The sequence below is a fragment of the Paenibacillus sp. LHD-117 genome, assembly GCF_030929555.1.
Classification (GTDB): domain Bacteria; phylum Bacillota; class Bacilli; order Paenibacillales; family Paenibacillaceae; genus Pristimantibacillus.
The window spans coordinates 115343-230685 of sequence record NZ_JAVFVT010000004.1 but is presented as its reverse complement, the minus strand read 5'-3'; the positions used below and the strand labels follow the sequence as shown (position 1 = coordinate 230685).

Below are 115343 nucleotides of genomic sequence, written 5' to 3'. Positions count from 1 at the left end.
GCTAGACAACGGCCTGCTGCGGATTGAGATCGCCGGGGACGGCAGCCTGAGCGTCTCGGACGCGGCGAGCGGCCGGACATACCGCGATCTGCTCGTCTTCGAGGATGCCGGCGACATCGGCAACGAATACATGTTCAGGCAGCCGGAGGGAGAGAAAGCGATCACGACGCAAGGCAAGCCGGCAGCCGTGACGGTTCTGGAGAACAACGCGTTCCGCGCGTCTCTGGAAATCCTGCATGAGCTGGAGATCCCTGCAGAGGGGGACGAAACGTTCGAGCGGGAGAAACGGGAAGCCGTGTACTTCCCGGAACGCCGAGGCGGAAGGACGAAGGAGCGCACGGTCAAGCTTGCGATTCGCGCCGTGGTCAGTCTGGAGCGCGGCAGCCGCGGCGTCGGCATCGACGTTACTTTCGACAACCAAGCCAAGGATCACCGCGTGCGTGCGCTGTTCCCGACCGATCTGGCGGCTTCGCACCACTACGCGGACTCCGTCTTCGAAGCGGCGAGGCGGGATAACCAGCCTACGGCCGAATGGCGGAATCCGAGCAACGGCCAGCATCAGCAGGCTTTCGTTGACGTTAGCGAGGAACGGGCGGGCTTGACCGTAGCCAATCTGGGCCTGAACGAATACGAGCTGCTTCGCGACGGTCGTGGTACGATCGCCGTTACGCTGCTGCGCGCCGTCGGCGAGCTGGGCGATTGGGGCGTCTTCCCGACGCCGGAAGCGCAGTGTCTAGGCGAATATCGTTTCCAAATGACGCTGCTGCCTCACGACGGCGAGCGCGGCCGCTTCGAGGCGTACGCGCGCGCTTATCAGACGCAGACGGAATGGCAAACCGCGCAGACCGGCATTCAGTCGGGCAGGCTGCAGCCCCGCGCGGCGATGCTCTCGTGGACGGGCGACGAGCTGGCTTTCGCTTCGATGAAGATCGCGGAGGATTCCGGCGATCTCATGCTGAGATGGTTTAACATGGGAGCCCGCCGTGACGAACTGCGGATACGGCTCCCCGAAGGAGCCGCCGAAGCCTATGTCAGCGATATTTTGGAACGCCGTTCTGGCGAAGACCTTGTTATCGCGGATTCTGACGGCGTCGCCGTTCGGAAGGCCGAACCTTACGAGATCGTTACGGTCGGCGTACGCAACGGACGCGAATAAGGCAGCACAGCGGGAACTCCCGCCGCGTGGGGACCGTACGATCGTTTGCACGTCATGAATCCCTGAATTCTTGCGGCGTGACGCCGTAACGCTCCTTGAACACCTTGATAAAATAGCTCGTTTTCTGATAGCCGACCATGGCCGCGATCTCGTAAATTTTTTCTTGCGAGGATCGCAGCATATGGGCGGCTTTTTCCATTTTGAGCCGGGACAAATAATCGCTGATCCCTTCGCCCGTCTCGAGCTTGTACACTTTGGACAGGTACGAAGGGTTTAGGTATACATTCTCGGCGATCGACTGAAGCGAGGCCGTATCTAGACGAGAGGAGGCGTATTCCTGCACTTTCTTGATAATGCCAGAACGCGAATCCTGCGCCCGTCCCGCGACGTTGCCCCGGTACGAGCCGACGACCTCCGCCGTCCACTCCTTAAGTTGCCGGATCGTATGGAAGTGAGGGCCGCCGAGCAGTTGATTAAATTCGGCGCCCATGATGTCGGCCATCCACAGTTTATTTTTGTGAATCGAGTAGCTGAGCGAGCTGACGACGGAGTAGTACGTCTCCAGAATATGCTCGTGGCTGTCTCCCCACTTCTGCTCCAGCTCGGCGAAAATCGCCTCAAGCTTCGTTTCCGTCGCCTCCCATTGCCCGGCTTCCAGCAGGTGATGAAGGAGCGGCGGCTGATAGAGCTGGGATAGGGAGCTGGCTTCGGACGATCCGTTCTCTTCGGCGAGCGTGTAGAAAAAGTCTCGTTCTCCGCCGATCCGCTGGCGGAAGCTGCCCAGCAGCTGTTCGTAGATGACCGCGATGTCGTCCGGGAAACGGACTTGTTTGCTCGCCGCCAGCGATATCGTGCCTTTGAGGTAGAGCTTGACATAATGCTGCAAGTGCGACATTTTCTGCTCGATAACCGTCATCTCGAGACGCGAGCATCCGTCGCTCGGCAGGATGAGAAACACGCAATACCCGTAATCGTCCATCATATTCCACAGCTTAAAGCCGTCCGCGAAAATTTCCTCGGCGATGTTGCAGATCGCGTATTGGAAGAGGGAGCTGTCGGTTTCGTTCTGGCTTGCGAAATAATCCTCCATCCGCAGCAGCATCATGCTCATCGGAGACTCTGCCGGAAGCGCGAGGTGCAGCATGCCGAGCTTCTTCTCCCATTCGGCGCCGTAGTAGCGCCTCCCCTTGAGCAGCGCGGCGAGCAAGTGGCTCCGCACGATGGGGAGATTATCCTTGAGCGTCGCGATCGCGCCCTGATGGGAGCTGACCTCCAGCCAGCGGCTTTCGAGCGCGGCAATGGCAGACCGGACGGCTTGCAGCAGCTCCTCGTCCTCGACCGGCTTGAGCAGATAGTCGCTGGCCTGGCTCTTCAGCGCGCGCTGCGCGTATTCGAAGTCGTTGTAGCCGGACAAAAGAATACATTTCACGTGGCTCCAGGTCGCGCGGATCGTCTCGATCAGATCGAGGCCCGACAGGCCCGGCATGCGAATATCCGAAATGACGATATCGATCGGCGTCTCCTTCATGACGTCAAGCGCTTCCGTTCCGGAGCCGGCCTGGAAGACGGCTCCGATCCCGATGCTCTCCCAGGGAAGCATCGTCGCGAGGTCCTCCACCAAATCCGGCTGATCGTCCACAATTAACAATTGGTACATCGTTTTTCACTCCCTCTGGAAATGTTCTCTCTCGGTTGTCAAATGTTTTATCCGCTCGTCCCCGCAGGCCACTTCAGATGAACGGCGACGCCGCCGTTCGGCCGCAAGCGGAAGGCCAGCGACGCGCCCTCTCCAAACTGGAACAGCATGCGCTGCCTGATGTTCCACAGCGCGCAGCCGGTCGTGTCGTCCGGTGTCTCCACGATCGCAAGCTCCAGCTTGCGCAGCGCTTCCTCCGACATGCCGATTCCGTTGTCCTCGACGATGATCTCGTTCCATTCGGCCGAGGCGATGCCGGTTATCACGATCAGGCCGTCGCCGTCGTATTGCTCGATGCCGTGCAAGACGGCATTCTCGACGACCGGCTGCAGAAGCAAGCGAGGAACTTCAAGCTCCAGCATCCCGTCCGGGACATCGATCCGGTAGGCCATATGCTGGATATGAAATCGTTGGATTTCGAGGTAGCTCTCCAGCAGCTGAAGCTCTTCGCGAAGCGTCGCGGTCAGCTTCTCGACGCGCGTCGTATATCTGTAATATTTGGACAAATGCATGGAGAGCTTCATGACAGAATCTTTCTTATCGAGCCGGGCGAGGCTGCGAATAAGCGCGAAACAATTGTACAGGAAATGCGGGTTGATCTGGGACTGCAGCTGCTTAACGTTCGCTTCCCTGCGCCTAAGCTCCTCGACGTATACCTTGCCGATGAGCCGTTCGGTCTCCGCGGCCATGTCGTTGAACCGCTGGAACAAGTACCCGAACTCGTTCTTCGGATTGACGTTGATCCGCGTCGAGTAATTGCCTTCCTGCAGACGCTTGACGTTGCGGATGAGCAGCCCGATCGGACGCTGCACGTTGCGGTACAGCAAGTACGCAGCCAGAAGGCTCATCGCAAGCAGAAGGATGACCGAGCCGTAGAACAGGATTTGCGTTTTGACGATCGGCTGCATGACGTCCTCGAGCGGCATGTAATCGACGAGATACCAGTCCAGCATCCGGATCGGCGCGATCGTGACAAGAAATTCGCTGCCCCCGATCTTCACGATCTCGTTGCCGGCGTCAAGCGAGATTTCCTCCGAGCGCAGAAGGCCGCCGATGCTGGCGACCATCGCCGCGTCAGAGCTTTGGTTCAGAAGGGTCCCGCCGTCCGCGTTTATCAGGAACGGATCGCCCTTTCCCGTCTGCTTGAACGCGTCCAAATCTTTGACGATATGCTCGTCGGGGAACGAAATCTCTACGATAATGCCGGCCTTGTCGATATTCGCCAGCTTGCTTGCAGGTTTCACGATATGGCGGACGAACCGCATTTGCTTCAAATTCTGGATCGTCATCTCCTCGTACTTCCACTTCGGAGCGAGCAGCTTCTTCACCGAGTCCAGATCGTATTTCAAATACTTGTTCGTTGACACGAACTGTTCGTTCTCCGGCGCCAGGATGCTGTACTGCGTGTCCCAACGCTGGGAAACGTTCAGCAGGCGGAGCCGCTCCATGATGCGCAAGCGCTCGTCGTTGCGCTCGTACGCGCTGTCGATCAGATGAAGCGTCTGCAGCTGCTGAATATGGATATCCTCGCTGAGCAGGAAGCCGAGCGAAGAGAGGGTCTTAACGCTGCGGTCGATCTCGTCCGCAAGATAGGTAATGTCCTTCTGCTTGAGCGACTGCATCTCGTCCTTGATAACGTTCATGCTCGTCCGAGTTGAAAGCGTATACAAGAGTATGATCGGAATCAATAAGAGGACGATCAGGATGATGATTTTGGCAAACGTATTTTCTCTTAATCGCATGGACAATACCTCTCAGGTCGAAAATTTAATTAAAGTTCAAAAAGTTCGGTTTTCAGTACAAGAGCGTATGCTTCCGAAGCTGCGTTTTTTTCAAAAACGCTGAAGAAGATTGAATGAAACTAGAAACCGAGGAGCGGAGCGTAGTGGCAGCTACGTGAGCACCTGCAATGTTTCCGGAGGAAACATACTTCGTAAGCATTCGCTTAGTTTCGGTTGAGTTCAATATTCGATGCCGAATTAGCTTCCTGGTTTACTTCGTAATCAAAAGTGGACTTTTTGAACATCATCTCAAAAAAAGGGCATCCTTCTAAAAATCGTGGCCTATAGCACGGAAGATCGGGCTGATAGAATAAATCATACAGGAGAGTGGAGAAAAAACAATCCATATTTTTGGAAGGGGGCAATTCAGTGGAAAGTGCGATGAACGAACCGCTGCAGACGAACAAACGGGGGAAACGAAGCGTACAGCAGGAGCGGGCGAGAGAGAAGCTGAGTCGCACTTGGCCTTTGCATCTCATGCTGCTGCCGGCAGCGATCGTCACGTTAATTTTCGCCTACGTGCCGATGGGCGGCCTAGTGATGGCATTCCAGGATTTCAAACCGTATGACGGGATGTTCGGCTCGAAATTTATCGGTTTGGAACATTTCCGCTTCATGTTCGAATACCCGGACAGCAAACAAGTCATCTGGAACACGCTTATTATTTCGAGTTTAAAAATCGTATTCGGCCTCATCGTTCCGTTCGTGTTCGCGGTGCTGCTCAACGAGATTCGGAAAATGTTTTTCAAACGGGTGGTGCAGACGCTCGTCTATCTTCCGCACTTTATCTCGTGGGTCATTCTCGGCGCGATTCTGACGGACATGCTCGGAAGCAAAGGCATCGTGAACACGACGCTGAGCGCGATGGGGCTCGAATCGGTCTTCTGGCTGGGCGACGGCGATTGGTTCCGGTTCACGGTCGTGGTCAGCGACATCTGGCAAAATTTCGGCTTCAACACGATCGTGTTTCTGGCCGCGCTGGCGGGCGTCAATCCAGCCTTGTACGAAGCCGCGGAGGTCGACGGCGCGAACCGTTGGAAACAAACGATTCACATCACGGTACCGGCGATGGTTCCGATCGCGGTCGTTGTCGGCACCTTGTCGCTCGGCAATATACTGAACGGCGGCTTCGATCAGATCTTCAATCTGTACAACTCGCTCGTGTACGACAAGGGCGACATTATCGATACCTTCGTATACCGAACGGCAATTCTAAATGGACAGTATAGCTTCGGCACGGCAGTCGGGTTGTTCAAGTCTTTGATCGGCCTCATTTTAATCGTGTTCTCTTACCGAATGGCTTACAAATACGCGGGTTACCGAATTTTTTAACCACAATAGACGCGGTCGCTCATCCTGAGTAGGCCTCGATAGAAGATTTCTCACAAAGAGGGTGAAAGAACATGTATCATAAATCTGCCGGCTACAAGACGTTCTCGGCGTTCAACTATGTGCTTCTCGGTCTGATCTGCATCACCTGCGTACTGCCGCTCGTCCATATTCTGGCCGTCAGCTTCAGCGCGAGCGCGCCGGCGAACTCGAACCTCGTCGGGCTGTGGCCGATCGGCTTCAATCTGGACGCGTACACGAAAACGTTGAACAACGACAACTTCCATAACGCGCTTCTGATGGGCGTGCAGAGGACCGTGCTCGGCACGGCGGTCGGCATGGCGCTTATGCTGCTCGCGGCGTACGCGCTGTCGAAGGACGGCCGCGGCTTCAACAGCCGTACGTATTACGTCTGGTTCTTCTTGTTTACGATGCTGTTCAGCGGCGGAATCGTGCCGTCGTACATGCTTATCCGGAACCTGGATCTGATGAACTCCATCTGGGCGCTCGTGCTGCCGCTCGCGATCAACGTTTTCAACATGGTGCTGCTCATGAACTTTTTCCGTGCGGTGCCGAAAGAGCTGGAGGAAGCGTCGCTCATTGACGGAGCCGGCCACTTCCGTACGTTATGGAGCATTTATTTGCCCATCTCGATGCCGGCGATCGCGACGATTTCGTTGTTTACGATGGTCATGCACTGGAATTCCTGGTTTGATGGATTGTTGTATATTTCCGATTATCGCAAATATCCGTTATCGACGTTCCTGCAAACCATTATCGTGCAGCAGGATTTTAATAAAATCAGCGTTGACGTATCCGAGCTCCAAAACATTTCGCAGCGGACTGTGAAGGCAGCCCAAATTTTTATCGGCACGCTTCCGATCCTGCTCGTTTACCCTTTCCTTCAGCGTTATTTCGTCAAAGGCATTATTTTGGGCGCGGTCAAAGAATAGGCGACAAAATGGCATCAATGACAAAAAAGTGGTCTTTCAAGGTGCTGAAAGCGGCATTATGATTAGATTATAACGGTATAGAAATTATCGTTATTTATAACATTATTTAACTTACAGGGGGTTGCAGTATGAAGAACAAGAAATGGCTATCCACGCTGCTCGTACTGACTTGCGCCGCTTCCATCGCGGCTTGTTCGGGCAATAATAGCGGCGGCAACAACGGAGCGTCGACGAATAACGGCGGTTCGAGCACCGAAGCTCCGGCAAGCTCGAACGCCGGCGGCGAAGGCGGCTTCGTCAACGGCAAATACGAGACGCCGATCACGCTGACGACCGTATGGGGACTGAACGAGAACGGGGCGATCTTCAAGGAAGGCGAGTCGATCGAAGACAACATCTTGACCCACACGATCAAGGAGCGCCTCGGCATCGAGATCAAATACGATTGGGTCGTCACGAACACGAATGACGCCTACAAGACGAAGCTTCGCCTGATGCTCTCCTCCGGGGAGAAGATGCCGGACGTCGTCGCTTACCGCGGCGACCTGGAAACGGTCAATATGCTGATCGACTCCGGCCAGTTCATGCCCGTAGGCGAGCTGGTGGACAAGTACGCGAACGAAACGTACAAGACTGGTCTTGAGCTTGATCCCTCGATCTGGCTTCCGATCACTCGAGACGGCGAGAAGATGGCTTTGCCGATACTCGATTACGCCTATAACGGCGATCATGTCATGTGGGTTCGTCAAGACTGGCTTGATAACGTTGGCCTAAAAGCGCCGACGAACCTGGCGGAGATGGAAACGGTCATGGACGCGTTCGTGAACGGCGACCCGGACAAAGACGGCAATAAGGATACGATCGGTCTGGCGACGGCCTTCAAGAACGGCTTCTCGAACTGGATGACGGACATCGGCTTCGTCTTCGGCGCCTACGGCACGATGCCCGGACAGTGGAACCTGAACGCGGAAGGCAAGCTGGAGCACGGCTCCGTGAATCCTGTCGCGAAGGACGCGCTTGCCAAGCTAAAGGAATGGATGGACAAAGGTTACATTTCGCAGGATTCCGCACTGTACGACGAAGTGGCCGGCTCCGAGCTGTTCACGAAAGGCGAAGCGGGCATTATGTTCGGACCGAACTGGCTGCCGGCATGGCCATTCCCGGATCTGCAGAAGAACGTTCCGGGCGCAACCTTCAAGGCATACCCGGTTCCGGCCGGCAACGACGGCAAGATCGGCTCCGCGGGCGGCAACCCGCCGTCCAACGGCTACCTGTTCATTAACAAGGACGCCAAAAACCCTGAAGCTGTGCTTCACTACTACAACTGGTTCTTCGAGAATACGGCGAACCCGCAGCCGGATGGCGAATTCGCGAACGGCTTCGCGGAAGGCTACGATTACGCTCTGCTGCCGGACGGCAGCCTGACAGCGGATATCGCAAAATATCCGGAGCTGTTCCCGGGCTTGAAGGACAAAGCGGCACCTCCGCTCTTCTACTCGCTGACGTACGAAGGCGCGCGCATTCCGTCCCTGTACGCCGAAACGCATGTGAAGCTCGCAAGCGGAGCGGCTGCCGAAACGCCGTACGAGAAACAAGAGTTCAATACGCGTACGAAGGAAAATACGGACGCTATGGTCGTCGTCATGGACCAGAAGGACATCCGCATGAAAAACTACTACATGGGTCCTCTGACCGAAACGATGCAAAGCAAAAACGAACTTCTTAACAAGCTGCTTAACGAGACGTTCAGCAAAATCATTTACGGCCAGCAACCGCTTGATTCGTTCGACACGATGGTCGAGAACTGGAACAAATCGGGCGGTGAACAAATTACGAAAGAAGTAAACGAATGGTACGATAAAGCGAAATAACAACGGAATTGCGATTCACACTTCAAAGCGGCCTGCCACCTTTGCGTTTCTCTACTGGACTCCAAGAGGCGGGCCGCTTTTCCTATGCCCGTGAAAGCGTTAACAATTAAATGCGCGATAAAAAAACGACAGATTTGAGGGGTATGATGAAAAAGATGGGAATGCGAAAAAAAGTCATGTGCGGATTATTGATACTCGCCTTGCTCGTCGGCATGCTGCCGTCCTACGCGGCGGCGGCTCCCGCATCGCTGGAGCGGAGCGGCGGCGCGAAACAAGAGAACGGAGCCGCCAAAGCGTGGGGCGAGGAACTGATGGACGCGTGGATCGCGAAAGGGCTTCTGTCCGGTTATCCCGACGGTACGCTGCGGCCGAACGAACCGGTCACGAGAGCGCAGTTCGCGAAGCTGCTGGATACGCTGTTCAGGTATGGAGGCGATGAAGCTGAGGCGTTTAACGATGTGCCGAGCGAAGCCTGGTATGCGGCTTCCGTAGCGAACGCGGCTGCGGCCGGCGTGCTGTCCGGTTATCCGGGTGGCGACTTCCGGCCGAACGAGCCGATTCGCAGGCAGGACGCGGCGAAGGTTCTGGATTCGGCATTCGGCTTAGCCTCGGCCCCGTCTCCTTCCGGATCGGGCATCGCTTCGTTCGCCGACGCGTCCTCCGTGCAGGGATACGCGGCGGCGCCGATGTCCCGGCTTATCGACGGGGGTTACATGAACGGCTATCCCGACGGCACGCTTCGGCCGCAACGGTCGGTGACGCGAATGGAGGCGGTTGCTTTAATTGCCGCGCTGGCCGGCGAGATCATCGGATCGGCGGGGGAGATCAGGGACGCAGCCTTTGACGGCAACGTTCTCGTTCAGACGAGCGGAGTCCGTTTCGTCGATTCCGTGATCGGCAACAACGTCTACTTGGCGCCGGGCATTGGCGAAGGCGACGCTTTTTTCGAAGGGACGAAGATCGGGGGCATGCTGTTCGTCGGCGGCGGTGGCGTGCACAGCGTCCACTTAAACGAAACGTCCGCGGGCGGGATTCTCGTGAACAAAAATGAAGGGCCCGTTCGCGTCGTGATCGGCCCGGGCTCGAACGCGGGTTCGGTGGACGTGGAGACCGAAGCGATCATCGAAGTGGATGAGGACGCGACCGTGGAAACGTTGTCCTTCCTCGAAGGCGCGGAGGGAAGCGAGCTTCGCGACAACGGCGGCACAATCGGCGATATCGTGAACGAGGCGGGCGCGAGAATCGCGGAAGGCAGCGCAACGAGCGCGCCGAGCCCGACGCCGACGCCGGCTTCAACAACGAATCCGACGACGGGGCCGACGGCGAACCCAACGGCACCTCCAACGGCAAGCCCAACGGCGAATCCGACATCCAATCCGGCGAAGGATTGGAAGCTCGTGTGGAATGACGAGTTCGACCGCTCCGGCGATAACCTGGACGGCAACGGCGTCGATTTGGACAAATGGGGGTATCAGCTCGGAACCGGCTCGCAATACGGCTTGGACGGCTGGGGCAACAACGAAGAGCAATATTACCGTTCCGAGAACATTCGCGTCGACGCCGGCATGCTCGCGATCACCGCGAAGAAGGAAACGCATGAAGGGAAGCCGTACACATCCGGCCGTCTGTTCACGGAACCGACGTTCAGCCAGGCCTACGGCAAGTTTGAAGCACGGATGCAGCTTCCGGTGGGTGAAGGCTTCTGGCCGGCGTTCTGGATGATGCCGAAGGAAAGCGAGTATGGCACATGGGCGGCTTCCGGCGAGCTCGACATCATGGAAGCGAGAGGCCGCCTGCCGGAAGAAGTCGGCGGAACGATCCATTACGGCCGGAATTGGCCGAGTAATAAGTCGACGGGCGACGAGTACCACTTTCCCGAAGGGCAGGACATCACGGGATTCCATACGTACGGGGTCGAGTGGGAGCCGGGAGAGATTCGCTGGTATGTTGACGGGAATCTTTATCAGACGCTGAACGACTGGGATAGCTGGGGTGCGGACCAACCGGCGAAATACGCTTACCCGGCTCCGTTCGACAAGCCGTTCTACATGATCCTGAACCTCGCGATCGGAGGCAATTACGACGGCGGCCGCAAGCCGGCCGGCAGCGACTTGCCGGCACAGATGCTTGTCGATTACATTCGCGTCTACGAACCGGACGGCTGGAAGTATAGCGAGCCTTCGGAGCCGCAAGTATCGGCGGAGCCCTATCCGCCCGGCTACAAAGAGCCGGTGGACAGCAATTTCGTTTATGATCCAGGATTCGAAGAGCCGTTTACCGATGTCGTGGAGCCCAGCGATCCCTTGAACGAATCGTACTGGAACTTCGTGCGCGTGAGTACGTTCGGCGGGACCGCGTCCGTCGAAGTGGAGGAGCTGGACGGGTTGCCGTACGCCAAGACCGAAATTACGAACGGCGGCAATGCGGCCCATTCGGTGCAGCTCATTCAGAACGTCTCGCTTGGGAAGGGCAGATGGTATAAGCTGTCGTTCGACGCGAAGTCGAACGCGAACCGGACGATGACCGTGAAGCTCGGCGGCGGGGAGAGCCGAGGATGGTCGGTTTATTCCGACAGTCTGGAAGCGAGGCTGAGCGATACCGCTCAGTCCTATGAGATGACTTTCCAAATGAAGGCGGATACGGATACGCTCGCACGGCTGGAATTTAATATGGGCCTCGGCACGAACCCGGTCTGGATCGGCAGCGTGAAGCTGGAGGAGACGTCGGCAGTCGACCCTTACAAGGAGAACGACTCTAAGGCGCCGCTGGCGGACGGCAACCATGTCTATAACGGCGGTTTCGATCTCGGCTACATGAGCCGGTTTACGTATTGGCAATTGGAGAAGGCGAGCGGCGCCGAAGCCGATGTCTCGGTCGATCCGAACGAGCGGGAGCTGTCGCTACAAGTTTTGCGACCGGGCAGCGCGGCGGACGATATCGCGCTCCGCCAACGCGGAATCGAGCTAATTAAAGGCAACGATTATCGATTGACTTTCCGGGCGAAAGCTTCCGCGGCGAGAACGGTGGACGTCGCGCTGACCTCACTGGACGGGATGTTGCACGCGCAAGGGCAGGCGGCACTACAAGCAGGTGGCATGGCAACCTATACGGTCGACCTCCGGATGAACGGAGAGACGGACCGGAATGCCGTACTGAGCCTGCTGTTCGGAGGATCGGGAATGGGCGTGACGATGGATGACGTGAAGCTCGTCAGGCTGACGAACAACAATGTCGGCGAACTTCCGCTGGGCGATCAATTCCCGCTCAAGAACGGCGATTTCTCAAACGGCAAGCAGCATTGGAGCGAGCATGTACAGGGGCGTTACGACGGGTGGGACCAAGCAACGTCGTTCTCCGTGCAGGACGAGGCCATGAAGGCTTACGTGTCGAGCACCGGCAACAACGCTTGGGACGTCATGCTGATGCAGACCGATTTTGGGCTCAAAGCCGGACAGACGTATGTCGTATCGGCGGATGCGCGTTCGTCGGTTAACCGCGAAGCGGAATGGGTCATCGATTACGGCAACACCCGGCTTCTGTCGAAGCGAGTCTCGCTGACGAATCAATGGCAGACGTTTACGTATGAATTGCCGGTGCAAGCGGACGCGACGGCTTCCTTCAAGATGCTGCTCGGCAAACTGACGGACACAGCCGCGATCGGCGCGCACGACGTCTTCGTCGATAACGTGAAGGTCGAACTGAAAGGCGCAAGGGAAAAGACGTTTTTGGCGGCCAACGGCTATTTCGACCAAGGGCTGGCCGGCTGGAACACCCATGTCCAGGGCGTCTACGACGGCCCTTCCGCGGCAACCGTGACGGGCGCCAACGGGGCGCTGCGCGCAGCCGTGATGCATGCCGGCAATCATCCATGGGACATTGTTGTCTCGCAGGACGCTGTGGAGCTGAAGAAGAACAAAACGTATATCGTGTCGTTCGACGCGCGTTCCACGCTGCCTCGAATGATCGATCTGACGGCGGAGAACGCGGCCTATTTCCGCTATCTCAACCAGTCCGTGCGGCTGGAGGATTTTACGCAATCGTACAATTACGAATTTACGATAGCCGCGGACGACACGGCGAGCCTGAAATTCCTCTTCGGCAAGATGGCGGGCCAGGACGCGACGGCCGACCACGATATTTTCGTCGACAACGTGAGATTCGAGCTGAAAGGGGCCAAGGAAGCGGCCGGAGAGAAGGCTCGCTCCGGCAACGATATCCGATTGCCGAATCCTCCAGCGCTATCGCCCGACGTGACGGGCAACGTGGTCGGCGAGGCGCTGGAGCTGACGTTCGCGGACTCTTCCGCTTGGCGCGGCGCGATTAACGCGGTGCTTGTGAACGGAACCGCGTTGAGCGCATCGGATTATGCTGCGTCCGCTGGCAAGCTGACGCTGGATGCCGAGGCGTTTGGCGAAGCGGGAGCGTACGAAGTTACGGTCAAAGCGACGGGCTTCGAACCTGCGTCCGTCTCGCAAGAGCTTCTGGCCGAAGAAATGTGGACGCTCGTCTGGAACGACGAGTTCGACGGCACTGGCGATAACCTGGACGGCAACGGCATCGATTTGAACAAATGGGGGTATCAGCTCGGAACCGGCTCGCAATACGGCCTGGACAGCTGGGGCAACAACGAGCTGCAATATTATAAGAAGGAAAACGTGAAGGTCGACGGGGGCAGCTTGTTCTTCGAAGCGAAGCCGGAGTCGTACGGCGGCAAGACGTACACGTCCGGCAGGCTCTGGACGTCGCCGACGTTCGGCAAAAGGTACGGCAAATTCGAAGCACGCATGAAGCTGCCCGGAGGTCAAGGGTTATGGCCGGCGTTCTGGCTCATGCCGAAGGATTCCGAATACGGAGGCTGGGCTTCCTCCGGCGAAATCGACATCATGGAAGCCAGGGGCCGCCTGCCGGGCACGGTCGACGGCACGATCCATTACGGCAAGAACAGTCCCAACAACAAAGCGACGGGCTCGCATTACGTATTCCCGGAGGGCGAGGATTTTACCGGCTTCCATACGTATTCCGTGGAGTGGGAGCCTGGCGAGATCAGATGGTACGTCGACGGCAATCTGTATCAGACGATCAACGATTGGCATAGCTGGGGAGCGGGGCAGCCGGACAAATACGCTTACCCGGCTCCGTTCGACAAGGAATTTTATATCATTATGAACCTCGCGGTCGGAGGCAACTACGACGGCGGACGCCTGCCGGATCCGAACGCGTTTCCGGCGTCGATGGAAGTCGATTACGTCCGCGTGTATGAATTAACGGGCAGATCGTATATGGAGCCGGTCGAACCGCAGTTCGAGGAAGACGAATTCCCGGATGGCGGGAAACCAGCGATCGACGGCAGCTTTATTCATGACGCCGATTACGGGCAAGGCATTACGAGCGTGACCGACGCGACGCCGGACATGAACCCGACCTTTTGGAACTTTCTCCATGACAACCAGTTCGCCGGCTCGGGCACGGCCAGCGTCGAGGAAATCGGCGAGACCGCCTTCGCGAAGCTGGACTTGACGGCGGGAGGCAACGCGAATTACGCGCTGCAGCTCATTCAATATTTGACGCTCGTGAAGGGCAAGTCGTATAAGCTGACGTTTGATGCCAAAGCTTCGGCGGATCGTAACATCAGCATCAAGTTTGGCGGCGATGCCAGCAGCAACTGGGCGATCTACTCCGATAACTTCGATGCGGGATTGACCGAGGAATTCCGATCCTACGCGTTCCGGTTCCAAATGACGGGAGACACGAACGCTGCCGCTCGCCTCGAGTTCAACGTCGGGCAAAACACAAACGATGTCTGGATCGGCAATGTCCGCGTCGAAGAGATCGACATGGTGAGCTCGCCGGACGATCCGAAGGAGCCGCTGGACGGGGGCAACCATGTTTATAACGGATCGTTTGATCTCGGCACGATGGATCGGATGAAATATTGGAGCGCCGCGACGTCCGGTGCGGCATCGGCCGAACTTGGAGTCGATCCCGCGGAGCGGTTTTTGACGGCGGAGATCGCAAGCGGCGGAACGGCCGCCTCGGACATCGTGCTGAGGCAAAAAGGGATTCAGCTGCTCCAAACCGATTCCTATAAGCTGACGCTGGACGCTTGGACCGATGCCGCGCGCGATATCACCGTATGGCTGAAGGGCAAGGACGGTACGCTTTACGCGGGTCCGTTCGCCGTACAATTGAGCACAGAACGGAACACGTTGGATGTTGCTTCGTTCGATATGCCGGCTGGCGTGACGGATCGGGAAGCGATACTGGAAATCGGCCTCGGGGGCTCGGATGCGGACGTTTACCTCGACAACATGAAGCTGATCCGCATGTCCAACCGCAACGTCGACTTCACGGGCGTGGAACTGTATCCGATCCGCAACGGGGATTTCCATTTTGGCCTGAACGGCTGGGAGCCGTTCACGCAAGGCGGAGCGGCGACGTTCGGCGATGCGGACGGTACGGGACGGATCGGCATCTCCAATGTCGGATCTGCCGGTTGGAACGTGATGCTCAATCAGTCCGGTCTGCAGCTGGAGGGCGGCTTGACTTACATCCTTTCATTCGACGCGGGAGCCAGCGTGAGCCGCGACATCGAAGTTTCGCTCGAGAACGCCTCGTACGTTCGCCGGTTCTTTTCGGGTTCGCTCGGCCTTTCGCCGGAGACGTCTCGCTTCGAATTCGCGTTCCGCATGCCGCTGGACGAGAATGTGGCGCTCAAGTTCATGATGGGCAAAACGCCAAACAGCCCCGCAGGAGCGCACGATGTATGGATCGATAACGTAAAGCTGGAGGTGCAATACGCGCCGCTTTTGCAACCGGCAACGGTAATGGCGGACAGGGCGGATAACCGGATCGGAGAAGACGTAGTGTTGCCTTATTCCCCGGCAGCGGGTTGGGCGGAAGCGATCACGGAGATATTGGTAAACGGCGGAAAGATTGATGCGGGACTTTACGAGGCGTCTAACGGTGCACTGACGATCTTGGCAAGCGCGTTTGGCGAAGAAGGCATGTACGAGATCGCGATTGCGGCAGCCGGCTACGCCGATGTGACCGTTCGGCAGCAGATGCTGGCGGGCGACGGCAATCTGGTGCTGAACGGCGGCATGGCGCAAGGGTTATCGAGCTGGGAAATCTGGGAGGGCGAAGGCGGCGACTCCACGGTAACGGCAGAGAACGGCGTCGCCAAAGCCGTCATCCATTGGCACGGCGGCATGCATCCGACCTGGAACGTTCCGATCGGCTGGTCGACGCAATTCAACCAGTCCGGCATTATGCTGGAAGCCGGCAAGACATACGAACTGCGTTTTAACGCTTGGGCGACGGCGAACCGGCCGATCGTCGCGGAGCTTGGCGGCTACAACAACAACCAATCGGTTACGTACGACTTGACGACAAACCTGGCGGACGTGCACAAGACGACGCTCCGACCGGCGGGCAACGTAAAACTGACGCTGAAATTCCTGCTTGGCAACATCGTCAGCGGCGCCCTGACGACGCCGGACGCGGAGCATACCGTCTTCCTCGACAACGTATCGATCAAGGAAGTGAAATCGCCTCCCGTGCTCGCGTCCGATGCCACGGACAACAAAATCGGGCAGCCGATCACGCTGACGTTCGCGGACAACGCCGAATGGCGCGCCGCGGTGACTAGCGTGTACGTGAACGGCGTCGAGGCTCCGCAAGACCAAGTCGCGATCGAAGCGGGCAAAGCGACGCTTGCGGCGGAGCTGTTCCCCGCGATCGGTACGTATACCATCGCCATCGAAGCGCAGGGCTACGGCGTGAACGAAGTCCGGCAAAAGGTGCTCACAGCGGCGGCGAACATCGCGCTCGGCCGCGACTCGGGCGCAAGCGCCTCCAGCTCGGCAGGCGAGGCGGGAGCCGCGGCGCGGGCATTCGACGGCAATGCCGGAACGCGCTGGGAATCCGCGGCGGGCGCCGACCCGCAATGGCTCGCGATCGACCTCGGCGGCGTATACGCGCTGGATGCCGTCGTTCTGCAATGGGAGGGCGCCTTCGCCAAGGCCTATAAGCTGCAAGCGTCGACGGCGGCCGTTCCGGGCGAGGACGACTGGACCGATTTGTTTACTGAGGCAAACGGCAACGGAGGGCTGGACGAGATCGCGCTGGGCGGCCAAGAAGCGAGACATCTGCGCATGTACGGAACCGTGCGCGGAACGCCGTGGGGATACTCGCTTTGGGAGTTCGAAGCATACGGCATGCCGGTAAGCGGCGGCGGCACCGATCCGGGGACGGACCCCGGCACGGATCCCGGTTCCGAGAATTTGGCGCTTGGCAAGTCCGCCTTCGTGTCCAGCTTCAATGCACCGTTTCTTCTGTCGAATTTGACGGATGGCGATGTGGGCTCACGGTGGGAGGCGAACTGGAGCCAGAATCAGACGACTTCGTTCGCGGAGGAATGGATCTACATCGATCTCGGCAGCGAGCAGTCGTTTTCCCGATTGGCGTTAACGTGGGAACGAGCCTACGGCAAGACGTTCGAGATTCAAACCGCCGCGGCCGGCAGCGATGTTGGCGCCAATAGCGGGGAATGGGAAACCGTTTATTCGGCTAACCGGGAATTGACTTCCCCGTACAAAGAAACGATTATGCTCGACGAGCCGGCAACCGGGCGTTACGTCCGCATCCGGATCACCGACAAAGGATTCCCGCCATACGGACCATCGCTCTTCGAGGTCGAAATTTACGCGAGTTAATGAATGGCAATCGAAAGCAGCCTCACCCTGTTCTTTCAGGGGGGCTGTTTTTCGTTTAGCGAGTCCCCCCGGCGAAGTCGATCCCATCGACTTCAATCTCTCACCGATTCTACATAATAAAAATGATGTTTTAATGAAAATACACGCTTATATATTGCGTCACATTAAAATATATGTTACATAATAAATAACGATCAGGAGTATTAATTCGCATAAGCTTTGAGAAGACGATAAGAGCTGAAACGGGGAGAGAGCGGAATGGAGAGAGAATTGGCGCTTGAGATTGTACGGGTAACGGAACTGGCGGCTTTGGCATCGGCGCCATGGATGGGCAGAGGGGACAAAAACGGCGCGGACGGAGCCGCGACGGCCGCGATGCGGTCGATGTTCGATTCCGTGTCCATTCGGGGCACGGTCGTCATCGGCGAAGGCGAGATGGACGAGGCGCCCATGTTATACATCGGCGAGGAAGTGGGCAGCTTGAACGGACCCGAGGTAGACGTCGCGGTCGACCCGCTGGAGGGAACCGAGATTGTTGCGAAAGGGTTGAACAACGCGTTGTCCGTCATCGCGGTCGCGGGCAAGGGACAGCTGCTGCACGCGCCGGACATGTATATGGAGAAGCTGGCTTACGGGCCTTTGCTCGTCGGCAAGCTGAATATCACGGATCCGATGGAGACGACGCTGCGCAAAGCGGCCGAAGCGTTGAACAAGAAGGTATCCGACCTCACGGTCATGATCCTCGACCGTACGCGCCACGAGTCTATCGTCAAGGTGCTCAGGAAGGTCGGCGTCCGCATTAAATTTTTATCCGACGGCGATGTGGCGGGGGCGATGGCTCCGGCGTTCCCGGAAGCGGGCATCGATCTGTACGTTGGCTCGGGCGGAGCGCCCGAAGGGGTGCTGGCCGCAGCGGCGCTGAAGTGCCTGGGGGGCGAGCTGCAAGCGAGGCTAATGCCGGCCGACGCTGCGGAATACGACCGCTGCATCGCCATGGGCATCGCGGAGCCGTACAAGGTGCTGACGATGGAGGATATGGTGGGCACGGAGGACGTCATTTTCGCGGCGACGGGAGTCACGCCCGGCGAATTCCTCGGCGGCGTCCGTTACTTCCCGGACGAACGCGCGGAGACCCATTCCATCGTCATGAGGGCCAAAACGAGAACGGTCAGGTTCGTCCGTTCGCTCCACTACTTGCCGAACAAACCTCTGCTGCAAGTGATGTCGTAATAAAAAAAAGCGGAATCGCCGCGTGCCTGCGAGGCACGGAGGCGAACTCCGCTTTTTATTTTGGATCGGTTTAGTCCAGAGGAGGCGTCGTTGCCCCTTCGCGCTCCGCTTGCTTGCGGTGGGCGATTCGGCTGGCGGCCGATGCCGCGATCGCGCCGACGATGTCGTCGAGGAACGTGTGGATCTCCCCGTCCGACTTGCTGTTCAGACGAACCAGGATACCGGGCTTCAACTTGTCGATATACCCGAAGTTCGTAAATCCGATGCTGCCGTACACATTGACGATCGATAAAGCCAATATTTCATCGCAGCCGTACAGGCCTTCGTCATGTTTGATCATCTCTTGCAGCGGAGCGAGCAGCTTGCCTTCCTCGGCCAACATATCCAGCTGGATGCCGGTCAAAACAGCGTTCTGCACCTCGCGCTTCGACAATACCGCATCGACATGGACGATACATTCATCAATGGTCAGCTCGGGGAAATAATCCTTCTGCAGGAAATGCACGAGCTCGGCGATTTCCGGCTTCGTCACGCCTCTTTTCGCCAGCCATTCCTCGGTTGCTTCCGCGACTTTGCGGCTATTCAGGCTATACAATTCCGGATTGCTCATCTTCTTTGTACCCCCTCATGATTTTGTGGACAAAACTGGTCTAAAACGGGGAAGGGCTCGTATACATAGTACTACAAATGAGGAGTTGTACAAAGCCGACAGGCAATATTCATTGGGGAGGAATTGTAATCATGGTTCAAAAAAGATGGATTCGCCATACCACTTTAGCCACTGTACTCGTATTGCCGGTCATAACGGCAGGATGCGGCCTGTTCTCGCAGCAAACGAGCAAAACGATCGATCCGCCGCCGTCTCAGGTCGAGGAGACAGAGGGCGACCCGACCGGACAGGTTTCGCCGGACGGACAAGCGGATGGCTCTAGTCTCACGGTATATCTGCAGGACCGCAATGGTTATTTGGCGCCGATCTCGATCCCGGTCACTTACGGGGAGAACGAGCAGCCCGGACAGAAGGCGATGGAGTTGATGGTGGAAGGCGGCACGTACGCAGCCGAGCTGCCGGAGGACTTCCGCGCGCTGATTCCGCAAGGCACTCAAATTTTGTCCTACGAGTACGACAAGGAACAGCGCATCGCCAAAGTGGATTTTTCCGAACCGTTCGTCAGTTACAACGCTGCAGACGAGCGTGACATGGTAGAAGCGATCACATGGACGCTGACTGCCATGAGCGGCGTGGAAGGCGTCGAGCTGTATGTGGAAGGCCAGCTTCTGACGGAAATGCCGGAAGCCGGTTATCCGATCGACGGCCAATTGACGCGAAGCATCGGCATCAACATCGAAGCGGCGGACGGCGTCAACATTGCGAATTCGTCTCCGGTCACGTTGTACTTCTCGGCCGAGACGCTGAGCGACGAACAATATTACGTGCCGGTCACGCGGCTGATCTCGCGGTCCGATTCCCCGGCGCTAGCCGCCATGGATGAGCTGATCGCAGGGCCGCTTAACAAGAAGGAACTAAACAGCGTCATCCTGCCGGATGTGGAAGTGTCGAGCATCGAGCAAAAGGACGGCGTCGTCATCGTCGATCTCGAGGATGCAGCTTACGAGCCGGGCCATCAGCTCCCGGCCGAGATGCTGCAAGCGGTCGTCCTGTCCTTGACGGAAACGACGGGCGATGACGAAGTTCAAATCCGGGTGAACGGCGAAAGCAACCTGGTCGACAGCGACAACAAATCCTACAGCGAGCCGGTCGGCAGACCCCATCATGTCAACGCTTTGAAATCATAATCCATGCAAACAATCATAGGGACGAACGCCGCGGCAACGCGGGTTCGTCCCTTCGTCATGCCGGTCGTGCTCGAATGCTTCCCGCGTTTGGGCATGGATGCAGTTAGGCGCTTGATGCAATTCGGTTGCTACTTTGTTAAAATAGGAACGACCCTCGAGGCGGTCGGAAACGGAAAACAGTTCAGGAGGCATACATAAGATGAGAAACGACGGTCGGCAACCGAATGAGCTTCGTTCGGTCACGATAACGGCAAATGTCAATAAACACGCGGAAGGTTCGGTGATGATCGAGTTCGGCGATACGAAGGTCATCTGCACCGCAAGCGTCGAGGAGCGCGTTCCGCCTTTCATGAAAGGGCAAGGCAAAGGCTGGATCACGGCGGAATACGCCATGCTGCCGCGAGCGACCCATTCCCGCAATCAACGCGAAGCGGCGAAGGGAAAGCTGACGGGCCGCACGATGGAAATACAGCGTCTGATCGGCAGAGCCCTTCGTTCGGTCGTGGATCTGAAAGCGCTGGGCGAGCGGACCATTACGCTTGATTGCGACGTCATCCAAGCGGACGGCGGCACAAGAACGACGTCGATCACGGGAGCGTTCGTGGCGCTCGCGATCGCCGTGGACAAGCTGTCGGCGAACGCGAACTTCCCGAAGTTCCCGATCCGGGATTTTCTCGCTTCCGTTAGCGTAGGCGTCATCGAGGAGAAAGCGCTGCTCGATCTGAATTACGAAGAGGATTCCAAAGCGAAGGTCGACATGAACGTCGTCATGACCGGCCAAGGCCGGTTCGTGGAGGTGCAAGGCACCGGCGAGGAAGCCACGTTCTCCCGCGAGGAGCTGAACGAGCTGCTCGGTCTTGCCGAAGGCGGCATCGCCGAGCTGTTCGCGAAGCAGCGCGAGACGTTAGGCCGAATCGCGGACCGGATCGGAGGGTAACGTGCATGGGCGAGGTTGGAACTGGCGGCGCTAGCGGTGCAATCGCAAACGATATCATCGTCGTCGCGACGAAAAACAACGGCAAGGTGAAGGAATTCGCCCATGCCCTGGACAAGCTTGGCAAGCGGGTAGTCAGCCTTCACGACTTCCCGAATATTCCGGACATCGTCGAGGACGGCGATACCTTCGCGGTGAACGCGCGCATCAAGGCGAAGACGACCGGAGACGCGCTTGGCGTGCCGGCGCTGGCGGACGATTCCGGCCTTCGCGTCGAAGCGCTCGGAGGAGAGCCCGGCGTCTACTCCGCGAGATACGCGGGAGAAGGCGCGGCCGACGGCGACAACAACGCTAAGCTTCTAAGGGAGCTGGATAACGCCGGCGCTTCCTGCTCGGACGAACGGCTGCCGGGCGGCTCTCGCCAGCTGAGCAAGGCGCAATTCGTCTGCGCTCTCGCGCTGTACGACCCCGCGACCGGCGAGTTTGTGGAAGCGGAAGGCACCGTCGACGGCATCATTACGGACAAGCCGCACGGCGACGGAGGATTCGGCTACGATCCGCTGTTCTGGCTTCCGCAGCTTGGAAGAGGCATGGCCGAGCTGAGCAAGGACGAGAAGGGGCAGATCAGCCATCGCGGGGAGGCGCTCAAGAAGCTGCTTCCGCTTCTAATGAAGGAACAGTAATGAACGAGGTGCAAAAAAAGGAACGGACGGCCATCGCGGCCGCCCGTTTTTTTGAATTCAAAGAATTTATAAGATGATGCTGGTTAACCTACGCTTACTTTGTAGTGCTTGAGCCACAAATTAACTTGGTACAGGTAGGCGAATAGCTGCGGCCCCGACATAAGCTGGCCGAACCAAGGGATGTTGGATCGCGCGGAATCGGATTCCGCCAGCTCCCTCACTTTCTTCACGTTAATTAGGGGAAGCAGCGGGGAGTTCGGATCGTTCAGCACATCGAGCAGCAGTCCTTTGACCGCCGCCAAATAATTCGGGTTATGCGTCTTCGGATACGGGCTTTTCTTGCGGTACAGCACATCGTCCGGAAGCACGCCCTGCAGCGCCTTGCGCAGAATGCCCTTCTCCCGGTCGCCGGCCGTCTTGATCTCCCACGGAATGTTCCACACGTATTCGACCAGCCTATGGTCGCAGAACGGTACGCGAACTTCAAGCCCTGCAGCCATGCTCATCCGGTCTTTCCGGTCGAGCAGCGTCGGCATGAACCGCGTAATGTTGAGGTAGGACATTCGCCTCATTCGGCTGCGCACTTCGTCTTCGCCGTCCAGCTTCGGCACCTCGGCCACGGCATCGGCATACCTGTCGGCGATATACTCCTGCGGCTTGATCCAAGCAGCGACTTCAGGCGCAAGCAGGTCTGCACGCATCCCCGTTGCGAGCGACCAGGGGAACGTATCGGCCTTCAGCGCTTCCTCGCGGTGGAACCAAGGGTAACCGCCGAACAATTCGTCTGCCGCTTCGCCGGAGATCGCCACCGTCGCGCCCTTCTTGATCTCGTGGCAGAAGAGGAGCAGCGACGCGTCGACGTCGGCCATCCCGGGAAGATCGCGGGCGAACGTGGCGTCCCTCAGCGCGGCGACAAGCTCGGGCGTATCGAACTGAATCGGGTGATGAATCGTCTTCAGATGAGAGGTCATTCTCTCGATCCAAGGCGCGTCTCTGTTCGGCTGGAACGCATGCGCCTGGAAATGCTTATCGTTATCGCGGTAATCCACCGAATACGTGTGCACGTTGCCTTGGCCGTTCGCGTCGTAATATTGGACGGCTAGCGTGGTCAGCGCGCTGGAATCAAGCCCGCCCGACAGCAGGGTGCACACAGGTACGTCCGATACCAGCTGGCGCTCCACCGTATCCCGAAGCAGTTCGCCTACATATTTTGCCGTTTCTTCGACGTTCTGCTCATGCGGCGTGCTGCGGAGCTGCCAGTAGGTGATCGTCTTCACGCCGGCGCGGTTGACGACCATGCATTGTCCCGGCCGCAGCTCGCCGAGGTTCTTGTATACGCCTTGGCCAGGCGTACGCGCCGGGCCCATGACAAAAATTTCGGCCAGCCCTTCCGCGCCGACTTCCGCTTTCATCGCGGAATGCTCCAAGATACATTTCGGTTCCGAGCCGAAAATAAACAATCCATCTTGCCGGCAAACAAATAAAGGCTTCACGCCGAGACGGTCCCGGGCAAGGAATAATTCCTGCGCCGTCACGTCCCAGATGGCGAAAGCGAAAATGCCGTTAAACCGCTCCACGCAGGAGCGGCCCCATTCCATGAAAGCGACGAGGAGCACCTCGGTGTCGCATGTCGTCGTGAACGCCCTTCCTCTGCTCTCCAGCTCCTTGCGAAGCTCGGGAGCGTTATACAGTTCTCCGTTATATACCACGATGTATTGATCGTCGCCTGTGTATCTGATCATGGGCTGAGCGCCGTTCTCGGGATCGATGACGGACAAGCGGCGATGTCCCAGCGCGCAATGAGCCGATATCCAAGTACCGGCCGCATCCGGCCCTCGAGGTGCGAGCGTATCCGTCATGCGCTCCAGGTTCGCGCTTTCCCGGGTCAAGTCACTGTTCCAATCGATCCAGCCGGTTATTCCGCACATCCTTCTCATTCCTCTCTTTGCTGGACTCCAGTAGCGATAATAACAGTTATATGCAGAAAAAAGGGATAAAATGTCTGTCCACAGGGGGATGCTAGATAGGGCAAAAGCCGATGCCGGCTACGAATGGCGATCATCAGGGAGGTGCAAGCTTAACATGGAAAATCATGGCGAAAATTTGCATGGCGGCAATGAACAGAAACAACATTATTACGTGTCGGTCCAAGCGGGCCAAATATTGGCGGATCCCGAAGCCGCCGCGTACGAATTGGATATTATGGCGAACGAAGAGGAAGTAAACCGGCTCCGGGAGTTATTCGAGGAGCTGTCGAGCATGGCCGAGGCCGAGATGTTCTTCTATACCCGTCCGCTCGGGAAATCGAATCATGATGAAACGATCAACGGTGCCAGCGACGAAATCATTACGCGAATCTACCGTTTGTTATACGAGTGCGGCACGGACGGAACCCGAAATCACATCGCGTCGATGGGGTTGCTTTAGGCTTCAAAAGAATCGTGAAACGATTGTTCCGCAGCCAAAGAAAGGCAGCTGCAGAGTACACTTGGGTGCACGAATGATGTCGATTATTAATAGGATGGAGGTATGATTTTTTTTATTTTTTTGGGGGAGCGGAATCGTGCAGAAGCTGGTATTTTTCGTTGGGGCGGCGGGGACTGGCAAGACGACGGTCGCAAGGGCGCTAAGCGCGGACTTCCCCGCGGCTTTCCTTGACCGGGACACGATCGGCGGGCGATTCGTGGAAGCGATTTTGGAGATGAAGGGGCTCGATAAGAACGACCGCGATTCGGAGTTTTACAAAACGAATTTAAGAGACTTGGAATACGATGCGGCCCGGGATGTATGCATCGAAAATTTGGCTGCCGGACAAAACGTGTTTATGGTCTCGCCTTTTACGGCCGAGCTTAAGAGTAATTCCTGGATCGAAGAGTTGCTCTCCGCGGCGGCTCTCTCCGCTGAACAGGTCGAGATCAAAGTGATCGTCGTCACGCTGAAGGACGTTGCTTTGCAGAAGGAGCGGATCATCGGCAGGCAGACGGAGCGCGACCAGTGGAAGCTGGAGCATTGGGGCGAATTCCGGAAGCGCGCCTGCCTCGTTCCGGCGATCAACTGGGACATCCCGGCGTCGTCGATCCTCGTCTTCGACAACAGCGGCGAGCTGACGGAGGAGAAAATGCGATTGTTGAAGTCGTTTTTGCAGCGGTAATCAGACAGCATCCAGCGAGGCACAAAAATGTGAAGCCGCCCGGCTAGCCGGGCGGCTTTTATTTGGTTTGCGGCTTATTATTTCTTTAGCCTCTCCAGCTCGGATTCCAGCTTAAGCTGGCGGCGGTTAAGGATGTCGATGCTATGGTCGTGCACGACCACTTCGCCGGACATTTTTTTCTCGAAGCTTCTCTGAGCGCCGTCCATTCCTTTGACGAGATCGGCGGTCTCAAGGACGGCTCTTCGGATGAGCGGGATGTCGCTCGTGTCGGCTTTGATCGCCTTCACTTCCGTTTCGACGCTGGAGATCCGAATCTCGATCTTGTCGATGCGGCCCTCGATCTTGTCGATGCGGCTTTCGATCATATCGATTCGGTTTTCGATCTTGTCGATCCGGCTCTCGATCATGTCGATTCGCATTTCGATTCTGCCGATCCGGTCGTCCATGCGGGTAAGCTTGTCCAATATTTGAAGCAATACCTGTTCGCTCAATTGACCACTCCTTTGCCAAGAAAAATCGGAGGTCCCGTCTTACTTCAGTTTAATGACGAAATGAAGGAATGTCCAGTTAGAGCGATAAACGTCAAAAAACCTCGAAGACCGGTTGCCCGCGTTCTTCGAGGTCTTAATATGATTATGAGTAATGGCGTCCCAGGAGGACGCATAAATGGGAGGTTAAACCCGCGTCATTACTGGACTATCCATCACGTTTGTGTACCGTTTGTGTACCTAGCAAAAATGTGTACCTCATTTGATCATGCCATTGAATACTTTGAGCGTATTCTTCTCATCCTTTATTCGCAGCTCTTTAATGATATGAGCGTAATATTCCATAGTCGTTTCAATATCTGAATGCCCAAGCCTCTCACTTACATAGTATATCGATACGTCCTTGTAAAGCAAGATACTTGCATGAGTGTGGCGCAAGCCATGTATGCTTATGGGATCGATCTTGAGACGCGCGAGGGCATGCTCTAATGACTTATTAACGGCGTTGTTACTAACCACCTTATATTTGCTGTCCGGGCTGTAGAAGACTAGGTTATGCGGGGTGTCAGTCAATTGTGCGATCCATCCTTGCATGATTTCCATAGTCGACTTGTCCATCTTAATGGTCCGGACGGATTGCGGATTCTTCGTTGGTCCAAATCCGGCATGCATCTTATTCGTATAACCCCAGGTCTTTGTAATGTTAATCTCACCAGCTCCGAAGTTGAAATCAGACTTGGTCAATCCCACCAGCTCGGAAAATCGCATGCCGGACATGAGGGCCAGAAAGATAAGATAATGTGAAACAGCGGATAAGTTGCTGGTTAATTCCTTTATGAGCCGAACGCTATCATTATAATTCAGATGCTTTTCTTCAGGACGTTTGGCCGGTACCGATCCGGATAACCGAACTCCGCGAGTAAAGTCCACATGCAGCAATCCATCATCAATTGCATCCTTGACGCAAGCACGTATATGCGTGTTCAACTTCTTTGCCGTTTCGCGTGACCTGGTTGAGGCGTACTGATTCAAAAATTCTTGATACGATTGTTTTGTTATATCCTTCATAAGTAAAGATCCAAAGTGATCGGCAATGGTCTTGCGCGTGTTCAGATAACGCTCCCTTGTATTATTCGCGATCGCCGGCTTGTACAGGTCAATCCACGATTCAAAATAGTCCGAGAAACCTTCAGACTTTAATATTGGCGTCATGCCCTTATGCAATTTGTTCTCCGCTTCATTTGCTGCCACCTGAGCTGCTTTCTTTGTTGCGAAGCCCCCTTTCGAGATCGGACTTCTCTTCCCGTTGACGGTCCGGCTGATGCGATATTCCCATGTCTTTCCCCGTTTTTGGAAGCTTGCCACATAAACACCTCCTATTCATCAATTTTAACTTTTTCATTCGTTAGAAACACTTCCCAATACTTCCCTGTATCGTCTTGAACTGTGGACATTTTGTTTTTCTCAATAGGATATACCGCGAAGCTGTCATGAAATGTTCTGGATCCGCCATTGGGAAATTCGACTTTCACTAAGTAACGACTACCGTCTTCGTCGATATCGATTTCAGCCGGAAGCCGATATCCTTTTGAGGATTCCTCAGAAGGGTACATGAAAACGTAGTAATTGGTGTGTGGCTCCTGGAATGATCTAATTACGAAAAATAGACTAACTAGGATGATGCCCCATAGTAGAATAACTGCTTTCTTATCATCTTTTGAAACGCTATTGAATTTGAATATGATCATATAAGTCGTTTCAAAGAACCAGAAAAGGAAATTTAATATTACCACGCCATCGACCTCTATCACATCGTATTGTTAATGCGGAAAATGTCGAAAACTGTCGGAAGCATATTCTATAAATTCAATAATATTCCGCAATAAGATATAAAAAAATGGCTCAACGCCAGTGTACCTTCCTTCATTTAGAAAAATTCTGCTCCACAGTGGAAACATGCAATCGGTAGAATATTTGACCCCTCGTATTTACTAATCTCACTACATGCCAGACAAAACAAACCTATTTCTTCAGGTTCTGTCTCTGATGTCGCGGCAACTTCTAGTTGAAACATGTTCCATTCTAATTCGATGGTTTGAACCTCACCTAGATTCGACATGGTAATAATCTCTGTCGCCTCTTCAATAAGAATTCTAACAACTCTCTTATCTAATTTTTCGATTCGTTTTTCGGCAGCCTGGAAGTTGACCCCACACTTTTCCGCTAGTTTATTCGGCTCCATGTCTTCTATGGTCTCAAATATGTAGTCGGGCATTAGAAGCCGGCTGGCAAACCAATGAGCTTCTACTTCTAATCTTTGTTCCTCTTCATCGGTCAAACAAGACCAATCAATATGGCTATGCATTAAGATGTGGCCCATTTCATGAGCAACGGTGTATCGCTGTCGGAGCCTGATAACCTGTTCAGAATATTTACTATTATCCAGATCCGTAGCTACCCAAATCACGTAACCAATATTGCCGTTCTTGAGTGGCACTTTAGAGGTCCATCCATGAGGACCATGCAGCTCGTCGTATCGAATCTTCCAACCGTAGTGTTTAGCAATATCTTCGAGTCCGATCGGAGCTGCAGGAAAGTTAAGGCTACGCAATACGGAGTCCGCCGTTCTGTTAGCTCGCTTAAAGTCAGGACGAGACGTTGCGTAAGCCGGCATTCGTTGACTCAATCCGAATCCTCATCTTCAAACAGTTCTCTGGCCTTTTGTGCGAGCTCTTGCATTTTCTTATAGGCCTGTGGAGTTAAATTCTCCTTGGATCGTGCAATAAACTGTACGCCATGGGCATCAAAGAAATGATAATCATGCTCGGGTTGATCGTCTTTCGGTTTTATCTGAGGGTCATTGGTGCGACCGAGTAGGAAATCAACACTTACTTCAAAAAATTTAGATATTCTGAGCAACATGTCCGAATCAGGCTTTCTAGTTTCACTTTCATATTGAGAAATCGTCGTTTTACCTACGCCCAATTTCTCTCCAAGTTCTTCCTGGCTCAATTTCTTATTTTTTCGTAATTCCCTCATTCTATTACCAATCAAAGTAATCACCCACCTTTAAAACTAAGAATATCACTAAACGTGAACAATAATAAATCATGTTCACAAAAAGAGAATTATTATATTGACAGTTTGCATAATGTGAACTAATATGAAGTTAGCGGAACGTGAACTAAAGGTGGTGATCCGGAATGAGTTCCGACAGAAAAAAATTAAGAGCAGCACGTGAACAAAAAGGTCTTACGCAGGGGCAGGTAGCTGAATATCTGGGTTACAAGTCTAAAAGCCAATATTGCATGGTGGAGAATGGCCAGCGTGGAGTTTCGATTGGAACAGCTATTGCTCTATCGAATTTGCTTGAAAAGCCGATTGAGCATCTTTTTGGTGCAGAAGAAGTTCACGTTGCGCAAACTATGGCGTGATCAAAGGAGGAAATGCAAGTGGACAAGCCCAACGATTTAAATGGGAGCTTGAACACAGATTGGAGTTCGGAAGTAGCTGCTTCATCAGAATACAGCCTGCCGATTAGCTTGCATCGCCAGCAAGATTTACTCCGAATCACAAATGAAATTTGGCGACACTTGACTTCACACCATGACTGCAACGCGATTGAAATCCAATTAATTGCAGCATCGATCAGAGCATACGTCAGCATCATCAACAAGACATAACTTTAACCAGGGAGGGCTCAAATGCAGACATTGAATGTTCAATTGGCTATTCCAATACCTGCGGACTCGGTGCTGATCAGCCGGGTAGAACTGGATGAACTGAAGAAGAACGAGCTGATGGGTGTTTACTGGAACATGAAGGATTTGGAGAAGCGAGTAGGTCGGAGCAGCATCTGGATCAAGGAGAACATCTTGTTCCCACCGCGCTTCCGCAAGCTGCTTGATGTAGATCAAGGCGGATTCGTGTTCTATCCGAAGAACCAAGGACAGGTTTGGAGCTTCCATGCTCCGAAGATGGCGGCATTCTTGGATTCGAGGTTCGGTCAGATATTCACTGAAAAAAGTGCTTGAGGATGGAAGGAATGGGCCCAGCATCTGGGGGGATGCCGGGCTGCAGCAGGGGAATGGCAGTGGACTTTAGAGAGAGGGAAGCATTTCGGGGATGTAGTGGGGAACGTATGATTCTATTTTACAACATAATATCCGGAACGTCTGTTCCACTACCCTCCATAATGTTCCAATTTGGAACGAAAGGGGGTGAAATCTATTGAAACTTGAAATTGGTGAACTGTTACTTGCATGCCGTGTAAAAGCAGGATTGAGTCAAGAAATGCTTGCGGAGCGCTTGAATATATCCAGGAGCTGTGTAAGCAAGTATGAGAGAAATCGAAATTCACCAGACATTTACATCATTCTGCAGTGGGCAGAAGTGACTAACACACGGGAAGTTATCGTGGCCTATCTTTTCGGCGTTGACAGCATCTCGTTAATTCATAATGTAATGCAATCCATTGGAGCTTAAGGAGGGGTATCCGTGAATAGGAGTTCATTGGTGAGTGATGCAGTTATGGCTGGTCAAGCAGCTAAGCATAATTTAAAGATCGTTCGCCGGCACCCGGAAAGAATGGTTCCAGGTAAGCGCCAATCACAAGAAGCATACTTAAAAATGTTGATTCGTTTTACAAAAGAAGAAAAGAAAAATGCCCGCCGGCAAGGGCGGACATCGTTGAAATCCCGTCTAAGGAATCTCATTGCATTCATTATAACACATCCACGAAAGATGGTGAAGGAATGATTCCGATTCCAATCAAGAACCTAACTGGAAAGATATTCGCCATTTACCAGTGTGCCGACTGCGAGGATGTATATGCCATTGATCCGGCCGCTACGGAAGAGCCGATCTGCCCATTCTTTACATCGCTGTATTTCAGCTGCCTGGGGGCCGGTCGTCTCATGATTACGAAGGAGGCTTTCAATGGACCTTTCATTGGAGTTCAATCCGGCACCGAAGCCAGGCAAGAAAAGACGAGTTAAGCCAACGCAACGTCTGCTGGGGGCGATCAGCGCCGCCGCTGATCGGAGTCTAAAGAACCGATCTGATTATATCTGCGAACTGAACGAGAAATGCCGCGGCGCGTGCGCGACGGATCGGGCTCACATGATTGGCCGCCGCATCATTCCCTACAGAACGACTGTCGATGACCTACTACATGTCTGCAAGGAATGCCATATATGGCTGGATGAAACACCGCAAGGGATTCGCTTCAGACGGAAAGTGAGGGAGATCGGCACCAGTGCATACCTCCTGCAGAGGGGGTGTCGTGATGCAGAAAGGTCTTGAATACGCGTTAAAGCGTCCATTGACGGAAACAGAAGAGCGATACATAGAATGGCTGCAACGATGGGACAAAGAGACGATCACGGTGTTTGATCTGCTCTTTAAGGACATGTATCGTGCCGGACAAATAGATTGCCTGAGCACCCAAACCAAGTAGGGGCCAGGGAGATATAGGTCGCTTGCCTATATCTTCAGAATGTCGAATAGATTCGGCCTCCTGAAGATGCAGGCAAGCATCATGCTCTATGAAAATCTAATAATCTATCATTCTGCTTGAGAGGAGGCACGGCGTGGAGCTGGCTTTTTTGCTTGAAGATCCGTTACCGGATTCGAAATTTGACAGCCATCGTTGGCGGCGACTGTTTCGATTAATCGTGGTACATATAAAGGACCATCAAAAGTCCTATACGCTCCTTAGTCGAATGTGGACGCTACGATCGGCGGGTATGGTCATGCGGCGAGATCTTGACGGTATCAAGCTCACGCCGCTCCTGGAACCAGAAGGGGCATGGCCTGATATGGAGTTCTATGAATCCATACGGGAGCAATACCTTACACCTTACGCGAGAGAGCTGAAGCTCTTAATCCGCATGGTCGAGGAGCAAACCGAATAGGGGGAAGAGCGCTATGAAGAATGGGAAGAAGCCAACCTTGAGGCAGAAACTGGCGATGGAATGGGCCGGACTTAAATCCAAGGAATGGCTCGTCAGCAAGGTAGACCATAGCAAGAGCGAACTGCTGATCGTCCATAAGGACACGAATCAGCAAAGATCCATCCCAGCGTAGAGGAGATAGGGCCATGGCGAATCCTCAGCCCGAGAAGGGCTTTGTAAAGCTCGCCAATGAAATATGGAACGAGATCATTCGCCGGGATTTCAGCAAGCGGCAGAAGGACATCATCCTGTTCATTTGGCGGCTTTCTTACGGCTGTCAGAAGAAAATGGCACTCATTCCTAAGCTTAAGGATTTCGAAATATGTGGGATCGGCGCCCAGAATATTCGAAAAGAATTGGACTATCTGGCAAGCTGCCGGGTCATTACATGGGAAAAATCAGCATCCATTTTCAGTGTGAACAAGGACTATGACAAGTGGCAAATAAGCCCCGTTCGAGGGTGGGACGACGATCGATTCCGGGAATTAATCAGCGAAAATTTAGGAGCTCAAACTTCTCAAATCGAGAAGAAAGCGACTTCTCAAATTAAGAAGTTTTCGCCATCTAAATTGAACATCAAATTGCTGTCGACTTCTCAAAATAAGAAGTTGAGACTTCTTAAAACAAGAAGTTACAACTTCTTAAAACAAGAAGTCCAACTGCCCTCAAACCCTTGCGGCTGTAGGCGTAAACAGCTGTCTAAAGACATTATTAAAGACATTATTAAAGACAAAAAAGATATAGAGTATGATATATCGTCTCGGTCAGTTTCGAAAAGTGAATCGTTTTATTCTGCACACTCAAGGCTCTTTCACCGAGATCTTACACCATGGCAAATGCAGAAGCTGGCAGTCTTTATTGATCAGGACGGAATCGAAGAGTCTGTTGTTATTCACGCCCTTGAACGCATGAAGAAAAAAGCCGACAACTACAACTTGAATTTCGCAATCAGTACCTTGGAGACATATTTCAAATCCGGAGCAACTACTCTTGATAAGGCAAAACTGGTGGATACAGAGTTCGACGAGAGGAAGAATGCAAAGTTCGGTGGGAACCGAAGTGGAGGCGGTTTCTCTAACAAGCCTGCGATAGAAATTGTGAAGGAATCTCAGCAAACCCAATCGGTAACTGCTGACGAACTTGAAGAGCTGAGAAGACTTGCGAGAAAACTGGATGGGAAGGAAACCGAGCCAGTCCCATTTTGACTGAGGGGAGATAGAGGATGACTGAAAAACCAAAGATGAATCGTACGATCGTTTGCGAAGAATTAAATTACGTGTGGGACGAGCATCAGCTTGTCGAACTGGATCGCCTATGGCGAGAAGGGTACACGATTAATCAGATTGCGAAATTGTTTCTCCGAAAGCGAGAAGAAATCGCTATCGCTCTTATCGACAGGCTCAGCGATAACGAGAAATCCTTGTTATTCGGCAGCCGCTGGGGTGTCCAGCCGCGTCATAGAAGCATGGCGCTGTGTTATGACTAATGGCCGGGAATAAGCACTACACCAACTCGAAGGATGAGATCATGGAGAGTTATGAGTGGCTTTTTCGTGAAAAGTTGGAATCACTTGATCATTTAGCCCGAAGCATGTATACAGACTTAACTCTCGCATCAGTTCGAAGTGAAAAGATTCCGGGTATCATGCAGAAATTTTTTTCAGATTTGTGGGAGAAAACAGCGTCTGATCAAGAAATGAAAACGGGAAGAGGAGCGCCAAGATGGATTGGATCCAAGCAACAGAGGAACAACTCCGGAACATAGCTTACGAAGATGATGAAGCTCCTTGGGTCTACCGGATCGCCGCGCAAGCCGAGTTGAAACGAAAAAATAAGACCAGAACGGGGGAGATCGTTGTTGGCGAAACAATTATTGAGGGAGCTAGTAGTCGACAATTTTGCAGGCGGTGGAGGGGCTAGCACAGGCATTGAACTTGCGCTTGGCCGGAGTGTCGATGTTGCAATCAATCATGATCCGGCAGCGATCGCAATGCACAAAGCAAATCATCCCGATACCGAGCATTATTGCGAATCTGTCTGGGATGTCGATCCGCGAGAGGTGACAAAGGGTCAACCGGTCGCGCTTTGTTGGCTGTCGCCGGACTGCAAGCACTTCAGCAAAGCAAAAGGCGGAAAGCCAAAGGAAAAGGGGATTCGCGGGCTCGCTTGGGTAGCGCTTCGATGGGCGGCAACGGTCCGACCGCGAGTCATCATGCTTGAGAACGTCGAGGAGTTCAAGACATGGGGGCCGCTGCTTAAAGACGGCATGCCGGACCCAGACAATAAGGGCAAAACGTTCCAAGCCTTCATAAACGCCTTAAAGCGGCAGGGCTACGACGTCGATTATCGGGAGCTTCGAGCGTGCGACTATGGCGCGCCGACGATCCGCAAGCGGTTTTTCCTTATCGCACGCTGCGACGACCGCCCGATCGTATGGCCAGAACCGACGCACGGCGATCCGAACAGTATCGAGGTGAAGCGGAAGAAACTGAAGCCATGGGTGCCGGCTGCTGATGTCATCGACTGGTCGCTCGAGTGCATGAGTATCTTCGAGCGGAAGCGACCGCTCGCCGAAAATACGATGCGTCGGATCGCAAGGGGAATCATGAAATTCGTCGTCAACAACCCGCGGCCGTTCATCGCCAGGATCGGGCAGACCGGCTTCGGCGGCAACCGGCTCCAGTATCCAATCGATCAACCACTTACGACGATCACTACGAAGGCTGAGCATCTGCTGATCACTCCAGTGTTGGGTGTGAATACAAGCAGGCATCCAGGAAGCCCCGTTACGGATCCGCTTCGAACCATAACGACGGGCGGGCATCATATGCTAATTAAGCCGTTTCTTGCTAAGAACTATGGAGGGAATTACAACGGCCCCGGAGCTGACGTGATCGATCCGCTACCGACAATTACTACGAAGGACCATCATTCCCTTGTTACGGCATTCCTCACTCAATACCACAGCGAAACGACAAGCCACGATGCGCGCGGCCAGACGCTCGACCGTCCGATATTGACGCTCGATACATCAAATCGTTACGGGATCGTCACAAGCCATCTAATCAAGATGAAGGGGCAAAACATGGGCCAGCCTATCACGGAGCCGATCCAGACGATAACGGCCGGGGGGCTTCATTTCGGAGAAGTCAGGGCATTCCTCATGAAATATTACGGTACCGGTGAAGGTCAGGAGCTGACGGAGCCATTGCACACGATCCCGACGAAGGATCGCTTCGGACTGGTGACGGTTCACGGTCAAGATTATGCGATCGTCGACATCGGCATGCGGATGCTGGAGCCACATGAACTATTCGCCGCGCAAGGCTTCCCTTCGGAGTACATCATCGATCGGGATGCGGACGGCAAGCAATATCCGAAGTCAGCTCAGGTCGCCCGCTGCGGGAATTCGGTACCGCCGCCATTTGCGAAACATCTTGTCCAGGTGAATCTTCCGGAGCTTTGCAAAAACGTGCCGTACGGCGGCGAACATCAACTTGAGCTTCAGCTGGTGTAGAGCATATGGAAAGAATCTCATGGGCTGAATGCACTGCGCTGACAATGAACATATTGCAAAGCCGGCCGGGAGAGTGGAGCCATAAAATCGAAGGTCGATTTGTCCGTTTTGAAAAAAAAGTAAAAGCACCGAATGGACAGGTTCGAGTTTTCTACCGAGCTGCGGACGGCGCCGGATCTTATAGCGAAACGGAATGGCAACGACATTCGAAGGAGCTGGAGTTCCGGCAGCTGACGTTGTTCTGATGGTAAACGAGAGGAGTGCTCCTATGATTAGCGATCGTAAATTAGCTGTATACGAGGTTGAAGCTGTAGTGAAAATCAAATTTAAAGCCGCTGTAAGCGACGCTGAAAAGCAGCTTGCTAAGTACCCGGATGTCATTCTAGAAGAATTGGAAAATGAACTAGGTTATTCACGCACTGAAATTGTCTCAAGCGAGATTCGGCTGATAAAGGAGAACATACCCAGCCTGAAAGAAGCCATGCGGGTTTGCAACACACATATAGATTGAAGAAATGGAGGCGGGACGGATGACTCAATTAATAATCGATAATGGCGGCCTCGGAAAAGACAAGCATAAGAAACTTCTAGAGTACGCCGAGCATTGGATGCTCAAGGATAGCGATCTCGTCGTGGAAAACTTTGAGGTCAGAGCACATGCACAGTGGCTAACGCGGGCATATCGCAACGGTAACAGCTATTTCATGATTGCTACTGGAATTATATACGACCACTATCAAAACTTCCTCGATCTGCAGAGCGGTGTACTCAAGATCGATGAAAACGATCCGGAAGGACTTTGCGAAGACGACCTGGACTATGAGAATGACGTTATGACATTCCACCTGCCGCTTAATGTAATCAAGATTCTTGGCGGAGATTCAATCAGTTGGCTGCAGGATAAACTTCAGCAACTCCAGACAGACACTGATTCATTCGACGAGGTTATGTACGACTATCCAGATGAATAGTCGATCCATATTGTTCATCAAAATTTGAGAGGATGATGAAAATGATTGAAGTTAAGGTGAAGGAAACAGTTAAACTATCTGAACTTCCAGAGGGTGCGTTGTTGAGCTACGAAGATGCCCATTTCACAGTATCCCCTTCCGAACTCAGACAGCGGATTGCGGACGGAGAAAGCTTCGAACCTCACACATGGTATGTGGCGGTCGAACAACGCTGGAAAGCTGATGCCAAGCATATGATTGAGCGTTACATCGAAGACGAATACGACAACGGCATGTACGAAGATTGGGATAATCGGGCGAAGGATTGCTTGCGTCCAGAGCATTTTGAACGAATACAAGCGGTGTTAGACGAAGCATTCAAAGACGATTATGCCACGAAATACTGGATGCTTGATGGTCCAGAAGTAATCATCGACTAATTCGCAGTACGACGATGTGAACTATTCGGGAAATCCGAAAGGTTGATCCATATAGCGCAGGAAAGGAGAAATGGAAACGTGACAATTACGCCCGAATATGAGCTGCGGAAAGCAGCAGAGGAACAAGTGAGGAAAATACTTATCATGATGAACGGCCTTTCGGAAGAGGGCTTTTACAATAGGCTGAACAATGACCCATACTTCCGCAAAGGATTCGAGGTATTTGTTCAATTATTCATGAGCGCAAAGTTTTAGTGTCGCAGTTCGACGAAAACATGAAGGAGGACGACCATGGCATTCGGGAAAGACGGAATATGCTCTATATGCAAGCGAATGCCTGTAAGTCGATGGTGTGATTACGTTATCAACTACGATACATCGACGTTATTCCTTCGTGACTACAAGGAATTCGTTTCTGCGAACTCAGGTAATAACTACTCTACGTGTGATCTCCCAATGTGCGAGAAATGCGCATCTAACGTCGGTAAAGACAGAGACTTATGTCCGCATCATATATCCTTGTATCGAGTAGTCCAGTTACCGGACGTATACCAAAGGAAAAGGCAAAGTGAAGAAAAGGGACGAATTTATCGATTCGACGCAACAAAATGAATAGGCGGTGTTCTTGGCATGGGATATGGAATGAAAATGCACCACAAATTCGGACCGAAATCAAGAATCGCAACGCTGAACTATAAGCCGAAGGCTGGCGAAATTATCGAGATCGACGGCGAATGGTACAAGGTCGACAGTCTGGAGAAAGACAAGCGGGTTTGCCACGCTGTGTTCGCCAGCAATCAAGAAATCTATCAAGTGACCGGATCGTATCCGGGTTAAGTATTTCAGTGAATATTGAAGAGCATTGGAGGGGAACTCATTGATCAAAACGCATGAATTGAAAGTTTGGCCAGAATTTTTCAAGCCTCTATGGAATGATACTAAGAAGTTTGAAGTACGGAGAAATGACCGGGGGTATCAAGTAGGGGATCGGCTTCTATTGAAAGAATGGAATCCGGAATTCCAGGAATACACAGGGGTAATGGTATTCAAGCGGGTTACTTATATCCTAGACGATCCGGCACTCTGTAAATCAGGTTTTGTTGTAATGGCAATAGAATAGAACAATCCCCTGGCGCGCACTGTTGGGGAACGGTACGCCAGGGGATTTAACGAATCATCTCTATTATAGCATAAGGGGATGAGGGGAATGATCGCATTGCAACTAGACTTTTTTGAGGAAGCGACGTCGGAGGAGATAGAGCGGGCGAAGTCCTTGCTCAAACGTTATAGAAGGCATAAGGATTTACTGGCTGAGCTTGAAAGGATGGGGAACCTTTCGGATAAGCAACAAGCAGCTTATAATTTGTATTTGCGAATGAACCAGGCGATTGAGAGATCGGTTCGTTTGATAATAGATGTTGAAATACGGGAAACGATTAAAATGCGATTTATTGATGGTGTTCGGCGAAAGGAGGTAGTATGGCACTTCCGTTCCATGGACCCGTCAACAGTTGACCGGAGGATCAATAAGGGGATTATTTCTGTCGCAAACAGTCTGAAAATTTTTGTAGGGTGAAATGCGTGTAAAGCGCGGGCAAAACGCATCTAAGACGCTAGCCGAAAGCGTGAAATAAAGAGGTACAGTAGTTGCAGGAAGATATTTCTTCCAGCAAAGCTGTACCTCTTTTTTGTTACTTTGAAAACTTCATAAGTCGTGCGAAACGTCGAATGACAAAGTAGCCAGGGAAAAGTAGGCGCGGTATCCGTAAGGAGCTCGGAGGTTCAGATGCCTTGCCCTGAAAAGCGACTCAAAACAATATCGAAATCTTGCTTATTTGGTTATGGAACAACTCGATCTATCGTGTTGTGCCATAAGCAAATAATCATGAAGGAGGCGATCCGGTTGCGGTACACACGAAAGATATCGTATCTACAGGACAGGAAACTGCAACCGGATAAGTGCCGAGGGTGCCCCTGGGGAAGATCAGAAGGCAGCAAGCAGTTTTGTTCCAGGGTAAAATGCGTGAAGGACGGTGATATGAATGCGAATACTCAACTGGCTGGCAAGAAAACTTCAGGCAAATGCTACGCCTGCACTGAGAAACCGTAAAGAGCGTCGACACGGGAGACAACAGTGACAAGCGCAGCAGCGCATCACATATACCATCCTCAATCAATGTGTAGTTGATGACCATTGGAGAGGAGGCAGCTCCGCGACCGTAGTGTCGCGGAGCGACAATGGAGGGAAGCGAATGGTTGAGGGCAACGACGAAATTAAATTCTTTCGTGGTTTATGGTGGGGAGTATTATTCGGGTCCATCATGTGGGCTGGGATCATTCTCCTAATATTGGCCGTAATCTAATGGGGTGGTGGTATGAAGACAGTCCAGCCGATCCGTGACGATCGGGTTGTCGAGGGGATGAAGCAATATTTCCGAGTAAGAAGCATGCGGAACTATCTTTTTTTCTGCATTGGGATTTATTCGGGGCTACGTGTATCTGACCTGATTACGATTCAGGCAGGTGAAGTTCGTAGCAGCCACGTTTTTAAGATGGAGCGGAAAAATAAACATAACAAACGGTTTATTATCCATCCTTCCTACCGGTTCGAGTTGGAATTGTACATTGCGGACATGCAGGATCATGAATATTTATTTGCAAGTCGGCAACGTAAGACAATTAGCAAGCTTAAAAAAGAACCAATTGATCGTTCGACGGCATACAGGTTCCTAACCGAAGCAGCAAGGTTGTTTGGATTATCTGAGATTGGTAATCATACATTGCGGAAGACGTGGGGTTATAGGCTATACACACAAGACGAAGCCAACCTAGCGTTACTAATGGAAGCCTTCGGACATCGAGATTTTAGGGATACTTTACGTTATATCGGCATTACGCAGGACATGTTAGACCGCGCAACACTGCGCATGCGCTGATTTTACTGCACCATAATTAAATGAATGTCTCACTCGTCCTAAGCAATGAGATTAATATATGAAGGAACGAAAAAAGTAAAGAGCCTTCGAGTGCAACAGAACCTTATTATGGTGCACTCTAGCACCAGTTATTAGGAGAAAACGGGCTTTGATGCGTCTGAAAAAACGTTACCGTAAATGGTAACGCTCATCTCAAAAAATGGCTTGAGCGTTCCATTCAAACACAAATATCGGAGGTGGGGTGAATGTAGTGGCAAGACCACGAAGTACGAACCGCTCAGCTGCACTAAAATTGTGGATGAAGAGCGGTCGAACAATGAAGCTTTCCGATATAGCAGAAGAGCTTGGCGTTTCGGATGTCATGATTCGAAAGTGGAAGTTTACAGACAAGTGGGACGAGATCCCGGACAAACGACCACGAGGCGCGCCAAAGGGTAATAAAAACGCAGTGGGCAATTCTGGCGGGGCAGCTCCAATAGGGAACCAGAACGCTTTCAAGAATGGATACTACACAAAATACCTTCCAGAAGAGGTTGCGGAGATCGTGAGGGAAGTCGAGGAAGATGACCCTTTAAATGTTATGTGGAAGAACATCACCATTCTTCAAGCTAAATTCCTCCATGGTCAGCGCATTACGCATGTTGAAAAGGAAAAAGATTGGGACAAGCATGTCGCTTCAATCAGCGCTGATGCCAAGATTATGAAGGAATTGCGCTCGGCTATTCGCCAGTTCTTAAACGCAGCTCCGGAGAATGATGAGCGTCGTGCTCGTCTTGAAATGATGGATGTTCAGATCGAAAAGAAGAAAACCGAGCATGAACTCGTTAAGCTCCAGGTCGAAAAGCTTGGCGGTAAGGACAACGTTCGCAAACTGGAGACATTCTTATAAGGAGCTGATAGCATGAACGAGGAGCTTCATCGGATTATGGAGACGCATCAACATGGTGCATTTCGGGTAGTATCCAATCTCGTAATCGAATCATTACGGTACCCTGATATAGTTGTTAATGCATTGAGGAAAGAGGCGTTGGAGAAAAGCGGTCTGCCTCCAAATGAAATCATATTCACCGAGCATTTAATTGATGAATCGGATGAAACTAAGATCATTGTGGTGACGGCTGATAGTAAGGAGCATTATGCTGAACTGCCGCCAGATCATTGACCGCCGCCGCGAACTATGGGAGCAGGCTAAAGACGTTCAGCAAGACGTTGAATATCGTAACGCCGTAGCCGAATATATGCTTGAGCATAAGCACATCCGAAAAGAGCTCGCGGATCGCCCCGAGCTGCTGATCGAGATGTGCTTTATTATTGTCGACAAGGATAAGCAGACGAGCCCGTTCTTCCTGAATGATGTACAGGCTGACTTCTTTCGCCGGTTGAATACGGCGATCGCTGAGTATCGTGCGGGCAGACGACATCTGCTTCGTTTCCTTGTGCTGAAGGGAAGGCAGCAGGGCTTTACGAGCGCGATCACGGCGTATCAACTTGCTTGCACGATTACAAGAAAGAACTTCGAGGGCTTCACTGCAGCTGACGAGGACGGCAACAGCAGCGCTATTTTCGAGAACAAAGCGAAGTATCCATATGAGGCATTGCCGGGACCACTCAAGCCTACGGAGAAGTACAATAACCGGAAGCAACTGCTATTCGAACGCCTGCACAGCTCATGGGAGATCAAGACGGCCAGTAGGAACATGGGTCGTTCGAGGACGATAAACTTCTTTCATGGGTCCGAGGCAGCGTTCTGGAAGGACGGAATATCAGGGACGCAGGCCGGCATTGGTGAAGCCTTGACGAAGGACGCGATTGTGATCTACGAGTCCACCGCCAACGGATACAACGAATATAAGGAGCTGTGGGACGGAGGCATTTGGGAGAACTGCTTCTATGAATGGTGGAGAACCGCTGAATATCGGACGAATTTCGAGTCGGATGAACGCCGTGTATGGTTCGTAAAGCAGGTGACTGACCGAGAAGAGTGGATATGGGAGCGTTGCCGGTGGCTGCTAAATACGATTGGCCTTGAGCTTGAGCAGATTTACTGGTACTACAACAAGTATGACGGTTATCTCAAGAAAGATACGATCAAGCAGGAGTATCCTTGTAGTCCACTAGAGGCGTTCCTTGCATCCGGAACATGTGTCTTCAATCAAGAAAAAGTCGTTATGCGGATTGAACAGCTCAAGCTTGTTTATAAGAAACGACCGCCGCGTCGTGGAAACTTCCGCTTTGAGTGGAACGATCCTAAAACGATGGACAGTATCAAGGATGGAACGATTAAGTGGGCAGACAACCCGAATGGCTCCATTACGATCTACAGCATTCCAGAGGAGCGGTACCCGTACGTAATCGGTGGAGACACGAAGGGCGAGGGCCATGACAAGTATGCGGCTACCGTCCTAAACAACGTAACGGGTAAGCGCTGCGCAACGCTTCACATGCAAGCAACTAACAGCAAACCCTATACGCATCAGATGTATTGCCTTGGGCGCTTCTATAACGACGCACTTATTGGTATTGAAATGAACTTCAATACGGCTCCGATCGAGGAGCTTGAGAGGCTGCAATATCCGCATCAATACGTCCGGGTGAAGTACGATGACTTTACGAAGCAGACTGAGAAGAAATACGGCTGGAAGACGGACGGGAATACGCGACCGCTGATTATTGATAAGGAAATTGGGTTGATTGAAGAAAACATTGACCTGTTTACCGATATTGATTTTCTTAGTGAATGTCTTACGTTCATTTATGACAAGAATGGCAGGCCTGATGCCGAGTCCGGCAAGAATGACGACTTGCTGATAAGCGATATGATTGCTAACGAGATACGCTCACAGCAGTCGTATACGTTATCGGATGTAGAGACTAAGCGTGAGCAACTGCCTTTTGCGCTTCAAACTGATGAACCTGATGATGAGGGGGTATATGGATGGTAGATGAAATCGAACAGCTTGCTCGCATCCTGGAAACAAAGGGGCTTGAAGAGGAAACATCTGCTCTTATAAACCTCGCAATACGGGAGCAAGTGGAAAAGTATCGAACGGATATTAGAGCTCCGGCCCCTGCAAATGTTTCGAATGTGTTGGGTCAGCCGGACATTATGCAGGAATGGGTACACGGCCCGACGGGAGGCGATTAAGAAGTGCCGACAGCAAAAAACATGGCTGAGATACAGCAAATCGTTAGCATCGACGATAAGCGGTATCAGGAGGGTCTAAGCTACATGAAGTCAATGGGCTACCTGATCAACTGGCCGAAATACGAGCGGTTCAAGGCAGGTGATCAATGGCCGGCACCGACTGAGCGCACACGCAACCTCCCACGTCCGGTGTTTAATATTATCGATCTGATCGAATCACTGAAAGTCAGTACAGTCATGAACGAGCAGATCATGATGCGATTCACTTCTTCCGACTCCGGTACGGATCTTGCAAATGAAGCAGCAGATATGTTCACGAAGTATTCCGATACCGTATGGGAAGAGATCCAGCAGAACGACCTGAACGAACAGATGCTGGAGATTGCAGCGAATGTTGGATCGGGTATCCTTCACTATTATTGGGATAGCGGGATTAAAGGCGGGAATGTGCTCAAGTATGAGGGCAAAATCTGCGGCGAGGTGCTGGACCCGATCAACGTTTTCTTCGGAAATCCCCAGAGCAGGGAAGTTCAGTCGCAACCGTACATCTTGATATCGTACCGTGAAAACACCAAGAAGCTGCGGAAGGAAGCGACGGCGAACAAATTAAGCAAGACGCTAATTAGCATGATCGGTCCGGACAAGAACACAGCTGACGAGGGCTATGACATGGCTCAGGTCGAGATAAACGACGACGACAAGACAACAGCGCTGTTGTGCTATTACCGCCATGACGATGGATTTATTCATTTCCATAAAGTCGCTTCCGGCATGGTAATTAAGCCCGATACCAATTCGCAAATGCGTAAGTATCCGATTGCGCTGATGCCTTGGAAACGACGTCGAAAGTCTATTCATGGTATTGGAGACACGCAGGGGATCATCGAAAATCAAAAGGCGATTAACTTCATGGTCGCTATGGCGCTGCTCTCAGGACAATTGACGGGTTGGCCTAAGATGGCGATTGATCCGATGCGGGTGGACAAGCGGAAGATCACCAATACGCCTGGCGAAATTATTGATGTTAAGAATGCGGAGAAGGGTCTGAACACAGCTGTCGCTTACCTGAATCCGGGTAACATAAGTCCGCATGTCATGGGACTTGTCGATACAGTAATCGACTTAACTCGTTCGATGACAAGCGCAAATGATGCTTCGACCGGTGAAGCACCGGGAGCGAACATGAGCGCTGCCGCACTTATTCAGCTTCAACGAGCAAACGGTGTTCCGATCGAGTCGGTTAAGCGTCGGTTTTACAAGTGTATGGAAGACGTTGGCCGTATCTGGGAAGAGTTTTTCAAAGTACGATACAACCTTCCGCGAGAGGTAAAGGTGAAGGATGATGACGGCGATGACGACTTCGTCCAGTTCGACGGTAGCAAGTATGCGGATACTGATCTTGACTTAAAGATTGACATTGGTCCGTCGTCTATGTTTAGCGAAGCGCTGATGATGAGCTCGCTGGATCGATTCCTCGATCAGAAGTTCATCACGTTCGACCAATACCTAAAGTACGCACCGAACAACGTTGTACCTTTCAAGGCACGACTTACGCGCGAGATCGAATCGTTGCGCGAACAACAGGCTACGCAACCGACTCCGATGGCAGATCCGTTAGCCAGCTTGAGTCCGGAGCAAAGAGCACAATTTGATACGCTGCCTCCCGAGCAACAAAAGGCGATTTTGCAACAAGCCCAGCAGATGGGATAACAAAAGTAGAGGATGATCGGTAATGGCACATAATATCGTGGACAAAGTAGGTTCTCCGGTTACGGTTTGGACACAAGACGGAAATCCTATGGAAAACCGCAAGCTTCTCACGCTTGACACATTTGGCATTGTAGTGACGGGGTATGGCAACGAATCGAAAGCTGTGTTTGTTCCGTGGTGCCAAGTGAAGTACGTTGATTACCCGAATGACGAATATAAAAACATGGTATGTCGAGGAGTTGATGAATAGTGAACGAGACGGATCGAATGGGGCTTACATTTGGGGCAGCGCTTGTAAATCTGAAAGAAGGCAAGAAACTCGCTCGTTCTGGATGGAACGGCAAAGGACAGTTCGTTGTTATGATGCCATCGCTTTATCTACCACCTCATTCATCCCAGGAACCCGGTGCGAAGGTGAATGACAGGACAGCAAAGCACATCGGAGTTGACACGTCGCTCGACTCACAACCATACTGCGCACTGTTCAATGCTCAAGGTAAGTGGCAACCAGGCTGGCTGCCGTCGCAAGGGGATTTATTCGCGGAAGACTGGATTATCGTTATTTAATGGGCTGCTGGTGAGAATCCGGCAGCCTTTTGTTTTGAAAATCTTCGGCGTTGATGGTGGAGTTGCGCCGCCCACCGGGAGGTTTTGCATATGAAATGGGAATGGTTGAACCCCTTGCACAATGCAGACGGGGATATTGGTGCTGCATCTGGAGATGGTGCGGCAAGCGCGGAGCCGCCAAGCGTTGCGGCAGGAACAGAACCGGCTACAGGGGGCGCCCCTGCAGCAGCTCCGCAGACGACGGGGGGAGAACCCACCTCAGCTGGTGTCACTCAGCAGGAATCTTTTGCGACCAGACTGAGGGAGCAAACCAGTAAGATCGAGGAGCGATATAAGCCATACGAAACACGAAATACGCGACTTGAAGCGGTGGCGAAAACCGCTGGGTTCGAAGATGTGGACTCTTACCTCGAAGCACTTGACCAGCATGCCCAGCAGCAGCATGCGGCTAATGAGGCGCGCCGGTTGAATGTGGACGAAGAGACGTATCAGAAGTATTTTGCACCAGTGAAGCAGGAGCTTAATCGCACGCAGCAGGAGCTTCAGACATTACGCAATGCAGAATCAGAACGTGCTGTGCGTTCTGAGTACGATCGTCTGATGTCGGATAATCCTGATTTTGTAAACATCCAAGACAAGGTGTTCGACCTTGTTATGGAACGGCCAGGACTGACGTTGACCGATGCCTACAAGCTTGTCAGCTATGACGAGAAGGTGAACGCGGCGAAGCTCGCCGGCCAGCAAGAGGCTCTTCAGAAGCTACAGGCTAATGCTGCTGCTTCGCCTGGTGCAGTTGGTGGAGATGCACCGAACCAAAGCTTTGACATCACTAAGCTCCCGAAAGAAGAACGCGAAAAATTATACGAACGGGCGAAGCGCGGAGAACTGAAAAGCCTTCGCTAGAGGAGGATATTAATTATGTTTACAGGATCAAGATTTGGTTCCGCAATGCGTGAACCGATGTTTTTCCCGACGGATGTACAGAGTTATAGCGCTGGATCTGGTCAGAATCAACTGACCCTTGAGAACGCAACGTTCTACAAGACAGCGCTTCTCGACCGTCTTCTGCCGGACCTGCACTACATGAAATATGGTGAGAAGAAGCCGATTCCAAAACGGAGTGGTGCTACGGCGCAATGGCGGAGATTTAACAGCCTAGCAGTTGTAACAACAGCGCTGACGGAAGGCGTAACACCTGACGGTGTGAACCTCAGCATGGGTTCCGTTACCGCCACTGTTAAGGACTATGGCAATTACACGAAGATTTCGGGTTACTTGGATATGGTCGGTATCGACCCTGTCATTACGGAAACTTCGGAGATCATGGGCGAAAACGCAGCTGAATCGATGGACAGCATCGTGCGTGACATCATAACAGCAGGAACGAATGTTGTGTATGCCGGCAACAAGCTTTCACGTGCTACAGTAGCGGCAACTGACGTTATCACAGCGGCGGATATTCTCAAGGTGCGCACGATCATGAAGCGCAACAAAGTGCGCGAGATCAAACTTCCGGACGGTTCCATGGGCTATCTGATGTTCATTCATCCGGACGTAGCTGCAGACCTGATGAAGACGCAGGAATGGAAGGACCAAAACACCTACGTCAGCACAGACAACCGTAAGGCGGGGGTTGTCGGCAAACTGTACGGCATTTACTTCCTTGAGTCGGTCAACAATACGGTCCTTACGGATGCTGGCGCGACTGGAGCAGAAGTCTATCTTAACGTATGCATCGGAAAAGGTGCTTACGGCGTGCCTGATGTAGATGGATCTGGTAGCCCCGACATTCTCGTTAAGCCAGCCGGCAGCGCGGGAACTGCCGATCCGCTTGACCAGTTCAATACGGTGGGTTGGAAGTCGACCTTTACCGCTGTTCGCCTGCAGGAACTAGCCATCATTCGTTATGAGAGCTCTGCAACTGCAATCTAGTACACATTAGCGATAGGGAGCTGCGGCTCCCTATATGTATGAGGAGGATTAACATGGAAGAACAACAACCGGAACAAGAACAGCAGGAAACGGCTACTGAGGGGAAATCGAATAAGAAGCTTACCTCGGAGCAAAAATCAACGCTTAAGCGGCTGCAAGAGCGTCCGAAAAAAACGATCTTTATTCCTGAAGATCCGCTCAACCCTGATGACTTAGTTGTGCCGATCAGTGTCAACGGGGTAACTTATTCGATTCCACGCGGGAAAGAATTCGAAGTCCCTGACGTAATCGCAGATATTTGGGCGGAATCTTATTCGAAGACTGCCGCAGCGAACCGCAAAATCAAAGTCCAGCAAGAGTTGGACATTACAATCCGTAGCTAGGAGGTAGAGGTATGATACTCAGCGATATCGTTGAAGAGATATTGGAGAAGGTAGGGGAAGGGCCTGGTCGGTCACTCTCCATGCCGTCCATTATCCGAAAAGTGGACCAGAAGCAAAAACAAATCCTGCGACAGTACGGTTACAACAATGACGACGTCGCCGTCATGGACATTTTAACGGGTATCGTTGAGTATCCCTTGCCTTGTGCGCCTGGTAACATTACGAGCGTTTATGTTAACGACCAGCGTTTGCCACTGAGGCAGCGGAACGATTATTCTCTGTCTGCCTATTATTATTTGTTGGACGGTACGATCGGGCTTTACCTTCAAGGTCAGCGCCCTACCGAAGACATTATTCAAGGTCTGAAAATCTTTCACAAACATGTGCCCGCCGCGCTTGCGGTGGGTACGCTTAACGCAGAACCTGAAATTGAAGAAGAGTTCCGTATGCTCCTGGTATATGGAGTTTTAATAGATATTGCGGAGCCAGCCATGATCGGCTTCTATCGAGATCGCTATGATGAATTGTTAGCGGAATACGTTTCTGCAACAAGAGATCCCGAGTCGACTCAAATATGTGAGGTGTACTACCCATGACGACAAGATACATCCCATCGATCGGCATCGATCCTATTCCAGCGCAGACACAGACCACCTATGAAGACTACAAGAAAATCAAGGGCTTCGAGGATGTCGGGTATTTTCTACAGGCTTATGTGGTCAGCGGCGGAGTTGTTACCCCGAACGTAAACCAGAACGACAAGGTTGACGTGAGTGAAATCGTCGTCTCGCTGAACAACGATATTATCGCTAGTGGAGCTACGACATTTCGAGCAAAGATTAAGAACACCGTCTATTACCTCGATTTCTCAAAAGACGGTTCATTCAAATGGGATACAGCGCATCCTGCTGGCACAGCCGGTACGGATTACCTCCCGATCGCTGTGGTTACGACGAAATCGAACGGCATGATCGACGTCATCACGGATGCTCGCGGCCCGATCGGCGGCTTCCGACTCAAGAACAATTTCGACCTCGTTGGCTATGCCACCGACGCCGAGTTGCAAGAAGATATGGATGCGGTTAATGCGCAGTTGGCGGATATAGCGATTAATGTTGTAACGATGGGAGCAGACCCAACAGGGACCATCGATAGTACTGCGCAGATACAGGCGGCTTTTAACGCAGGGAAAAGTATTCTTGTTCCGCCAGGCACTTACCTGATTGATGCGGTTACTAAGCTTCGAGTTCCGTCAAACCGTATCATCGAATGGCAAAAAGGAGCGATTTTCAAAGTCATACCTAACGCATCAGAGTCCTATCGAGTGCTTGATCTTTTCGCCGCCGAAAATGTGACTTTGTACAATCCAACACTCATCGGGGATCGTGACGAGCACACTTATGGACCCGGCACGCATGAGTATGGTCATGGCATCGTATTCTCGACAGCAAAGAACATCAAAATCTACAACGCTACCTGCAATAATTTTACGGGTGACGGCATTGCGGTAGTCGGTGGCGAAGATGTCTATATCGAGAACTTGAAGTGTGATAACAACCGACGACAGGGTGTCAGTATTGTGCGCGCAAACGACTTCACGATCAACGGCGCGTTGCTAACGAATATAAACGGAACTGCTCCTCAGTGCGGAATTGATTTGGAGGTCAATGTTAACACGGATTACCTAAAGAACATCAAGCTGCTCAATGTTACAACTGTAAATTGTGCAGAAGGTGGGATTATGGTGATTACGGCCCCGCTATTTGATTCAACTGAGAAAGAAATAAGTATTGAGATTCAGAATCACAAGGATTACGGAAGCCAATATGGGTTTATATTGGGGGATTTCGAACCAACCTCGCAGTTTTCGGGATATATAAACAATCTAAATCCGTATTATGAAAAAAATGGCGCAGACGGAGTATTTATCTCGGAGTACTCCAGTGCTTTCACACCAAATGTGTTGTTTCAAAATCCTGTTATCATTGATTCAAACGAGCTAAATGTATCCGCTAGTTTCCCCCAGTACACGAGCGGATTTGTACTTCGACGAGAAGCAGCTGGTAAAGGTAGCACTAAGATTGGTAATATAACAATTTCAAATCCGATAATTCTCGACACACGATCTGTAAAACGGGTCACGCGAGGGGTATACCTCAGTGATCTAAAGTCGATCGGTGTTGATAAAATTTCCATCATTAATCCGAAGTCTAATTTGGATTTGACCAGCAAGATCGATTTTACAACTCTGAATGGCGGAATAACTCTACTTGATGGACTTGGTGACTTGATACTTGACACCACGACTCAGTTCAATTCTCTCGATAATAGGGCCGTTACAAAGTTCAAAAATACAGGTGCCCCTCAGTCACACCAGGTTAATATATCGAACAATTACAGAGGGAACCATAGCGTTGAGTTCATCAACACTACATCCTTTGGAATGCTAGTCGTCCCGCCTGCGGGTGCAAACATCATGCCGTTATCATCAGTATCGGGTAAATACATTCAAACAACTCAAGTAGGAGCATCCATTAAGATCCGGCGTCTCAGTGACACTTTGTTTATCGTGGAGGAGATGATAGGTAACTGGATCGTGCAAGATGCATTACTAACTGGATCTACTGTTTGGAATCCTGCTAGTCTTGCGACAGGTACTGGAGAAACCTCGGCAGATATTACAGTAAGTGGCGCAGCTTTAGGTGACTTTGCCGTTGTGTCGGCCCCGTATGATTTGCAGGGGATTACCGCAAGCGGGTATGTGTCGGCGGCTGGTATCGTGAAAATCAGGATCCAGAACAACACCGGAGGGACAGTTGATTTGGCCAGCGGAACGTGGCGAGTTCGGATAATTAAGCCTTAAATGGTGTCGGATTATATCGTAACGTGGTATAATTCCAAGAAAACACAGTTTAGGTGGGTAATATCTTCCGATGATTACGATGCATGAGAGAAGCAGCACAATGAAGTTATCAGTAGTGGCAGCGTTTATTTACATGCTGCTTTGCGTTTTCCCGCCAACGAGAGCATTGCCAGCGTATACTTGGGTCGCGCTGTTCATGGCGGGTCTGTGGGCATTAATTGCCTTTATATCAAGGCCGGGATTCTTCACTATTTTTGGTGATAAGCCTGTTCATCGTCTCGTGATAATGGGATTTGTGCTTTTCACGACAATATTCCCGTACTTGTTTGGCAACGGTGTGATCGGCAATAGGTATTTGTTATTTGGTCAGCTCCTCGCATTCTATTTCATTTACCAGTACAACAAAAAGTACGGGATGGAGTCGGCTAACGAGAGCATCGTTAGATGGTCATTACCATTTATCGGGATTACGACGGTAATCACGTTATTTAACATCGTAGATAATCCGTGGTTAGCTCGCAGCATAAAGAGCAGTGGGGAGGCGTCGGCGGCGCTACAGGCCAGAGGAATTGGTGGGTATGAATTCATATATTTCCTGACCTTTGTCTGCATCATGGCTACGTTTATGTGGATGAATAAAAAGTCTCTAAAACTGACCAACCGAGTATCGCTGGGTATCCTAATTTTTATTATCCTCGGCATGTTGACCATTGCATTTTCAAACTTTTTCACCGCATTGTCTATATATGCGATCGCGACGACAGTGATCGTAATTACTAGGATGGCTGGATTAGTAGCGAGGACACTTGCTCTCTTGGGTAGCTTGTTACTACTCCTAAACTGGCAGGGGATTTTCCTAGCTGCTACTAACTTTCTGATCGATAACCTGAACGGCAGGACAGTGGAGAGAATTATGTCCATCCAGTCGACAGTCATAAATGGCAGCGCGCAAGAAGGGTTGTTTGCTGAACGATTGCCTGTGTACGAGCAAAGTTGGAATGCATTCGTTGATAATCCGTTTTTCGGGGTGGTCGTAAATCAGTTAGAGTTCTCTGGAGGCTTCTTGGTTGGTTTCGGACAACACTCGCAATTTTTAGACACCTTCGCACTATACGGATTCATCATTGGGTGTGTGAATATCGCCATCGTTTTGTATCCCTTCATTACGAGATTCACGAAGGATAGGATGCTAACCAACTTGAATATCACGATGATTTTGGCAACGGTCCTTTTGTTTACTATGAATAACGTAACTCCTATAATCGGTTTTGCTGTCTTCTTCATGTATCCTGTACTATACGATTTTATTAAGAAAAGAAATCCATCATCACTATAGGATCATATTGCGCATTAGATTTGCCAAAGAAAAAAGAGCTTTCGGATTACTCCGTTGGCTCTTTTTTATCGTCTAATATAAGCAGTTCTCCAGGCTTTACGTTCAACTTTAAACAGAGTCGAAGCAGCAACTCGCCGGGGTAATGTTTCGCGGTGTCGTTATACATCGTTCGAACGGATTCGTATCGGTATTCGATGTCTTTGGACAATTGTAATGCTGACAATCCTTGCTGATCGGCAATGGCCTTTAGGTTTGATCTTATCCGCACCCTCTCACCTCCTGGGAAAAGTATACACGAAAAACGTGTAAAAAGCCCTATATACTCGAAAATAGTGTAATGATATCATCTAATTACACGAATAACGAGTAATATTGGAGGTGCAATATGAGTAACGCGGGAGAACAGCTTTTGTCTGAGATGGTAGCGATGTTGGCTGAGCAAGGCGGGGGTATCAACGTCAATGATCTGAAATCAAAGCTATCTGCATCTATGTCAAAGTATCATGTCACACGGATCGACGACAAGGCGGTTCATCCAGACGTTACGGAGAAAATCAAACTTTATCTCGCTTCCAAGAAGCTGGAGGGCTTGAGCCCTTTAACGCTGAAGGGGTACATGCTCGATCTCAATATTTTCTCCAATCGAGTGCGTAAGAAAGTAGCGGACGTCAGCTCGGCGGACATACGAACCTACCTTGCACAATGTGATGGGAACAAGATGAGCACGATCGGCAAAAAACTGTCGGTTCTGAAAAGCTTCTTCGGCTGGCTAGCATCGGAGGAGTACATCCCTCGAGACCCAACAACGAAGCTCAAGACGCCTAAGCTTGAGAAAAGGGCGCCAAAGGCTTTGACCATTGAGGAGTTGGAGATGATTCGCGAAGCCTGCCAGACAAGGCGTCAACGCGCATTCATCGAAGCCATGTACGCAACCGGCTGCCGATTGTCCGAGGTGCAGGCCCTCAATCGTGACGACATCAACTTGCAGACCATGAGCACACGGGTAATCGGCAAAGGGAACAAGGAACGGGAGGTCTACTTTTCGTTTAAAGCGATGTTCCATATTCGCAAATATCTCAGTGATCGTAAGGACAACGATCCGGCGCTGTTCGTTTCCGAACGATTGCCGCATGGGCGACTGTCCCGCCGTGGCATACAGCGGGAAATCGGCGTTATCGCCGCGCTGGCGGGTTTGCAGAAACGCGTGTCGCCGCACACGTTGAGACATACGTTTGCGACGCTGACGCTCAACAACGGCGCAGAGCTGGCGGCCGTTCAGCAGTTGCTCGGACATGAGTCACCGGCGACAACGCAGATATATGCCCAGTACACAGAGGAGCGGAAGCGAGAGCAACACAAAAAATTCTTGGTTCAATAAGGGAAGGAGGTACGCCATGCTCACGCTACAGCAAATTATTGACGAAGCGGATCTGCTGGTCCCGAACACAGTCGATCCGCCGGATAAGGTGACGCAGCTCAACGCCATCAATCGGGAGTTCTTCAACGTAATTAAGATCCCAAAGATAGTCCGCTTTGCCGGTGTGCTCGGTCAGTCGGATTACACGCTGCCAACCGACGTGCGCGAGAAGAACATTGACCTGGTCGAAGTCGGGCTGCTTAAGTACCGTAACCTGATGAGCGATGAGATTAACCCGACGCAGAACAACTGGAGCTATGACGACAATAGTAAAGTAATGACGCTATCCCCGGCACCGTATCAAAACGGTCTTCCGGGGATTGTTCGTCACCACCGGTTCGCGACGACGACGTTTCTGAGCGGCAACCTCACCGCAATTCCGGACGCGCCGGAGGAATACCATTGGACTTACGTGCCGGCGCTGTGCACGTGGCTAGCGCTGACACAGGAAGATGCGAGCAAGGCGGCGATCTACGAAGCTCAGTACAAGAGCGCCTGGAACGTGGCCGCGCAAAATTATCAGAAGTAGGTGAGAGCATGAATCCGATCCAATATCCGATCGTGCAGCCCGGAGGCATTGACGGCATGTTGCCGCCGCGTGTCATCCGTGAGTGGCGAGGTGTCAACGGATTCGACCCGTACAGCATTGCCGATAGCTTCTTTACCGACGCCAGCAATGTCACAACCGACGATTTCCCGGCGTTTGCAACATGCGAAGGGTATGAGGTGCTTGGTTCTGCTATCGGGGCTAAGGTGCTCGGTCTAGGCGTTTGGAAGGACGCCGAGCTGCACGCGATATTTGACGACGGCACGTGGAGGAAATGGACGGGGGCGGCGTGGAGCACGGCGCTTGCCAGCGGCTTGAACACGACGGCAATGTGGTCATTCACCAACTTCGAAGGTGGTTGGGGTGCAATGAACCTTGTCGGGTGCAATGGCGTCAATGGCCTTCGGCGATATGATGGCAGCACGGTTCAAGCGTTCGGCAATGCGCCGTCCAATGCGAACCATGTGACCACCTACCAGAACAGGTTGTGGGTAGCCTTCGGATTGGAGATTCGCGCCTGCCAACTTGACAATGGCAACATATGGGACGACTTCTCCGGCGATGAGTCGGATAGCTACGGCAAGACATTAGAGAGTGCGCATGGCGAAAATGTGAACATGCTAAGCGGCGGCCTAGCGAAGTTGGTCATCGGCATGCCGAACGCTCTGCAGGAACTGTACGGATCGATTCCTTCCGACTTCCAGACTCGTCCTGTAAGCGAGGAGACAGGAGTCGAAAACAACAACAGTGCCCTTATCCACGACGCTACGCTTTACGGCGTTCACCGGGACTCGATCTATACCTACGTCAGCGGCGGTGTGAGCCCGGACCGGGAGTTCTCCGATATCGTGCGCAAGTTCATCGCCGGAACGTCCGGCGCATCAACTGGAAGCGATGGCCGCAAGTTGTACTTCTTCGTGCCGGGGAAGATCCTGATCTACGACACGGTGTTCCAGACTTGGACGATTCGAACGGGAATAACGGTTACTTGCTTCACGCTGTTTAAAAACGAGTTGTACATCGGCACGAACGACGGACGCGTTGTCAAACTCGGCGGTGAGACGGACGCGGGGCAGCCCATCAACTGGCATGTGGTAACGCGAATCTTCACCAACGGGTCGATCTCACAGCGTTCCCGTTGGCTGAAGCTTCACATCATGGCCGAGCTGGCCGTAGGCTCCACGATTAACGTGTATCTGTCGGAGACGCAGGACGGAAACGACTGGGAGCTAGTGAAGACGATAACCGGGACGGGAGCGGCTATCGAGAAGGTGCTGGTGCCGGTGAAGAAGTTCGTGTTATCGAACATGCTGCGGGTTAAGCTGGAGGGTATTGGATGGGCACGGGTCCACGAGCTTTCCCTGCAAGGCCGTCAGCTGCCTTTAACATAGAGGGAGGGGACAAACGATGAGTACTTGGAATAGTCCACCGCAAATTCCGGCATTCAAGTCGCCACCGTTCGGTGCCGATCCGGAACAGGTGCAAAAGTCTACGATCGAATATCTGAAGCAACTTGCAAATATAGTCTCTTCGATGACGAAAGATCTGGAGCATATGATTAACGGAAACCTTGATGTGAAGAACATCAGGGCGAAGGGAATCACGGCGGACCGGATGGATGTGGACGAGTTGTCGGCAATATCGGCAAATCTCGGACATATCATCGCCGGCTTGATTGAGTCGGTAACAATTATTGGTGCGTACATTGCTACGGCTCAGGGTACCTACCCAAGGGCGGAGATGTCGAGCGCAGAGGACTTGTTCGCAGCATATGCGACCGCTGACAATTACCTGAAGATTTTTGCGCTCGAATCCGGTACGCCGATGATATACTTCAATAACCTCATTAGCACCGCGAGGTTGTTTTTAAATGGTGGAAACTTGTCTTTAGCAAACTTCGGGACGCTGCTTCTTTCTGCAATAAGTCATATCACTATTGAGAGCACTAATCCATCATCCAACATCAATCTTGTTCCTGGAACAAGTGGAAGTGTTAAAGTTCCTTCATGGGGTAAGATTTTCTCAGAAGGGGACGCTCAGAGTCTCGCAACAGCCATAAATAATCTAGCAGCCGCCATTAGTGCTAAAGCAACTTCCGGAGCAAGCACAAGTTCAGCTGGTGCAATATCCCTTAATGGAGGCATCCCGCCAGGAACGCAACTACTAAAAGCCGGAGGCGGTTCCGTCTCGTGGACGGGAATAAATATACCAGATCATACCCATACGCAAAGTTAAGTGCTATAATGTCAGAAAATGGCGTATGGAGGGATTCGGGTGAAAAAAGTTGTAATTTCCTTTATAGCAGGAGCAATATTTGCAACGGCCGGCTCAGCGGCGGCTTCGGTCATTGAGAAAATCACAGCCTCGGTTAGAACAGATTATTCAGTAGAGGTCGATGGTCAAAAAGTGGATCTCGAAAATGCTCCGATTGCATACCAGGGATCGGCATATATTGCGGTTCGTGAGATTTCTAACGTCATTGGCAAAGAAGTAGAATTCGAAAATGGGGTGATAAAGATTAGCACACCTGAAATTATCGAAGAACTAACAGCAGAGCAATATCTGGTTAAGCTAAACAGTTTAAATTGGTTCAAAGACAGTTATGTTCGCAAGATTGATTTAATTAAAGAAGCTATTCGCAGAGCAGATAATGGCGAATTTAAACCATCTGAAGCTGATTACCAGGAATACGAAGCAAGCTTATCTGAATACCAGAAACTGCTAATTGATGTCGAACAAGAGATTGCAGACCTGAAAGCAGCATATCCGCAATACGCCGAGTCCGCTGAATAGCGGGCTCTTTTATTTTGTAATGTAAAGGAGGCGATCGCGTTGGCATTACCCAAGGACAAACTTCTACAGCCAAGACCATTGGTTACTGATACCGCTAGAATTGCAGGAACGGGCTACAGTTCAGCAATAAGCAAGATCCGGAGTTCGATTCAGAAGGAACAGCAGCAACCGACAAGCCAAACAGGACAGACGCTGAATACCATTAAGGACACAGTCTCCGCTAAACCCTATGAGTTCCATGGACCGTCTGCCTTCACCTATGACAAGGACAGCGATCCAGCTTATCAAGCTGCTCTTGCATCTGCACGTCAGAATATCACGCAGCAGCAGGCGGATACCAATGCCGTGCTTCGGGCCAGCGGACAAGGAAAGTCTTCGTATTCGGAATCGGTCGCCAATCAGATTGGTGCGAAGGAAATGGGACGTGTCTCGACGGAGGTTCTGCCGAGATTGATCGAGCAGGCATACAGCCAGTACGCTGACCAAGCGAACCGAGGATTACAAGTCCAACAGATGAATTATGGGGCAGGACAAGATCGCATTGCAAACCTCGGAAATCTGTATGCGATGCAGGATCAGGAGTATTTCCGGAATCCGATGGCTGAAGCGCAACTCACAGGAAATTATCTCTCTGGTGAGGCTCGTCAGTACATCAACGCCATTAACGCATTGAAAGCACAAGCGGAAGCGCCGGGCGTCACTAGGGAGCAATTGCAGGGATTCCGATCTGAAGCGGACGAGTACAGAAGTGCACTTCGAGCTCTCGGTGTGGATGCTGGGTTATTCGGCGCAGACGTAAATCGAGAATCATCGATTGGCAATTTGGGTAGAGCAGGTATACAGACACTAGACTCGCAGAATATGAGATTCAACCAGGACTTGGCCAACCGTCAGTTCGAGCAGGGAGTCACGGATTCCGATCGAAATTACGGACTATCCCTATCGCAACTTACCGGCCAACTACCGGACGGATCGCCGACAACAGCAGAACAGCAGCGACAGCTGAGCAATCTATGGATTGTCGCCCAACAGACGGGACGAATCCCAAACGAATTGGCCGACATGTACGGAATCCAGCGCGGTACGCAAACACAAGACGCCTACACCCAGGCTCAGCAACTCGCAATCAGCCGCATGAATGCGAACACTTCTGCCTATAGCGCATCCACATCGCGCATGAGCGCTAACAATTCACGTCTGATGGATATCTGGCAAGCGACAGGCGTCGCACCTGCTGGTATCCCGGGAGTGGCCGCTGGAACACCATACGGTAGTGAACAGGACAGAGCATATAGGCAGGCGCAAATCGATCAAGCTACTGGGACGCCTCAAGTCACTTTATCGGATAAAGAGTCGCGGGACAACCTGAACTCGATCAGGAACAATCTGAAGCTTTCGACGGGCGTTGAAGAAGCGGTAAGATATTTGGAATCCATGAAACTATACCTAACAGATTCCGATTACAAAGCAGCTTGGAAATCGTTAGAGGACACTTGGATGAGCGAGGAGTGAATAAGCTATGGCCGTTAAATCCATTGACGAATGGAGAAATGATCAAGGGGGCGTCGGTAAGCCACCATCGATATATGATTTCCGGAGGGAGAGCAGTCAGCAGCTTCGCGACGAAGTGGAGTCGATGGCGCCAGGGATCACTAGCGCCGTTTCTCCTTTCGGGATGCAAGAGGCGGCTAAAGAGCGATTCTCTGTTCCAGTTCCAATGCGTACTACGATCCCTTCACCTATGGAATTAATGCAGGATACGCAACAAACCAGATTCCAACCGCCGGCTGTATCGCCATCCGACCAATGGGTGCAGGATCGCCTTGCACAAGATCGGGAGCAAGCATCCAAAACACCTGTATTTCGTGTCATTAACAGTCTAGTCGAGCCATTATCGGAGCTCATTTATAAAGCACAAGCCAAAACGCCTGGCGTCGCTGCATTCCAAGAGGGAGCAGCGAACAGCCTCGGCGTTCAATCTTTTGCGCCGCCGGTTACAGGACCATCCATCATTAATGCACCTGCACGTCTGGCGGGGAACATCGCTGGCGCTGCAGCAGGCATGCAGGGTGTTGGCATTCGACCTGTAGCGGACCCGCTATCAATCGGACGTGGAGCGGCACAAGCGGCTGCACAAGCATCTCCGAGAATGAGAGGCCCAATTGCAAGGCGTGCGATCGAAGGAGCAGTAGCCGGCGGTGTCGCAGGTGTAGCTGACTCGGCGATTCGCGGCGACACCGATCTGCGGGATATAGCGGCGGCTGGCGCACTAGGCGCTGGTCTTGGCGCAGCGGCGGACGTAGCGCTTCCGGCAATCGGTAGCGGGCTCAGATCGTTGGCAGAAAGGATGCGACGTAATCAGGTTCCGGAGGAGGCAGTACAGGAATTACTAGCATTGCCTGCACCGCGCGAGCGCGGAACTCCTAATGGTGTAATAACCGACGATGTTATTACATCAGCGGACACAACGACGACAGGCGGTCGAGTGCTTGGTCTACCAGCTCCGGACATGATGCCGCCAACTACTGCGAGGATCGCGCAGCAATCGAATCCATACCGCGATCAATTCGAACAACTAATCAGAACGGCGCGGGAGATGCAGGATGAAGGGAGATTCACTCCTGGTCGAGAGGCTGAAGAACTTGAATCGCTATGGACGCAGATGGCAGGGAGAGAAGATGTTGGTCTGGATAATCTGATTCAGCGGGCATATCCGACTAGGCCGAACCGTATCGCGCCGGATCTCGTTCAGCGTGCGCGCGAAACGCAATATAACCGAGAAGTGGCCGGTGCGCCTTTTCCGGTTCGATCCGTGAGTGATCGTTATACACCTGGTCCAATGTCTCCGGCCGCAGCTCCAATTACGGTTCCAGCCAGGGCGCAGGCTGTTACTGGTCCATTAAGAGGAACGGAGTCGAGAGTGGCACGCTCTTCGACAACAGGGCCATTGCTTCGAGCGGCAGAAGCTCCGAATAGCTCGTCAGTTCCGGAGTCCATGGCTATACCGCCAGAGCCGAAACAGACTACAGCGAAGTGGCAGCCTCCAGAGCCGCTGAACCAGGACGAAATTCCATTCAGCATCTCTGATGATCTGGACGACATCGCGCTTCCAGAAGCTGACGAGGTGGCGCCGCGGATTCGCGATCGTCTGAATACCTTCGCGGATGACATGATAGCCAACGCTCGCGCTGAGCTCGCAAAGGGCGTAAACAGGTTGAGTAGTAACCCGGTGGACGTGTGGGGACAGTATGCGAAGCTTGGCGCCGGCTATATGTTGAAAGGAACAGTCAAGCTCGCCGATTTCACGGAGCAGCTAGTCAGGGATCTTGGAGAAGAGATCAGGCCGCATGCACGTCGTATCTTCAAAGATGCAAAAGAGCAATACAAGGTGATCCAGCGTGAGATAGAAACCGAGGATCTTGGTCTGCAGGGGTTCGAGGCGCAGGAACTGAAAGACCTCAGCAACATCAACTTGAATACGGCCGACGTGTTCCGCAATTTCAAGAAGGTTTTCGGGCAGTATTATGAACCAATCAAGAAATCCATCCTCGATCCCTTTGATGAATCGAAGGGATCATATGCCCGTGAACAGAAGCAGATGACCGACGACCTCTACAATGACATTGTGAAGGGACTCGGCATCAAAAAGGGAAGCAAAGAGTCGGCGCTAGTCCAGCGATATGGTGAGGGTCAGATCGATTTGGCTAAGCTGCAGGAAGAAACCCACGATTGGGAGAAAATCGTCGAGGCGGATCGCTGGTTCAGGAACAAGTACGATGATCTTCTGGATAGAGTGAATGCATCCATTCAGAGGATCTATCCGAATCGTCCTGAGAAATTAGTGCCGAAGAGGAAAGATTACTATCGTCACTTTCAAGACTTGGGGGCTTGGGGCGGCTTAAAGAATTTGTTTGATTCTGCTTCAGGGAAGATTGGCGCCCATTTGTCCGGTCTGTCACCCTTCACGAAGCCAAAACAAAAATGGGCTAGCTTTGCACAAAAGCGTGGTCTCGGCGACTTCGAGAACGATGCTGTCGGAGGATTCTTGGAGTATATCCCTGCTGCTTCGTATGCGATTCATATCGACCCGCATATTTCTGTTTTCCGAAATCTTGCGAAGAGACTTGCTTCGGATACCGAACAAACAGGGAATATCAACAACTTTATTGAGTTCTTGAACAATTACGCAAACGATCTCTCCGGGAAAACCTCCATGGCCGATCGATGGGTTCAGTTCGTAGGAGGAAGAAATACCTTGCGATACGCGACTTGGCTCAATAACCGCGTAAAGACGAATATGATTCTCGGAAACGTCCGATCATCGCTCGCTCAGCTCGCCAACATTCCGAATGGTGTTGCTTATGGTGGGCAGGACGCCATTCCAGGCGCGATTAAGACACTGGACAGCGTGTTCAAGCCCAATGAAGCGATGCAGAAGTCGAGATTCATGACTGAGCGTTTCCTGGACAAGAATTTCCGGAGATTCAATGAGAGGTGGTGGGAACAGCCTAAGCGATTCGCCGAGGCGACGATGGAACTGTCCGATCGGATCGGGACAAGTTTCATATGGAACACGGCGTACGCTAAGGCGCTACGTCAAAAGGTTGCTGATCCGGTGAAGTTTGCAGACGAACAAACACGTCGTCTCGTTGGCGGTCGAGGTGTCGGTGAGCAGCCCTTGCTCCTTAAATCTCAGATGTTCAATATCATCGCTCCTTTCCAACTAGAGGTTAACAACCTTTGGCGGGTCATGAAAGATTTCGTGGATGAAAAGCAGTACGGCGCTCTACTGACTCTGTTTATTTCGAACTTCGTGCTGAATAAAGCGTTTGAAGTGACGACAGGTAGCGGGGTCACTTTCGACCCACTAGATGCCATTATCGATTCAGTCACGGAAGATGATATGAGTCTCCTGCAGCGCGCCGGTAGAGTGTTCGGTGAGGGTCTGTCGAATATTCCGCTCGGCTCCACAATCGCAGATATCTATCCTGAATACGGGGCAAAGGTATTCGGAATGGATCTGCCGACTCGGGAAAGTTTCTTCGGCGACAATGATCCAACTAGATTTGGTACCGGTCTGGCGGGGGTTGTCGGGGTAGATGGTATAAAAGATCCTCTGTTTAAACTGCTTCCGCCGTTCGGCGGAGCGCAGGTTAAGAAGACCATCAAGGGTGTTGATTCGCTGGTACGTGGTGGATCATACACCGATGATTTCATTAAGACAGGAAAGACGATTGAAGAACCGGAGCTTCGTTTCCCGGTCGATTCGTCCAAAACATCCGATGTCATCCGCGCCGCCGTATTCGGACCTTTTGCAACATCTGGTGGGCAACGGTATACAAATGAACGCCTAAGCAAGTTAGGAACCAAGCAAACCGAAGAGTTTCAGCGCGCTGATGATGGGCAAGCGTATTATGACGAACTGATCAAGCTTCGTAAGGAAAAGGCTGAAAAGGACAAGAAAAAAGAAGAAGCGAAAAAGGAGTCCCGATAATGGGGCTCCTTCGTTATTAATGGGAGGAATCCAATATGAGTAAGGGACAAGCTGTTTGGAGTGGAGTCGGCGCAGTAATGTTGCCGGTTATCGAATTCTTTTATGGAGCAGGTGAATCAGTGATCGCTGCAATCATTGCACTAGCATTTTTTATTCTACTTGATTGGATTAGCGGAAGCAGAGCCGCGCAGAAAGATAATAGCTACGGCAGCAAGTACGGAATTGACGGCCTCTTCCGAACGTTCTTCATGCTGCTTCTACCTGCTGGTGGTCACTTCCTCGACGTTCTTTTCAATCTTCCCGGTCTGCTATTCGGACTTTTGGTTGCCGGTTTGTTGTACCACGTCATCCAGTCCATGACCGCCAATGCTGTACGAGCTGGCTGGGCTGATTGGTTGCCGATCAATGCGCTTGAGGCTATTACGAAATGGGTGGGATCTGAGCTTGATAAGAAAGTGCAACGGTCCATTAATCGTGGTGGAATTCCAAGCGATCTGAAAAAGGCGGATGAGAGTAATGTCCTTTAAGATGGTAGACCTGCGCGGCAGGCTCCCTATCCACGCAACCAAACGATACAAGACTCGAAAACTGTCGGATATCCGGTCGGGGGCAATCCATCACTCGCTTACAGAGTCAGGCAGCGCGGAGGCGTTCGCGGGTTACCACATACGTACCAATGGATGGCCGGGCATCGGATATCATTTCGTCATTGGCCGCGATGGTACGGTGTATCAATGCTGGGATCTGACCGTGGTTAGCTACCACGTAGGAAACAGTAATAAACATGCCGTCGGCATCTGCATGATCGGAGACTTTAGATCGCAACAGCCGACGCCGGAACAGTATGCCGCGGCGCTGGATCTTATACGCTGGCTCCAAGGGAAGCTGCCCGGGATCGTTATTAAGGGACACAGCGAATATCCGGATTACAGTTGGAAGTCGTGTCCGATCATCAGCATGGACAAATTCAGAAGCGATTTGAGCAGAGGAGTGGAGATGCCTATGACGGCAGAGGAACGGAAGGCAATGGACGATCTGACTAAACAAGTGAGGGAGCAGCACGCACGTATCGATGCACAAGCAGAGGCCCTCACAGTTGCCACTAGTCGCATACTGGCACCGGATTGGTTTGTGTCAGAGTTTAGCAGTGGAGACCTGAATGGCTTAATCAGTGAGCCGACCATGACGAAAGAAGGCTGGCGCGTGCTGGCCGTTGCGCTCAGAGCTAGTAAGTAAGAATTAAACCCCGCTGACCAATTAATGGTTGGCGGGGTTTTTTTATGTCTTGAAATACGAACGTGTGTTTGCGTATAATAAGAGCATACATTCTTGAATGAGGTGGGGTCAGCGTGGAGAAGTATGTCGGAAAAGTCGTGCAGCTCATTTATATCGATCGGCGAAAGAACGTCACGATTCGGGACGTTCGGGTTCTGGCCGTCAAGGACGGATGCGTTAAGGCCTATTGCTTCTCCGTTGGCGCCTTACGTGTCTTTGACATGGGGAGTATTGTGGACGTAGAGGAGGTTGTGCGTCGTGGAACAGCGTAAGAAGCTTGAAGGCAACGGTATGTGGGAGAGTAGCCGAATGATGTTGCCTGAGCATAAGCACGCGCTTAATGCTTGGTCATTGAAATCGAAGGAACGATGCCGCATCGAGCTAGACGACCAGGAGCTCGAGATCATCGGCCGCCGGCTGACCGAGTCGCACCAACTGCGCACGTTGGTCACTGTGAAGATGTATCATCCGACGGAGGAACTGCAGATCGTTGGCATGGTGGATCGGATCGATCAGCGACAGGGTCGTTTTATGGTTAATGGGGATTGGTTTATGCTGCGGGATATCGAAGGCGTTGTCGATGTCGACTGAGAGGAAGCGACAAGCGGGGACACTTTATCCAGAAATACGCTTTGGGATGATTGAATGGTCTAAGCGATTCGACCCCGAAATGGTGCAGCAACTTGAAGAATCCGATGATGCAATTGAAGAATATTTCGCAGATTTCATAAAACGAGGAGGCGGTTTCCACGTGGCAAAAGATAAAGGACCCAAAAGGCCGACAAGAGATGAATATGTGCTGGAGGAGATGGGGGAGCGCTTGGTAGAAGCTCATCAAGAAGAGGCAATGGTGCAGTTAGAAGTTTGGCATCAGAAATCCGTTGTCGGTAGAATTGTAAAGCTTGACTCAAGGACAAAAATGATTCACGTTGAGCAGAGCAATGGCGAAACAGAAAGAGTGCCATTCATGGATATAATGAAAATAGACAATGCTTCTTGACGCTAAATGGATACAGATGGTAATATGAGAAAGAGCCGTATGGGAAAGCATCCCTGCGGCTCTTCTTCATTATATACTTTCAACATCGTTCGAAATAAAATACTATCATGTGTACCATTTGTGTACCAAAATTTAAAATCATACTCAAACTAATGACATTCTCAGGTCGAATTCGATTATAAAGAAAATCCCCGAAACCCAGTAATACCAAGGGATTCGGGGATTTTCTTATATTTTAATTTTCAACGTATTTAAACCTAATGGCGTCCCAGGAGGGATTCGAACCCCCGACAACTCGCTTAGAAGGCGAGTGCTCTATCCGACTGAGCTACTGGGACACTGTTTGATACTATACCATGCGTACAATCCCATTTGCAAGTCAAAATTTAGTCGATTTCAAAAAAAGGGCGTTTTTTTTGTCGATTGCAACCGTAGGCAGGCGGAAGCGCAACCGTTTGTTTTGTTCTGGCGGCCTTGCGTGGTATAATCTATCGCAAGATTATTCGAAACATGTTTACGAGCATGCCTTAAGGCGGTGTTATCATTACGACTCCTCAGGAACCACATACGGAAGGCAAGGACAACGTTTATTTATTCCCCAGCATGCTGGATCAATACCAGATCGGGCTGACGAGGATGCTGGAGGCCGAACAATACCGGGAAGCGAAGGAGCTTCTCGGTTTTCTGCTGCAATGCCAAGGGCAGGAGAAAAGGCATTACGAGGAATGGGCAAATCTGCTCAGCTGGCTCGAAATGGCGTTCCCGGACGGCGTCGATGCCGGTCGCGACAGCCAGCCGGACGAAGAGCAAGACGAGGAAACGCTTCGGGCCGAGCTGCTGAAGCCGCCCGTGCAAGACGAAGCTTACGTGAACCAAGTTTTGTACATCATGCGGAACCATCCCATGATGGACCAACAGATGCTGGCGCTTGAGCGGGCCGCCTATATCGACGATCCCGGAATCGATGCAGCCATACTGGAGTGGCTCGTCGGCGACGACCTTCATCCCATCCTGCAGTTCAAGGCGCTGCAATGTTTGAAGAGAAGAGGGGCGACGGGGACGGTACGCGTCAGGAGATTGGACGAGGACGTACTCCTCGAGATCGAGGCGACGCCGCTCGCCATGGACGACTTCCCGGAGCCGGTTAATCAAATCCTGGAGCGTGCGATCGCCGTCGTGGAGGTGGACGATCCGACGCTGCCGCATTTTGCCAGGGAGCTATGGAAGGAAAGCCTGCAGTTTCTGTACGGGACGTCTGCGTTCGGCTGGATGCTGAGAGAGGACGACGAGACGGTGGATTGTTTCGCGGCCGCCTTGCATCTCACGCTTCTCCTGACCGTGTACGGGTCGGCGAACGATGACGATATACGCGATACATACGGGATTTCGGACAGTTTAAGATTCCGCTACGAACAAGCCTGCAGAACGCTGCGCGGCATCGCGATGCTGCTGCAGGCGGGCGGGGACGAACATCAGCCTTGAAATGCTCGTCCAACTTTGTATATAATAGAGTGGTTTATGTAACGTGAAAACTATCGATGCATGCGCATTTTTGGAGGGGAAGGCATAAAATGAAAGCAACTTGGGAAAAAATAGACAAGAACATCGTCTCGATCGATGTTGAGGTGGAAGCGGACAAAGTCGCTGGCGCCCTTGATCAAGCCTTTAAGAAAGTGGTAGCAAAGGTTAACGTGCCTGGCTTCCGCAAAGGCAAAGTGCCTCGGGGCATTTTCGAATCCCGTTTCGGCGTGGAGAGCCTGTATCAAGACGCGATCGACATCTTGCTTCCGGAAGCTTACACGGCTGCCGTTAAAGAGAACGAGCTTCAGCCGGTCGATCGTCCGGAAATCGATGTAACGCAATTCGCGAAAGGACAAGTATTCAAGTTCGTCGCGAAAGTAACGGTTAAGCCAGAAGTAACGCTTGGCGAATACAAAGGCCTCGAACTCGAAGCGGCTAATGCCGAAGTGACGGAAGAGGAAGTAGCAGCCGAGCTAGAGCGTCTCCAACAGCGCCACGCTGAGTTGACGGTTGTCGAGGAAGGCGCCGCTCAGAAGGGCGACATCTCCGTAATCGACTTCGACGGCTACGTGGACGGCGAGCAATTCGAAGGCGGCTTCAGCGAGCGTTATTCCCTGGAGCTGGGATCGAACTCCTTCATTCCGGGCTTCGAAGATCAAGTGATCGGCATGGAGCTAGGCGACTTCAAGGACGTTGAAGTCACGTTCCCTGAGTCTTACCACGCTGAGCATCTGGCTGGCAAACCTGCCGTATTCAAAGTGAAGCTTCACGAGCTGAAGCGCAAAGCGCTGCCGGCGCTGGACGACGAGTTCGCCAAAGACGTGAGCGAGTTCGATACGCTTGAAGAGTACAAGCAGGATCTGAAAGCGAAGCTGCTTGAGCGCAAGGAGAAGGAAGCCGAGCAAGCTCGCGAAGTAGCAGTCGTAGACAAAGCTACCGAAGCCGCAGAGGTGGAAATTCCGGAAGCGATGGTCGATACGGAAACGGACTACATGGTGAAGGATTTCGAGAACCGCCTGCGCATGCAAGGCATGAACATGGATCTGTACTACCAATTCTCCGGCCAGAACGAGGAAGCGCTTCGCGGCCAAATGCGTTCGGACGCCGTGAAACGCGTTCGCAACAATCTGGTGCTTGAAGCAATCGCGAAAGCGGAAGGCTTCGAGGCGTCGGAAGAAGATCTGACTGCCGAGCTCGAGAACCTGTCCAAGCAGTACAACCGCCCTGCGGAAGAGCTGCGCGACATCTTCGAGAAAAACGGCAACATCAGCAATCTGCAGGAAGACATCCTGCTTCGCAAAACGATCAAGTTCTTGCTGGAAAACAGCAAAACGGCTTAATACGATTGACATACGGTTCGCACTCGCGATCCGACATAGAAGAATACGATTTACCGAAGATAAGGCGCGTGCATGTAACGTGCCTTATTTTCACCCTACATATGATAATGGTGTTTCAAACAAGAACGCATAAGCGTACATATCAAGCGTCAGGCGCCGTATACTGTAGTATTCGGAAAAATGACAATCCATTACTTAACGTGTTACAATAAGGAAGCATTTCAAGTCCAAAACGAAAAGAGGTTGGTCGCATGAACCTGGTACCGATCGTAGTCGAACAGACGAATCGCGGAGAACGGTCCTATGACATCTACTCCCGATTGCTGAAGGATCGCATTATTTTTCTCGGGAGCGCTATTGATGACGATGTCGCAAACTCCATAATCGCTCAGCTGCTGTTTCTGGCGGCCGACGATCCAGAGAAGGACATCCATCTGTACATTAACTCTCCGGGCGGTTCCGTAACCGCGGGAATGGGAATATATGATACGATGCAATACATCAAACCCGAAGTGTCCACGATCTGCATGGGCATGGCGGCAAGCATGGGTTCGCTCTTGCTGACCGCGGGAGCGAAGGGCAAGCGGTTCGCGCTGCCTAACGCAGAGGTCATGATTCATCAGCCGCTTGGCGGGGTCAGAGGCCAGGCAACCGACATTAAGATTCATGCGGATTGGATTCTGAAGACGAAGCAGAAGCTGAATCAAATTTATGTCGAGCGTACCGGGCAGCCTTACGAGAAGATCGACCGCGACACAGACCGCGATTATTTTATGAGCGCCGAAGAAGCGCTGAACTACGGTCTGATCGATAAGGTCATCACGACGCCACTGGGGTAACATTACGATAGAAGGGGTGAGTACATGTTCAAATTCAACGATGAAAAGGGTCAACTAAAGTGTTCGTTCTGCGGCAAATCGCAGGATCAGGTGCGCAAGCTGGTAGCCGGTCCTGGCGTCTATATATGCGATGAATGCATCGAGCTGTGCACGGAAATCGTGGAAGAGGAGCTCGGCAACGACGAAGAGCTCGATCTGAAAGACATTCCGAAGCCGAAAGATATCCGCTCGATTCTGGATTCCTACGTCATTGGCCAGGATTCCGCCAAGAAGTCGTTGTCCGTTGCCGTGTATAACCATTACAAACGGATCAACTCCGGCAGCAAGATCGAGGATGTGGAGCTTCAGAAGTCCAATATCCTGCTTCTGGGACCTACGGGTTCCGGCAAAACGCTATTGGCGCAAACGATGGCCAAAATTTTGAACGTTCCGTTCGCGATTGCGGACGCAACTTCTTTGACGGAAGCCGGCTACGTCGGCGAAGACGTCGAAAATATTTTGCTTAAGCTGATTCAAGCGGCCGATTACGATGTCGAGAAAGCCGAGCGCGGCATTATCTACATCGACGAGATCGACAAAGTGGCGCGCAAATCCGAGAATCCTTCCATTACGCGCGACGTATCGGGCGAAGGCGTTCAACAGGCGCTGCTCAAAATATTGGAAGGCACGGTCGCTTCCGTACCTCCGCAAGGCGGTCGCAAGCATCCGCATCAAGAATTTATCCAAATCGATACGACGAACATCTTGTTCATCTGCGGCGGCGCGTTCGACGGCCTGGAGCAGCTGATCAAACGCCGCATCGGCAAGAAGGTGATCGGCTTCAATTCCTCAGGCGACACGACGAAGGACTTGAAGGCGGGCGAATACTTGACGATGGTATTGCCGGAGGATCTGCTGAAGTTCGGATTGATTCCGGAGTTCGTGGGCCGTCTGCCGGTCATCTCCACGCTGGAGCCGCTTGACGAGCCGGCCTTGGTACGGATTCTGTCCGAACCGAAGAACGCCCTCGTGAAGCAGTACCAGAAGCTTCTTGAGATGGACAACGTGAAGCTGGACTTCGAACCGGCCGCGCTGGACGCGATCGCGAAGGAAGCGATCAAACGCAATACCGGCGCCCGGGGCCTGCGCGCAATCATCGAAGGCATCATGCTCGACGTGATGTACGAGGTGCCGTCGCGCGACGACGTGAACACCTGCCTCATCACGGAGAAGTCGGTGCAGGAGAAGATTATGCCGGAGCTGACTGCGAAGAAAGGCAAGAAGAAGGAAGAAAGCGCCTAATAATGGCATCGGGATTCCACCCTGTGGCCAGCGAAACTCCGCTGGCCGCGGGGTGGACTTTGACGTTCTTGTCACCTTTCGGTTTGATCGGCGTAGTATTTAGGGCATGTTCATTGTCCAATTACCTGCTCCGGAAGTTCCTGCTGAATACAAGATTCGATGTCGAATAGGCTTCATGGGATACTGCGTGATCAAAATTGGACGCAGGATGGGAGAGATAACGTATGTATAAGCGCCAGGATACCGTTCCGGTTAAGGTCGGCGATCTGACGATCGGCGGCAGCAACGAAGTCATTATTCAGAGCATGTGCACAACCAAGACGGCGGACGTGGAAGCGACGGTCGCCGAAATTCTCCGTCTGGAGGAAGCGGGCTGCCAGATCGTCCGCGTGACCGTCAACAACAAGGAAGCCGCCGAGGCGATTAAGGAAATCAAGAAACGCATTCATATTCCGCTCGTCGCGGACATTCATTTCGATTACAGGCTCGCGCTTGCCGCGATCGAGAACGGGGTCGACAAGGTAAGAATCAATCCCGGCAATATCGGTCGCCGCGAGAAAGTGGAAGCCGTCGTGAAAGCATGCAAAGAACGCGGCATTCCGATCCGGATCGGCGTCAACGCGGGCTCGCTCGAGAACCATCTGCTGGAGAAGTACGGTTATCCGACGCCGGAAGCGATGGTCGAAAGCGCGTTGTTCCACATCGGCATTCTCGAGGAGCTGGACTTCCATGATATTATCGTCTCGCTGAAGGCATCCGACGTGCCGATGGCCATCGCGGCATACAGCATGGCAGCCGAGAAGATCAAATATCCGCTTCATCTCGGCATTACGGAAGCGGGAACGCTTCATACGGGTACGATCAAGAGCTCGGCCGGCATCGGGGCGCTTTTGTCGATGGGCATCGGCAACACGGTCCGGATCAGCCTCAGCGCGGATCCGGTAGAAGAAGTGAAAGTAGCGCGCGAGCTGCTCAAGACGTTTGGTCTTATCACGAACGCGGCTACGCTGGTCTCCTGTCCGACATGCGGCAGGCTCGACATCGATTTATTCTCCATTGCCAACGAAGTCGAAGACTACATTTCCAAAATCAAAGTGCCGATCAAGGTATCGGTGCTGGGCTGCGCGGTGAACGGCCCGGGCGAGGCGCGGGAAGCGGATATCGGCATCGCGGGCGCCCGCGGCGAAGGCATGCTGTTCCGGTACGGCGAGATGATTCGCAAGGTGCCGGAAGCGGAGCTGCTGAGCGAGCTGAAGAAAGAAATCGACCAAATCGTGAGCGTCTATGAAGCGACTGGAGAAATTCCAGGGCGCAAGCATCATACGCATACTTAATAGCAATAGTAAAGGCTGCTAGGACCAACAGGTTCTAGCAGCCTTTTGCGTTATTGCGCATATTTTCCGATTTCTGTGGCAAATTAAGGATTGCAGCGATGACAAAGGCAAAGGCGGGAGCATGTTGGAGCGTATTAGCCTTAATCAGCTTGGATCGATGATCGTGTTGTTTCTTATCGGAAGCTCGTCCTTGTTTTTGCTAGCGAGCGACGCTGGCAAGGATGCGTGGCTTGCTGTGTTCATCGGCATGCTCGGCGGACTTGTATTATTATGGGGCGTTAATCTGATGATTTTTCGAAATGCGCCTCGTAGCAATCTAATTGAGGTGATCAACGATCATTTCGGCAAGTGGTTAGGCTTCGTTTTCTCTCTAAGCTATGTCATCTATTTTTGTTATAAATCGATTCGCAATGTAAGAGAATTTGGCGACTTAATTAATATGGTATTGCTTCCGAATACGCCAATCAGTGCGATTATGCTTATTGTATGCGGTATGGCAGCCTATACCGTATTCAGCGGTGTAAACGTATTTTTTCGAATGGCTGAATTTATTTTACCAATCGTTATTGGTATCTATGTTTTGTTGTTTCTAATCATGGCTGGAGCAGGATTGCTTCATCTTGAGAATGTGCTGCCGGTACTGGATGAAGGCATAAAGCCGGTATTGAAGGCGGCTTTTCCAGGGCTTATTTCGTTTCCTTTCGGCGAACTTGTTCTGTTTCTCATGTATTGGAAGTATGCGGAGCAAGACGGTGGAATGATTCGTGTCACAATGAAGTGTTATATATTTTCTGGGCTGTTTATTACGCTTACGAATTTACTTCTATTATCAGGCTTGGGCAAGTTGGGGGCCGTCGTCACGATTCCGTTCTTGCATATTACTAAATTTATTCAAGTGGCTAAATTTTTGGAGCGTATTGATCCTTTAGTCGCATTATTGTTATTTACGGGTGTTTATTTTAAGTTGACTGCCTATTTTATGGGTGCTGTGCTCGCATTGCGATATTTAATGAAAATCCCGGAGCGCTACGCGGTCCCGTTAATTGGATGCGTCATCTTCTTTGGTTCGTTCCTTTTTCGAAACTACATGGAGCAAGTGTCATTTGGCTTTCAGTTTAATTTGAAATACCATTTTCCTATTTTTCAGATCGCCTTTCCTTTACTGCTATTGATTGCTGTGGTCATCAAAAAAAGATGGAATGAAAAGGTGCATGCGAATGAACAATCAGAACAATAAAAGTGCAAATGCGGCGGAGAAAGAGACGCCTATATCAAGCGACTTGGAGCATAACCTTAAGCTCATTGCCGAAGAATTAGGCACCGAGCCTGATATTGTTGTGCGAGAGCTTCATCTTTTCGCTAGCACTAGAGCCGCTGTTTTGTCAATTGCAGGGTTAACAGATACGGCTGCTGTTAACTTTTTGGTCCGAAGCATGCTTGCAGATCAGCCGGATGGAAGCAATGCCTTAGCGGAGGGTGATCCGTTCCAAACGCTGCTGTACCGAACGCTTGCGACCGGCAGCGTTCGCAAGCTGGAGTTCATGGACGGTATCTATTGCGCGATGCTTGAGGGGCTGACCGTTATTTTGTTGGACGGATGCAATCAGGCGATTGCCGCAAATACGCATGGCGGCGAGAAACGCGGCGTTGAGGAGCCAAGCACGCAAACCGTTGTACGAGGACCGAAGGAAGGCTTCGCCGAAAGCATTATGACCAATATCGCGCTTGTTAGAAATAAAATAAAATCAACGAATCTTCGAGTCGAGTACAAAATCATCGGCCGCGAGACGAGAACGACTGTGGCCATTGCATATATGAAAGGGATAGCAGCTAATAGCGTAGTGCAAGAGATTCATCGCAGGCTGGACGATATCGATACGGATAGTATTCTGGAAAGCGGATATATTGAAGAATTTCTTCTAGACAAAACGTATACGCCGTTTCCGCTTATTCAAAACTCGGAGCGGCCCGATGCGATCGCGGCAAGCCTGCTGGAAGGGCAGGTGGCGATTCTTGTTGACGGAACGCCGTTTGTGCTTCTCGCCCCGGTTACTTTCGTTAAGTTTTTTCAATCGAGTGAGGACTACTACCAAAGCTATGACATTGCAACATTTCTGAGGCTCATTCGTTTCGTATCCTTCTTTGTATCGATGCTGCTGCCCGCGCTCTACATCGCCATCACAACCTTCCATCAGGAGATGCTGCCGACACCGCTGTTAATCAGCATTGCCGCACAGAGGGAGGGGGTGCCATTCCCGGCAATCATCGAAGCGCTATTGATGGAAATAACGTTTGAGATTTTACGGGAAGCCGGGGTCCGAATGCCACGGATCATTGGCCCAGCGATCTCGATAGTCGGCGCGCTCGTGCTTGGGCAATCGGCTGTGCAAGCAGGACTAGTCTCGGCGGCGATGGTTATTGTCGTATCCTTTACCGCGATAGCAACCTTCGTCATACCTTCTGTCAATATGGGCACGTCCGCCAGGTTGATTCGCTTTACGATGATGATATTGGGAGGCACCTTCGGCGTATTTGGCATTATGGCCGGGTTGATGATTTTGTTGACCCATCTGTCTGGACTCCGTTCGTTCGGGATTCCGTATTTAACGCCAATTTCCCCGTTAGTGAAAGGCAACCTGAAGGATGTGTTCGTGCGTGTGCCTTGGTGGGCGATGAATAAACGACCTGGCTTGTATAAGATTCCAGGATCGAGACGACAAGGAACGCCAAAGCGAAATTCTGATCGGGGCGATCGCAGCGGCGGGCAAGAGGGAGGGAGAGAATGAAGCAGCGTATAACAAGCATGCAGGGTGTCGCCATTCTCGTAAACACAATCGTACCGAGTGCGGTGCTGCAATTGCCGGGCTATGTCATCCAAATCACAAAGCAGGACGGATGGATTACGATCCTCTTTGCCCTTCTGGTTGGCCTAATGTTTACCTATCTCATCGTAAAAATATGCAGTCAAAGCAATGGAAAACCGTTTATGTCGTGGATGGAGTCCAGATTTGGAAGTGCGATAGCATTCGTTATAGGTATCAGCCTTTGCGGCTATTACTTCTTAACGGCGACAAGCGTGGTCAGGCAATTTACGACTTATGTTCTGGAGCAGCTGTTAAGTGCAACGCCTATGCTTGTCATTGCAAGCATGATTACCCTAGTGTCTATATATATGGCCTGGCAGGGAGTAGAGGCGATGGCGAGAATTCACTTTATTGTTCTTGCATTTAGTTTCTTGCTCATGGGCGTGAGTCTCTTTCTGTTGTGGGGTTACTTCGATTGGACAAATTTTCTGCCGATGTTTGAAACGGCTCCCATGCGTCATTTGTCCGCTGCGACCATGCCTATAGGTTGGTTATCGGAAATTTCGGCTGTGCTGTTTTTGCTTCCTTATTTTGAGAAGCCTGTACAAGGCGCGAAAGCGGCAATATGGGGAACCATTACTTCTGCTGCGATGATTGCTTTATCTGTGCTCATCATCATTGCGGTTTTTGGCGTGAAAATAATAAATGCGTTGTCCTATCCGGTATTCGCTGCATTAAGCATGGTTGAGGTAGGAAATTTTGCGGAACGTATAGACGTGTTTTTGCTGACGGCGTGGATGGCTTCCATGTTCGCAAAGGTTTCCGTTTTTTTGTTTTGCTTCATGCAGCTGTTGGACTATACGTTCCGAGTGAAAATACGTTCCAATGTGCTGTTTCCCTACGCCATTGCTGCCTTTATTTGCGCCGCAGCCATCTATACATGGCAGAGAAATGCCAATTTTATTTCATTCAGTTTTACTACGCTTTCCCTATATCTCATATTGAACAATTATGTGATCCATCTTCTCATATGGCTCGGGCTGCGCTTAACTCGGCGTAAATCGATGATAGCAGCGGAAGGGGCGGGTACATGAAAAATTGGCGAACGGTATCCATTTCACTGCTGTTTCTATGTTGTGCGGCAACACTCACCGGTTGCTGGAGCCGAAATGAATTAAATGAGCTCTCCATTACGTCCGCCACGGCGATTGATCGGGAGGGTGATGAGTGGGTTGAAACATTCCAGGTTGTCATTCCTTCTGCGATTTCTACTGGAATCGGGATAACGGGCGGTGGAGGAGGATCGCCTGTAATTGTCTATTCGACCAAAGGACGAACGATTAGGGAAGCTGATTTGAATAGTGTATTTGAAAGTCCGCGAAGGCTATATTTTGCGCATAACCGCATAATTGTAATTAGCGAAGAAACGGCGCGCCGTGGATTGAATCCGATTTTGGACGTTTATTTACGCAATCCCGATTCAAGAGAAACGGTCGATGTTCTTGTAACAGCGGGCAAGTCGCGAAAAATACTAGAGCAAATGATGCAAATTCAGAAAATTCCCGGCGACGGCATACGAGAGATCAATTCAGTAGAGGCGAAGTATACGTCGGCACTTCCCGAAGTGAAGATGTTTCAACTGGCGATGAGTCTATCCAGCGATTCGGCAAGCGCTCTGCTGCCAGAAATTTATTTGTCAGGGACGAAGGATACGTCGTCTGTATCCGATTTTGAAAATACATCGCTTCCGTCCAAGCTTAAGCTCGGCAGAGTCGCTGTAATCAAGCAAGATAAAATGGTCGGTTGGCTGTCCCGCAATGAAGCGCTCGGAGTCGCTTTTATAAGGAATAAGGTGAAAAAGGCGCTTGTTTCGCCAGCATGTCCGGAGGAAGACGGCAAAAGTTCTACTTTCGAAATCGTGAAGTCAAAAACCGTACTGAAGCCTTCCCTGAAGAATGGCAAGTTACATGTAAAGGTTCATATCAAAGCTCGCGGGTTGCTGAGCCAGACGGATTGCAAATCGATGGATTTATATAAACCTGAAGTCATCAAGCGGCTTGAGAAGGATGTTGGGGAAGATATCTCCTTAAAGGTCCAGTCGGGCTGGAAATCGTTGCAGAAGCTGAATACAGATGCCGTTGGTTTTGCTGACTTGGCGCATCGAAAGTATCGCAAGGAATGGCGCGCCTGGCAAAACAATTGGGATGAGGTGTTCGCCGACATTCAAATTCAAACAGATGTACATGTTACGATTTCGAATGTCGGACTTAGCAATCAGCCGATCAACGTGGATAAGCTGCGGGAAGGCAAGAAATAGAGGAGCGGAGCTTGAATGGAGTTAATGGAGATTACGGGCGCCTTGCTGCTCGGAGCGGCGCTCTGGATTGGCGCTAAACAATTTCATAGGAAAGGCTTGCTTCGCGAATATATCGTTTATGCGGCAATGGTTGTGTGGACGGCTTATTTATTTGCCTCGGAGCGTTATCATTGGCCGCAAGTATCGCCGGTTACGATTATAAGTGCTGCAATTAAACCGCTGGCCCGGTTGCTGCAAAATGCAGGATGGATCGTCTGATTTCTGCCTGTGAAAAAAATAGAGCGGACGGTTATTCACGCAACCATGAGGCAATACTGACATAATACGGATGCCTTCGAGAAACAGGCGGTATGAGAGGAGCGGGAATAAATGAGTCTAAGTGTCGTGTTAATGTTGATTCAAGTGTTTTTTGCCGTCGTTATCGGCTTGTATTTTTGGAATTTGCTGCGTAATCAGAAGACGAACCGCTCTGCGGTCGATCGGGAATCGCGCAAGGAAATGGATAAGCTGCGCAAGCTGCGGTCGGTTTCGCTTACGAAGCCGCTCGCAGAGAAGACGCGCCCGCAGTCGATGCAGGACATCGTCGGACAGCGCGATGGGCTAAGGGCGCTTAAGGCTGCATTATGCAGCGCGAACCCGCAGCATGTTATTATTTATGGACCGCCTGGAGTCGGTAAGACGGCTGCCGCGCGTGTCGTATTGGAAGAAGCGAAGAAGAATCCAAGCTCGCCTTTCCTTCCGGAGGCAAAGTTCACCGAGATCGATGCAACAACAGCGCGCTTCGACGAGCGGGGCATTGCCGATCCGCTGATCGGATCGGTTCATGATCCGATCTACCAAGGTGCAGGAGCGATGGGTGTAGCGGGAATACCGCAGCCGAAGCCCGGCGCTGTTACTAAAGCCCACGGCGGCATTCTATTCATTGACGAAATAGGAGAATTGCACCCGATCCAAATGAATAAACTGTTAAAGGTGCTGGAAGACCGCAAAGTATTTCTCGAGAGCGCCTATTACAATTCTGAGGATGCGAACATTCCTGTCTATATTCATGATATATTCCAGAATGGGCTGCCGGCAGACTTCCGTCTTGTAGGCGCGACAACGCGTTCGCCGCAAGAAATTCCGCCGGCAATTCGTTCGCGCTGTATGGAGGTGTTCTTCCGGCCGCTGCTGGCAGATGAGATTGCATTAGTTGCCGAAAATGCGGTGAAGAAGATCGGCTTCGCTCCATGCCCAGAAGCGATCGAGGTCGTGAAGCGTTATGCGACGAACGGCCGCGAAGCTGTCAACGTCATTCAGCTTGCGGCGGGCGTCGCGTTGTCGGAGAAGCGGGACCAAATAACGGCGGGGGATATCGAATGGGTCGTCAACAGCAGCCAAATCCCGCCGCGTCCGGATCGCAAGGTGCCTAGCGCGCCGCAGATCGGCTTCGTCAACGGCTTGGCCGTCTACGGCCCGAATATGGGGACGCTGCTGGAGATCGAGGTGAGCGCCATCCCTGCCGCTCCAGGCAAAGGCCAGTTCACCATTACGGGCGTCGTCGACGAGGAGGAGCTGGGCGGCGGAACCCGTACGCTTAGAAGAAAGAGCATGGCCAAGGGCTCGGTCGAGAACGTGCTCACGGTGCTCCGCAGATCGGGGCTGAATCCGCAGGACTTCGATTTGCACATCAACTTCCCGGGAGGCACTCCCATCGACGGGCCATCCGCGGGAATCGCCATGGCGACGGCCATCACCTCCGCCATCCGCGGCATTCCGATCGACAATAAGCTGGCGATGACGGGCGAGGTCGGCATTCACGGCAACGTAAAACCTGTTGGAGGCGTGCTCGCGAAAGTGGAAGCGGCGTTCCAGGCCGGGGCGGTACAGGTTATTATTCCGAAGGAGAACTGGCAAGCGATTTTCGCCGATCTGGACGGTCTCAAGGTGATCCCGGTCGATCGGGTAGACGAAGTATTTAGACACGTGTTCCCGGCTTTGGAAGCAGAGCCCGAAGAGAAGGAAGTGCCCGTGTTGAACGAACTGTTCATGCCGACGAACGTCCCTTATTTGCAGGCGGATTCCGCGGAATGATAAAATAAGGTAGACGTTAAGAAATGGAGGTGCAGGTATGGGACCAAGCAAATCGAAAGGTCGCCGGCTGCCCTTGCTTCCGCTAAGAGGATTGCTCGTCTATCCCAGCATGGTGCTTCACCTTGATGTGGGCAGGGATAAATCCGTCCGCGCGCTGGAGCGGGCAATGGTCGAAGATCACATGATCCTGTTATGCTCGCAATCGGAAGTCAATATCGAGGATCCGACCGAAGAGGATATTTACAAGATCGGCACGATCGCGAAGGTGAGGCAGATGCTAAAGCTTCCGAACGGGACGATTCGCGTATTAGTAGAAGGGGTTGTTCGCGCCGAAGTGCAGAGCTACGTGGCGAACGACGAATTTTACGAGGTCATGGCGAAGGAGCTGCCCGAGGAGGAGACGGACGATCCCGAAGTGGACGCTTTGATGAGATCCGTTCTGAATCAGTTCGAGCATTATATTTCGTTATCGAAGAAGGTTACTCCGGAGACGTACGCGGCGGTGTCGGATATTGACGATCCAGGCCGCCTCGCCGACGTCATTACGAGCCACTTGTCTTTGAAGATCAAAGACAAACAGGACATTCTGGAAACCATCGACGTTGCGGCTAGACTGGAGAAGCTGCTTGACCTGCTTAATAACGAACGCGAAGTGCTGGAGCTGGAGCGACAGATTAACCAGCGGGTCAAGAAGCAGATGGAGAAGACGCAGAAGGAATATTATTTGCGCGAGCAGATGAAGGCGATCCAGAAGGAGCTTGGCGAGAAGGAAGGCCGTGCCGGCGAAGCCGAAGAACTGAGAGGCCAGCTGGATGAAGCAGGCGTTCCCGATACGGTAAAGGAAAAGGTTAACAAGGAAATCGACCGGCTCGAGAAGATGCCTCCATCCTCGGCCGAAGGCGGCGTTATCCGCAATTATATCGATTGGTTACTCGCATTGCCTTGGAAGACGATGACCCATGACGATCTCAGCATCGCCAGGGCGGAAGAGATCTTGAACGACGATCATTACGGCCTGGATAAGCCGAAGGAACGCGTACTGGAATATTTGGCCGTGCAACAGCTCGTGGGGAAAATGAAAGGCCCGATTCTGTGTCTCGTCGGACCTCCGGGCGTGGGCAAAACCTCGCTCGCCAGATCCATCGCTAAGTCGCTCGAACGAAAGTTCGTACGGATCTCGCTCGGCGGCGTTCGCGACGAAGCCGAGATCAGAGGCCACCGCAGAACGTACGTCGGCGCGATGCCGGGCCGCATCATGCAAGGCATGAAGACGGCCGGAAGCCTGAATCCCGTCTTCTTGCTGGACGAAATCGACAAGATGGCTTCGGACTTCAGAGGCGACCCGTCGTCCGCGCTGCTCGAAGTACTCGATCCCGAACAGAATAGCACGTTCAGCGATCATTACATCGAAGTGCCCTTCGATCTATCGAACGTCATGTTCGTCACGACGGCGAACGCGCTTCATAACATCCCGCGTCCGCTGCTGGACCGGATGGAAGTGCTGTACATCCCCGGTTATACGGAGCTGGAGAAGGAACAGATCGGCGTCCGGTATTTGCTGCCGAAGCAGAAGCGCGAGCATGGCCTTGCGGAAACGCAATTGGAGCTGACGGACGAGGCGCTGCGCCTTTTGATCCGCGAGTACACAAGAGAATCTGGCGTCCGCAACTTGGAGCAGCAGATCGCGGCGATATGCCGCAAAGCGGCCAAACATTTTGTCTCCGAAGGCAAGCCGGACGAATCGGGCGAAGAGAAATCCGAGCCTGCGCCGCTTCGAGTGGATACGGAGCTCGTCAAGGAATGGATCGGGCCTCCGAAGTTCAGATACGGCCTTGCGGAGAGCGAGAATCAAATTGGCGCCGTAACGGGGCTGGCCTGGACCGAGGTCGGCGGCGATACGCTCGTGATCGAGGTATCTGTGATGCCTGGCAGCGGCAAGCTGACGTTGACGGGCAAGCTAGGGGATGTCATGAAGGAATCCGCGCAAGCGGCCTTCAGCTACACGCGTTCCAAAGCGGCGGAGTTGTCGATCGATCCCGGCTTCCACGAGAAAAACGACATCCACATCCATATCCCGGAAGGCGCGATTCCGAAGGACGGTCCGTCCGCCGGCATTACGATCGCTACGGCGCTGATCTCGGCGCTAACCAACCGTTACGTCTCGAGGGAAGTCGCGATGACCGGCGAGATCACGTTGCGGGGACGCGTTCTTCCTATCGGTGGTTTGAAGGAGAAGTCGCTTGCGGCTCACCGGGCCGGCATTAAGAAAGTGCTGCTTCCGAAGGACAACGAACGAGATTTGAAAGACATTCCGGACAGCATCAGGGGAGACATGACATTTGTCCCGGTCGGGCATATGGACGAGGTGCTTCGGCACGCGCTTCTGCCGGAAGGAACAGTAGAGAAAGCGGGTATTCCAATTTCATGAAAATCTTAGATGTGCAATTCGTAATAAGCGCGGTTAAGCCGCATCAATACCCTGAGGACGCCTTGCCGGAGATTGCTCTGGCAGGGCGTTCCAACGTGGGCAAATCATCGCTTATCAACAAAATGATCATGCGCAAGAACTTGGCGCGAACAAGCTCGCAGCCGGGCAAGACGCAGCAGCTCAATTATTATCGCGTAAACGATAGCGTCTATTTCGTCGATTTCCCCGGTTACGGCTACGCCAAAGTGTCCAAGACGCAGAGGGAGCAGTTCGGCGAGATGATCGAGACCTATCTTAGGGAGAGGGAGCCGCTAAAGCTCCAGCTGCTGATCATCGACATCCGGCATGAGCCGTCCAAGGACGACGTGCTGATGTATCAATGGCTCAAGCATTACGAGATTCCGACCTGCATCGTTGCGACCAAAGCGGACAAGATCCCCCGGTCGAAGTGGGATAAACACATCAAGATGATCAAGACGACGCTTGAGGCGGATCCCCGCGATTCGGTCGTATTATTTTCGTCGGAGACCGGGCTTGGCCGCGAGCAGCTGTGGGACGTCATCAACGAAGCGATCGCCACATAAGGCAGAAAGCACGCGATGTTCTCTTATAAAGAGGAGAATTCATCGCAATTGTAGCAGTTACTCGTGAAATCCTCCGTTTTTTATGGAAATATGCTTAAATTTGAAGACTCGGCGACAAGAATAAAAATCGATGATCACGTATAATTAAACTATGCAATGCTGAAAAGGCTGCCGGCGCAAAAGCGGCGGGGTCTCAAAGAATTGAGGAGATTTTTATGGCTAAGCGGCTAGCCACAGAGTATGTAAATGCCAAACTGCAGCTTAAACACGAAGAGATGGCCCGATTTATCGCCTTGATGGAGGATGGGCAGCTGCGATTGCAGGTGCTGGTGCTCGATAACGGCAACCAGGAGCTTGTTCTTCAAGATGTAGCAGGGAGGGAAGAAGTCCGACTGACCTTTGAGCGTCGACAAGACTACTACGTTTGCGAGCTTAGTTGCCGTCTGGTAGAACCCAAATTGACCAATGCCTTGCGCAAAGCCGTCGCGGCCTTTAGGGGCAACGCGATCGTCAACCGAATCTACAGCCATTATACGATGATCTATCACTATACGAACGGCGCGGTCCGCAAAATCGTGGAAAGCACGGCAAGCGGCGAACGTACCGTGTTCGAACACAAGGACACGCTGGCCCAGCTGGAACGCGTATTCCAGAGCCGGCTCGTCGAACGCGAGATCGGACTGATCCAGGGAGCGGTCAACGAGCTTCTGGACCTGCGCAATCAGACGAAGGCGCCTCGAGAGATCGAGAGCATCGACGCGCGATTGAAAGAACTAACCCACAAGCTGTTCGCGCTTGAGGCGTAAGCCATCATAGCCGGGAAAGAACGGGAGAAGCAGCCGCCTTATGCGGCTGCTTTTTTTTGTCCGAGCGCGTTGCGGACATGTCAGAGACGACATACATTGATACGTAGCTTGCATTTGAGGTACCCGCCGAGGCTGTCTCCAAAAAAAACTATTGCAATTATAGCGGATAGATGTTATTTTTATTTTCGTTGAAAACAATGTTGCTTGAAAATTAGGAACCAGGATTCACTCAGGACATAGTTATGTTGCGAGAGATTAATCCCTCGGGAAGTGAATGACGTAGGTCCTAGCGGATGAAATTTTTTAAACATTTTATTCCTAGGAAGGGGGAACCGGAAGATGGAATACTCTACTTTCGGAAGACACGTTGCTGTTGATGCTTGGGGTGTAGATTTTGATTTGTTGAACAGCGCTGAATTTTTGCAATCTCACATGGTAGAGGCTGCGGAGGCTTGCGGCGCAACGGTTTTGTCCGTGCAATCCAAACAATTTGAACCTCAAGGCGCAACGGTTCTCGTGCTGCTGTCTGAGAGCCACCTCTCGATCCATACGTATCCTGAGAGAGGTTTCGCTGCGCTGGACTGTTACACCTGCGGTGAAACGGTAGATCCTCAGCTTGCGATCGATTACATGTTGACCGTTTTGAAGCCGAAGACGACACACGCGAAGAAACTTGTTCGCGGCATGGGCGAACTGCAAGTGGAAGAACCGAAGATGAAACAAATCGAGCTCGTGTAAGAACAGGCTCATTCATGTACCATACGGAAATAACCATGGAGCCAATCCATGGTTATTTCTTTGTGAAAAGCGGCAATACTATGATCAATTCAGCAAAAACGGATTTTTCAAACATTAGTCAAATATGAAACCTACATGAATGTCGAACTGTGCTATAATGATTGCTAACATCGAATTATCGGATAGATACAAACAAAGCGGAGACGGACAAGCTTACGTTCACGAGGGAAGGGGGATCGCACGCATGCACATTATCGCGGTCGGTTTGAATTACCGGACAGCGCCGGTGGAAGTCAGGGAAAAGTTTACGTTCGCGGAGAGAGAGCTGCCGGATGCATTAAAGGCATTAATGGGCACGAAGAGCATTATGGAATGTGTCATCGTGGCGACCTGCAACCGGACGGAGCTCTATGCCGTCGTAGACAGGCATCAATTATGCGGGCATTACATTCGCAGCTTTATGGAGAAGTGGTTCAAGCTGCCGCGCGAGCACTTCACGAACCATCTGTACATGTACGAGGACGAAGCGGCGATCCGGCATCTGTTCAAGGTTACGAGCGGACTTGATTCCATGGTCATCGGGGAGACGCAGATTCTCGGGCAAGTGAAGAGCGCCTTTTTGCAGGCTCAGGATATGAAGACGACGGGTACCGTATTTAACATGCTTTTCAAGCAAGCGGTCACGATGGCGAAGCGCGCGCACTCGGAGACGATGATCGGCGAGTCGGCCGTTTCCGTCAGCTACGCTGCAGTCGAGCTGGGCAAGCAAATCTTCGGGCACTTCAACCGCAAAACCGTCATGATCATCGGCGCTGGAGAGACGGGCGAGCTGACGGCCAAACATCTTTATGCGAACGGAGCCGAGCGCATTCTGGTCGTGAACCGGACGTTCGAGCGCGCCGCGCAGATTGCCGACAAGTTCGGCGGAAAGCCGCTTTCGCTTGAAGAGGCGATTCAAAAGCTGCCGGAGACGGACATCATTATTAGCTCTACAGGCTCGGAAGGCTACGTGCTGAACCGTTCGCAAGTCGCCGAGGCAATGAAACGCCGCAAGTCGAAGCCGCTGTTCATGATCGATATCGCCGTGCCTCGCGACCTGGATCCTTCCATCGCTGCCGTGGAGAACGTCTTCCTCTACGACATCGACGATTTGGAAGGCATCGTGGAGAGCAACCTGGAGCAACGACGCCAGGAAGCGGCCAAGATCGACGTGATGATCGCCGAAGAGATGGCGCAATTCGAGCAGTGGTACAAGACGTTAGGCGTCGTGCCGCTCATACGCGCGCTTCAGACCAAAGCCGCGGATATTCACGACGAGACGATGAACAGCTTGTCCAATAAACTGCCCGACCTCAGTGAACGAGAGCTTAAGGTTATCCGCAAGCTGACCAAAAGCATGATTAACCAAATGATGCAGGATCCCATTCTGCGAATCAAAGAGATGGCCGGCGAGAAGCGAGCGGAGGAAGCGATGGATATTTTCGTCAAACTGTTCGCGCTCGAGGAATTGGCAGAGTCGCAGCAGCAAGCCGGCAATTATCCGGCGCAGGCGGCGGAGCCGTCAAACGCGGCATCGGCCAAGCCTGTCCACAAACAAGCGGGAGCTCCTGCTTTTGCTCGTACTTAATTGGCTGGATTGTTCGAACGCAGGCGCGTGACGCAGGTTGACCTCACCTAGCAACGGAGAGTACAACCAACAGCGTCCGCAAATGCAGAGCTGCCTAAGCGGAGGGGTTATGGGAACAGCGAATTGGTTGTACGATACGATACTGTATGTTTACGCCCTGAGCCTTCTGTTTTATTTCTCCGACTTCATGAACGCGAGCCGGAGAGCGAAACGGATAGGAACAGGGCTGCTTATTTTTGTATGGGTGCTTCAGACTGGCTACCTGATCACGAGGTTGGTCTCTCACTCGGATTTATCGCAAATATCCGCTTTCGAATATTGGTTATGTTTCTCTTGGTTGCTTGTCACGGCGTCGCTCGTCATGAGCAGATTCTACGCCATCGACTACATCGTGTTTTTCGTCAATGTCGTCGGATTCGCCGTTCTTGCCCTTAACCTGTACGCGGGCGCCGCCGAGGGCAACGAATACGCGGTTGGGCAGACGACCCGCGAGCTGCTGTACGTACATATCAGTCTCATCCTATGCGCCTACGCGGCGCTTACGTTCGGAGCGTTGCTCTCGGGCATGTATCTGTTCCTTCATCACCGGCTGAAGAGCAAGCAATGGTCTAAGTTTGTTAGACGGTATCCTAGCTTGGACACGATCGAACGATTCTCGGACCGTTCGGTCATGATCGGGGTGCCGCTGCTGGCCATGTCGCTTGCGCTCGCCGTTACCTCGCTGCTCGTTGAAGGAAGGGTCATCCTGCTGCTTGATTGGAAGGTGCTTACTTCGTTCGCCGCGCTGGTCATGTTCATCATTTACGTCTATCAGCGCGCAGTGAACAGGCGACCCGGCCAGCAGCTGGCCAAGTTGTATTTGGCCGCTTTCCTGGTTCTGCTCTTGAATTTGGCATCCAGCGCGTTGTCTACGTTCCATTAAGGCACGGGTCATGGATTCATGTTATCGGTAGAAGGGATGGGATCTACATGACGGAACCCGAGCGGAGGCTGGAGAGCGTGTCGTATTACGCGGCGGCGCTTCAACTGCGCGGCAGACGCTGCGTCGTGGTCGGCGGCGGCGCAGTTGCCGAGCGAAAGCTTGCGGGGCTGCTGGAATCGGGCGCCGACGCTCTTCTTCTTGTAAGCCCCGAGGTTACGAAGGGGATCGAAGCGCTGGCAGCGGCGGAGCGGGTTGAACTTCGGTTGCGGGCTTACCGAGAGAGCGACCTGGACGGCGCATGGATGGTATTCGCCGCTACGGACAACGAGGGGCTTAATCTCGCGATCGCGCTCGCGGCGGAGCAGAGGCATCTGTGGTGCAACGTTGCCGATCGCGGAGAAGCCGGCAGTTTCATTACCCCTTCGGTCGTTCGTAGGGGAGATCTGCTGCTCTCGGTCACGGCGTCGGGAGCGAGCCCTGCGTTGTCGATGGCGATCAAGCGGGAGCTGGAGCGGCAATACGGACCGCGCTATGAAGCCGCAGTGGAGCGGCTACGCTTGCTGCGGGAGTATGTGCTGGCAGAGCTGAAGGACGAAGCGCTGCGGCGCGACGTGCTTAAGCTCGCAGCAGAGGAGACGCTTGACGACTCAAAAAATTTCCAGCAGATCGAGACCGGATTATGGTACCGGCAATTGCTGGACAGGACGAAGGGGAGGTAACGGGAATGGACAAAGCTGAACGCGTAATTACGGTCGGCACAAGACAAAGCGCGCTCGCGCTGACGCAGACGGGACAAGTGATCGACGAGCTGAAGCGAATCTGCGAGGAGCGAGGTTTTCCTTATACATTCGAAATTCGCAAGATCATCACCAAAGGGGATCGCATTCTGGATGTCACGTTGTCCAAGGTAGGCGGCAAAGGGTTGTTCGTCAAGGAAATCGAACAAGCGCTTATCGACGGCGAGATCGATCTGGCGGTTCACAGCATGAAGGATATGCCCTATGAGCTTCCGGAAGGACTCATGAACGGCGCGACGCCGAAAAGGGTGAATCCGATGGACTGCCTCATCATGAAAGAAGGCAACAGCTTGCAGGATCTGCCGCTAGGCGCCAAGGTAGGCACGAGCAGCCTTCGCCGCTCCTGCCAACTGAAACATGCGAGACCGGATCTGCAGCTGGAGTCGATTCGGGGCAATATCGATTCCCGGATCCGCAAGCTGGAGACGGAAGGTTTCGACGCGGTCGTTCTCGCGGCCGCAGGCATGACCAGAATGGGCTGGGAGGATCGGATATCCGCGATGATTCCGGCTGATCTATGTACGCCGGCGGTCGGACAAGGCGCGCTTGGCATCGAATGCAGGGAAGAGGATGCCGGCGTTAGGGAGCTGCTCGCGATCTTCAATGACGCGGATACGGAGCGTACCGTTCAGGCCGAGCGAAGTTTTCTCGGCACGCTTCACGGCGGCTGCCAAGTGCCGATCGGCGCGCATGCCGTCATTGTCGACCGCGCCGGCGATGCGCCCGTACTTGAACTGACCGGCATCGTAGGTTCGCCCGACGGGGGGACGCTGCTGAAGGAAATTAAGCGCGGAACCGATCCGATCGAGCTGGGCAAGGAAGTGGCGAATGCGCTGCTCGCGGCGGGCGGCGACCGGATTTTAGCGGAAATCGGGGGATAAGCATGGACAAGGGGAAGGTATATTTGGTCGGCGCAGGACCGGGAGATCCGAAGCTGATCACGGTTCGCGGGATGCAATGCCTAGAAAGATGCGATGTTGTCGTCTATGACCGTCTCGCAAGTCCGAGGCTGCTTCGGCACGCGAAGCCGTCCGCGGAACTGATTTACGTTGGCAAGCTTCCGGATCGCCACACGATGAAGCAGGAAGAGATTAATCAGCTGCTCGTGGATCTCGCGCTGGAAGGGAAGACGGTTACGCGGCTCAAAGGCGGCGATCCGACGATATTCGGGCGAGTGGGCGAGGAAGCGGAACTGCTTTACGATAACGGCATCGAATTCGAAATCGTTCCCGGCATCACGTCGGCGATCGCCGTACCGGCGTACGCGGGCATACCGGTTACCCATCGCGATCTGGCATCCTCTCTTTCCATCGTGACGGGACACGAAAGCCCGGATAAGCTGGACCGTTCCATCCACTGGGACAAAGTGACGAACGCGACGGGTACGCTATTGTTCCTGATGGGCGTCGCCAAAATCGGCTACATCGCAGAGCAGTTGATCCGGCATGGCAAGCCTGCCAGCACGCCGGTGGCGTTGGTCCGCTGGGGAACGCGCGTGGAGCAGCAGACGATCGTCGGCACGCTTGCGACGATCGAAGAGAAGGTAAAGGCCGCGAATTTCCAGCCGCCGGCCGTCATTATCGTAGGCGAAGTCGTGCTGCAGCGCGAGAAGCTCCGTTGGTACGAGCGCAAGCCGTTGTTCGGCGTGCGCGTGCTCGTGACGAGAGCGCGCACGCAGGCGAGCGAGCTGTCGGAGCGGATCGAGGAGCTTGGCGGCGAGCCGTGCGAGTTCCCGGTCATCGATATCCGGGAGCCGGAAGGCGAAGCCGCGATCGCGACGCTGCGGGAGAAGCTGTCGGAGGCGGAGAGCTATCAATGGCTTGTCTTTACGAGCGTGAACGGCGTCGAATATTTCATCCGCTGGCTGCGGCAATTTAAGCTCGATATTCGAAGTTTCGGCCAGGCCCGCATCGTCGCCGTAGGACCGAAGACGGCGGAAGCGCTTGTCGGACGAGGACTTCAAGTCGAAGAGCTGCCGGTCAAATTCCACGCGGAATCGCTGCTGGAGCGAGTCGAAGGCTGGATGAAGCAGGGTGACCGGGCACTCCTGCCAAGAGGCGACCTCGCGCGCGACGTCATGCCTAAGGCGCTCAGAGAGCGCGGCGTGGAGCCGGTAGAGATCGATGTATACGACACCGTATTGGCCGATACGCGGGACGAGCTGGCGGTGGAATGGCTCCGCGAGAAAGCGATCCATATGATTACGTTCACGAGCTCGTCGACCGTAACGAACTTGTTAACGGTATTGGAGAGGAACGGAATCGAAGAGCCGGCGAAGGCTCTGGCCGGCATTCCGATCGCAAGCATAGGCCCGATCACCTCGCAGACGGTTCGAGATGCAGGGCTTGAGGTTTCGATCGAAGCAGAGGAATCCACGATAGACAGTTTATTGGCAGCAGTCGCCCGATACCGCATGACTGAACGAGCATCGAAGGAGGACGAACCGATATGACATTTCCAATTACGAGACATCGCAGGCTTCGCAGGACGGCCGGCATTCGCGGCATGGTGCGCGAGACGGTGCTTGAAGCAAACGATTTTATTTACCCGATCTTCGTAACGCACGGCGATAACGTGAAGGAAGAGATACCGTCCATGCCGGGCGTTTATCATTTCTCGATGGACCGACTGGAAGAAGAAATCCGCGATGTCGTGGCCGCGGGCGTTAAGTCCGTGCTGCTATTCGGCGTTCCGGAGCATAAGGACGCCGCTGGGACGTCGGCTTACGACAAGAACGGCATTGTGCAACAGGCAATCCGCGCGGTGAAGGGCTGGTCGCCGGAGCTCGTCGTCGTAGCCGATACTTGTCTGTGCCAGTTCACGGATCACGGCCATTGCGGCATCGTGCATCAAGACAAGGCGACGGGGACCGCAGTGGTCGACAACGACAGATCGCTCGAGCTGCTTGTCCGTACGGCCATATCTCAAGCGGAAGCCGGCGCCGATATCATCGCGCCTTCCAATATGATGGACGGATTCGTCCATGCGATCCGGGGGGGACTCGATGAGGCGGGCTTTAGCGATATCGCGATTATGTCCTATTCCGTCAAATACGCTTCCGCGTTTTACGGTCCGTTCCGTGATGCCGCGCATTCCGCTCCGCAATTCGGGGACCGCAAGACGTACCAGATGGATCCGGCCAATGCGAGAGAGGCGATCCGAGAAGCGGATTCCGACGTCGCGGAAGGCGCCGACATGCTAATGGTGAAGCCGGCTCTCGCCTATTTGGACATTTTGAAGATGTTGAAAGAGCAATTCGATCTTCCGGTCGTCGCCTACAACGTCAGCGCGGAATATTCGATGGTGAAGGGGGCTGCGGCGAACGGCTGGATCGACGAGCGGTCGATCGTGCTGGAGAAGCTCACGGGCATGAAGCGCGCGGGCGCGGACATTATCATTACGTATCACGCGAAGGACGCGGCGCGCTGGCTGAGAGGAGAAGAGGCATAATGAGCGAAAAAGCGAGAACGAGACAGGACGCAAAGTCAGCCGAAGCGTTCGCGAGAGCGAAGAAAGTAATCCCCGGAGGCGTTAACAGCCCGGTGCGGGCATTCAAATCGGTCGGACTGACGCCCGTATACATGGAGCGCGGAGCTGGCAGCCGCGTTTATGACATCGACGGAAACTCCTATATCGATTACGTAGCTTCCTGGGGACCTCTTATCATGGGACATGCCCATCCGGAAGTCGTGGAAGCGATCCGCAAGACGGCGGAGAAAGGCACGAGCTTCGGGGCTCCGACGGAGCTTGAGACGTTGATGGCCGAGCTCGTCTGCGAACGAGTGCCTTCCGTCGATGTCGTGAGGATGGTCAACTCCGGCACGGAAGCGACGATGAGCGCGCTTAGACTCGCGCGAGGTTATACGAAACGCAGCAAAATCATGAAATTCGAGGGTTCTTACCACGGGCATGCGGACAGCTTGCTCATTAAGGCGGGCTCCGGCGTCGCGACGCTTGGACTTCCGGACAGCCCGGGCGTGCCCGAGCATGTCGCTTCGCATACGATCACGGTACCCTATAACGATATCGAATCGGTCAAGCTGGCGTTCGAGAAATACGGCGAGGAGATCGCTTGCGTCATCGTGGAGCCGGTCGCCGGCAATATGGGCGTCGTGCCGCCGCTTCCGGGCTTCCTGGAAGGGCTGCGTGCCATTACGACGGAATACGGAAGCTTGCTGATCTTCGACGAAGTGATGACCGGATTCCGGGTCGGCTATTCCTGCGCGCAAGGGCTGTTCGGCATTCAGCCCGATCTCACCTGCTTCGGCAAGGTCATCGGCGGCGGACTGCCGGTCGGAGCGTACGGCGGCAGACGAGAGCTGATGGAGATGATGGCGCCTAGCGGCCCGATCTACCAGGCGGGCACATTGTCGGGCAACCCGCTTGCGATGGCGGCCGGTTATACGACACTCAAGCTGATGACGCAGGATAAGTACGAGCTGCTGGAGCGCCAGGCCGTCAAGCTTCAGCTCGGCTTCGAAGCAAACGCGGCGAAACACGGCATTCCGACGACGATTAACCGCGTCGGCTCGATGGTCTGCCCGTTCTTCACCGATCAAGTCGTGATCAATTACGATTCGGCGAAGACATCCAGCCTGGAGCGGTTCAAAGCTTATTTCGCCGCCATGCTGGATCTCGGGGTCAGCATCGCCCCTTCCCAATTCGAAGGAATGTTCGTATCCGCGGTTCATTCGGATGCCGACATCGAAGAGACGATTGCCGCGCATGACGCTGCGTTCGGCCGTCTGTAATCGTCTAAAGGAGCCCAAGCGCAAATGATAAATAACCATATCGAACGCATTGGAGAGTGGCTGGAGCTGGATCCTTACGCTCTGGCCACGGCACTGGGCTCCAAGCCGCCGGAAGCCGGCAGCCACGCGCACGAGTTGCGCCAGTGGTTGCTGGCTTGTTCGCTTTTCCCCGCCAAATGGGTGAACCGCCTATTCTCGGTCGGAGGAATCCGCTGGTCGCCCGACGGGCGCATCGGGCTGCTGGCGTTCCCGGCGACGGATGCCAAGCATTCCGATTTGTACCGTCACGCGGCGAAGGACGCGGGGCTTGTCGTCCCGCCCGTGCTGTACGAGGACGACTACTGCTTGGTGTTCGACAAGCCGGCCGGCATGCCCGTCCACGAATCGTACGCGGGACAAGCCGGTACGCTGGATATGGCCGCCGCCAAACATATGATGAATCAAGGGGATCCGCTTCCCGTTCGGCATATTCACCGGCTCGACGACGACACGTCCGGCCCCGTGCTGTATTCCAAAAACGATCTCGCACAGCTCCGGCTCGACGAGGCGATGCGCGATAAGCGGATCGATCGGCTGTATATCGCCGTCGTTCACGGCCGTCTGCGGCAGCAGAAGGGAACGATCGATGCTCCGATCGGCAAGGATCGTCACCATAAGTCTAGGCGCAGAGTATCGCCTGCGGGAGAAACGGCCGTTACCCGCTATGAACGAATTCGCTCATTCGATAGATTCTCGGTCGCGAGAGTCGAGCTCGAGACGGGCCGCACGCATCAGATCCGCGTTCACATGAGCCATATCGGCCATCCTCTGCTCGGGGATACGCTCTACGGAGGATTCGCGGCAGGCGGACTGAACCATCAAGCTCTGCATGGCGAGAAGCTCGTCTTCCCGCATCCGCTCACGGGCGACATGGTCGAAGCGGACTCGCCTTGGCCGGCTTGGCTGCGGAAGCTATACAACGGGTAGTCCTCTTTGAAAAAGACAGTCATGCTCCCGCTTGCTCAGCCATATAGATAAGTAGTGTATGTGCCGTTAGACCAAGCATTCAGTATGAGAAGGGAGGACTTTGGCGTGTCGAATCAAGCGAACGGATTACGATTTGACGTGTATGAGCGCGTTCATCTGCCCGATGATGTCGCGGCGATAGACGAGTTGGAGGAGATCGAGCTGGTGCCCCGGATCCAAGTGATCGATCAAGGGGACCAAGCCGTCTTGAAAGGGCAGCTGCTGCTCAGCGGCGTGTATCGGAGCCAGAATGCGATTGCGGGGCCGCTTACGCTCGAGCACTGGATCCCGGTCGAAATTTCGCTGCCGATGAACCGGGTGTCTCGGCTGGACGACATCTCGATCGAAATCGATAATTTCGATGTCGATCTGATCTCCGCCCGTACGCTGAACATTACCGGCGTGTTGTCGCTCAGGGGGATCTCCGTCGATCCGGTGGAGGAGACGCCCGGACAGCAGTGGGAGGAAGAGCCGTTCACGGCGACCCATGAGCGGGAAGCGCCATTCGAGCAGCCGTTCGGGAACGGCTTCTCTGGACCGGAATCGAATGAGGCGGGGGCTGCAGCATATGCGAATGCGGCGCAAGCGGGATTCCAGCCTCCGTCGTTCGAATGGACCCAGCGTGATTACGGGGATCAAGCGCAGGCTGTGCAAGAAGAGCAGGGTTACATAGCCGATGATCTTTCATCCGCCTTGTCGGATGGCGGCCAGCGCGAAATAACGATCGCTTCGCAGCAAACCGTCAGCGACAGCTGGCTGCAGTGGAGCGCGCTCGCCGAAGCGGGGCAGAAGGCGCAGCAGTCGCCGCAGTTTGCGGCTCAAGACGATGAAGCGGCATTTTCCCAGCCTTGGTTTGCGGCTAACCAACCAACTTCGTCCGCCGGTCAAGCGGGAATCAGGCCGGAGGAGGAAATCCAGACCGCGGCCGTCGAGCCCCAATCCTCGGACACGTTCGTTGCCGAAATCTACGAAGAACCTAGAATCGAACAGGTTCTGCAAGCCGTCCCCGCGGAGCCGATCAACCAAGAGCCGGAGCCGGAGCCGGAAGGGCGCCAGCAGCAAGAGGTCCAGATCGCTTTCGCAGGCAAACCGTCCGGCAACGCCGGGGAGCCGCAAGCGGATGTCGGGTTCCGCGCGCTGCTGCAATCGAGCAGGCGCGAGCAAGCGGCGCGCGAGGCTGCTGAGCAGGAAAGCTTCGAGCTGGAAGCGCAGAACGCATCCCGCACGGCGGCTGTGGAAGAAGAAATCGAGTGGAAGAAGTTGTTCCTGAGCAAGCAAGCCGGGGAGAACGAATTCCGCAAGATCAGAATGTGCATTGTCCAGAAGGAAGAGACGCTGGAGCAGATCGCGATACGGTACAGCCTGAACCCGAGGGAAATTCTGACCTATAACAGGCTGCATGAATCCGCGGTGGAGGAAGGGCAGCTTCTGTATATTCCGTAACGCCGCGTCTCTTCGATCAGTCAGTCGCTTTATTCCGAAAGGCCGCCCTTCACCGGGCGGCCTTGTTTGCGCTTTTGCCTATTGTAACCATTGCAGGTTGACTCCGCACGTTAACAAATGTATGATAGAGCATATGTATGTTTTACGTGAACGACATTGAAGGGGAGTAGTACGCAGGAGGCCTTCAGAGAGCAGGACCGTTACGCTGGAAGGTTCTGCAGGATCGGACTGCATACGGGTCGCCCTGGAGTTGCCACGCTCAAGCGAAACGCGTCAAGAAATCGACGCCTCTCGTCTAAGCGGGGCCGGCCGCAGCCGTTATCTGTTCGAGTGCCGCGCGTGCGAACGCAAGCGGAACAAAGGTGGTACCACGGAAGATAACCTTTCGTCCTTTTGAGGACGGGAGGTTTTTTTGCGTCCAGTTCCAAGCATGCATGAATATTCGCCTTATAGGATCTTAGAATTCACTAAGAAACGAGTAAGTTTGTGCTTCTAGAAGACGGCGACAGCCGTTTACACTTGAAATATAAGAAAGTATAAGTTTTCTCTATACTGTGCTTATATTTCTCGGAATGAAACGCGCTGCACCGCCAAAGGAAGGCGACAGCCGTTTCACCTTGAGAAGAATGAATGGGAGATGAACAGATGTCTGACATGGAGAACAAACCAGCAATGCCAACCACTTACGACCCCAAATCGGCGGAGCAGAAGTGGTACTCGTATTGGGTGGAAGGCAACTATTTTCAGGCGGGCAAAAGACCCGATGCCAAACCTTACACAATCGTAATCCCGCCTCCTAACGTAACGGGGATGCTGCATATCGGGCATGCGCTCGACTTTACGCTGCAAGATATTCTGATCCGCACGAAGCGGATGCAAGGATACGATGCGTTATGGCTGCCGGGCACCGATCACGCGGGCATCGCGACGCAGACGAAGGTCGAGCAGAAGCTGCGCGAGCAAGGCGTTACGCGCCATGATCTAGGAAGGGAAGCCTTCCTGGAGAAGGTGTGGGAGTGGAAAGGGCAGTACGCGGACACGATTCGTGCCCAATGGGCGAAGATGGGCTTGTCTCTTGACTATTCCAGAGAGCGGTTCACGCTCGACGAAGGCTTATCCAAGGCCGTTCGCGAAGTGTTCGTCCGTCTCTACGAGAAAGGCTTAATCTACCGCGGCAAAAAAATCATCAACTGGGATCCGGCTGCGCGCACGGCGCTGTCCGATATCGAAGTCGAGTATAAGGAACTTAACGGTCACCTGTATCATTTGCGGTACCCGCTGAAGGATGGCTCCGGCTTCATTACGGTCGCGACGACGCGTCCGGAGACGATGCTCGGCGATACAGCCGTCGCGGTACATCCGGAAGACGAGCGCTACAAGCATCTGATTGGCTCCATGATCGTATTGCCGGTCGTCGGCAGGGAAATCCCGATTATCGCCGACGAATACGTCGAGAAGGAATTCGGCTCCGGCGCGGTCAAGATTACGCCCGCGCATGATCCGAACGACTTCGAAGTCGGCGAGCGGCACAGCCTGCCGCAAATTATCGTCATGGACGAATCGGGTATCATGAACGCGGAAGCGGGACCTTATCAAGGCATGGACCGCTTCGACTGCCGCAAGCAGCTCGTGAAGGATTTGCAGGAGCAAGGCGTTTGCGTTCTCATCGAAGACCACGTCCATCAAGTCGGACATAGCGAGCGCAGCGGAGCGGTAGTGGAACCTTACTTGTCTACGCAATGGTTCGTAGCCATGAAGCCGCTCGCGGAAGCGGCGATCGCGGCCCAGAAGTCGGGCAAAGGCGTGCAGTTCGTTCCGGACCGCTTCGAGAAAACATATTTGAACTGGATCGAAAACGTTCGCGATTGGTGCATCTCCCGCCAGCTATGGTGGGGACACCGGATTCCGGCTTGGTACGACGACGCGACGGGCGAGCTGCACGTGTCGCGCGAAGATATGCAAGGCGATCATCTGCGTCAGGACAGCGACGTGCTTGATACGTGGTTCAGCTCCGCGCTTTGGCCGTTCTCCACGCTCGGCTGGCCGGACCAGACTGAAGATCTGAAACGGTATTACCCGACGGACGTGCTCGTGACGGGTTACGATATTATTTATTTCTGGGTGGCGCGCATGATTTTCACAGCCCTCGAATTTACGGACGAGATGCCGTTCAAGGACGTGCTCATGCACGGACTCGTACGCGACAAGGATGGTCAGAAGATGTCCAAGTCGCTCGGCAACGGCGTCGATCCGCTCGACGTTATCGAGCAATACGGAGCGGACGCGATGCGGTTCATGATTTCGACGGGCAGCACGCCGGGCCAAGACCTGCGCTTCCGTTTCGAGAAGGTAGAGCAGGCTCGCAACTTCGCGAACAAAATTTGGAACGCTTCGCGGTTCGCGCTGATGAATCTCGAAGGTTTCGAAGCGGCGGACATCAACATCGACGTTAAGCTCGGAACGGCGGATCGCTGGATTCTCCATCGTCTGAACGAAACGGTGCGCGACGTCACACGTTTGATCGACGGCTATGAATTCGGGGAGACGGGCCGCGTGCTCTACAACTTCATCTGGGATGATCTGTGCGATTGGTATATCGAATTCTCCAAGCTGAGCCTGAACGGAACGGACATGGCCGCCAAACGCGCGACGCAATCCGTGCTCGCTTACGTGCTTGACCGGACGCAGCGCCTTATTCACCCGTTCATGCCATTTATCAGCGAGGAGATTTGGCAGCATCTCCCTCATGTCGGCGATACGATCACGCTGGCCGCTTGGCCGACCTACGAAACTTCGCTCGAAGCGCCGGATGCGGTCAAAGAGATGGAGCTGCTGATGGAGATGATCCGTTCCGTGCGTAATATCCGGGCGGAAGTGAACGTGCCGATGAGCAAGAAGATCGAACTGCTGATTAAGCCTGCAAGCGAGGCGGAGGAAACGATCCTCGGCCGCAACGAAGAATTCGTGAAGCGGTTCTGCGGTACGTCGCTGCTCGAGATCGGGCGCGGCATCGCAGCTCCCGACAAGGCGATGACGACTATCGTCACCGGCGCCGAGCTTTATTTGCCGCTTGCGGGCCTGATCGACATCGCACAAGAAATCGCGCGCCTCGAGAAAGAGCTGAACACGCTCGTCTCCGAAGTCGAGCGCGTGGAGAAGAAGCTCGGCAATGAAGGTTTCGTGGCGAAAGCGCCGGCGAAGGTCATCGAAGAAGAACGCGCCAAAATGAACGACTACGCGGAGAAACGCGACAAGGTGCTTGCGCGCATCTCGGAATTGCGCGGCTAATCGGCCGCGACCACGTTTTGGAAGAAGGGTAACGCATGACGGCAGAACATATGACGAATGGGACGGCGGCTGGAACGCTGTCCTCCTATCAAGAAGCGGTAGAATGGATCACTGGACTTATTCCGTTCGGAATCCGCCCGGGCTTGGACCGCATCGAAGCGTTGATGGAGAGGCTCGGCAACCCGCATCGCAGGCTGAAGTTCATCCACGTGGCGGGGACGAACGGCAAGGGATCGACCTGCGCTTATTTGACCAGCGTGCTGATCCGCGGCGGCTATGACGTAGGAACGTTCACGTCGCCGTATATTACGAAATTTACGAACCGGTTCCAATACAACGGGAACGATATCGAGGAAGAGACGCTGCTTGCGCTTGCGAACGAGCTTCGGCCGCATGTCGAAGCGCTCGCGGAGACCGAGCTCGGTTCGCCGACGATGTTCGAAGTGTCTACGGCTCTAGCGATTCTATTCTATGCCAAGGTGACATTCCCGGATTACGTGGTGTGGGAAACCGGTCTTGGCGGAAGGCTGGACGTGACGAATATCGTCTATCCGGTCATCTCGATCATTACGAATATCGGCCACGATCACATGGATCGGCTTGGCGACACGCTCGTTGCTGTAGCCGAGGAGAAAGCGGGCATCATCAAGCCGGGCATTCCCGTCGTTTGCGCGGCTACGCAGCCGGAAGTGATCGAAGTCATGAAGCGGACGGCGGCGGAGCGCAAGAGCTCGCTTTATTTGCTCGGCGAACAATTCGCCGAATCGGCGGTCTCCGAGCGCGAAGACGATCAAACCTTCCGATTCGACGGTTTGTTCCGCACCATCGAACCGTTATCGATCACGTTAAACGGCGCTCATCAACGTACGAACGCGGCAACCGCCGTCATGGCGCTAGAGGTGCTGCGCCAATACAACGCGCTCGTGATCGAAGACGAAGCGCTGCGGGAGGGCCTGCTGAAGGCTGCATGGCCCGGAAGGCTGGAGATGGTCAGCCGGGATCCTCGCATTCTACTTGACGGGGCTCACAATCCGGAAGGCGCGGAGATGCTGGCGAAGGCGCTTCGTACGACGTATCGTTACGAGAAGCTTCACCTCATGATGGGGATGCTGGAGAATAAGAATCATCGGGAGACGATTAAGCATATACTACCAATAGTGGATACGCTTATCTTGACCGAACCCGATTATCGCATGAAAATGGAAGCGCAGGGCTTGGCCGGAATCGTCCAGGAGATGCGCAGCAACATGCCGGAGCTTCCCCCTATCGAGATCGTCATTGAGAAGGATTGGCAGCAAGCATTAAACAAATTACAGCAGATGACCGGGGACAAGGATCTCGGGGTCGTGACGGGAACGCTTTATTTGATAGCGGACGTACGCTCCCGCCTATTGTTTGGCTCGGATTCTGAAAAAGGTTGGTGAACCGTCTTTGAACACGGCAGAACACGTTCATTTCATCGGAATCGGCGGTTACGGGATGAGTGCCATCGCCCGGGTAATGCTCGAGATGGGATATAAGGTAACCGGCTCCGATGTCGCGCGCCAGGAATTAACGGAGAAGCTGGCCGCCAAGGGGGCGGACATCTTCATCGGGCATCAGCCGGAGCATGTGAAAGGAGCGGACCTCGTCGTCTACTCTACGGCGCTTACAAGCGACAACGTGGAGCGCAAAGCCGCGGAAGCGCTGAACATTCCCGTCTTGCACCGGTCGCAAATGCTGGCTCGGCTAATGAACGCGGGCAAAGGCGTGGCCGTTGCGGGAGCGCATGGCAAAACGACGACTTCATCGATGATTGCGCTAGTAATGGAAACCTGCCAGATCGACCCTACCTATATTATCGGAGGCGAGATCGTTAACGTAGGTACTAACGCAAAGGCGGGAAAAGGCGAATACGTCGTGGCGGAAGCGGACGAGAGCGACGGTTCCTTCCTGCATTACTATCCATCCATGGCGATCGTAACGAATATCGAGCCCGACCATTTGGAAAATTACGACGGTGACTTCGAAAAGCTCAAGTCGGCTTATGTGCAGTTCCTAAGCCAGGTTAGAGAAGGCGGAAAGGCGATCGTATGCGCCGACGATCCGATCGTTCGGGAGCTGCTTCCTAAGGTATGCGGCCAGGAGAACGGCCTGCATCGATCGGCCGTGGTCACGTACGGCATCGAAGAGGAAGCGGAATACGTTGCGGAGAACATCGCGCTCGGCGACCGCAAAGTATCCTTCGACATGAACCGCAAGGGCGTGCAGCTCGGCAATATCGAGTTGTCCGTTCCCGGCATTCACAATGTATATAACGCGATGGCGACCGTCATTACCTGTCTGGAAGCGAGACTATCGTTCGACGAAATCAAGGAAGCGATTAAGTCGTTCAGAGGTGCGAAGCGCAGGTTCCAAGTGCTTGGTGAAGTAAACGATATTCTCGTCATCGACGACTACGCCCATCACCCGACGGAAATCCAAGCGACGATCAGCGCGGCCAAAGCAACGGGGAAACGGATTATTGCGGTGTTCCAGCCGCAGCGTTATACGAGAACCTTCTTCCTGTTCGAGCAATTCAGCAAAGCTTTCCCCGAAGCGGATCAGGTGATCATTACCGATATCTATTCGCCTGCAGGGGAGAAGCAGATCGAGGGAGTCAACTCAAGCAAGCTTGTCGAGCTCATTCGCAGCAACAGCAACGCCAGCGCCGAATATATCCCGACGAAGGAAGAAGTGCTTGTCGCGCTCAAGCAGCGGGTAGCGCCGGGGGATCTTGTCATTACGATGGGTGCCGGCGATATTTGGAAAGTAGCCGATGAGCTAGCCAAATCGCTTACCCATCAGCCTTAACCGAATCGTAGGAGCTGTACCGCAGAATCGTCTAGTACGATTGCGGTGCGGCTCTTTTTTGGTACGAGTAGAAAATAATATTAATTTTCCTCTCGGAATGAAACGCGCCGCGCCGCAAAAGGACGGCGACTGCCGTTTCACCTTGCGTCATAACTCTCTCTCCGCTTTCATAGACTAATAGCAGACCAGGTAGAGGAGAGATTGACATGAAACCGAACAATCGAATCACCTATCGCTTCGACGATAAAGGACAGCAGCTCGAGAAGGACAAGCCCGAACAACGTTGGGATCAGCCTCGTCAACCGATAGATACGGAGCCCCAGCTTGCTGCCGGACAAGCACCAAAAAACAAAAGCAACGTAGTACCCTTATATCAGCAGGCCGTTCCGAACGTTATAGACGAGGTACAACCGTGGAATAACGCTTTCCAAGAAGATATCGGCGCGTTGGAGCAGCTTATTCGGGAGGCGGATGACGATCGGAGGGATATGGCTCCGGGCAACGGACCGGCTAATCCATCGGATCGGCAACCGCCATGGATCGTGGACAGTGGTCAAGTCGGCTTGACCGCCGATGCGGGCGACTCCGCTCATGAGTATAACGGGTCCGCACATTACGGCGGTTCGATTATTGTTCCTGGCATTTCCCGCCGAACGGGGGGGAAGGGTCCCTCGTGGCTGCATGTTATCTTATCCGTGACCGGCGCGCTTGCGACAGGGGCGCTATTCGGTTATTTGATTCTTACCTTATTCACTGGAGCTTCGATCTGGCCGGGCGGGGACGGCAAAAGCGATGCTCAGACGCCTCCCGCCGCTCAAACTCAAACCGATACCCAAGAGGTGATCGGTCTTGATGATATGACCGGTGTGCCGAGTGAAGGCAAAGACGGTGAAAGCAGCGGCGCGAATACGGGGAACGAGGGAATGCCGTCATCCGCCGTGAGCGTTCAAGGGATGTCGCAGGGATATACCATGCTGCAGTACGGCGTGTTCAGCAACACGGAAGGGCGGGACGCGGCGATTAAACAACTGAAGGATGGCGGACTGGCCGCGGCATCGATGAAAACAGGCGAAGGTTATCGGGTTTATGCGGGCATAGCGCTCGACGGAGCGAAAGCAGGCATCATCGGCTCCGCGTTGCCGGATGTTGTCCTTTACAAGAAGGGAGTAACGGTGCAAACGCCGGAACGTATTCCTTTCAAAGGCACGGAGGAAGAAGCGAGAGCGTTCTTCGTTTCGACTAGCGAATTGATCGGCGCATGGTCCGATCTGATTATCGCGCAGCTGGAGCAGCCATCTCTGTCTCCGCTTGGCGAGTCGGCCGCTGAATCGTGGAAATCGCGCCACGAGCAGTGGACCGGCCACGCGGCTTCCATGAAGAAGGGGATGGCCGGGCAAGAGGGCGAAACGCACTACGCAAAGCTCCAGCAAGCGATCGATACGGCTGCCGTCGCGATGGTCGAATACGACAAGAAACCTTCCAAAGCCCACTTATGGTCGGCGGAGACTGCCCTCATGGAAGCCGTCCTGGCGCAAAAAGAATGGTTTGAGTCTCTGAGCGCATTGTAAACGGGTAGCATCCTGCGTATAATGGAGTCAGGTGTCATTTCGTGGCGAAAGGGATTGAACGATGAAGAAAAACGGGTGGATTCTTTTCTTGTTTATTCTGCTCGGATTGGTAGCGGGAGCGCTAGTCGCAAGGTGGCTGGAATCCGTTCCAGGCGTTTCCTTCCTGACGAAGCCGATCGAAACGACCTGGTCGCCGGCCGTCGATCTGTACGTGCTTAGCTTCAATCTGTCGATCGATCTGCAGATCAGCTTGCTCAGTATCGTCGGAGCCGTCGTCGCGATTTGGCTGTACCGCAAGATGTAAGTTTTGCAAGCCCCTGATGGACAGAACACCGAAGGCGCGAGACCGACTCCGTCCGCGCGAGGAGCATGAAGATATGAACGAAGAACAACAAAACCAAGCACCGATAAGCCGAATCGTATTGGCTTCGTCGTCTCCGCGCCGGAAGGAACTGGTCGCATCTTTGGACCTTTCCTTGCCGGTTTCTATTTTGTCTACGGATACCGATGAATCGTTTGAACAGGGATGGACGCCGGCCGAGGTCGTCGAGCAGCTGAGTCTCCGCAAGGGGAGGGCGGCCGAAGCGATGCTGAAGCAGGGCGGGGATCACGGCGACGGAACGCTCATTCTATCGGCGGATACGATCGTCGTGCTTGACGGCGATGTGTTAGGCAAACCCGCGAACGACGAGGAAGCGGTTGCCATGCTGACCGGCTTGCAAGGCAGGCAGCATGACGTCTATAGCGGAATCGCCTTGATCCAAGCGGGCACGACGAACCGGATCGTGGCGAGCCGCAGGACCAAAGTAACGATGAAGCCGCTCGACGAGGATCGGATCCGCCGTTACGTCGCAACGGGCGAGCCGCGGGACAAGGCGGGCGCATACGGCATTCAGGGCTTTGGAGCGACGCTTGTGGAAGGGATCGAGGGCTGCTATTTTAACGTGGTCGGTTTACCGATTTCCCTCCTATCCGATATGCTGGAAAAATTCGGAATTCGCACCTATTAACCGATGAAAAGGATGGGACGAAACATGGAAATACATGGAAATGTATTGCGTGATGTCCCCCATGAAGAACGTCCGAGAGAGCGCATGATGCGATATGGGGCAGAGGCGCTCAGCCATGCTGAGCTGCTTGCGATATTGTTGAGAACGGGAACGCGGAAACAATCCGCCGTCCATTTGGCCGGTTCGATCCTGAAGCAATGCGGAAGCTTGCGAGGTCTGATGGATATGAGCCTGGAAGAGATGACGGCCATCAACGGAATCGGTCCCGTGAAGGCGCTGCAGCTTCGTGCTGGCTTCGAGCTCGGCCGGCGGATGATCCGAAGCCGCATGGACGACGCGTACACGATTCGCAAACCCAAGGATGCGGCGGATTACGTGATGGAAGAGCTTCGTTATTTGAAGAATGAACATTTTGTCTGTCTATTCCTGAACACGAAGAACGGCATTATTGCCCGGGAAACATTATCCATCGGAACGCTTAACGCCTCGCTTGTCCACCCGCGGGAAGTGTTCAGGGCCGCGATCAAGCGCAGCAGCGCTTCCGTCATTTGCGTGCATAACCATCCAAGCGGCGACCCGACGCCGAGCCCCGAAGATATCGCTTTAACGAAAAGGCTGGCGGAAGCCGGGCAATTGGTCGGCATCGAAATACTGGATCATATCGTAATCGGAGACGGCCGCTTCGCAAGTTTGAAGGAACTAGGTCATCTGTAATATAATATTTAATACGTATTCAAAAAGTCCGGTTTTCAGCACCGAGAAGGTTGGATGAAGCTAGGAAATGAGGAGCGGAGCGTAGTGGAAGCTACGTGAGCACCGGAAGTTCCGGCTGAGTTCAAGATTCGATGTCGAATATGCATCTTGGAATTCATCGTGATCAAAAGTGGGCTTTTTGAAATACATCTATACGAGATTGTCGCAATTAGAAGGGAGCAAGAACATGTTCGGTAGATTGAACAAGGATTTGGGAATTGATTTGGGAACGGCGAATACGCTGGTATACGTGAAAGGAAAAGGAATTGTCGTAAGGGAGCCTTCCGTGGTGGCAATTCGTACCGATACAAAAACAATCGAAGCCGTAGGCGAGCAAGCCAAAAAGATGATCGGCAGAACGCCGGGCAACATCCGCGCCGTACGTCCGATGAAGGACGGCGTTATCGCGGACTTCGAAACGACGGCAACGATGATCAAGTATTTCATTCGTTCCGCGCAGAAGCAGCGTTCGCTGTTCCCGCGCCATCCAAACGTGATGGTATGCGTGCCGTCCGGCATTACGGCCGTCGAGCAGCGTGCCGTCGAGGACGCGGCGAAACAAGCCGGCGCGAGGGAGGCGTACACGATCGAGGAACCGTTCGCGGCGGCGATCGGCGCGGACTTGCCGGTATGGGAGCCTACGGGCAGCATGGTCGTGGACATCGGCGGAGGTACGACGGAAGTTGCCGTTATTTCGCTTGGCGGCATCGTGACGAGCCGGTCGATCCGCGTGGCTGGCGACGAAATGGATGAGGCGATCATCCAATATATCAAGCGGCTGTACAACCTGATGATCGGCGAAAGAACGTCGGAGCAGCTCAAGATGGAGATCGGATCGGCGTTGCAGCTGGACAAGCCCGAGACGCTGGAAATCCGCGGGCGCGACCTTGTATCGGGTCTTCCTAAGACGCTTGCCATTACTTCGGACGAAATTACAGACGCGCTGATGGATACGATCAACTCGATCGTGGACGCCGTAAAGATCACCCTGGAGAAATGTCCGCCGGAGCTGTCCGCGGATATTATGGACCGCGGCATCGTATTGACCGGCGGCGGCGCGTTGCTTCGCAACCTGGACAAGCTGCTGCAACGCGAGACGGGCATGCCGGTCATCGTGGCGGATAATCCGCTTGATTGCGTCGCGATCGGAACGGGCCGTTCCTTGGACAATATTCATCTGTTCAAGAGCAGAGGCACTTCGAATCGTTCGAAGCGCTAGAATAGTTGAGCTGGTACGGATTTAAGACAGGCAGGTGATCGGGCTGTTTAATTTAATGAGGAATAAGCGGGTCTTCATGCTTATGATCGGATTTATTTTATTTATTGCGATCATCGGCTTCTCGCTTAGCGATCGCAAAGAGCTGACGTGGCCGGAGAAATTCCTGAAGGACACCTCCGGTTACGTGCAGCAGTGGTTCTACAAGCCCGCTGGCTACATAGCGGGCTTCTTTGAGGATATTCGCGACTTTAAGACCGTTTACGAGGAGAACGAGCAGCTTCGTATGACGGCTGCTGCCTATGCGCGCGACAAGGTCAATTACAACTTCATGCAGAAGGAAAACGAACGGCTGAAGGAAGAGCTCAAGTTCACCGAGCAGCAGAAGCGGATGAACAACTACAAGTTCCTCATCGCGCAGGTCATCTCCGTCAGCAATGACGCGAACAACCGGACGATGAACATCAATCTCGGCTCCAAACACGGCATCAAAGAAAACATGGCCGTCACGACCGTCGACGGCCTTGTCGGACTGGTCAGCTCCGTGACGCCGTTCACGGCCGCGGTTACGCCAATCACGGAGCTGAACGAGTCGTCTCCGACGTTCAACTCGATCGCCGCTACGATCGAGGGCAGGGAAAACGAATCGTTCGGCATACTGAGCAGTTTCAACAAGGAGACGAACCGGATCGTCATGACCCGGATCGCGGAGAACGACAAGATGGAGATCGGCGATACCGTCATTACGTCCGGGCTAGGCAACGTCTACCCGCGCGGGCTGCGCGTTGGCACCGTGGAGACGAAACAAGTCGGCGATTTCGGATTGACGTATACCGCGACCGTTAAGCTCTCCGCGAGCTTCGACCACCTGACGGAAGTGTTCGTCGTGCAGGTTCCGGGTCTTGAGGAGTCCGGGCAATGAGCATGAACCGGATTCTCGCGCTCATGCTGCTCGTATTCGTAATCGAAGGAGCGCTTATGCCCTGGATTATCCCGGAAGGCTTTGGCGCACGGATCATTCCGCACTTCATATTCGTTATCGTGTTATTCTCGGCGCTTTACGGTAATCGCCATCAAGCGCTGCTGCTCGGCTCGGCATTCGGACTCTTGCAGGATGTCGTCTATTTCGGACAGCTGCTGGGCGTCAATTTTTTTGCCATGGGCCTGCTCGGATATTTCACCGGCGTCCTGCTCGAGCGGAAGCGCGCAACGGTCATGATGGCTATCACGGTCATCGGGTTCGCATGCATTATCTACGACTCCTCCTTGTTCTTCATCTACAAGGTGTTCCGAATCACAAGCGCTTCCTATGCTTGGGCTCTTCTTAATCACATCCTTCCGAGCTTGTTCCTGCAGATCGCGTTCGCGCTGGCTGTGTACGTGCTGGTTCGCCGGATATTCGAATCCCGCAAGGAATCGGGTGCCGACAGCGAAGAGGAATAATGTGAATGCCAGGCAGGAATTTCGGCCCGCCATCAAGAATTGAATAGGTTGGGGAGGGACAAACGTGACCGAGAAACAACATATCATGATCAAAGGCGTCAAGGAAGGTCTTCTGTTCCTTCTCGACGATCAATGCACGTTCGATGCGCTGGTTGCCGAAATGAAGCATAAGCTGGAGAAGACGCATCAGCAGCTGCTGACGGGCCCTCTCGTTCATATACACGTAAAATTAGGTTCCAGGATCATTACGGATGAACAGAAGGAGCAGCTTACGAGCATTATCGGGGCGCAAGGGAATCTCATGATCCAATCGATGGAATCGAATGCCGGTGCCCAACAGACGGGCGGAGAAGGCGCTCGCAATCTTCAAGTGATTACTTCCATCGTACGTTCGGGACAAACGCTTGAGCATGACGGGGATCTGCTCCTTATTGGCGACGTTAACCCGGGAGGCACGCTGCTATGCACCGGGGACATTTACGTGATGGGCGCCCTCCGGGGAATGGCTCATGCGGGTTTCGCCGGGCGTACGGACGCGATCATCGCGACGTCGCTGATGAGGCCGACGCAGCTGCGCATCGCGGATACCGTGAGCAGGCCGCCGGAAGAGTGGCTAGCCCCGGATTCGGCGATGGAATTCGCTTATCTGAACGAGGGACAGATGCAGATCGACAAGCTCTCGCAGCTATTCCGCATCAGGCATAGTCCTATCCTATTTAAAGGAGTGTAGAGCATGGGAGAAGCGATCGTTGTAACATCAGGCAAAGGCGGAGTCGGCAAGACGACGACTTCGGCAAACATCGGAACGGCGCTTGCGCTGCTGGGCAAAAAAGTATGTTTGGTGGATACCGATATCGGGCTTCGGAATTTGGACGTCGTCATGGGGCTGGAGAATCGCATCATATATGACTTGGTTGACGTGGCGGAGGGGCGATGCCGCTTGAACCAAGCGCTTGTGAAGGACAAGCGTTTCGACGAGCTATATATGCTGCCTGCGGCGCAGACCAAGGATAAGGACGCGGTTAAGCCTGAGCAGATCCGCAGCATGGTGCTCGAATTGAAGCAAGAACATGATTACGTTATTATCGATTGCCCGGCGGGCATCGAGCATGGCTTCCGGAACGCGATCGCGGGAGCGGACCGCGCCATCGTCGTCACAACGCCCGAGAATGCGGCCGTACGCGACGCAGACCGCGTGATCGGATTGCTTGAAGGGAACAAAATTCCTTCCAAGCTGATTATAAACCGCATTCGCCCGGCGATGATGAAGAGCGGGGAGATGCTGGATATCGACGAGATTTGCCAGGTGCTCGCGATCGATCTTCTTGGCATCGTGCCGGATGACGAGAAGGTTATCTCCGCCGCGAACAGCGGAGAGCCCACCGTCATGAATCCCGCATCCCGCGCGGCGATCGCGTACCGTAACATCGCCCGCCGCATTCTGGGCGACATGGTTCCGCTTATGGTGCTGGACGAGAAGGCAGGCGCCTTCAAGCGGTTCCGCAAGTTTCTTGGAATAGGATGATTGACTTGTGCTTAACAAAATAAAGAAACTCGATTGGGGCATTCTGCTCATTCTGGCATGCCTAGCGGCGATTAGCGTCGTCGCGATTCATAGCGCGACATTGAATACGAGATTCGAAGGCTCCGACTTGAAGCAGCTGGCGTTTTACGGATTAGGATTTATTGTCGCGATTCTGGCCGTATTGTTCGATTACCGCATCGTGCTCAAAACTTGGCATGCGTTATATGCCATAGGAGTCGCTTCACTCATTTTAGTATATTTCTTCGGAGCGGAGATCAACGGCGCGAAAGGCTGGTTCAAGCTGCCGGGCGGACTGTTGAACTTTCAGCCCGCGGAGATTATGAAGATTATCCTCATTATAGGCATTGCTTATTTGATGGGGCGCCGTCAAGGAGACAAGCTGAACTTCTCCAGCGATCTGTTGACGGTCGGAGCGTTTGCGTTCCTGCCGTTCATGCTGGTCATGATTCAGCCCGATCTTGGCAATGCGATTATCTATATCGTAATCGTGCTTGGCATGCTCTGGATCGGCAACATCAAATATACCCATGTCGTAATCGGTCTTGCTGCGGTTGTAGCGGGAATTGTCTTATTTATGTTTTTGTTCAACGCTTTTAACGCCGAGATTAAGGATTATTTGACGGATCAAGAAAAAGAGCATTGGTATGAAAGAATAAATACGTTTATGAACCCCGAAGAGGCTTCTTCCGACAGCAGGCACCAATCGATGTACGCCCAGATTGCAGTCGGTTCCGGAGGACTGAGCGGCGATGGGTTTTTGAACGGAAAGCTGAAGAACGGCGGGTTTATTCCTTACACCTACTCCGATTCCGTCTTTGTCGTCATAGGCGAGGAATTCGGCTTCCAGGGTGCTGCGATTCTGCTCTTGCTCTATTTTCTCCTCATTTACCGAATGATCATGATCGCGTTCAAGTGTTACGACAGGCGAGCGTCGTTCATTGTCATCGGGATCGTCTCCATGTTCGTATTCCAGGTGTTCCAGAATATCGGCATGATGATCGGGCTGATGCCGATTACGGGCATTACGCTTCCGTTCGTCAGCTACGGTGGCACCTCGCTCATTTTGAACATGTTGTCGATCGGATTGGTATTCAGCATCAAAGCCCATCAAGAAGTTTACGAGTTGGCGGAATAAGTGCTGTCGACATCATAAGGTAAAATAGAACGTTACGGACAGGCATGCGACCGAAGGTTGATTCTTCGGGGCATGCCTGTTTTCTTTTGGTCTCGAGATCGAAGAGGGCTACTTTCGCATACTTGTCCCGCGTTTCTCATAACTATGAAGAAAGGACGAGCAAGCAAGGAGGATGGCCGTATGGGGCTAAGAGACGACGTGAAACATCGAAGGCACGAGAAAATAAAGACGTTGCTGGAGGAATTCGCCGCAAAGCAGGAAGCGGGACGAATCAAAGAGGCGAGGGAGGATGCACATCTTGTCTTTCCGGTGGCGCAGTCTGATCGGGTCATGCGCGAAGAACGCAATGAACCACCCGGCGATTATTCGCCGGATCCGGAGCTTGCCTGGAAGCGGAATCCGAATCCGTGGTCGGCATGGAGCGAAGAGAGCAGGGAAGGCAATATGCCCCGCAGCTTCGTCAGGCAGACGCGCACGTACGAGGATTCGGTGCTGCCGCCGCGAAGCGGATGGACCCGGTTCCGCAAAGACTTGCAGTGGAAAGCGGTAGTTGCACTGCTGCTGTTCGGCGGGGTGTACGGCATGTTCCAGTATCATGCGGATTGGTCCCAGAAAGGGCAGCAACTCGTGAAGCAGGCGCTGACGGACGAGTTCGATTTTGCCGCGGCGGCGGTGTGGTACAAGGAGGTTTTTGCGGGAGCGCCTTCGTTTATTCCGATGTTCCAAGGCGATCCTTCCGATGCGCTGGGGGTCGACGGCGGCGTGAAGGGAACCGTCGTCGTTCCGATCCAGGAAGCGTCGTTGATCCGCACCTTTGCCGAGCTGCTTAACGGAGTCGAGCTTGCCGGAGCTTCGGAGGCGCCCGTGGCCGCTGCCGAGACGGGCAGAGTCATCGTCGTGACGAAAGAGCGGGACAGCGTGCTCATTCAGCATGCCAATAACAGGGTAACCGTCTACGGGAAACTGGGCGGCGCCACCGTATCGGTTAATGACTGGGTGGAGGCGGGGGATCCGATCGGCAAGCTGCAGAAAGCGGCGGATGGCGGCCAAAGCTTGCTGTATTTCGCCGTGAAGCAGGATGATCGTTATATGGATCCGTTGGACGTGATCACGATTGATTAAATGGCGCGGCATCGCATGGTCGTTTCACCCTCTCTTCGTGATGGTCATGCTGGCGTCCGCGGTTACCGGTTACTTCACCGAATTAATCGTCCTGTTCCTCATCGTGTTCGTGCATGAGCTCGGCCATGTCTTCGCCGCCCGCAGCTTCGGATGGCGGATTAAGGAGATTAAGCTGCTGCCGTTCGGCGGCGTGGCGGAGGTGGAGGCCGGGGGCGCGAACGCCAGGGAAGAAGCGCTGGTCGCGATCGCGGGGCCGCTCCAGAACGTGTGGATGGGGCTTGCGGCTTGGGGCTGCGGAGCGCTTGGTTTATGGAACGATCAATGGGCCGTATACGTGGTGCAGGCGAATTTGATGATCGCGTTGTTCAATCTGCTGCCCATCCATCCGCTCGACGGCGGAAAGCTCGTGCACGCGCTGCTCAGCGTTTTCTGCGATTACTACCATACCTTGCTCTGGTCGGCGAGGCTCAGCCTGGCGTTCAGCGCTGCCATGATCGGCGTTGCGGCAGCACCGCTGCTGCTTCTGAGCCAAGACGGAATTCAGCTAAATCTGCTTGTCGTCGGTTTGTTTCTTCTGCTGAGCAACTGGACGTATTACCGGAACGTGCCGTATTTGTTCGTCCGTTTTCTTACCCATCGCCAGCGGGCAGCAGCGGCTGCGCTCGATCGAGGGAAGAAGGCAACGCCGATAATCGTGAACGGCAAACAATCGATTCTGTCCGTTGCCAAACGATTCAATCGCGAACGTTATCACTTGATCTACGTCATGGAGCCGTCCGGCAAGGATCTGCGCGTGCTGGCCGAGCAGCAGATCGTCGAAAGCTGTCTCTCCGGGAAGAATCCAAACCGTGCAGTCCGCGAGCTTTTGAGCTAAAATAGAGAAAAAGCGCGTAAATGCGTGTTCAAAAAATCTGTGATCAAAATTGGATTTTTTGAACAACCTCTACAAAAGGGCGGAATCGGTCATGAAGCAAATGCTGATGCACGTGGAAGGAGACACGCTGCAAACGGCCGTTCTGGAGAACGGACAGCTGACGGAGTTTTTTATGGAACGGTCGGGCGGGGCTAGTCTGGTCGGCAATATTTACAAAGGCAGAGTCGTGAACGTGCTGCCGGGCATGGACGCGGCTTTCGTCGATATCGGCATCGGCAAAAACGCATTTCTGTACATAGACGACATGCTTCATCCGCATGCGGACAAGCAGCCGCAGAACAAACCGGCGATTCGCGAGCTCGCACAGCCCGGACAGGACTTGATCGTTCAGGTCGTTAAGGATCCGCTGGGCGGCAAAGGCGCGCGCGTTACGACGCACTTTAATTTGCCTGGCCGCTGGCTCGTCTATCTGCCATTCGCGGATTACGTCGGCGTTTCCAAGAAGGTCGCGAGCGAAGCGGAGCGGGAGCGGCTGCGGCTGGCCGGCGAGCAGCTAAAGCGAGATGAAGAAGGCATTATAATGCGAACGGCGGCTGAGGGAGAAGACTTGGGATCGCTGCAGGCGGATGTCTTCAAGCTGCGGGAGCGCTGGCGATCGATCGGGGAAAAGGCGGGAAGCGCGGTGGCTCCTGCCATGCTGCATTGCGAGGAAGGGCTTTTGCACCGGGTGATTAGGGACACGTTTTCCTCCGACATGGACGAACTTTGGATCGACCATTCGGCAAGATACGGCGAGGCCGCGGAACTACTGCGCGATATCTCGCCTGCCTTTGACGGACGGGTTAAGTTATACCGGGGAGGCGGAGGCAGGGGCATCTTCCAAGAGTTTCGGGTATCGGAGCAGATCGAGTCCGCTTTCTCCAGGCGAATCCCCATGCAGAGCGGAGGATATCTGATCTGGGAGGAGACGGAGGCGCTGACAGTGATCGACGTCAATACGGGCAAGTTTACCGGCTCGGACAATTTGGAGGATACGGTGTTCCGCACCAATTTGGAGGCCGCCGCGTTAATTGGCCGCCTGCTTCGCGTTCGAGACGTTGGCGGCATCGTCATCGTCGACTTCATCGATATGGAACGCGACGACAGCCGATCGAAGGTGCTGGCCCGAATGATCGAGGAGGCGCGGCGCGACGGAACGAAGACGTCCATCGTCGGTTGGACTAGGCTTGGCCTGATGGAGTTGACGCGCAAGAAGGCGCGCGAGAACGCGAGCCGGCAGCTCGCCGAAACCTGCAAAAGCTGCGACGGTAAAGGGATGGTCCGCAGCGTCCAGAAGGGAAATCATCCATAACGTAATTAACGGTTGAACTGGGCGATTGGATATGATAAACTGTTTGGGTGTACATTTTGAGACTATAAGTATAAGTTCAAAAAAACGGTTTTCAGCACCGAGAAGGTTGAATGAAGCTAGGAAATGAGGAGCGGAGCGTAGTGATAGCTACGTGAGCACCTGCAATGTTTCCGGAGGAAACATACTTCGTAAGCATTCGCTTAGTTCCGGCTGAATTTAAGATTCGATGTCGAATAAGCTTCTTGGTAAACTTCGTGATCAAAAGCGAGTTTTTTGAACAACTTCTATAAGTCCGAGGGGTTCACAGGTACCGCTCCGAACAGGTTCACAAGCGCTGCGCTAGCTCGGCCACCTGACTCAGGCGAGTCTTCGACAATAAGGAGGTGCACCAACTATGTTCGCAATCATTGAAACTGGCGGCAAGCAATACAAAGTTCAGGAAGGCGATGTGATCTACATCGAGAAACTGGACGGAAACGAAGGCGAGAACGTAACGTTCGACCGTGTCCTGGCTGTATCCGGCAAAGACGGATTCGTAACAGGCGCTCCGGTTGTATCCGGCGCAAGCGTTACAGGCAAAGTCGAGAAACACGGCAAAGGCCAAAAAATCATCGTTTACAAATACAAAGCCAAAAAGAACTACCGTCGTAAGCAAGGTCATCGTCAGCCTTACACGAAAGTAACGATCGAGAAAATCCAAGCGTAAGAGGATGATCTCATGATATCCGTTACGATCGTTCGGAACGCTGACAGGCGCATCGTATCGTTCGCGGTCGAAGGACATGCGAAATATGCGAAGCCCGGCAAAGACATCGTCTGCGCCGGCGTGTCGGCCGTTTCGGTCGGCACGGTGAACGCGATTGAAGCTTTAGCGGGCGTCCAGCTTCCCTATTCGATGAAGAACGGCTGGTTGTCGTCGGACATCCCGGTTCTGCCAGAAGCAGACAAGGATGGCCGGATGCAGCTGCTGCTCGAATCGATGATCGTGATGCTGGAGACGATCGCTACATCATACGGCAAATTCGTCGTCTTGCGGGAACAGCTCGTTTGAGCGAGTGCCGGCGAGAGACCATTTTCGAGAAGAAGGAGGGGTACACCATGTTGAAACTGAATCTTCAGCTATTCGCATCCAAGAAGGGCGTAGGTTCCACGAAGAACGGACGCGACTCGCAGTCCAAACGTCTTGGCGCTAAACGCGCCGACGGCCAAGTGGTATCCGGCGGAAGCATCTTGTTCCGCCAGCGCGGAACGAAGATCCACCCGGGAACGAACGTAGGCATCGGCAAGGACGATACGCTGTACGCGAAAGTAGACGGCGTCGTCAAGTTCGAGCGTCTGGGTCGCGATCGCAAGAAAGTGAGCGTATACCCTGTTGATCAAGCTCCTGTTGCAGCTGCAGTAGAAGCCTAAATCGCAACCGAAAGCCCCGGCCAGCTTAGCTTGGTCCGGGGCTTTTGTTTCATTTTTATTGGCGATATATTCGCGAAGTCGGTTCTCCGCTGAATGTCGACGACAGCCTTTTACACCTAAACCGCGCGGTTTTTAGCTGATGACCGCATTAGACGAGCATGGTATACTGGGTAAGCTAGTAATTCCGAAGAAGGCAGGTTCTGGGAATGGTACGCTTAACATCGGCAAAGCAATATGTCGCGGCAACGGCGATTGTGCCGGTGGTCGCGCTCCTAACTTGGCCCGGCGAACGATTGCTCGCCGCAGGATGCATCGCTTGGATCGTGGCATCTGCGATTTATTGGGTGCGTTGCGAACGCAAGGAGCATCAAGAGCGGGTCGCAGGAACCATTCATGCGATGCAAGCCTCTGGCGTCAGGACGCTTAACCATCACCGACACGATTGGATGAACGATCTGCAGGTGCTCTACGGCTATATGCGCCTCGGCAAGTTGGATAAGACGGTCGGTTATGTGGAGAAAATAAGGGAAAGAATGAATGCCGAAAGCGCAATCGCGAAGCTTGGCGTTCCTTCGCTGATTAGTTACATCCAAACGTTCCGCACGATCACGAACTCGCTTCTGCTCGAGGTAGAGATCGAGGGAGACGTGAACCTGAAGGAGATGTCGCTCGACGCGGAGAGCGTAGCGGAGACGATTATACATACGGTCAACGCCTATCGCGTATCGGTCAAGCCGGGTACGGGAGAGCAGGCGGTTCTCCGGCTTCGGCTGAGCGCCGACGAGAAGTCGTTGTACGCGTCTTTCTATTACGAAGGCGAACTTATGAATGAACAGCATTGGAACCAAAAAATCAAAGAGCAGTTGAAAGGCGCGCCGCTCATACCGGTATCCGAGGGACAGAGCTTTAATCAAGTTCTGCTCAAGGCCGAGATGCGCGAGATACGCGCTTGAACGGAGGCAAGACATGTTTGTCGATAAGGCAAAAATATTCGTAAAAGGCGGAGATGGAGGAGACGGGATCGTTTCCTTCCGCCGCGAGAAATACGTGGAGAATGGCGGGCCAGCCGGCGGCGACGGCGGCCACGGGGGAGACTTGATCTTCCGCGTGGACGAAGGTTTGCGTACGCTGATGGACTTCCGCTATCAGAAGCACTTTAAGGCTGAGCGCGGGGAACGCGGCAAGGTGAAGTGCATGCACGGCGCCAGCGCCGAAGATACGATTGTCCGAATTCCTCCGGGCACGGTCATCATCGACGACGATACGAACGAGATTATCGCGGATTTGACGCGCCACGGCCAGCAGGTCGTCGTTGCTAAGGGCGGCAGGGGCGGCCGCGGCAATACCCGGTTCGCGACGCCGACGAATCCGGCTCCCTATATTTCGGAGAACGGCGAAGAAGGACAGGAACGTTGGATCGTTCTGGAGCTGAAAGTAATGGCCGATGTCGGACTCGTCGGTTTCCCGAGCGTCGGCAAGTCCACGCTGCTGTCCGTCGTATCGGGCGCGAAGCCGAAGATCGGCGCATACCACTTCACGACGATCACGCCGAATCTGGGCGTCGTCGACGTTGGGGACGGACGCAGCTTCGTTATGGCGGATCTGCCGGGTTTGATCGAGGGCGCGCATGAAGGCGTCGGACTCGGACACGAGTTTCTGCGTCACGTCGAACGTACGCGCGTCATTATCCATGTGATCGACATGGCGGCATCGGAAGGTCGCGATCCGTTCGACGATTGGCAGAAGATCAACGCGGAGCTGTCGCTCTATAACGAGAAGCTTGCGGACCGTCCGCAAATTATCGCGGCGAACAAGATGGACATGCCCGAAGCCGAAGAGCAGCTGGCGCTGTTCAAGGAGCAGCTGGACGCGGTCAGAGGCGACAAGGATTACGTCGTCATGCCGATTTCCTCTTTGACCAAGCAGGGAATCCAGGAGTTGCTGTACAAAGCGGCCGACGTCCTTGATACGGTCGAAGATCAAGTCGAAATCGAAGAAGTAAAAGACATTGAAGAACGCAAAGTATACACCTACGAGAAACGGGAAGAGATCACGTTCGACATTCACCGCGAGGACGAAGTGTACGTCGTGGAGAGCGAAGGCATCGAGCGTATGATGAAACGGATCAACCTGAATTCCTACGATGCCGTCATGCGGTTTGCCCGCACGATGCGCAAGCTGGGCGTGGACGAGGCGCTGCGCAAGAAAGGCGCCAAGGACGGGGATATGGTCCGCATCGGCGACTTCGCGTTCGAGTTTTTCGAAGGTACCGATTACGACCCATACAATTAATCAAGGAGAACCGTTATTGCCGCCACCTGCAGCACAGTGCGATTCATTCCTTTGGAACCTAAGAAAAGACGACGGCAGTCGTCTTTTTTTGGCTTTACCTATTGCCCCGCTACCCGGATTCCGATATAATGTCCACTATAGGTGTACAATTGTCTTTTTGAGGAGGACGGAAGTGGCGGAACGCTATTATGTCGTCCGGGAGGATATCCTTCCGGAAGCGATTCAGAAGACGATTCAGGTGAAAGAGCTGCTGAGCAGCGGAGCGGTCGCGACCGTTCACGAAGCCGTGGAGCGGGCCGGACTTAGCCGCAGCGCCTTCTACAAATACAAGGACGGCGTGTTCGCGCTGAACGATATCGCCCGCGAGCGAATCGTGACGATCTCCATGGATCTGGAGCATCGGGCGGGCGTCTTGTCCAGCGTGCTCGGACTGGTCGCGGGCCAAGAAGGCAACGTGTTGACGATGAATCAAAGCATCCCGCTGCAAGGTTTCGCGAATGTCGTCCTATCGGTCGATATTTCGGGGCTTGCGGGAGAGCTGTCGGATCTGCTGGAGCTTCTGCGGCGCCAGACGGGCGTGCGGAAGGCAGCGGTTATCGGGCAAGGATAAACAAGGATAAATGAAGCAACGGAGGGTGTATATGAAGCCGATAAAGGTAGGATTGCTCGGGCTAGGTACGGTTGGAACGGGCGTTGTTCGCATCGTCGAGGGTCATCAGGAGGATCTCCAAAGCCAAGTGGGATCGCCGATAATGATCGAGAAGGTGCTGGTGCAGAATAAAGCAAAGGCGCGTTCGATATCGATCGACCCGGATAAGCTGACGGAGGATCCGTGGGAAATTATCCGCCATC

Annotated in this window: 109 protein-coding genes, 1 tRNA gene and 1 other annotated feature (2 of these 111 running past the window's edge); of the genes, 100 read left to right on the top strand and 10 right to left on the bottom strand. The window is 53.2% G+C overall.

From position 1 onward, the window contains the following. Window positions 1-1156: the final stretch of an alpha-mannosidase gene (locus RB620_RS04645; protein ID WP_308092370.1), read on the top strand. 1616 nt of this gene lie to the left of the window's left edge; only the last 1156 of its 2772 coding nucleotides appear in the window; the start codon falls outside the window, past its left edge; its stop codon occupies window positions 1154-1156. A 52-nt stretch (window positions 1157-1208) separates the two neighbouring features. Here RB620_RS04645 and RB620_RS04640 read toward each other — a convergent pair whose 3' ends face one another. Both RB620_RS04640 and RB620_RS04635 read right to left on the bottom strand, forming a co-directional pair. Further along, window positions 1209-2813, bottom strand: a complete 1605-nt coding sequence (locus RB620_RS04640) for a response regulator transcription factor (RefSeq protein WP_308092369.1) — start codon at window positions 2811-2813, stop codon at window positions 1209-1211. Between the two features lie 47 nt (window positions 2814-2860). Further along, window positions 2861-4594, bottom strand: coding sequence for a sensor histidine kinase (locus tag RB620_RS04635; protein ID WP_308092367.1), 1734 nt, complete (start codon window positions 4592-4594; stop codon window positions 2861-2863). Window positions 4595-5110: 516 nt separating this feature from the next. Between RB620_RS04635 and RB620_RS04630 the strand changes: the two genes are divergently transcribed. The 5 genes from RB620_RS04630 to glpX all read left to right on the top strand — a co-directional run bounded on the left by RB620_RS04630 (window position 5111) and on the right by glpX (window position 18730). After that, the gene (locus RB620_RS04630; RefSeq protein ID WP_308092388.1) at window positions 5111-5965 is read left to right on the top strand and encodes an ABC transporter permease; all 855 of its coding nucleotides are present in this window, start codon (window positions 5111-5113) and stop codon (window positions 5963-5965) included. 71 nt (window positions 5966-6036) lie between these two features. Beyond that, complete coding sequence (locus tag RB620_RS04625) at window positions 6037-6915, top strand: carbohydrate ABC transporter permease (RefSeq protein WP_308092366.1); 879 nt, start codon at window positions 6037-6039, stop codon at window positions 6913-6915. Window positions 6916-7043: 128 nt separating this feature from the next. Beyond that, window positions 7044-8786 carry an extracellular solute-binding protein gene (locus RB620_RS04620; RefSeq protein ID WP_308092365.1) on the top strand — a complete coding sequence of 581 codons (1743 nt, stop codon included), beginning with the start codon at window positions 7044-7046 and terminating at the stop codon, window positions 8784-8786. A 155-nt stretch (window positions 8787-8941) separates the two neighbouring features. Further along, the gene (locus RB620_RS04615) at window positions 8942-17500 is read left to right on the top strand and encodes a carbohydrate binding domain-containing protein (RefSeq protein ID WP_308092364.1); all 8559 of its coding nucleotides are present in this window, start codon (window positions 8942-8944) and stop codon (window positions 17498-17500) included. A 258-nt stretch (window positions 17501-17758) separates the two neighbouring features. Continuing rightward, complete coding sequence (gene glpX, locus RB620_RS04610) at window positions 17759-18730, top strand: class II fructose-bisphosphatase (RefSeq protein ID WP_308092363.1); 972 nt, start codon at window positions 17759-17761, stop codon at window positions 18728-18730. Between the two features lie 70 nt (window positions 18731-18800). Here the strand turns inward: glpX and RB620_RS04605 are convergent, their stop codons facing one another. After that, entirely contained in the window at window positions 18801-19340 is a 540-nt protein-coding gene (locus RB620_RS04605) for a phosphatidylglycerophosphatase A family protein (RefSeq protein ID WP_308092362.1), read from the bottom strand. A gap of 131 nt (window positions 19341-19471) precedes the next feature. Here RB620_RS04605 and RB620_RS04600 point away from each other — a divergent pair, with 131 nt between their 5' ends. From RB620_RS04600 to rdgB, 3 genes are all read left to right on the top strand, one after another. After that, the gene (locus RB620_RS04600) at window positions 19472-20527 is read left to right on the top strand and encodes a GerMN domain-containing protein (protein ID WP_308092360.1); all 1056 of its coding nucleotides are present in this window, start codon (window positions 19472-19474) and stop codon (window positions 20525-20527) included. Between the two features lie 199 nt (window positions 20528-20726). After that, entirely contained in the window at window positions 20727-21464 is a 738-nt protein-coding gene (gene rph, locus RB620_RS04595; protein ID WP_308092359.1) for a ribonuclease PH, read from the top strand. A 5-nt stretch (window positions 21465-21469) separates the two neighbouring features. Next, complete coding sequence (gene rdgB / locus RB620_RS04590) at window positions 21470-22144, top strand: RdgB/HAM1 family non-canonical purine NTP pyrophosphatase (protein WP_308092358.1); 675 nt, start codon at window positions 21470-21472, stop codon at window positions 22142-22144. A gap of 83 nt (window positions 22145-22227) precedes the next feature. Here the strand turns inward: rdgB and asnB are convergent, their stop codons facing one another. Further along, entirely contained in the window at window positions 22228-24072 is a 1845-nt protein-coding gene (gene asnB, locus RB620_RS04585; RefSeq protein WP_308092357.1) for an asparagine synthase (glutamine-hydrolyzing), read from the bottom strand. A 154-nt stretch (window positions 24073-24226) separates the two neighbouring features. Between asnB and RB620_RS04580 the strand changes: the two genes are divergently transcribed. Further along, window positions 24227-24571: a hypothetical protein gene (locus RB620_RS04580; RefSeq protein WP_308092356.1), complete on the top strand. Its 345-nt coding sequence runs from the start codon at window positions 24227-24229 to the stop codon at window positions 24569-24571. Between the two features lie 136 nt (window positions 24572-24707). Next, a complete protein-coding gene (locus RB620_RS04575) occupies window positions 24708-25295 on the top strand; it encodes a P-loop nucleotide/nucleoside kinase family protein (RefSeq protein WP_308092355.1) in 588 nt (195 codons plus the stop codon). A gap of 77 nt (window positions 25296-25372) precedes the next feature. Here the strand turns inward: RB620_RS04575 and RB620_RS04570 are convergent, their stop codons facing one another. The 4 genes from RB620_RS04570 to RB620_RS04555 all read right to left on the bottom strand — a co-directional run bounded on the left by RB620_RS04570 (window position 25373) and on the right by RB620_RS04555 (window position 28837). Beyond that, complete coding sequence (locus RB620_RS04570) at window positions 25373-25786, bottom strand: hypothetical protein (protein ID WP_308092354.1); 414 nt, start codon at window positions 25784-25786, stop codon at window positions 25373-25375. 255 nt (window positions 25787-26041) lie between these two features. Continuing rightward, on the bottom strand, window positions 26042-27148 hold the full coding sequence (locus RB620_RS04565) for a site-specific integrase (RefSeq protein ID WP_308092353.1): 1107 nt from the start codon (window positions 27146-27148) through the stop codon (window positions 26042-26044). A gap of 562 nt (window positions 27149-27710) precedes the next feature. Continuing rightward, complete coding sequence (locus tag RB620_RS04560; RefSeq protein ID WP_308092351.1) at window positions 27711-28469, bottom strand: ImmA/IrrE family metallo-endopeptidase; 759 nt, start codon at window positions 28467-28469, stop codon at window positions 27711-27713. Further along, a complete protein-coding gene (locus RB620_RS04555; RefSeq protein ID WP_308092350.1) occupies window positions 28466-28837 on the bottom strand; it encodes a helix-turn-helix domain-containing protein in 372 nt (123 codons plus the stop codon). The genes RB620_RS04560 and RB620_RS04555 overlap by 4 nt, the downstream gene beginning before the upstream one ends. A gap of 149 nt (window positions 28838-28986) precedes the next feature. On the opposite strand from RB620_RS04555, the gene RB620_RS04550 reads away from it, so the two are divergent. The 31 genes from RB620_RS04550 (at window position 28987) to RB620_RS04400 (ending at window position 51515) form a co-directional block, all read left to right on the top strand. Further along, on the top strand, window positions 28987-29217 hold the full coding sequence (locus RB620_RS04550) for a helix-turn-helix transcriptional regulator (protein WP_308092349.1): 231 nt from the start codon (window positions 28987-28989) through the stop codon (window positions 29215-29217). 18 nt (window positions 29218-29235) lie between these two features. Beyond that, entirely contained in the window at window positions 29236-29466 is a 231-nt protein-coding gene (locus RB620_RS04545) for a hypothetical protein (RefSeq protein ID WP_308092348.1), read from the top strand. Window positions 29467-29487: 21 nt separating this feature from the next. Continuing rightward, window positions 29488-29817: a DUF771 domain-containing protein gene (locus tag RB620_RS04540; protein ID WP_308092347.1), complete on the top strand. Its 330-nt coding sequence runs from the start codon at window positions 29488-29490 to the stop codon at window positions 29815-29817. 196 nt (window positions 29818-30013) lie between these two features. After that, window positions 30014-30268 (top strand): helix-turn-helix domain-containing protein, encoded by a 255-nt coding sequence (locus RB620_RS04535; RefSeq protein WP_308092346.1) that lies wholly within the window; start codon window positions 30014-30016, stop codon window positions 30266-30268. Window positions 30269-30298: 30 nt separating this feature from the next. Continuing rightward, entirely contained in the window at window positions 30299-30541 is a 243-nt protein-coding gene (locus tag RB620_RS04530) for a hypothetical protein (RefSeq protein WP_308092345.1), read from the top strand. A gap of 529 nt (window positions 30542-31070) precedes the next feature. Continuing rightward, on the top strand, window positions 31071-31241 hold the full coding sequence (locus RB620_RS04525) for a hypothetical protein (protein ID WP_308092344.1): 171 nt from the start codon (window positions 31071-31073) through the stop codon (window positions 31239-31241). 133 nt (window positions 31242-31374) lie between these two features. Next, complete coding sequence (locus tag RB620_RS04520; RefSeq protein ID WP_308092343.1) at window positions 31375-31698, top strand: hypothetical protein; 324 nt, start codon at window positions 31375-31377, stop codon at window positions 31696-31698. A gap of 13 nt (window positions 31699-31711) precedes the next feature. Further along, window positions 31712-31870: a DUF6906 family protein gene (locus RB620_RS04515; RefSeq protein ID WP_308092342.1), complete on the top strand. Its 159-nt coding sequence runs from the start codon at window positions 31712-31714 to the stop codon at window positions 31868-31870. A gap of 13 nt (window positions 31871-31883) precedes the next feature. Continuing rightward, complete coding sequence (locus RB620_RS04510) at window positions 31884-32942, top strand: replication protein (protein WP_308092341.1); 1059 nt, start codon at window positions 31884-31886, stop codon at window positions 32940-32942. A 17-nt stretch (window positions 32943-32959) separates the two neighbouring features. Further along, window positions 32960-33223, top strand: a complete 264-nt coding sequence (locus tag RB620_RS04505) for a hypothetical protein (RefSeq protein WP_308092340.1) — start codon at window positions 32960-32962, stop codon at window positions 33221-33223. A gap of 371 nt (window positions 33224-33594) precedes the next feature. After that, window positions 33595-35253 (top strand): DNA cytosine methyltransferase, encoded by a 1659-nt coding sequence (locus tag RB620_RS04500; RefSeq protein ID WP_308092339.1) that lies wholly within the window; start codon window positions 33595-33597, stop codon window positions 35251-35253. Between the two features lie 268 nt (window positions 35254-35521). Further along, entirely contained in the window at window positions 35522-35764 is a 243-nt protein-coding gene (locus tag RB620_RS04495; RefSeq protein WP_308092338.1) for a hypothetical protein, read from the top strand. Between the two features lie 19 nt (window positions 35765-35783). After that, entirely contained in the window at window positions 35784-36224 is a 441-nt protein-coding gene (locus RB620_RS04490) for a hypothetical protein (RefSeq protein ID WP_308092337.1), read from the top strand. Window positions 36225-36265: 41 nt separating this feature from the next. Continuing rightward, entirely contained in the window at window positions 36266-36643 is a 378-nt protein-coding gene (locus RB620_RS04485; protein WP_308092336.1) for a hypothetical protein, read from the top strand. Between the two features lie 630 nt (window positions 36644-37273). Beyond that, window positions 37274-37480 (top strand): hypothetical protein, encoded by a 207-nt coding sequence (locus tag RB620_RS04480; RefSeq protein ID WP_308092334.1) that lies wholly within the window; start codon window positions 37274-37276, stop codon window positions 37478-37480. Between the two features lie 40 nt (window positions 37481-37520). Then, window positions 37521-37763 carry a DUF3850 domain-containing protein gene (locus RB620_RS04475; RefSeq protein WP_308092333.1) on the top strand — a complete coding sequence of 81 codons (243 nt, stop codon included), beginning with the start codon at window positions 37521-37523 and terminating at the stop codon, window positions 37761-37763. Window positions 37764-37850: 87 nt separating this feature from the next. Next, complete coding sequence (locus RB620_RS04470) at window positions 37851-38219, top strand: hypothetical protein (protein ID WP_308092332.1); 369 nt, start codon at window positions 37851-37853, stop codon at window positions 38217-38219. 799 nt (window positions 38220-39018) lie between these two features. Beyond that, on the top strand, window positions 39019-39579 hold the full coding sequence (locus RB620_RS04465; protein ID WP_308092331.1) for a tyrosine-type recombinase/integrase: 561 nt from the start codon (window positions 39019-39021) through the stop codon (window positions 39577-39579). Between the two features lie 298 nt (window positions 39580-39877). Further along, the gene (gene terS / locus RB620_RS04460) at window positions 39878-40468 is read left to right on the top strand and encodes a phage terminase small subunit (protein WP_483874746.1); all 591 of its coding nucleotides are present in this window, start codon (window positions 39878-39880) and stop codon (window positions 40466-40468) included. 12 nt (window positions 40469-40480) lie between these two features. After that, window positions 40481-40741 carry a hypothetical protein gene (locus RB620_RS04455; protein WP_308092329.1) on the top strand — a complete coding sequence of 87 codons (261 nt, stop codon included), beginning with the start codon at window positions 40481-40483 and terminating at the stop codon, window positions 40739-40741. Beyond that, window positions 40716-42521: a terminase large subunit gene (locus RB620_RS04450; RefSeq protein ID WP_308092328.1), complete on the top strand. Its 1806-nt coding sequence runs from the start codon at window positions 40716-40718 to the stop codon at window positions 42519-42521. The genes RB620_RS04455 and RB620_RS04450 overlap by 26 nt, the downstream gene beginning before the upstream one ends. After that, window positions 42515-42724, top strand: a complete 210-nt coding sequence (locus RB620_RS04445; protein WP_308092327.1) for a hypothetical protein — start codon at window positions 42515-42517, stop codon at window positions 42722-42724. Before RB620_RS04450 ends, RB620_RS04445 begins: the two co-directional genes overlap by 7 nt. Window positions 42725-42808: 84 nt before the next feature. Continuing rightward, window positions 42809-44434 carry a portal protein gene (locus tag RB620_RS04440; protein ID WP_308092325.1) on the top strand — a complete coding sequence of 542 codons (1626 nt, stop codon included), beginning with the start codon at window positions 42809-42811 and terminating at the stop codon, window positions 44432-44434. Window positions 44435-44456: 22 nt separating this feature from the next. Continuing rightward, window positions 44457-44684, top strand: coding sequence for a hypothetical protein (locus RB620_RS04435; RefSeq protein ID WP_308092324.1), 228 nt, complete (start codon window positions 44457-44459; stop codon window positions 44682-44684). Next, the gene (locus RB620_RS04430; protein WP_308092323.1) at window positions 44684-45001 is read left to right on the top strand and encodes a DUF2829 domain-containing protein; all 318 of its coding nucleotides are present in this window, start codon (window positions 44684-44686) and stop codon (window positions 44999-45001) included. The genes RB620_RS04435 and RB620_RS04430 overlap by 1 nt, the downstream gene beginning before the upstream one ends. 90 nt (window positions 45002-45091) lie before the next feature. After that, window positions 45092-45904, top strand: a complete 813-nt coding sequence (locus tag RB620_RS04425) for a hypothetical protein (protein WP_308092322.1) — start codon at window positions 45092-45094, stop codon at window positions 45902-45904. Between the two features lie 15 nt (window positions 45905-45919). Further along, complete coding sequence (locus tag RB620_RS04420; RefSeq protein WP_308092321.1) at window positions 45920-46933, top strand: N4-gp56 family major capsid protein; 1014 nt, start codon at window positions 45920-45922, stop codon at window positions 46931-46933. A 53-nt stretch (window positions 46934-46986) separates the two neighbouring features. Beyond that, window positions 46987-47316: a hypothetical protein gene (locus RB620_RS04415; RefSeq protein ID WP_308092320.1), complete on the top strand. Its 330-nt coding sequence runs from the start codon at window positions 46987-46989 to the stop codon at window positions 47314-47316. An 11-nt stretch (window positions 47317-47327) separates the two neighbouring features. Further along, on the top strand, window positions 47328-47912 hold the full coding sequence (locus RB620_RS04410; RefSeq protein WP_308092319.1) for a phage adaptor protein: 585 nt from the start codon (window positions 47328-47330) through the stop codon (window positions 47910-47912). Further along, window positions 47909-50179, top strand: coding sequence for a right-handed parallel beta-helix repeat-containing protein (locus RB620_RS04405; RefSeq protein ID WP_308092317.1), 2271 nt, complete (start codon window positions 47909-47911; stop codon window positions 50177-50179). Before RB620_RS04410 ends, RB620_RS04405 begins: the two co-directional genes overlap by 4 nt. 100 nt (window positions 50180-50279) lie before the next feature. Continuing rightward, on the top strand, window positions 50280-51515 hold the full coding sequence (locus RB620_RS04400; RefSeq protein WP_308092316.1) for an O-antigen ligase family protein: 1236 nt from the start codon (window positions 50280-50282) through the stop codon (window positions 51513-51515). Between the two features lie 46 nt (window positions 51516-51561). Here the strand turns inward: RB620_RS04400 and RB620_RS04395 are convergent, their stop codons facing one another. Further along, window positions 51562-51783 (bottom strand): helix-turn-helix domain-containing protein, encoded by a 222-nt coding sequence (locus RB620_RS04395; protein ID WP_308092315.1) that lies wholly within the window; start codon window positions 51781-51783, stop codon window positions 51562-51564. Window positions 51784-51900: 117 nt separating this feature from the next. Between RB620_RS04395 and xerA the strand changes: the two genes are divergently transcribed. The 11 genes from xerA to RB620_RS04340 all read left to right on the top strand — a co-directional run bounded on the left by xerA (window position 51901) and on the right by RB620_RS04340 (window position 64041). Further along, complete coding sequence (xerA, locus tag RB620_RS04390) at window positions 51901-52893, top strand: site-specific tyrosine recombinase/integron integrase (protein WP_308092314.1); 993 nt, start codon at window positions 51901-51903, stop codon at window positions 52891-52893. Window positions 52894-52909: 16 nt separating this feature from the next. Next, complete coding sequence (locus RB620_RS04385; protein ID WP_308092313.1) at window positions 52910-53461, top strand: phage adaptor protein; 552 nt, start codon at window positions 52910-52912, stop codon at window positions 53459-53461. Between the two features lie 8 nt (window positions 53462-53469). Next, window positions 53470-54870, top strand: a complete 1401-nt coding sequence (locus tag RB620_RS04380; protein WP_308092312.1) for a hypothetical protein — start codon at window positions 53470-53472, stop codon at window positions 54868-54870. A 16-nt stretch (window positions 54871-54886) separates the two neighbouring features. Next, window positions 54887-55714: a hypothetical protein gene (locus tag RB620_RS04375; protein ID WP_308092311.1), complete on the top strand. Its 828-nt coding sequence runs from the start codon at window positions 54887-54889 to the stop codon at window positions 55712-55714. A gap of 39 nt (window positions 55715-55753) precedes the next feature. Then, a complete protein-coding gene (locus RB620_RS04370) occupies window positions 55754-56272 on the top strand; it encodes a stalk domain-containing protein (protein ID WP_308092310.1) in 519 nt (172 codons plus the stop codon). 39 nt (window positions 56273-56311) lie between these two features. Beyond that, a complete protein-coding gene (locus tag RB620_RS04365; RefSeq protein WP_308092309.1) occupies window positions 56312-57784 on the top strand; it encodes a hypothetical protein in 1473 nt (490 codons plus the stop codon). 7 nt (window positions 57785-57791) lie between these two features. Continuing rightward, window positions 57792-61766: a hypothetical protein gene (locus tag RB620_RS04360; protein WP_308092308.1), complete on the top strand. Its 3975-nt coding sequence runs from the start codon at window positions 57792-57794 to the stop codon at window positions 61764-61766. Between the two features lie 35 nt (window positions 61767-61801). Continuing rightward, window positions 61802-62293, top strand: a complete 492-nt coding sequence (locus RB620_RS04355) for a phage holin family protein (protein WP_308092306.1) — start codon at window positions 61802-61804, stop codon at window positions 62291-62293. Then, window positions 62283-63002 carry a peptidoglycan recognition protein family protein gene (locus tag RB620_RS04350; protein WP_308092305.1) on the top strand — a complete coding sequence of 240 codons (720 nt, stop codon included), beginning with the start codon at window positions 62283-62285 and terminating at the stop codon, window positions 63000-63002. Before RB620_RS04355 ends, RB620_RS04350 begins: the two co-directional genes overlap by 11 nt. Window positions 63003-63299: 297 nt before the next feature. Beyond that, window positions 63300-63632 carry a YolD-like family protein gene (locus tag RB620_RS04345; protein ID WP_308092304.1) on the top strand — a complete coding sequence of 111 codons (333 nt, stop codon included), beginning with the start codon at window positions 63300-63302 and terminating at the stop codon, window positions 63630-63632. A gap of 160 nt (window positions 63633-63792) precedes the next feature. Then, window positions 63793-64041, top strand: coding sequence for a YolD-like family protein (locus tag RB620_RS04340; protein ID WP_308092387.1), 249 nt, complete (start codon window positions 63793-63795; stop codon window positions 64039-64041). A gap of 261 nt (window positions 64042-64302) precedes the next feature. Here the strand turns inward: RB620_RS04340 and RB620_RS04335 are convergent. After that, a tRNA-Arg gene (locus RB620_RS04335) sits at window positions 64303-64379 on the bottom strand. A 298-nt stretch (window positions 64380-64677) separates the two neighbouring features. Here RB620_RS04335 and RB620_RS04330 point away from each other — a divergent pair. From RB620_RS04330 to RB620_RS04100, 47 genes are all read left to right on the top strand, one after another. Beyond that, window positions 64678-65523 (top strand): hypothetical protein, encoded by an 846-nt coding sequence (locus RB620_RS04330; protein ID WP_308092303.1) that lies wholly within the window; start codon window positions 64678-64680, stop codon window positions 65521-65523. Window positions 65524-65612: 89 nt separating this feature from the next. Next, on the top strand, window positions 65613-66902 hold the full coding sequence (gene tig, locus RB620_RS04325; protein ID WP_308092302.1) for a trigger factor: 1290 nt from the start codon (window positions 65613-65615) through the stop codon (window positions 66900-66902). Window positions 66903-67153: 251 nt separating this feature from the next. Then, a complete protein-coding gene (clpP, locus tag RB620_RS04320; RefSeq protein ID WP_308092301.1) occupies window positions 67154-67741 on the top strand; it encodes an ATP-dependent Clp endopeptidase proteolytic subunit ClpP in 588 nt (195 codons plus the stop codon). Window positions 67742-67765: 24 nt separating this feature from the next. Beyond that, window positions 67766-69022 (top strand): ATP-dependent protease ATP-binding subunit ClpX, encoded by a 1257-nt coding sequence (clpX, locus tag RB620_RS04315; protein WP_308092299.1) that lies wholly within the window; start codon window positions 67766-67768, stop codon window positions 69020-69022. 224 nt (window positions 69023-69246) lie between these two features. Further along, window positions 69247-70356, top strand: a complete 1110-nt coding sequence (ispG, locus tag RB620_RS04310) for a flavodoxin-dependent (E)-4-hydroxy-3-methylbut-2-enyl-diphosphate synthase (protein ID WP_308092298.1) — start codon at window positions 69247-69249, stop codon at window positions 70354-70356. 121 nt (window positions 70357-70477) lie between these two features. Continuing rightward, the gene (locus RB620_RS04305; RefSeq protein ID WP_308092297.1) at window positions 70478-71593 is read left to right on the top strand and encodes a GerAB/ArcD/ProY family transporter; all 1116 of its coding nucleotides are present in this window, start codon (window positions 70478-70480) and stop codon (window positions 71591-71593) included. Continuing rightward, on the top strand, window positions 71574-73142 hold the full coding sequence (locus tag RB620_RS04300; protein ID WP_308092295.1) for a spore germination protein: 1569 nt from the start codon (window positions 71574-71576) through the stop codon (window positions 73140-73142). Before RB620_RS04305 ends, RB620_RS04300 begins: the two co-directional genes overlap by 20 nt. Beyond that, a complete protein-coding gene (locus tag RB620_RS04295; RefSeq protein ID WP_308092294.1) occupies window positions 73139-74254 on the top strand; it encodes a GerAB/ArcD/ProY family transporter in 1116 nt (371 codons plus the stop codon). The genes RB620_RS04300 and RB620_RS04295 overlap by 4 nt, the downstream gene beginning before the upstream one ends. After that, complete coding sequence (locus tag RB620_RS04290; RefSeq protein ID WP_308092293.1) at window positions 74251-75477, top strand: Ger(x)C family spore germination protein; 1227 nt, start codon at window positions 74251-74253, stop codon at window positions 75475-75477. The genes RB620_RS04295 and RB620_RS04290 overlap by 4 nt, the downstream gene beginning before the upstream one ends. A 15-nt stretch (window positions 75478-75492) precedes the next feature. Then, complete coding sequence (locus RB620_RS04285) at window positions 75493-75735, top strand: hypothetical protein (RefSeq protein WP_308092292.1); 243 nt, start codon at window positions 75493-75495, stop codon at window positions 75733-75735. A gap of 111 nt (window positions 75736-75846) precedes the next feature. Further along, complete coding sequence (gene lonB / locus RB620_RS04280; RefSeq protein WP_308092291.1) at window positions 75847-77550, top strand: ATP-dependent protease LonB; 1704 nt, start codon at window positions 75847-75849, stop codon at window positions 77548-77550. A gap of 37 nt (window positions 77551-77587) precedes the next feature. After that, window positions 77588-79978 (top strand): endopeptidase La, encoded by a 2391-nt coding sequence (gene lon / locus RB620_RS04275; RefSeq protein ID WP_308092290.1) that lies wholly within the window; start codon window positions 77588-77590, stop codon window positions 79976-79978. After that, window positions 79975-80562 (top strand): ribosome biogenesis GTP-binding protein YihA/YsxC, encoded by a 588-nt coding sequence (gene yihA / locus RB620_RS04270; RefSeq protein WP_308092289.1) that lies wholly within the window; start codon window positions 79975-79977, stop codon window positions 80560-80562. Before lon ends, yihA begins: the two co-directional genes overlap by 4 nt. Before the next feature lie 215 nt (window positions 80563-80777). Next, a complete protein-coding gene (locus RB620_RS04265) occupies window positions 80778-81368 on the top strand; it encodes a non-ribosomal peptide synthetase module (RefSeq protein ID WP_308092288.1) in 591 nt (196 codons plus the stop codon). A 339-nt stretch (window positions 81369-81707) separates the two neighbouring features. Beyond that, window positions 81708-82106 carry an adenosylmethionine decarboxylase gene (gene speD, locus RB620_RS04260; protein ID WP_308092287.1) on the top strand — a complete coding sequence of 133 codons (399 nt, stop codon included), beginning with the start codon at window positions 81708-81710 and terminating at the stop codon, window positions 82104-82106. Window positions 82107-82350: 244 nt separating this feature from the next. Then, on the top strand, window positions 82351-83733 hold the full coding sequence (gene hemA / locus RB620_RS04255) for a glutamyl-tRNA reductase (protein ID WP_308092286.1): 1383 nt from the start codon (window positions 82351-82353) through the stop codon (window positions 83731-83733). A gap of 109 nt (window positions 83734-83842) precedes the next feature. Next, window positions 83843-84655: a cytochrome c biogenesis protein CcsA gene (gene ccsA, locus RB620_RS04250; protein WP_308092285.1), complete on the top strand. Its 813-nt coding sequence runs from the start codon at window positions 83843-83845 to the stop codon at window positions 84653-84655. Window positions 84656-84702: 47 nt separating this feature from the next. After that, window positions 84703-85374: a precorrin-2 dehydrogenase/sirohydrochlorin ferrochelatase family protein gene (locus tag RB620_RS04245; RefSeq protein ID WP_308092284.1), complete on the top strand. Its 672-nt coding sequence runs from the start codon at window positions 84703-84705 to the stop codon at window positions 85372-85374. A 5-nt stretch (window positions 85375-85379) separates the two neighbouring features. Then, complete coding sequence (gene hemC / locus RB620_RS04240; protein ID WP_308092283.1) at window positions 85380-86333, top strand: hydroxymethylbilane synthase; 954 nt, start codon at window positions 85380-85382, stop codon at window positions 86331-86333. 2 nt (window positions 86334-86335) lie between these two features. Next, window positions 86336-87904 (top strand): uroporphyrinogen-III C-methyltransferase, encoded by a 1569-nt coding sequence (gene cobA / locus RB620_RS04235; RefSeq protein ID WP_308092282.1) that lies wholly within the window; start codon window positions 86336-86338, stop codon window positions 87902-87904. Beyond that, the gene (hemB, locus tag RB620_RS04230; RefSeq protein ID WP_308092281.1) at window positions 87901-88902 is read left to right on the top strand and encodes a porphobilinogen synthase; all 1002 of its coding nucleotides are present in this window, start codon (window positions 87901-87903) and stop codon (window positions 88900-88902) included. Before cobA ends, hemB begins: the two co-directional genes overlap by 4 nt. Continuing rightward, a complete protein-coding gene (gene hemL / locus RB620_RS04225; protein WP_308092280.1) occupies window positions 88902-90203 on the top strand; it encodes a glutamate-1-semialdehyde 2,1-aminomutase in 1302 nt (433 codons plus the stop codon). The genes hemB and hemL overlap by 1 nt, the downstream gene beginning before the upstream one ends. 24 nt (window positions 90204-90227) lie before the next feature. Next, a complete protein-coding gene (locus RB620_RS04220) occupies window positions 90228-91169 on the top strand; it encodes an RluA family pseudouridine synthase (RefSeq protein WP_308092279.1) in 942 nt (313 codons plus the stop codon). A 105-nt stretch (window positions 91170-91274) separates the two neighbouring features. Continuing rightward, a complete protein-coding gene (locus tag RB620_RS04215) occupies window positions 91275-92651 on the top strand; it encodes a LysM peptidoglycan-binding domain-containing protein (protein ID WP_308092278.1) in 1377 nt (458 codons plus the stop codon). Between the two features lie 654 nt (window positions 92652-93305). Continuing rightward, complete coding sequence (locus tag RB620_RS04210; RefSeq protein ID WP_374121358.1) at window positions 93306-95939, top strand: valine--tRNA ligase; 2634 nt, start codon at window positions 93306-93308, stop codon at window positions 95937-95939. Between the two features lie 35 nt (window positions 95940-95974). Further along, entirely contained in the window at window positions 95975-97363 is a 1389-nt protein-coding gene (locus RB620_RS04205; protein WP_308092276.1) for a bifunctional folylpolyglutamate synthase/dihydrofolate synthase, read from the top strand. Window positions 97364-97370: 7 nt separating this feature from the next. Further along, on the top strand, window positions 97371-98771 hold the full coding sequence (gene murC / locus RB620_RS04200; RefSeq protein ID WP_308092275.1) for a UDP-N-acetylmuramate--L-alanine ligase: 1401 nt from the start codon (window positions 97371-97373) through the stop codon (window positions 98769-98771). A gap of 206 nt (window positions 98772-98977) precedes the next feature. Continuing rightward, a complete protein-coding gene (locus RB620_RS04195) occupies window positions 98978-100339 on the top strand; it encodes a hypothetical protein (RefSeq protein WP_308092274.1) in 1362 nt (453 codons plus the stop codon). 61 nt (window positions 100340-100400) lie between these two features. Continuing rightward, entirely contained in the window at window positions 100401-100643 is a 243-nt protein-coding gene (locus RB620_RS04190; protein ID WP_308092273.1) for a DUF4321 domain-containing protein, read from the top strand. 73 nt (window positions 100644-100716) lie between these two features. Beyond that, complete coding sequence (locus RB620_RS04185) at window positions 100717-101349, top strand: Maf family protein (protein ID WP_308092272.1); 633 nt, start codon at window positions 100717-100719, stop codon at window positions 101347-101349. Between the two features lie 24 nt (window positions 101350-101373). Continuing rightward, entirely contained in the window at window positions 101374-102063 is a 690-nt protein-coding gene (gene radC / locus RB620_RS04180) for a RadC family protein (RefSeq protein WP_308092271.1), read from the top strand. A 226-nt stretch (window positions 102064-102289) separates the two neighbouring features. Further along, complete coding sequence (locus RB620_RS04175; protein WP_308092270.1) at window positions 102290-103321, top strand: rod shape-determining protein; 1032 nt, start codon at window positions 102290-102292, stop codon at window positions 103319-103321. A 55-nt stretch (window positions 103322-103376) separates the two neighbouring features. Beyond that, window positions 103377-104240, top strand: coding sequence for a rod shape-determining protein MreC (gene mreC, locus RB620_RS04170; RefSeq protein ID WP_308092269.1), 864 nt, complete (start codon window positions 103377-103379; stop codon window positions 104238-104240). After that, window positions 104237-104761 (top strand): rod shape-determining protein MreD, encoded by a 525-nt coding sequence (gene mreD, locus RB620_RS04165; RefSeq protein WP_308092268.1) that lies wholly within the window; start codon window positions 104237-104239, stop codon window positions 104759-104761. The genes mreC and mreD overlap by 4 nt, the downstream gene beginning before the upstream one ends. 85 nt (window positions 104762-104846) lie before the next feature. Beyond that, window positions 104847-105491, top strand: coding sequence for a septum site-determining protein MinC (gene minC, locus RB620_RS04160; protein WP_308092386.1), 645 nt, complete (start codon window positions 104847-104849; stop codon window positions 105489-105491). Between the two features lie 3 nt (window positions 105492-105494). After that, window positions 105495-106286: a septum site-determining protein MinD gene (minD, locus tag RB620_RS04155; RefSeq protein WP_308092267.1), complete on the top strand. Its 792-nt coding sequence runs from the start codon at window positions 105495-105497 to the stop codon at window positions 106284-106286. A 7-nt stretch (window positions 106287-106293) separates the two neighbouring features. Beyond that, window positions 106294-107442 (top strand): FtsW/RodA/SpoVE family cell cycle protein, encoded by a 1149-nt coding sequence (locus RB620_RS04150; RefSeq protein ID WP_308092266.1) that lies wholly within the window; start codon window positions 106294-106296, stop codon window positions 107440-107442. A gap of 180 nt (window positions 107443-107622) precedes the next feature. Then, the gene (locus tag RB620_RS04145; protein WP_308092265.1) at window positions 107623-108564 is read left to right on the top strand and encodes a peptidoglycan DD-metalloendopeptidase family protein; all 942 of its coding nucleotides are present in this window, start codon (window positions 107623-107625) and stop codon (window positions 108562-108564) included. Further along, the gene (locus RB620_RS04140; RefSeq protein WP_308092264.1) at window positions 108557-109438 is read left to right on the top strand and encodes a M50 family metallopeptidase; all 882 of its coding nucleotides are present in this window, start codon (window positions 108557-108559) and stop codon (window positions 109436-109438) included. Before RB620_RS04145 ends, RB620_RS04140 begins: the two co-directional genes overlap by 8 nt. A 91-nt stretch (window positions 109439-109529) precedes the next feature. Further along, a complete protein-coding gene (locus RB620_RS04135) occupies window positions 109530-110789 on the top strand; it encodes an Rne/Rng family ribonuclease (protein WP_308092263.1) in 1260 nt (419 codons plus the stop codon). A 301-nt stretch (window positions 110790-111090) separates the two neighbouring features. After that, window positions 111091-111168: a sequence feature (ribosomal protein L21 leader region), on the top strand. A 15-nt stretch (window positions 111169-111183) separates the two neighbouring features. After that, on the top strand, window positions 111184-111495 hold the full coding sequence (gene rplU, locus RB620_RS04130; RefSeq protein WP_308092262.1) for a 50S ribosomal protein L21: 312 nt from the start codon (window positions 111184-111186) through the stop codon (window positions 111493-111495). A 12-nt stretch (window positions 111496-111507) separates the two neighbouring features. Then, window positions 111508-111840, top strand: coding sequence for a ribosomal-processing cysteine protease Prp (locus tag RB620_RS04125; protein WP_308092261.1), 333 nt, complete (start codon window positions 111508-111510; stop codon window positions 111838-111840). A 47-nt stretch (window positions 111841-111887) separates the two neighbouring features. Then, on the top strand, window positions 111888-112199 hold the full coding sequence (gene rpmA, locus RB620_RS04120) for a 50S ribosomal protein L27 (RefSeq protein WP_308092260.1): 312 nt from the start codon (window positions 111888-111890) through the stop codon (window positions 112197-112199). Between the two features lie 206 nt (window positions 112200-112405). Beyond that, window positions 112406-113152: a Spo0B domain-containing protein gene (locus tag RB620_RS04115; RefSeq protein ID WP_308092259.1), complete on the top strand. Its 747-nt coding sequence runs from the start codon at window positions 112406-112408 to the stop codon at window positions 113150-113152. Window positions 113153-113165: 13 nt separating this feature from the next. Continuing rightward, a complete protein-coding gene (obgE, locus tag RB620_RS04110) occupies window positions 113166-114491 on the top strand; it encodes a GTPase ObgE (RefSeq protein ID WP_308092258.1) in 1326 nt (441 codons plus the stop codon). 172 nt (window positions 114492-114663) lie between these two features. Beyond that, entirely contained in the window at window positions 114664-115101 is a 438-nt protein-coding gene (locus RB620_RS04105; RefSeq protein WP_308092257.1) for an ACT domain-containing protein, read from the top strand. A 31-nt stretch (window positions 115102-115132) separates the two neighbouring features. Next, window positions 115133-115343: the start of a homoserine dehydrogenase gene (locus RB620_RS04100; RefSeq protein ID WP_308092256.1), read on the top strand. The gene runs 1076 nt beyond the window's last position; only the first 211 of its 1287 coding nucleotides appear in the window; it begins with the start codon at window positions 115133-115135; its stop codon lies beyond the right edge, outside the window.

Bases quoted from the DNA above. Each gene is read 5' to 3' on its own strand.
- RB620_RS04295 (WP_308092294.1), top strand. From the start codon at position 73,139: ATGAAGCAGCGTATAACAAGCATGCAGGGTGTCGCCATTCTCGTAAAC.
- RB620_RS04615 (WP_308092364.1), top strand. From the start codon at position 8,942: ATGGGAATGCGAAAAAAAGTCATGTGCGGATTATTGATACTCGCCTTG.
- RB620_RS04550 (WP_308092349.1), top strand. From the start codon at position 28,987: ATGAGTTCCGACAGAAAAAAATTAAGAGCAGCACGTGAACAAAAAGGT.
- RB620_RS04300 (WP_308092295.1), top strand. From the start codon at position 71,574: ATGAACAATCAGAACAATAAAAGTGCAAATGCGGCGGAGAAAGAGACG.
- RB620_RS04625 (WP_308092366.1), top strand. From the start codon at position 6,037: ATGTATCATAAATCTGCCGGCTACAAGACGTTCTCGGCGTTCAACTAT.
- RB620_RS04505 (WP_308092340.1), top strand. From the start codon at position 32,960: ATGACTGAAAAACCAAAGATGAATCGTACGATCGTTTGCGAAGAATTA.
- hemC (WP_308092283.1), top strand. From the start codon at position 85,380: ATGGACAAAGCTGAACGCGTAATTACGGTCGGCACAAGACAAAGCGCG.
- cobA (WP_308092282.1), top strand. From the start codon at position 86,336: ATGGACAAGGGGAAGGTATATTTGGTCGGCGCAGGACCGGGAGATCCG.
- RB620_RS04605 (WP_308092362.1), bottom strand. From the start codon at position 19,340: ATGAGCAATCCGGAATTGTATAGCCTGAATAGCCGCAAAGTCGCGGAA.
- RB620_RS04175 (WP_308092270.1), top strand. From the start codon at position 102,290: ATGTTCGGTAGATTGAACAAGGATTTGGGAATTGATTTGGGAACGGCG.
- RB620_RS04640 (WP_308092369.1), bottom strand. From the start codon at position 2,813: ATGTACCAATTGTTAATTGTGGACGATCAGCCGGATTTGGTGGAGGAC.
- ispG (WP_308092298.1), top strand. From the start codon at position 69,247: ATGTATAAGCGCCAGGATACCGTTCCGGTTAAGGTCGGCGATCTGACG.
- RB620_RS04205 (WP_308092276.1), top strand. From the start codon at position 95,975: ATGACGGCAGAACATATGACGAATGGGACGGCGGCTGGAACGCTGTCC.
- mreD (WP_308092268.1), top strand. From the start codon at position 104,237: ATGAGCATGAACCGGATTCTCGCGCTCATGCTGCTCGTATTCGTAATC.
- RB620_RS04330 (WP_308092303.1), top strand. From the start codon at position 64,678: ATGCTGGAGGCCGAACAATACCGGGAAGCGAAGGAGCTTCTCGGTTTT.
- hemL (WP_308092280.1), top strand. From the start codon at position 88,902: ATGAGCGAAAAAGCGAGAACGAGACAGGACGCAAAGTCAGCCGAAGCG.
- RB620_RS04305 (WP_308092297.1), top strand. From the start codon at position 70,478: ATGTTGGAGCGTATTAGCCTTAATCAGCTTGGATCGATGATCGTGTTG.
- RB620_RS04485 (WP_308092336.1), top strand. From the start codon at position 36,266: ATGATTGAAGTTAAGGTGAAGGAAACAGTTAAACTATCTGAACTTCCA.
- RB620_RS04405 (WP_308092317.1), top strand. From the start codon at position 47,909: ATGACGACAAGATACATCCCATCGATCGGCATCGATCCTATTCCAGCG.
- RB620_RS04620 (WP_308092365.1), top strand. From the start codon at position 7,044: ATGAAGAACAAGAAATGGCTATCCACGCTGCTCGTACTGACTTGCGCC.
- RB620_RS04115 (WP_308092259.1), top strand. From the start codon at position 112,406: ATGGTACGCTTAACATCGGCAAAGCAATATGTCGCGGCAACGGCGATT.
- RB620_RS04470 (WP_308092332.1), top strand. From the start codon at position 37,851: ATGATCGCATTGCAACTAGACTTTTTTGAGGAAGCGACGTCGGAGGAG.
- RB620_RS04455 (WP_308092329.1), top strand. From the start codon at position 40,481: ATGAACGAGGAGCTTCATCGGATTATGGAGACGCATCAACATGGTGCA.
- RB620_RS04195 (WP_308092274.1), top strand. From the start codon at position 98,978: ATGAAACCGAACAATCGAATCACCTATCGCTTCGACGATAAAGGACAG.
- RB620_RS04420 (WP_308092321.1), top strand. From the start codon at position 45,920: ATGTTTACAGGATCAAGATTTGGTTCCGCAATGCGTGAACCGATGTTT.
- RB620_RS04450 (WP_308092328.1), top strand. From the start codon at position 40,716: ATGCTGAACTGCCGCCAGATCATTGACCGCCGCCGCGAACTATGGGAG.
- RB620_RS04635 (WP_308092367.1), bottom strand. From the start codon at position 4,594: ATGCGATTAAGAGAAAATACGTTTGCCAAAATCATCATCCTGATCGTC.
- RB620_RS04495 (WP_308092338.1), top strand. From the start codon at position 35,522: ATGATTAGCGATCGTAAATTAGCTGTATACGAGGTTGAAGCTGTAGTG.
- RB620_RS04145 (WP_308092265.1), top strand. From the start codon at position 107,623: ATGGGGCTAAGAGACGACGTGAAACATCGAAGGCACGAGAAAATAAAG.
- RB620_RS04190 (WP_308092273.1), top strand. From the start codon at position 100,401: ATGAAGAAAAACGGGTGGATTCTTTTCTTGTTTATTCTGCTCGGATTG.
- rph (WP_308092359.1), top strand. From the start codon at position 20,727: ATGAGAAACGACGGTCGGCAACCGAATGAGCTTCGTTCGGTCACGATA.
- RB620_RS04480 (WP_308092334.1), top strand. From the start codon at position 37,274: ATGGGATATGGAATGAAAATGCACCACAAATTCGGACCGAAATCAAGA.
- RB620_RS04630 (WP_308092388.1), top strand. From the start codon at position 5,111: ATGCTGCTGCCGGCAGCGATCGTCACGTTAATTTTCGCCTACGTGCCG.
- RB620_RS04355 (WP_308092306.1), top strand. From the start codon at position 61,802: ATGAGTAAGGGACAAGCTGTTTGGAGTGGAGTCGGCGCAGTAATGTTG.
- RB620_RS04375 (WP_308092311.1), top strand. From the start codon at position 54,887: ATGAGTACTTGGAATAGTCCACCGCAAATTCCGGCATTCAAGTCGCCA.
- RB620_RS04510 (WP_308092341.1), top strand. From the start codon at position 31,884: ATGGCGAATCCTCAGCCCGAGAAGGGCTTTGTAAAGCTCGCCAATGAA.
- obgE (WP_308092258.1), top strand. From the start codon at position 113,166: ATGTTTGTCGATAAGGCAAAAATATTCGTAAAAGGCGGAGATGGAGGA.
- clpX (WP_308092299.1), top strand. From the start codon at position 67,766: ATGTTCAAATTCAACGATGAAAAGGGTCAACTAAAGTGTTCGTTCTGC.
- RB620_RS04185 (WP_308092272.1), top strand. From the start codon at position 100,717: ATGAACGAAGAACAACAAAACCAAGCACCGATAAGCCGAATCGTATTG.
- asnB (WP_308092357.1), bottom strand. From the start codon at position 24,072: ATGTGCGGAATAACCGGCTGGATCGATTGGAACAGTGACTTGACCCGG.
- terS (WP_483874746.1), top strand. From the start codon at position 39,878: ATGAAGAGCGGTCGAACAATGAAGCTTTCCGATATAGCAGAAGAGCTT.
- rpmA (WP_308092260.1), top strand. From the start codon at position 111,888: ATGTTGAAACTGAATCTTCAGCTATTCGCATCCAAGAAGGGCGTAGGT.
- RB620_RS04425 (WP_308092322.1), top strand. From the start codon at position 45,092: ATGAAATGGGAATGGTTGAACCCCTTGCACAATGCAGACGGGGATATT.
- minC (WP_308092386.1), top strand. From the start codon at position 104,847: ATGATCAAAGGCGTCAAGGAAGGTCTTCTGTTCCTTCTCGACGATCAA.
- RB620_RS04540 (WP_308092347.1), top strand. From the start codon at position 29,488: ATGCAGACATTGAATGTTCAATTGGCTATTCCAATACCTGCGGACTCG.
- hemA (WP_308092286.1), top strand. From the start codon at position 82,351: ATGCACATTATCGCGGTCGGTTTGAATTACCGGACAGCGCCGGTGGAA.
- lon (WP_308092290.1), top strand. From the start codon at position 77,588: ATGGGACCAAGCAAATCGAAAGGTCGCCGGCTGCCCTTGCTTCCGCTA.
- glpX (WP_308092363.1), top strand. From the start codon at position 17,759: ATGGAGAGAGAATTGGCGCTTGAGATTGTACGGGTAACGGAACTGGCG.
- xerA (WP_308092314.1), top strand. From the start codon at position 51,901: ATGAGTAACGCGGGAGAACAGCTTTTGTCTGAGATGGTAGCGATGTTG.
- yihA (WP_308092289.1), top strand. From the start codon at position 79,975: ATGAAAATCTTAGATGTGCAATTCGTAATAAGCGCGGTTAAGCCGCAT.
- RB620_RS04410 (WP_308092319.1), top strand. From the start codon at position 47,328: ATGATACTCAGCGATATCGTTGAAGAGATATTGGAGAAGGTAGGGGAA.
- RB620_RS04135 (WP_308092263.1), top strand. From the start codon at position 109,530: ATGAAGCAAATGCTGATGCACGTGGAAGGAGACACGCTGCAAACGGCC.
- tig (WP_308092302.1), top strand. From the start codon at position 65,613: ATGAAAGCAACTTGGGAAAAAATAGACAAGAACATCGTCTCGATCGAT.
- speD (WP_308092287.1), top strand. From the start codon at position 81,708: ATGGAATACTCTACTTTCGGAAGACACGTTGCTGTTGATGCTTGGGGT.
- RB620_RS04385 (WP_308092313.1), top strand. From the start codon at position 52,910: ATGCTCACGCTACAGCAAATTATTGACGAAGCGGATCTGCTGGTCCCG.
- RB620_RS04490 (WP_308092337.1), top strand. From the start codon at position 35,784: ATGACTCAATTAATAATCGATAATGGCGGCCTCGGAAAAGACAAGCAT.
- RB620_RS04465 (WP_308092331.1), top strand. From the start codon at position 39,019: ATGAAGACAGTCCAGCCGATCCGTGACGATCGGGTTGTCGAGGGGATG.
- RB620_RS04600 (WP_308092360.1), top strand. From the start codon at position 19,472: ATGGTTCAAAAAAGATGGATTCGCCATACCACTTTAGCCACTGTACTC.
- RB620_RS04360 (WP_308092308.1), top strand. From the start codon at position 57,792: ATGGCCGTTAAATCCATTGACGAATGGAGAAATGATCAAGGGGGCGTC.
- RB620_RS04415 (WP_308092320.1), top strand. From the start codon at position 46,987: ATGGAAGAACAACAACCGGAACAAGAACAGCAGGAAACGGCTACTGAG.
- ccsA (WP_308092285.1), top strand. From the start codon at position 83,843: ATGGGAACAGCGAATTGGTTGTACGATACGATACTGTATGTTTACGCC.
- RB620_RS04400 (WP_308092316.1), top strand. From the start codon at position 50,280: ATGAAGTTATCAGTAGTGGCAGCGTTTATTTACATGCTGCTTTGCGTT.
- RB620_RS04210 (WP_374121358.1), top strand. From the start codon at position 93,306: ATGGAGAACAAACCAGCAATGCCAACCACTTACGACCCCAAATCGGCG.
- rdgB (WP_308092358.1), top strand. From the start codon at position 21,470: ATGGGCGAGGTTGGAACTGGCGGCGCTAGCGGTGCAATCGCAAACGAT.
- RB620_RS04445 (WP_308092327.1), top strand. From the start codon at position 42,515: ATGGTAGATGAAATCGAACAGCTTGCTCGCATCCTGGAAACAAAGGGG.
- radC (WP_308092271.1), top strand. From the start codon at position 101,374: ATGGAAATACATGGAAATGTATTGCGTGATGTCCCCCATGAAGAACGT.
- RB620_RS04435 (WP_308092324.1), top strand. From the start codon at position 44,457: ATGGCACATAATATCGTGGACAAAGTAGGTTCTCCGGTTACGGTTTGG.
- lonB (WP_308092291.1), top strand. From the start codon at position 75,847: ATGAGTCTAAGTGTCGTGTTAATGTTGATTCAAGTGTTTTTTGCCGTC.
- RB620_RS04515 (WP_308092342.1), top strand. From the start codon at position 31,712: ATGAAGAATGGGAAGAAGCCAACCTTGAGGCAGAAACTGGCGATGGAA.
- clpP (WP_308092301.1), top strand. From the start codon at position 67,154: ATGAACCTGGTACCGATCGTAGTCGAACAGACGAATCGCGGAGAACGG.
- RB620_RS04220 (WP_308092279.1), top strand. From the start codon at position 90,228: ATGATAAATAACCATATCGAACGCATTGGAGAGTGGCTGGAGCTGGAT.
- minD (WP_308092267.1), top strand. From the start codon at position 105,495: ATGGGAGAAGCGATCGTTGTAACATCAGGCAAAGGCGGAGTCGGCAAG.
- mreC (WP_308092269.1), top strand. From the start codon at position 103,377: ATGAGGAATAAGCGGGTCTTCATGCTTATGATCGGATTTATTTTATTT.
- RB620_RS04380 (WP_308092312.1), top strand. From the start codon at position 53,470: ATGAATCCGATCCAATATCCGATCGTGCAGCCCGGAGGCATTGACGGC.
- RB620_RS04285 (WP_308092292.1), top strand. From the start codon at position 75,493: ATGGAGTTAATGGAGATTACGGGCGCCTTGCTGCTCGGAGCGGCGCTC.
- RB620_RS04245 (WP_308092284.1), top strand. From the start codon at position 84,703: ATGACGGAACCCGAGCGGAGGCTGGAGAGCGTGTCGTATTACGCGGCG.
- RB620_RS04440 (WP_308092325.1), top strand. From the start codon at position 42,809: ATGAAGTCAATGGGCTACCTGATCAACTGGCCGAAATACGAGCGGTTC.
- RB620_RS04350 (WP_308092305.1), top strand. From the start codon at position 62,283: ATGTCCTTTAAGATGGTAGACCTGCGCGGCAGGCTCCCTATCCACGCA.
- RB620_RS04125 (WP_308092261.1), top strand. From the start codon at position 111,508: ATGATATCCGTTACGATCGTTCGGAACGCTGACAGGCGCATCGTATCG.
- RB620_RS04580 (WP_308092356.1), top strand. From the start codon at position 24,227: ATGGAAAATCATGGCGAAAATTTGCATGGCGGCAATGAACAGAAACAA.
- RB620_RS04265 (WP_308092288.1), top strand. From the start codon at position 80,778: ATGGCTAAGCGGCTAGCCACAGAGTATGTAAATGCCAAACTGCAGCTT.
- RB620_RS04525 (WP_308092344.1), top strand. From the start codon at position 31,071: ATGCAGAAAGGTCTTGAATACGCGTTAAAGCGTCCATTGACGGAAACA.
- rplU (WP_308092262.1), top strand. From the start codon at position 111,184: ATGTTCGCAATCATTGAAACTGGCGGCAAGCAATACAAAGTTCAGGAA.
- RB620_RS04290 (WP_308092293.1), top strand. From the start codon at position 74,251: ATGAAAAATTGGCGAACGGTATCCATTTCACTGCTGTTTCTATGTTGT.
- hemB (WP_308092281.1), top strand. From the start codon at position 87,901: ATGACATTTCCAATTACGAGACATCGCAGGCTTCGCAGGACGGCCGGC.